This is a genomic window from Ahrensia marina (genome assembly GCF_001293565.1).
GTDB lineage: Bacteria > Pseudomonadota > Alphaproteobacteria > Rhizobiales > Rhizobiaceae > Ahrensia > Ahrensia marina.
This window is the reverse complement of sequence record NZ_JXMU01000001.1, coordinates 1-115343: the sequence shown is the minus strand read 5'-3', so window position 1 is coordinate 115343 and position 115343 is coordinate 1. Positions and strand designations below refer to the sequence as shown.

Sequence of the window (115343 nt, the reverse complement as noted above, 5' to 3'; positions counted from 1 at the left end):
CGGTACATCGCTCGCCCGCGACCTGCTCATAGAAAATCTTCACAAAATACAAGACATGTATGGCTGTATTGAAGCGCGGCATATTCGCGCTCTGGCTGAAATTATGCGTATCGGACAGGCCGAGATATATGAGGTTGCGTCCTTCTATGATCATTTTGATGTTATTCGCGAGGATGAGGAAAAGCCTGCGCCGCTAACGATCCGTGTATGCGATTCACTCTCCTGTATGATGAATGGCGCTGAAGATCTTATTGCGAATCTAAGCAAAAATGCGAATCCTGACCATGTGCGCGTGTTGCGGGCGCCGTGTATGGGACGCTGCGCCAATGCTCCTGCTGCGCGTATTGGTGACCGTGAAGTGGATAACGCTTCGACGTTGGGCCTTCTCAAAATGGCTGAGTTGGGCGAGTTTGATGTTGCCGTTCCGGATTATATCGGCCTGCATGCCTATCAGGAAAGCGGCGGTTACCAAGTACTTGACCGTGTGCGCGCCAATGAGCTGACCTTCGACATGCTGGTTGAGACACTCGGTGATGCGGGCTTGCGGGGCCTTGGCGGTGCGGGGTTTCCAGCAGGTAAAAAATGGGGTTTTGTGAAAGGCTATCCGGGACCGCGCCTTATGACGATCAATGGCGATGAAGGCGAGCCGGGAACATTTAAAGACCGTTATTATCTTGAAAGTGATCCGCACCGCATGTTCGAAGGAGCCATTATTGCGGCTCATGCAGTGGAGGCGGAGCGGATCTATCTCTATATGCGCGATGAATATCCTGCTGTTTTGGAGATTTTACGCGCTGAAATTGCGGCGCTTGAAGATGGCGGTATCATCGACAAGGGCTTCATTGAGCTGAGACGGGGCGCTGGCGCTTATATTTGCGGTGAAGAAAGCGCGATGATCGAGTCGATTGAAGGCAAGCGCGGTTTGCCGCGGCATCGCCCGCCCTATATTGCGGAAGTTGGTTTGTTCGGCCGCCCGACACTCAATCATAATGTTGAAACGCTTTGGTGGATACGCGACATTGTCGAAAATGGACCGCAATGGTTTGCGGAGCAAGGCAAGCCTGATCATCCGGGTATTCGTTCATGGTCGGTTTCAGGCCGTGTGAAAGAGCCCGGCGTTAAACTGGCTCCTGCCGGCATTACAGTGCGTGAACTGATAGATGAATATTGCGGCGGCATGGCTGATGGGCTCGTATTCAAGGCTTACCTCCCGGGCGGTGCTTCGGGCGGGGTTTTACCTGCATCCATGGATGATATTCCGCTGGATTTTGGCGACAGTCTTTTTCAGCACGGTGCATTTGTCGGCTCGCATGCGGTGGTGATCCTTTCAGATCAGGACAATATCAAAGATGTGGTTATCAATCTGATTAACTTTTTTGCGCATGAAAGCTGCGGTCAATGCACACCATGCCGGGGCGGCACGGAAAAACTATCCAAGCTGCTTCGAAAAAGTGGCAATCTGGATGAAGAAACGATCCGCGATCTTGAGCAAGTTATGCGTGATGCCTCGATTTGCGGTTTGGGGCAGGCGGCCCCTAATCCGGTCAATCATTTGCTGACCCATTTCAGGGAGGATTTGTGATGAGCAACCAAACAACATTCACACTGAACGGCAAGCAGGTTTCAGCCTCAGGCGAGGAAACAATCTGGCAGGTTGCAAAGCGCGAAGGCGTCGATATTCCGCATCTATGCTATCTTGATAAACCGGGCTATCGCTCCGATGGCAACTGCCGTGCCTGCATGGTGGACATTGAAGGTGAGCGCAATCTGGCCGCATCATGTATCCGCAAACCGACCGAAGGAATGAAGGTCAATACGGCGACCGAGCGGGCGGAAAAAAGCCGCAAGATGGTGTTTGAAATGCTCGCCGCAGATATGCCTGCGCGTGATAGTGGACCTGATGATCAGTCGGTATTCTGGGCATGGGCGCAAAGCTTCGGGATTGAAGGTTCTGACCGTCTGCCAAGCAAGTTCGACGATGCTCCGCGCGAAGTGCACGATATTTCCAATCCGGCTATCGCTGTAAATATGGATGCGTGTATTGCGTGCGGACTTTGTGTGCGGGCTTGCCGTGAGGTGCAGGTCAATGATGTGATTGGCATGGCCGAGCGCGGCTCGCACTCAGTGCCTGTTTTTGATGTCCATGATCCGATGGGGCTTTCAACCTGTGTGACATGCGGAGAGTGCGTTCAAGCGTGTCCGACCGGTGCGCTTTATGAAAAGGCACTTATGGATGAGGCCGGGAAAAGCCGCAAAATCAAAGAGTTTGATAAATCCGTCAATTCTGTTTGTCCGTTTTGCGGGGTTGGTTGCCAGACAACCATCAATGTCAAGGACAACAAAATTGTTCAGGTGGACGGGCGCGACGGTCCTGCCAATGAAAACCGCCTCTGCGTAAAAGGCCGGTTTGGTTATGATTATGCTATGAGCAAGGAGCGCCTGACCAAACCGCTTATACGGCGTGATGATGCGCCCAAGCGCGGTGATATTGATATGCGCTTTATGAAAATCGAAGATGTTTTTCGCGAGGCCACATGGGAAGAGGCCATGGCCAAGTCCGCAGAGGGGCTTATGGCGATCGAGAAAGAATATGGCGGTGATGCACTAAGCGGCTTTGGTTCGGCCAAAGGTTCAAACGAAGAAGCCTATTTATTCCAGAAACTGGTACGCCAAGGGTTTGGCACCAATAATGTCGATCATTGTACGCGCCTTTGCCACGCTTCCTCAGTCGCAGCCCTGCTGGAAGGGGTTGGGTCAGGTGCCGTGTCCGCGCCCTTTACCGATGCAATGGTTTCGGACTGTGTGATCATTATCGGTGCGCGCCCGGCGACAAACCATCCGGTTGCCGCGACTTATTTCAAACAGGCAGCCAAGAACGGTACGAAAATTGTCGTCATGGATCCGCGCCAGCAGGACATGATGAAGTTTGCCGAGCACTCGCTTCAGTTCAAGCCAGGCACAGATGTCGCCATGCTCAATGCCTTGCTGCATGTGATCGTCGAGGAAAAACTTTATGACGAGCAGTATATTCAGGCCAATGTCACCGGCTTTGCGGCACTGAAGGACAAAGTCAAAGATTTTGCGCCTGAAGACATGGCAGAAGTTTGCGGTATTCCGGCTGAAACCCTGCGCGAAGTTGCGCGGCTATATGCGACTTCGGAACGCTCGATTATCTTTTGGGGGATGGGTATTTCCCAACACACACACGGTACGGACAATTCACGCTGCCTGATCGCGCTTGCTCTGATTACCGGGCAGATTGGACGCGAAGGCACGGGGTTGCACCCGCTGCGCGGACAAAACAATGTTCAGGGCGCTTCGGATGCCGGTCTTATCCCGATGTTTTTGCCTGATTATAAAAGCGTTGAGAACGTCGATATCCGTAGCCAGTTCGAAGATGTTTGGGGCGCTACAATAGACCCTAAGCGGGGGCTGACCGTTGTTGAAATCATGGACGCTATCCATGAGGATAAAATCCACGGCATGTATATTATGGGTGAAAATCCGGCCATGTCGGACCCTGACCAGCTTCATGCCCGCGCAGCGCTGGCAAAACTCAAACATCTTGTTGTTCAGGATATTTTTCTGACGGAAACAGCATGGCACGCTGATGTGGTGCTGCCGGCCTCGGTTCATGCTGAAAAGCTTGGCACATTTACCAACACCAACCGGCAAATTCAGGTCGGCCGTCCTGCTATTGACCCACCGGGAGAAGCGCGTCAGGATTTGGATATTATTATCGACCTTGCCAACCGGATGGGACTCGACTGGAAATACAATGATGCCAGCGATGTCTATAACGAGATGATGCTCGTCATGCCGTCATTGAATAATATTCCTTGGTCGCGTCTGATTAATGAGGATGCGGTGACCTATCCGGCGAGCAGCGAAAGTGAGCCGGGCGCTGCTGTGATTTTTGGTGACGGCTTTCCAACGGCAGATGGCAGCGGCAAGCTGGTTCCTGCAGATTTGCGCCCGCCGGATGAAGTACCCGACGAAGCATATCCGATGGTGCTAACCACCGGACGTTTGTTGGAGCACTGGCATACGGGCGCGATGACGCGCCGTTCCGATGTTCTTGATGAGATTGAGCCGGAAGGCATTGCGGCGATGAACCCGCACGAAATTGCGCGACAGGGATTGGTTGTCGGTGAAATGGTCAGTGTGGAAACACGCCGAGGTACAATTTCGGCAGTGCTTCGCGCTGACCGTGAGGTGGCGGATGGTATGATTTTCATGCCGTTCTGTTTCAACGAAAGCCCCGCAAACGTACTCACCAATCCTCAGCTTGATCCGTTAGGAAAAATTCCCGAATTCAAGTTCTGTGCGGCAAAGATTGCCAGACTTGAGGAGGTGCAGGCAGCCGAGTAATGCGCTGCCTGTATCATCCATGGTTGTAAAACGTATCGTACCTAATTTTACGCACAATGATCCTGTCGAAGCGGCGCGGTTTTATCAATCATTGTTTGATCTCGATATTGTCATGGATCACGGTTGGATTGTTAGTCTGGCTTCGAAAGAAGCGACCACACCGCAAATCAGCGTAGCTTCGCAGGGCGGTTCGGGAACGGCTGTGCCATCTGTTTCTATTGAAGTCGACAATGTTGACCGGGTGTATGAGAAAGCGCTGAAACTGGGCGCAGACATTGTCTATGACATTACAGACGAGGACTGGGGTGTCAGACGATTTTATGTCCGAGACCCCAGCGGTATGATTTTAAATGTGCTTTCCCATATGTGACGCGCGATTATTTTAGTTATGCACATGCCCGAGAATGGAAAGATGCGGTTCGCCGTCACTGGTTTTTGCCGGTGAATCGCCCTTGTTGTCGATTTGACCGTTAATGCGTTTTCTAAACGCAGAAAAACTATCAAAGGTAACAACATCTACGGCTTCATCCAAATCCAGCGTCACGCGCAGATAAGCGCCGCCGCCCTGTTCGGTTACCGATAGAACGCGGCCGGTAAAGGGCTGTTTGAGATAGGTGCCGTGCACATGATCGCCGACCTGAATGGAAATATCCGGATAGTTCGAGAGCAGGGCGGCAGCGGTGTTCCAGTTTCTGTAACCAAGCTCCTTTGCAACCTGTTCAAGCGCTTGGCTATGCGAAAGTTGTTGACCGGACTTTGATTGGACAACACGCAATTCGCGTGCGCGCATTTTTGCGCGGTGTAGTGGTGTGATTATTCGAGCGCATTCTTGCCTCCGTTGAGGCGGTCTTTGAAGCGGGGCTCACATTGCCACATGACCGCAATAAACGGGATGCAGAACTTAACTCAAAGAGGTTTCACCATTTTCAGTGAGCGGCAGGCACCTCAAGCCTGAAGCGGCAATAGACCTAATATCACTCAATTGTCAAACGTAAAGAAAGTGATCAAATGTCCAGCCAGACTTGTATTGCGGCAACTGCAATTGTTGTGGTGCCGCCGGTATCAGGTTTACCCTGATCGAGGCCGCCAACTTCTGCCGTTACTGTGATATCGCCATAGGGAAAGGTTTTTGCCACTTCTGCTGTGTCAACCTGATCCGGCTTTGCAACGCCGATTACACATTTGACAACCATCTCGGATGGATCTTTATCAAGTGCGTGGGCAACGGTGAGAGAATTGCGGTAAAGCGCATCCTTTACGGCGCGTATTGCCGCTTTTGTGTAATCCTGCCCGCGCAGATCAACGCCCATACCAAACTCTGTTGCAAACCGTTTTAACGCCATATGTTCGAGTTCCTTTGCTGAAAATGGATGGTGCCTGTTAGATCGTCATGCGCTTTGCGTCAGGCTCTGTTCTCTAAATTCCGTCGGACTTTGCCCTGTTCTTTCGCGGAATGCACGGTTGAAAGGTGCCAGTGAGGTATAGCCTAAATCATAGGCAAGACCGGTAATCTGCTCACGTGCAAAGCTTGGTTCTGCAAGGCGGCGCTTGGCTTCGGCAATCCGGTGATCATTGATAAAGGCGGCAAAGTTTCTGTAGCCGAGGCCGTTGTTTATCAGCCTGCGCAGTCTGTGCTCTGGAATGTTCATCTGGCTGGCCAACTGACCAATAGAAAGGCCAGAATGCATAAATGCGCCTTCTTCCATCAGATCACGCAGGCGGCCAAGGTCGATGCGGTCGGCCGCGCTTAAATCTTCGGCATTCATGGTAAGGTTTTGCGGGGATGCTGCAACTGGCAGCAATGACTGACGCAATGTCAAAACAGATATGACCAATATGATCCCGGTGCCTAAAATCGCGCCCGCAACAGCAAGGCGCGCGACGGCATGTTGTATTTCGATTGTCTCCAGAATTTCGATACCGATAATCGCAGCACCGATAAGCGGCACAAGAACGCGCATTGTCCGACCAAAATGGCGCCGCGAAGCAACAAGATCATCGCGGTAACAGCAGCGGACCTTATGAATGGTCCACCCCATAAGCAGGGCGACGATGATCACCTGTAATGTTTTCGCATAGGTGGAGACGGCAGGAAAAGGAATACAAATAAGATAAAGTGTGCCGATCAGTATGAGCGGAACTGACTTATACCAGCGCCACTTGAAATTATCGTCATGTATCGCTTCGATAAATAGCCAGAAAAATGCGGGCGATAACATGCCGAGCAATTTGAACGGGATGATGTAAAGTCCGAGTGCCTCACGCACAATCGGTAATGCGACGACCGAATAGATTCCCGCGCCAGCCAGAAACAAGCTGCCGAATGCGGCAGCAGCGCTGACGGGGCGTCTGCCGAGCAGTTGTATAATCAAAGCTACGCAAAGAGCGGCTGCGCCGCCTCTCATAGAGCTTTCGATGAGTTCGATAATCGTCATGCGAATTCAGATATATCAGCGGCGCTCGTTTTGAAAGAGCACCGCTGACTATGGCGTCTAAATACCGAAATTGCCGGTGGGGGCACTTGGGAATTGTGGGTTGGGATTTCCCTTCGTGATGCGGCAGATAATGTCGGCGTTAGACGCAAACGGGTCACAGGTCTGGATGCTGCCGGTTGCCTGATTATCCAGTTCTACAGTTGCTGGCTTGTCTTTAGGTGCATTAATTTCTGCGCTTGCGGTTGTGATGCCCATTTGCATTGCCGCAATAAGCGCAACCGCTGCGATGGCAGTTTTGTTTTTCTTAAGGTCAATCATTTTATGTCCCTTTCGTGTTTTAATATTCGATAGGGCATAGATGGTGGTTTTCGGGTGTCTGTGCTGCGCAGATTTCAAATCCGGATGATCAATTTCAAAAATGATCATAGTTTTTCAAAAATGATTTGCAGTCCTTTGCTATTTCACGATTGCCAAGTTTGGCTGCTCTGATAGGCTTATGAAATGAGATTGAAAACAACATCACTGTCACGCCATGCCGAGCTTCTTTTGCTCTGTGCGCGAATTGGCTATTCGCCGCCGCGTGTCTCCTGAATCCAATATTTTCTTTTATTTCAGGAACTGATCATGACTTTTCAAAATTTTTCGACCGAACAACTTCAAAAGATGGATGCCGGGCATCACCTGCATCCGTTTACCGATCATAAAGAGCTGCGTGATGCCGGCAGCCGCATAGTCACGCACGCTAAAGGTCCGTTTATCTACGACAGCGAAGGCAACGAAATCCTTGATGCGATGGCAGGTCTTTGGTGCGTTAATATCGGCTATGGATATGATGAGCTGGCAGATGTTGCCGCAGAACAGATGCGCGAATTGCCTTATTATAATTCATTCTTCAAATGTACGACGCCAACGCCGGTTTTACTTGCCGAAAAAATTGCCTCACTTGCGCCTGACAATATGAATCAGGTGTTTTTCGGTTCATCCGGTTCTGAAGCCAATGACACCGCGCTACGTCTGGTACGTCATTTCTGGGTTCTTGAAGGCAAGCCGGAGAAAAACATTATTATCTCACGCGATAATGCTTATCACGGCTCTACTGTTGCGGCGACATCATTGGGCGGCATGTCAGCCATGCACGAACAGCTTAACGGTGCGGTGCCGAACATCAAACATGTGATGTGTCCTTATTATTATGGTCTTGCGGAAGAGGGCGAGACAGAAGAAGAATTTGGACTGCGCGCGGCAAAAGCCGTTGAAGATGCCATTGTCGAAGCCGGTCCGGAAAATGTAGCCGCATTTATTGCGGAGCCGATCCAGGGTGCTGGCGGTGTTAAAATTCCACCGGCAAGCTATTGGCCGGAAATTCAGCGGATTTGTGAAAAATATGATGTGCTGTTGATGCTGGATGAGGTTATCACAGGATATGGCCGCACCGGCGAGTGGTTTGCGGCGCAATCCATGAATATCAAAGCCGATACAATTACAACGGCAAAAGGTCTAACATCGGGCTATATGCCACTGTCTGCTCTGATTGTGGGCGACCGTGTTGCCAAAACACTGGTTGAAAAAGGCGGTGAATTCTATCACGGTTATACATATTCCGCGCATCCGGTTGCCTGTGCTGTCGGACTTCGCAATCTGGAGATTATTGAGCGCGAAGGTATGATTGACCGAGTGCGCAATGAAACCGGTGATTACCTTTTGAGTAGCATTGAGGCAGCGATTGGCGATCATCCCTTGGTTGGCGAAGTTCGCGGCAAGGGCTTTTTGATTGCAATTGAAATCGTCAAGGATAAGGCGAGCAAATCACGTCATGAGCCATCCGGTGCAGGTGCAACGGCTGTGCGGGATCATGCTATTGCCAATAATATCATGATGCGTGCAGTGGGTGACACAATGATTATGTCGCCGCCGCTTATCTGGACGCGGGAGCATATTGATATGGCTGCCGAGCGGGTTAAAGCAGCGCTTGCCGGTGCACTGGCTGATCTTAGCTAGGAATATTTAATTGCTGCGTTGCAGCGCATTGAGCTTGATTTTGCTGCGCTGCAATATTATTTGTGACTCCTACGATCGGAGATCACGATGTTTACGCCTGCCAGCTTTTTTAACATATATGGAACAGGCCGTTCTTCCGGCATGGATATTGCAATGCTTGCGCCGTGGGTGATTGCCATGCGGATGCCAGCGCTGGCTTATGAAATTGCAACCCCTTGGATTTCTGCAAACAGCAGACGTGGCGGCGAAGGTGCATTGGCGCTATCAGAAAAAACAGATGCCTTCGTGGAAGGTATTCATGCAACGCAAGCTGAATTGATTTCGGCGTGGGGTTCGCTGGTTGCCACGACTATGCGCGGTGAGTTGCTAACGATCCACGCAGCATCCAAGTCATTCCAAAAGATATCAGACGCCGGCATAGAGCCGATGGCCAAACGTGTCCGCGCAAACTATAAAAGATTGCAGAAACCCAAGAAATAGCCCTGACTATTCTGCGAAAAGCGCTGCCAGACGTTTTTGTTCAATCGCATCAAAGCGTCTTTGTGCGCGATCATGATCGCGTAGCAAGCCCTTAAATGCTTTTTCAGCCACCTTATCCAATTTCTCGCATGTTTTATGTGTCGGCAGATCCATCAGGCTGTCGCCCATTTGCTTGGCGTACTGCTCTGCAATTTTAACGTGCATTTCTTCATGAAGCTTTGCGTATTTTGAAAGCCCGTCCCATGCGCGGCGCAGATTCTGATCTTTTGATGAGCGTCTTTCTGCCCAGCGTGGTAGTGTAAGATTGGCCTTTACGCGGAATTTTGCCGTCTTGAACCGGCACCCGTCTTTGGACGATTCTTGCAATACTGAAACCGGTTCAAAACTGATGGCCGCGGAGGCCAAGGCATGGCCGTCCAATGGCCCCTTGGCGCGAAGCTCACGGTCGATTTGTGCGCCTGTTAATCCGTTCACAGTGTAGAAACTTGTTTTGATGGCAGGGCTTGTGCTCACGCATCCAACAAGTGACGCTAGGGCAACAAAAATACAGCTTTTGCGCAATATCGGATTTATCGCCGTGAAGGTGATCATTCATGCTCCTCTGGTTTCCAGCAGCATTGAGCACTTGCCGCACAATATCAATGCAAGAATTACAAAACGTGACCGACATGGTGAAGTTCGTTAACAAATGTAAACAAAAAAACTCAAAAAAAGTTCGAAATTTAGACTTGCTTAAGGTCTCAATAACCTCGTGGTAACGATGTGTGTTTATGAATGTTAGGCAAGGCGTTTCAAACAGCCTGCTCCGGATCAGGTACTGCGTACCGGAGAGTATTTTCGCCACGCGTATTTGTGGCACGTTTTGAGTACTAACCGCATTGCAACACATGGTTGCAATGCGGTTTTTATTTATCCAATCGCCTCTTTAAAGTAATAGTCAGCGATAATCTTCTTTTAGGTCGGCAAATATTTGCCTTTTCGGTCGCTCTAAATTGGGCTACGCGACTGGCATGACACTTTCTATCATGTTGCAGGGAACAGGCTCGGATGTCGGCAAGACCGTATTGGTCGCCGGTCTTTGCCGTGCTTTGAAAAACCGCGGCATGAATGTGCTTCCGTTCAAGCCGCAAAATATGTCGAACAATGCCGCAGTTGCCGATGATGGCGGTGAAATCGGACGTGCCCAATGGCTGCAGGCTCTGGCATGTGGCGTTGCGCCTAGTATTCATATGAATCCGGTTCTTTTAAAACCGCAATCCGAAGTCGGCAGCCAGGTTGTCGTACATGGCAAAGTTACCGGCAATGCAAAGGGGCGAGATTATCAAAAACTAAAACCCAAATTGCTTGATGCTGTTTTAGACAGCTTTAACACACTCAAACAGCAAGCCGACATTGTTGTTGTTGAGGGTGCCGGTTCGCCCGCCGAAATCAATTTACGGGCAGGCGATATTGCCAATATGGGGTTTGCAACCCGTGCCCAAGTGCCTGTTGTTTTGGTTGGCGATGTTGATCGGGGCGGGGTGATTGCATCGCTTGTGGGCACACACACAATTTTACCTGATCAGGACCGCGCGATGATCGCAGGGTTTTTGATCAACAAATTTCGCGGCGATGTTTCATTGTTTGATGATGGCCTGACTGCAATTACTGATTTTACCGGATGGCGGAACTTCGGTGTCGTGCCTTGGCTGGAAGAGGCAGGAAAGCTGCCTGCGGAAGATTCCATGGCGTTGGAAACTTTGGTGCGGGCAGCATCCGGCAAGTCGCTCCAAATTGCGGTGCTGGTAACCGATAGGATCTCCAATTTTGATGATTTCGACCCGCTGATTGCCGAAGATGATGTGGATGTCAGTTTTATCCGCAAGGGTGATTTGATTCCTGCCGAGGCGCAGATTGTTATTCTGCCTGGCTCTAAATCCACGATTTCCGACTTGGCTTGTCTGCGCGCCAATGGCTGGGATGAACAATTACATGCCCATGCCAAGCGCGGCGGTCATATCATTGGCATTTGTGGCGGGTATCAAATGCTTGGCCGGAGAATTGCGGACCCTGATGGTATTGAAGGTTCCGCCAGCGTCGTTGATGGTCTCGGTCTTTTGAATATTGAAACGGTCATGCAGGCAAAAAAGAATGTGCGCAATGTAAGCGCTCATAGCCCGCTATTTGACGTGCCGTTCAATGGTTATGAAATTCACATTGGTGAAACGACCGGCCCTGATTGTCAGCGTCCGACCAGCATGATCGATGGCCGGCCGGACGGGGCGATGAGTGCTGATAGTAAAGTCATGGGTACCTATCTGCATGGCTTTTTCGACAGTGGCGTATTTAGGCGCGCTTGGCTTGAAAGCTTTGGAGTAGCGTCTGCTGGCGGTGATCATTTGGCCGCTATTGAAAAGACGCTTGATGAACTGGCAGAACGTTTGGAAAAATTGCTGGATATTGATGCAATTCTGGACGTCGCAAAATCCTTTGAGCAAAAATCTGTCTGATACGATTCAATTTGATTGACGTTGCTTGCAACAAAGACCTAATGTCGGCCCGCAATGATTCTGAAAACCCAGATGTGTTTTTGGATGAAAAGGGAATGTGACGGGTGAACCCAAATCGGGCACCTTTATCACGGCCGACCCCGCGACTGTAGAATGGTTAGCACACCGCGTCTTTAACAAGACACCACTGGAATAGCCCGGGAAGGTAGATGTGCCGGACAAACCATGAGCCAGGAGACCTGCCTTTGCGATTGATCTGATAGGGCGGGCGTCCTGTATCGGGCCAGATGCGGTTTATTTGCGCAGAGCAAGCACCCGCTTTTAGGTTCGTTCAATGCGCTTGCTTAAACGCAACGAGATGAACCGACGATGAGTACAGTCTCCGAAATAAAAACCAAAAGCAGCACCATGCTTGTTTTGGGCGGTGCGCGGTCCGGTAAGTCTACATTTGCTGAAAATCACGTATTGGAAAGCGGCCTTTCTCCTTATTACATTGCAACGTCGCAAGCCTGGGATGATGAAATGCGCGCGCGCATCAACACCCATAAAGAACGGCGCTCGTCTATTTGGACTAATATTGAAGCACCGGATGATCTGGAATCTGCATTGACCGCAGCAGATGATGAAAGCCACATCATTCTCGTGGATTGCCTCACTTTGTGGGTCACCAACCTTATGATGGCTAAGGCCGATATTGCAGCGCGTTCACAAAGCTTGTGTGCCGTGTTGCAGGACATGAAAGCGCCGGTTGTGCTAGTCAGCAATGAGGTGGGGTTAGGCATTGTGCCTGAAAACGACATGGCACGTGCGTTTCGTGATCATGCAGGACGACTACACCAGGAAATAGCCGCTATGGCGGATGAAGTTTATTTTATCGCAGCGGGACTGCCGCTGAAAATGAAGGGTTAAACCATGCTCAATGCAAAAATTCCTGCCACGGTGATTACCGGCTTTTTGGGTGCAGGCAAGACAACGATGATCCGCAATTTGCTGCAAAACGCAAAAGGCAAACGCATTGCGCTTATCATCAACGAATTTGGTGATCTGGGCGTTGATGGCGATGTTCTGAAAGGCTGTGGTGATGAGACCTGCACGGAAGATGACATTGTTGAACTGAATAATGGCTGTATTTGCTGTACGGTAGCCGACGACTTCATTCCAACGATGGAAAAACTGTTAGAGCGCGAAAACCGCCCTGATCATATTATTATTGAAACTTCCGGCCTGGCATTGCCGCAGCCATTGGTGGCCGCATTTAACTGGCCTGAAATTAAAACACAGGTCACCGTTGACGGCGTTGTGACTGTCATTGACGCCGCTGCCGTGTCTGAAGGGCGTTTCGCGCATGATCACGACAAGCTGGATGCGCAACGCGCCGCCGATGAAGAGCTTGACCATGAAAGCCCGTTGGAAGAATTGTTCGAGGATCAAATCCGCGCCGCCGATATGGTTGTCCTCAACAAGACAGATTTGATCGATACGAAACGTCTTGCGGCTGTGAAAACCAATGTTCAAAGCCAGACAGACCGGACTTTGAAAATTATATCCGCGAAACATGGTGATCTGCCGATTGAAGTGCTGCTTGGCATGGGCGCGGCGACAGAAGACGACATTGTTAATCGCAAATCCCATCATGAACTGCACCATGCTGACGGCCATGAGCACGATCATGACGAGTTTGAAAGTTTCATCGTTGAGACAGGCGAAATTGCCGATACAGACAAGTTTATTGCAGGGCTGAAATCCATCATTGCGGATCACGATGTACTCCGTCTGAAAGGCTTTTGTGCGGTGCCAGGCAAACCAATGCGGCTGGTCGTTCAGGCGGTCGGGCAGCGGATTGAGACTTATTTTGACCGGGCCTGGCAGGCCGGTGAAAAGCCGTCATCACGCCTAGTCGTGATTGGCCTGCATGATCTGGATCAAACCGCAATCGCTGAACAAATCAAAGCGGCGGCTTAAGCCAATATGCATTTATTGCTGGCGCAAAAAGGGTCGCTGACGGACGGTGACGGGGAGGCGATTGATCTTGGTCAATCGCCTGCTGATATTTGCGTCCTGTCATCTGCCGATACCGAACTTGCCAGTCTTGCGGCGGCCGCCGATGCCGTAAAATGCGATAATCTCCGGCTCGCCAATATGCTTCAGCTCAAGCATCCGATGTCGATTGACACGTGGATGGAGCGCACTGGCAACAAAGCCAAGTTGATTGTCGCGCGTCTGTTAGGCGGAAAAGCCTATTGGAATTATGGCGTTGAAGCGCTGCTGATGGCGGCGCAGCAGCATGGTGTTAACATTGCGCTCTTGCCCGGTGATGACAAACCGGACGCTGAGCTTGCGCAATTGTCCACTGTGTCGCCCTCCGATTATTGGGCGTTGTGGCAGTTTTTGGTGCAGGGCGGAGCATCAAATGCGCAAAGCTTTCTGGATGCTTGCCAATCGGTCGTGGACGGACGACCGATTGATGAGGAGGCGCGCCCGCTTCTCAAAGCAGGTTTGTTCGGTGATCTTTATTCTGGCGAAAAAGGTCAGCCGACTGCCGCGATTATCTTTTACCGTGCTTTGCTGCAATCAGGACAAACTGCGCCCATTCATGCGCTATGCAAGGCATTGCAAGCGCGTGGTGTGCGTCCGCTGCCAATCTATATCTCCAGCCTTAAAGACGATGTGAGTGTTGCGACTGTTTCGCAGTTGTTTGAAAAACATGCGCCGGATGTTGTATTGAACGCGACCGGATTTGCGGTGTCGACACCCGGTGCTGACCGCAAAAAAACAGCGCTGGAATCGACAGGCGCACCGGTGCTGCAAATTGTGCTTTCAAGTTCTGATGAGGCAACTTGGCGGGCGTCCGACCAAGGGCTCAATTCACGTGATCTGGCGATGAATGTCGCTTTGCCGGAAGTCGATGGTCGCGTATTGTCGCGTGCGATTTCATTCAAGTCGGCTGATCGCTTTAACGAGCGGGTCGAGTGCAATATTGTTACACACAGGCCCGTTGATGACCGCGTTAATTTTGTCGCTGATCTCGCAGAAAAATGGGCACGTCTCAAGCGCAGCCGCAACGCAGAAAAACACATTGCCATTGTGCTGGCCAACTACCCGAATCGTGATGGCAGGCTTGCCAATGGTGTCGGCCTTGATACGCCTGCCGGCACTGTCGAAGTTTTGCGTGCTATGCGCGATGCGGGGTATAATGTCGGGGATGTACCACCTGACGGTGATGCGCTGATTGATCACTTAAAGGCAGGACCGACAAATGCCGCAATTGATGCAAGGGAAATTCGCGAAACAATTTCCTTGAATCAATACAAGGCAGTATTTGAAAAACTTCCCGTTCAGATTCAAGATGAAGTTCATGCGCGCTGGGGCGCGCCGGAAAACGATCCATTCTTCACCGATGGAAAATTTGCACTGCCTCTGGCGCGGTTTGGCAAGACACTGGTCGGCATTCAGCCGGCGCGCGGGTACAATATTGATCCTAAAGAAAGCTATCACTCGCCGGATCTTGTGCCGCCGCACGGCTATCTGGCGTTTTATATTTATTTGCGCGAAATCTATGGTGCCCATGCCGTTGTTCACATGGGTAAACATGGCAATTTGGAATGGCTGCCGGGCAAAGCCTTGGCGCTATCCGAGACCTGTTATCCCGAAGCTGTATTCGGTCCGCTGCCACATATTTATCCGTTTATCGTCAATGATCCGGGTGAGGGAACGCAGGCGAAGCGGCGTATGTCGGCTGTCATTATTGACCATTTGACACCGCCGCTCACCCGCGCTGAAACTTACGGTCCTCTAAAAGATTTAGAAGCGCTGGTTGATGAATATTACGATGCAGCCGGTAATGATCCGCGCCGGTTAAAACTGCTGAAGAAGAACATACTCGAACTGGTGCGCGATATTGGTCTTGATTATGATGCGGGCATCGACAAGCAGGACCGCGATGATGCCGCGCTTGAAAAACTCGATGCTTATTTATGTGATCTCAAAGAGATGCAGATCCGTGACGGTTTGCATGTTTTCGGCAAGGTGCCGGAAGGGCGTCTTTTGAATGATCTGACCGTGGCGCTGGCCCGCGTGCCGCGTGGTGCCGGTGAGGGAAAAGACGCAAGTCTTCAACGGGCAATTGCGATTGACTTTGCCCTCGGATTTGATCCTTTGGATTGTAATCCTGCTGAAGCTTGGGACGGGCCGAGGCCGCAAATTTTGCTCGATATTTGCGATGATGTTTGGCGCACGAACGGCGATGCAATTGAACGCATCGAGCTATTTGCAGCGCAATTGGTTAGCGGTGAAATTGCCTGCAAGGATCAATGGCAGAATACTAAACATGTGCTTGGCGAGATCAATGCGCGTATCAGGCCGTCTGTTGAAATATGCGGGCAGGCGGAACTGGATGGCATTTTAACGGCTATGAACGGGCAGTTTGTTGAACCGGGGCCATCAGGAGCGCCGACGCGTGGCCGGCCCGATGTTTTGCCGACAGGCCGGAATTTTTATTCCGTTGATACCCGCGCAGTTCCTACCGAAACCGCTTGGGCGCTTGGTAAGAAGTCCGCCGAACTTCTGATTGTCCGCTATATGCAGGACAATGGTGAGTGGCCGACGAGCTTTGCGCTAACTGCATGGGGCACGTCCAATATGCGTACCGGCGGCGACGATATTGCGCAGGCGCTTGCGCTCATTGGTGCCAAGCCGATTTGGGATGGTGTATCGCGGCGCGTTACCGGTTTCGAGATTGTTCCAACGTCAGCGCTTGGACGCCCGCGTGTTGACGTGACTTTGCGTATATCCGGCTTTTTCCGCGATGCCTTTCCGGATCAGATTGCGCTCTTTGATAAAGCGGTACGTGCAATAGGTGCGCTTGAGGAGGATGAAACGGACAATCCGATTGCCACGCGCATGGCCAAAGAGTGTACTGCTCTCACCGGTAAGGGAATGGATTTGGCGGCAGCGAAAGCGCAATCCGGCTTTCGGGTTTTTGGTTCAAAACCAGGCGCTTATGGTGCGGGGCTGCAAGCGCTGATTGATGAAAGAGGCTGGACCGACAAGGCTGATCTTGCCGAAGCCTATATGGTCTGGGGCTCTTATGCCTATGGGGCGAAAGCAGAAGGTGAGGGCGCACGCGGAATTTTCGAGACGCGTTTGAAAAGCGTCGAAGCGGTTGTACAAAATCAAGATAACCGTGAACATGATTTGCTTGATTCCGATGATTACTATCAGTTTGAAGGCGGGATGAGCGCAGCGGTGGAGCAGCTTAAAGGCGAGCAGCCGACCATCTACCATAATGATCATTCGCGCCCCGAGCGGCCGGTCATTCGTACATTGCAAGATGAAATCGGGCGCGTGGTTCGCGCGCGCGTCGTCAATCCGAAATGGATCGCGGGCGTGATGCGTCACGGTTATAAGGGCGCATTCGAAATGGCGGCGACGGTCGATTATATGTTTGCGTTTGCGGCAACAACCGGCGCGGTTAAAGACCATCATTTCGATGCTGTTTACGCTGCATTTTTAGGCGATGAGGCTGTGCGCGAATTCATTGCAGCTAAAAATCCCGATGCGCTGCATGAGATGGCAGAACGCCTTAATGAAGCAATTGACCGTGGCCTATGGACGCCGCGCAGTAATTCAGCCAAATTTGATTTAGACGAGATAGTGGGAGCCTGATATGAGTGAAGAGCATAAGCCTGTTGCTGATGATGTTGCAAAACACAATGCGAAAATGGCCAAGAAAAAAGCCGCACGGGACAAAATCATGGCGACCAAGACTGATGAAAAAGGTCTTGTCATCGTTCATACCGGCAAAGGAAAAGGCAAATCCACTGCGGCCTTCGGCATGATTTTCCGTAATATTGCGCATGGCCGGAAGTGCTCAGTCGTTCAGTTTATCAAAGGGGGAATGTCGACCGGCGAGCGTGATCTCATTTTGGATAAATTCGGCGATGTTTGCAGCTTTCACACCATGGGCGAAGGCTTTACGTGGGAAACGCAGGACAAGTCGCGCGATATTGAAATGGCGCAGGCGGCGTGGGCAAAGGCCAAAGAAGAGATATTGGACGAGAGCAATCACATGATTTTGCTCGATGAAATCAACATTGCTATCCGCTATGATTATATCGACATAAATGACGTTGTCGCATTTTTAAAAGCGCATAAGCCACACATGACGCATGTGGTTCTTACCGGACGCAATGCGAAAGAAGAGCTGATTGATGCTGCTGACCTCGTGACAGAAATGGAACTTGTCAAACATCCTTTCCGCAGTGGCATTAAAGCGCAAATCGGCGTTGAGTGGTAAATAAGCCATTGTGAACAAATGGCTTTTGGTGCCCGCGATAGAATTTTTCAAATTTTAATAATCGCAGCTTAAACTTTTCCCTTAAGCCCAAGGGGGAAGCAAATGGATATCCAGCCTATCAGTTCGATCGAATGTGTGCTGCTGCACAATCGTTTCTCGCCAATGGCGCTTGACAGAATTAAAGGTGAAATCGCCAGCATCGCTGCAAAGATTGGATGTCGCGGCGATTGCCTTATGATTTTGGATGAGAACCGCCAAACAGTATTTACGGTTGGTGATTACCGGATTGCGATTCATCAAGAAGATAATGCGTTGCCCATTGAAGGGTTTGGCGGTTGCTTGCCGCAACCCATAACAAAGATGATGATGCCGGATGCGGAACAGCGCGTTGCGAACCATAGCGCCAACAGTTTTGTGACGGTGACACGTAATCCTGCCTTGCGTGACTATGAGATAGCGCCGGCTATCGATGATGAAGCTTCCGGCAATTTTATTTCAACGAGAGATTCCCTGCGCGCCATGAGCCTTGCGTATTGGATTGCCGATGCTTTGCATCGTAATAATCCCGCTTGTACATTTCATTGGCTACCCAGTGACCATCTTGTTCCACCGCAGACATTTGAACTGGCCGGTGCGAGCGCTTCTCTGACCAGCTTTTTCATACGTCCGTATCTTTATTCAAGTGACGGTTACATCAATGAGAAAAATGCGGTGGGTCTGGTGGCAAATGGTTCGCAGTACCTGTTGCCCAAACCAGTTATTTTTAAAGAAGCGCAGGTTTCCTATGATTGGATGATCAAGCGCGCTATTCAGTTTATCGATAGGGCGATTAAAGCCGATCGTGTTCCTGCCAACGGATCGCCCTTCGGTGTCGACGAAGGCGAGATCATTGAGGTGTTTCATCAGCCGCCGGAGCCTGCAAACCCGATGGGTTCCTATCTGCTTGTTCCGCGCAATGTACCCCAGTTTGGTATCAAGGGCGGCTTGCACTCTGTGTTGAAGGAAGACTCCTATCAGAAAGATCAGGAAGAGCGGTCACGCCAACGTTTGAACGAAAACGATCCAATCGATTTGGCGATTTTGAATGCACTGCGTGAGCGCATGGAAAAGGCAAGCGAGCCGACACCGCTGCCGCGCGTCAAGGACCGGCGAATGGGGCCGCGCGAAACCCATGAGGCTGCCACATTCGGCAGGCGCAAAACCTTCGGCAAACGTTAGTAATACTGGTCAAAGAGTAGTTTTGCAGCCAACGCGATGCAGGTAAGCGTGAGCAACGGTTTGATGATGCGCGCGCCCTGTTTCATTGCCAGTCTGGCACCAAGCTGGGCACCGGCAAATTGCGCAATTCCCATCAGGAGACCAAGTTTCCAGACAACGGCTCCTGCTAATGCCAACACAAGAAAACCGCCAATATTGGATGCAAAATTTAAAAGTTTAGTGTGCGCAGTGGCTTTTAAAATACCGAAGCCGGACAGGGTGACAAAAGCAAGCATGAAAAACGAACCGGTTCCGGGGCCAAAAAAGCCATCGTAAAAACCGATAAGCGGAACGATGGTTGCCATGAAAATCAATGGCGTCATGCGCTGTGCGCGGTCAACATCATCCAGGCCGGGTTTGAACCAGAAGAACAGGGCTATGGCGATGAGCAGAACAGGCAAGATCAGGCGGATATTATCGGATGGAAGCAGCGTGATGAGCACTGCGCCAAGACAAGCAGCAAGCCCCGATAGGACCGCAGGAATAAACTGCTTTTTCAAGTCCACATGACCGGCTTTGGCATAGGTATAGGCTGCCGAACCGGCACCAAACAGGCCTTGCAATTTGTTGGTCGCCAGCGCTTGAAGTGGCGGTAGACCGGCAATCAGAAGGACGGGCACAGTCACAAGACCTCCACCACCGGCAATGGAATCAATAAAGCCGGCGAAAAACGCTGCAAACATGAGGAGGATGATAATTTCATTACTTGCTGACATGCGGTTCCATGATCATAGTGTGTGCACATTGGCAAGTGCTAAACTGCCCTGACCGAGCTGGGAGGACTTAAATGGGTGCGGACAAACCACAAAGCTTTTTTGCAAAAGTGAAATCCATGATCGAAACGGATAAAAATGTTCGTTTGGTTGCCGGTGATCCGGCGCTCAGTGCGGAGTTGTTATTGCTCTTCCGTATCATTTTAGCTGACGGAACTGTTCGCGAAGTCGAAATCGACATGCTCAAGCGTATTTGCGCGGAGGAATTCGGCGTCACGCCCTCTGCACTCGACGCCATATATAAATATCTTGCCGAGATGGCCTATGAAACATCTGCCGCGCAATCGGCTGAAATGTTTAAAGAACTCAGCCTCGAACGGCGGCAAAAGCTACTTGATCACATGATCGCAATTGCCGAAGCCGACGGAGAGCTGGTTGCATCGGAAGTTAAGCTGATTGAGCGGACGGCATCTTTGCTCGGATTTGATTTGAAATCCCACGTGCCAGGCTGAGCAAAAACTTTTGCATCTTCGGGTTTCTATGATTGACCCATGGGGCTTTAGTGCCTAGGTTCGCACCCATTACCGGCGGTGCTGTTATATGATGGCCAGAACGGGGTTTGTTAATAGGTCGACCCAGATCGGGGACTTTAAACGAACGCTGCCGAACTGAAGATCTTGGTTCTTGATTGAACGCAAGTGCCCTTGGTAATGCCTGTAGCAAATTGAGGGACTTATGATGCTTAGAAATTCCGCAACACTTCTTTTTTCCATTCTTGCAACGAACGCATTTGCACATGCGGGCCACGTTGAATTCAAAGATGGCCATGGACATCATCTTCTCTATGCTGGTGCCATTATTGCCGTTGCAATTCTTGCCGCTCTCTACGTAAAGTTCGGCAAGTCAAACAATGTTTGATAACGCGCCTGAAGGCAAAAAATACGGTGTCATGATTTGTGGTCATGGCAGCCGTAACCAGAACGCTGTTGGTGAGTTTGCAAAGCTTGCCGAGCGAATGCGTGAACGCTTTCCGCAAGTGCCTGTTGACTACGGCTATCTGGAGTTCGCCAACCCCGTCATCCATAAAAGCCTTGATGCGCTTAAAGCCAAGGGTGTGAATCACATTCTGGCTGTGCCAGGCATGTTGTTTGCTGCCGGCCATGCGAAAAACGATATTCCATCGGTGCTTAATACCTATCAGGCGCAAAACCGCGATGTCATCATCGATTATGGCCGCGAGCTTGGAATCGATTTGCGCATGATACGCGCTGCCGGTGCGCGGATTAAAGAAGCGCTTATTGCTTCAGGGTGGAAAGAGGGCGACAGCCTGCACGATTCAATGTTGGTTGTTGTTGGCCGCGGTGCTTCTGATCCGGACGCTAATTCCAATGTTGCCAAAGTCATGCGTATGCTTTGGGAAGGTATGGGGTTTGCTTGGGGCGAAACTGCCTATTCCGGCGTGACGTTTCCGCTGGTTGAGCCTGCGCTCGAGCATGTCGCAAAGCTTGGTTATAAACGCATCGTCGTTTTCCCGTATTTTCTTTTTACCGGCGTGTTGGTTAAGCGTATTTACACGCAGACTGATGCTGTCGCCGAAAAGCATCCGGATATCGAATTCATCAAAGCCGGATATTTAAACGATCATGATCTGGTGATCGATACGATGGTGGAGCGTGTGCGTGAAATCATTGAAGGCAGCAATAATATGAACTGCCAGATGTGCAAATATCGCGAGCAGGTTTTGGGCTTTGAAGCTGAAGTCGGTTTGGCGCAGGAAAGCCACCACCACCATGTGGAAGGTGTGGGCGGTGCGCCGGCTGATTGTCCTTGTGACGGTGATTGCGATGCATCATGCCGTGATGAAGCATTTTGTGCCGAGCACGGTTTAGAGTGGACACCTGTCCATTCGCATGACCACAGCCATGATCACACGCACGATCATCACCATGGCCACGACCATCATCATGATCACTCCCATAGTCATGACGATCACCATCATCATCCGTATCCGCAGGCCGACCATCCTTTGGGTCCGCGAACATTGAAGAAGAACTGAGCGATCTGCTGTGGCGCTTTTTGACCGATATTTGATCGTGGACTGGTCCGCAGCAAACGCGCCCAAAACGGGGGCGGACTCGATTTGGATTGCGCTTTGCGATGGCACCGAATTGCAATGGGTTCGCAATCTGGCAACGCGGTTTGAAGCGATGGCGCTTGTGCGGGAAGTCATAGCCGACAGTCTCGCTTCCCGTAAGCGGCTTTTTGCCGGTTTTGATTTTGCATTCGGATATCCGCAGGGCGTTGCTGAGCGAATTGGCGGCGCGCCGGATTGGCAAAGCGTTTGGGAACGCTTGTCGGCGCTTGTTTCTGATAATGCCGATAATCAATCCAATACCTATGAAACGGCAGGCATTCTCAATCAAACTGCTTTTGAGGGAGTTGTTGATGGTCCGTTTTGGGGACATCCGCATCAACACAAAGAGCGCTATCCGGGCCTTGCTCCTAAAAAGCCGACACATATTTTTGGTATGATCCGTGAGTTCCGACGGATCGAGCGCTTGCACAAAAGTGCCAAATCACTGTGGCAAATGGCCGGTGCCGGTGTCGTCGCTGCGCAGTCGATGACCGGTATTAAACATTTGCAGTCTTTACGCGAAGATCTCGCCTTAAAGGATCACATTGCCATTTGGCCATTTGAAACCAGATTCGCCGATGATCTATCAAAGCAAGTTGTTATTGCAGAAATATACCCGTCCCTTTTTGCCGTTCAAAAAGGCGAAGATGAAGTCAAAGATGCCGCGCAGGTGCGCACGGTGGCGCAAGCCTTTTCAGAAGCTGACGCGCAGGATGAATTTGCGTATTGCCTTTCATGTCCCGATGAATTGAAAGGCAACGATCGCGCCGCCGTAGAAAGCGAAGAAGGCTGGATTGTACGCGCGCCCAAAGTTCAACCGGACGGGATGGACTATATTCGCGACCCTGCTGAAATTTACCGGCAATCATTTGCAACAGTTGAGCGCGAGTCGGATTTAACGAGTCTTCCCAAGGATATGCGCAAGGTTGCTCTCAGATTGATTCATTCATGTGGGATGATCGACATTGTTGATGATGTCGCTTTTTCCTCTGATGCAGTGAAGGCTGGCATTGCGGCGATTGAAGCTGGTGCGCCGATTATTTGCGATGTTGAAATGGTGCGTCATGGCATCATTGAGCGCCATTTAAAGCACGGCAATGAAGTCCTTTGCCGGATCGCGGATGAGGCGACACGTAGTCTTGCCAGCGAAATGAAAAACACACGCAGTGCTGCTGCGATGGATTTGTTGAAAGACAAGTTTTCCGGCGCAGTCATCGTTATCGGCAATGCGCCAACGGCTTTATTCCGGCTGCTTGAATTGATCGATGCCGGCGCTGCAAAGCCTGCACTGATCATTGGTATGCCGGTCGGCTTTGTCGGCGCAGTCGAGAGCAAACAGGCGCTTATCGAAAATAGCCGCGGCGTGCCATATATTGCTGTGCGTGGTCGCCGTGGTGGTAGTGCCATGGCTTCGGCAACGCTCAATGCGCTGGCTGCCGGATTGAAAGGCGGTCTTTGATGAGCGAAGTCTGGTTGAATATTATTGGTATCGGTGAAGATGGTGTTGAAGGTCTGTCGAAAGAAGCGCGCACACTGATCAGCGAAGCCGAGATTATCATCGGTGGTGACCGTCATCACAAACTGGCAGATGCGCCCAATGCGACCCGCATCAAGTGGCCATCTCCTTTCAATGCGATGATTGATACCATTAAGTCGTACAAAGGGCGCGCCGTTGTTGTTCTGGTGACCGGTGATCCGCTCTGGTATTCTGTTGGCGCACGGATTGGCCGCGCCATCGCGCCGTCAGAGATTGCCTATTATCCGCAACTGTCCGCATTCCAATGGGCCGCAACGCGGCTTGGCTGGTCTTTGGCTGATGTTGAAACGCTGACGGTGCATGGCCGTTCGGCAGAACAGATTGTTCCTTATTTTGCGCCCGGTGTGCGTTTGATTGTTCTAACGAAGGACAAGACATCTCCTGAAACCGTTGCTGAACTGCTTGTTGACCGCGGTTATGGCGCTTCCAAAATGACTGTACTTGCCGCTCTGGGCGGCCCGAATGAGATGCGGTTTGATGGCGTTGCGGAAAGCTGGAAACATGATGTTCCGGACTTTCATACCTTGGCTATTGAATGTGTTGCAGGGGCGGGCACGCAAATATTGCCGCGTACCGGCCTGCCGGATGATGCTTTTGTACACGATGGCAAAATGACGAAACGTGCCGTTCGGGCGCTGGCACTATCCAAGCTGGTGCCAACACGTGGCGCTCTATTGTGGGATATTGGCTGCGGGTGCGGGTCGATCGCGATTGAATGGATGCGTGGCGCCCCCGAAGCGCAGGCTATCGGTCTTGAGCCGCGTGAAGACCGCCGCGCAATGGCACGGCAAAACGCGGTCCAGCTCGGCACGCCTAAATTAGAATTATTGAATGGCCAAGTGCCGGATGCTTTGGAGGGGCTTGAAGAGCCGGATGCCGTGTTTATCGGCGGCGGGCTTTCAATGGAGACAATTGCCGTTTCCATCAATGCCTTAAAGCCTTATGGCCGCTTGGTTGCTCATGCCGTCACGCTTGAGAGCGAGGCCGTATTGCTGGAAGCTTTCGCAAAACATGGCGGTGAGCTGCAGCGCATTTCGGTGGAGAGCACAGCAAATGTCGGAGCCTTTCACGGATGGAAGCCTTCCATGCCGGTGACACAATGGTCATGGAGCAAAGGCGTATGAGCGGAAAACTCTATGGTGTTGGCGTTGGGCCTGGCGCACCGGACCTGATTACCCTTCGTGCATGGCGGTTGATTACGGGTGCGCAAGTCATTGCCTATCCGGCCCCTGATAGTGGTCAGAGCTTTGCACGGTCAATCGTTGCAGGATGTTTGCGTAAAGACCAGATTGAAATTCCGATTGTCGTACCGATGCGCGTTGAACGTTTTCCAGCCGCGCAAGTATATGATGAGGCTTCTGAAAACATAGTGGCGCATTTGGATGCGGGCCGCGATGTGATTGTTCTGTGCGAGGGTGATCCGTTCTTTTATGGCTCATTCATGTATGTTTACGAGCGACTTTCAGACAAATATGACTGCGAAGTCGTTCCCGGTGTCTCATCCATTATGACGGGCGCTGCGGTCAGCGGCATCCCACTTGCCGCGCGCAATGATGTGCTGACAATTTTACCGGGACCTTTGCCGGATGATGAACTGACAGAGCGTATCAACGCTACAGACGCGCTCGTTATTATGAAGGTTGGCCGCCACCTTAAGCGAATTCGAGATTTGCTCAACGAGCTGAACCTTCTGGATAAAGCCATTTATCTTGAGCGTGTCAGCCTTGGCGAACAGCGCACGATGCCTCTTGCTGATATGACGGATGAGAGCGCTCCCTATTTTTCAATGATCACGATTTACAAAGGCGCAGAGCCTTGGATCGATACTGCTAAAATGAATGTGACGAACCATGACTAAGCAAGCGGCCATTGTTGTTTTAAGCGAGGCTGCCCTACCGGTTGCGCGCAAAATTTCGAAATCAATAGGCGTCGTTATTCACGCGCAGAAGAAACGTGTTTCCGGTCCTGACTTTACGCCCATCGAAGATTTGCGCGCGCATATTCAGGCTTTATTTTTGGATGGAACGCCGATTATCGCGATCATGGCGTCCGGCGCTTTAATCCGGCTTCTAGCGCCCGTGCTCAATGACAAAATGAGCGAACCACCGGTGCTTGCTGTATCGGAAGATGGCGCAAGCATTGTGCCGCTTTTGGGCGGCCATCATGGTGCCAATGATATGGCGCGCGATATTGCGGAAGCGCTGAAGGGATATGCAGCGGTAACAACCGCTGGCGATGTAAAATTCGGCGTTGCGCTTGATAATCCACCGGATGGGTTCGTGCTTGCCAATCCGGAAGCGGCAAAGGATGTCATGGCCTCGATCGTCGCAGGCGCAAAGGTTAGGCTGGAGGGCGAGGCTGATTGGTTAACGGCAAGTGCACTGCCTTTTGCGGATGATGGCGATGTGTCGATTATCGTCACAGACCAGGCATATCAGTCCAAAGCGGGCGAGTTGGTTTACCACCCGAAAAACATTGTTGTCGGTGTTGGTTGCGAGCGTGACTGCCCTGTCGGTGATTTGGAGACACTAGTTCGCCAACAAGTCAGCGAAGCCGGTCTCTCGGTGCATTCAATTGCTTGCATTGCTTCAATTGATGTCAAATCGGATGAAGCGGCTGTCCAAGCGCTGGCGGACACATTGAATGTGCCTGCGCGTTTCTTTGATGCGGCGAGGCTGGAAGCGGAAACACCACGATTACAAAACCCGTCCGATGTTGTTTTTGCTGAAGTTGGATGTCACGGCGTATCGGAAGGCGCTGCATTGGCATCGGTTGGCGCTGATGGCGCGTTGATTGTTCCAAAAGCCAAAACCAAGAAGTCGACCTGTGCCATTGCCCGTGCTGCAAAGCCCATTACCGCTTTGGCGGGCAGGGCGCGGGGCACAGTTTATGTCGTCGGTATTGGTCCGGGATCAGAAGCTTGGCGCTCGCCGGAAGTCAGCCGCATGATTTTGAAGTCGACAGATCTGGTCGGTTATTCGCTTTATCTTGATCTGCTTGGACCGCTTGCCAATGGAAAACAACGCCATGATTTTGATCTTGGCAAAGAAGAGGACCGTGTACGCCATGCCATGGAACTGGCTGGCGAGGGCAGGGATGTTGCTCTTGTCTGTTCGGGCGATGCGGGCATCTATGCGATGGCGACATTGATTTATGAGCTCTTCGATAAGGGCGGCATATCTGATGCTGCGCAGCGAATTGAAGTTATTTGCTCACCTGGAATTTCCGCTTTGCAGGGTGCTGCTGCACGATCCGGCGCGCCGCTGGGGCACGACTTCTGTACGATTTCGCTATCTGACCTTTTGACACCGTGGGCTGATATTCAAAGACGCGTTCGCGCGGCGGGTGAGGGCGATTTCGTAATTGCCTTTTATAATCCTGTCTCAAAAAAGCGGCGCACACAGCTTGCTTGGGCGCGTGATGAATTGCTGAACCATCGTCCCGCAACATCGCCGGTTATTCTGGCTACCAATCTTGGGCGTGAAGGCGAAAAGGTTCGCATCGTGCCGCTTGGCGAACTCAACGTCGATGATGTCGATATGTTGACGGTCGTTATTGTCGGTTCATCAGATAGTCGCGTTGTGAAAACCGGCGATGGCAAATCATGGGTATACACACCGCGCGGTTATAGCGGCAAAGACACAACACAAATGGAGAGCGGGCGATGACCGTCTATTTTATTGGTGCAGGGCCGGGCGCACCGGATCTGATTACGGTTCGCGGATTGCGTTTGATCCAAAATAGCCCTGTTTGTCTTTATGCGGGCTCTCTCGTGCCGACCGAAATCGTTGAGGCGGCGCCAGAGGGCGCATTGGTTATGGACACCGCGCCGATGCATCTTGATCAGATCATCGAAGAGATCAAAAAGGCACATGATGCAGGCCATGATGTTGCCCGTGTCCATTCCGGTGATCCAGCAATTTACGGCGCAGTTGCAGAACAGATGCGGCGGCTTGATGTGCTTGGCATTGATTATGATGTTGTGCCGGGCGTTCCTGCGTTTGCCGGTGCTGCCGCAAAAATGAAGACCGAGTTGACGCTGCCTGAAATAGCTCAGACAATTATCGTAACCCGCACAGGCATGAAAGCTTCTGCGATGCCCGATGGTGAACAGTTGGAGATTCTCGGACAATCCAAAGCGACGCTTGCAATTCATTTGTCGATCAGAAATCTGGATTATATCCGCCGCTCACTAGAGCCTTATTACGGCGATGATTGTCCGGTGGTCATTGCCTATCGTGCAACGTGGCCGGACGAGCTTTACATTCGCACCACATTAGCGGGCATGAAAGAGGAAGTGCGCAGGCATAAAATCACACGCACGGCCCTTATTATGGTTGGTAAAGTTTTCGGCGATGTCGAATTTCGCGATAGTGATCTTTACAATGCGGATTACGCGCATGTGCTGCGCAATAAGGGCAAGAAAAAAGCAAAACAATAAAGCGGTCCGCCTTTATTGGCCCTGTAATGGTCACAAACCGGTCTAATTCAGACCAAGTTTTCACGGAATGAAACTTACAGTTACAAAACTGGAGGGGTTTTCCATGAAAACATTATCATTGGCAATTTTGCTTTCGACAACTGTGCTTGGTTCGGCATTTGCCGATGAGTTTAAGTTTTCATCCAAAGTGGATTCGGTGACTGTTTTTCCGCGTGGCGCGGAGGTTGAGCGTGTCGCGAGCGGTGAGATGGCACAGGGCACGCACACCGTTCTGATTGAAAGTCTGCCTGCCAATATTTCAGCCGACAGCGTGCGGGTGGAAGGCATGAGCGATGGCGATATCTCCATAGGTTCTGTCGATGTGCGGCAGGTTTATCTTTCGCGCGATAAAAACCCTGAAGACCGGCTCAAATTAGAGCTACAAATTGAAGCACTGAATGATGAGCGAATGCGGCTTGAGCAGGTGGTTGCCGATACGGATTTGCAGCGCCATATGCTGCAAAATCTTATTGCAAATGCCGGTAAGCCCAATCAAGGAGGCGCAGGCAACAGCCTTTCGGCGTTAGAAGTTGCCGACTTGCTTGATGGAGCGGCCGAGCGACTTAATGCCTATGCCCAACGCACTATTGATGCGCGCGCGAACCAGCGTGATATCGAACGCCAGATTCAGGATTTGCAAAACCAGATCGGGCAATTAGCGCCCAATGAAGAGCTACGCTCTGTTGTGGCGATCAATCTGGACGCAAAAGATGCTGGGCAGGCTGTGCTCAAAATCAAATACGCGATTGATGACGCAGGTTGGCAGGCAATTTATGATGCTGAACTGACATTGGGTGATGGGGCTGACCCCAAAATGGAGATTGTGCGCCGTGCCAATGTACGCCAGTCATCAACGGAAAGCTGGGATAATGTTGCCTTGACCCTGTCTACGGCCCGTCCTTCGACCCGCACAGCAGCACCTGAACTTTCGCCTTATGAAATTAGCCAGATAAGACCGATGCCGCGCAGTGCGTCCAAGGTTCAGGCTTTAGAGCAGGGCGTTCGCTCATCTTATGCCGATGGCGTGGAAGCAGAAGAATTGGCCGCGGTTGCCCCGATGAATGATATGGCGCAACAAGTGGCGGTTATGGAAACAGGCGGCTATCAGGCGACCTTTGCTATTGCGGGCAAAGTGACGGTTTCCAATACGGGCGAGACAAAGTCTGTCGTTATGGGCGAAGATAGTTTCGCGGTTGATGTCAGCGCCTTAGCGGTGCCGCGTTTGGATGCCGCAGCTTATTTGATCGCCGGTTTCACACTTAAGGGCGATGCGAGCTATTTGCCCGGACCGGTGCTGCTTTTGCGCGATGGCGCTTATATTGGGCGCGGCCAAATGCCGATGCTGGCGCCCAATGATACCTATGATTTGAGCTTTGGTCAGGATGATTTTGTGACGGTTGAATTTGTCGAAACCGATAAGAAAGAGGGCGAGACCGGCCTTATATCCGCATCACGTACGGATGAGCGCAGAGCTGTGACGACGATCAAAAACCTGCATAACTTTCCGATGGAGGTTACTGTCGTTGACCGGCTGCCCGTTGCCAATCATGAGGACATAAAGGTTTCGATGCTGGCCGGATCAAGCAAGCCAACAAAAGAAGATGTCGATGGCAAGCGCGGGATTTTACACTGGGATATAAATATGGAAGCCGGTGCGACAGCGAAAGTAGATTTTGGTTATCGGGTTATGTGGCCTAAAGCGATGGATATCTCAGCGCTAAACTAAACACTTTGCTCAACAATAATGACAGGAATTTTCAAGGCGCGCGCTGCCTCAATCTTGGCATATGCGCCTTGTCCGCCCGAGTTACGGCAAAGGATATGCGTGATCGAAAACTGCTTTAAGATTGCCGTTTCCTCGCCAAGATTTCCGGGTTTTCCAATAATCATTGTGTGGTGTGGCAAGGGCAGCGGCGTTGATGGTTCGTCGACCATGCGTACTATGAAATGTGCGTGATCTACTGTATTAAAAATATCAATATACTGACTGCCAAGCGCCAAAAGAACGCGCGCTCCGGCGGGGATTTCCTTGCGTGCTTCTTCCAGTGATGTCACTTCAATCCAAAGATCGCCCGTATGTTTTTGCCAAGGCTGACGGGTTCTAATTTCCAAATCTAAGCCGGTTTTCTTCGCCGCAATTTTGGCATTTGCCGAAATGGTTTTTGCAAACGGATGGGTAGCGTCGATAAAGCGTGTGACTTCATTCTGGATTAAAAATCGGGCCAAGCCATCCGGGCCGCCAAAGCCGCCAATGCGCACTTCGCCAGCTAAAGGGGACGGTTCTTTTGTTCGTCCGGCAAGCGATGAAATAATGCGCGCGACCGGTAATTCGGCCACAAGTTTTTCAGCCAATTCAGCGGCTTCCTTTGTGCCGCCTAAGATTAAAATCACCTGATTCATGGGCGCGAGAATCCGGTTTGGTGAAGCACATTTCCTTTGCGGTCGACGATCATAATTTCCAGATCGACCGGCGCACCGCGCAAGACGTCCAGCGCTGTTTTGCGCGCGCGTTCTGCAATTGGCGCTGTTAGGTCAATGCCATTTGCGCGAGTCAATTCAAGCACTTGCGCGGCAGTGTTTGCATTTAGAATCCGGTCTTTAAAGTTTTGATTCAAGTGGGGCTGGGCAGCGGTTTTTTCAGTCAGTACGGCCAGAAAATTCATGTCGACCTGACTGCGCGCGGAATGAAGATCAACAGCGCCTTGAGCAAGCTTGACCATTTTTGCAAAGCCGCCGGCGATGGTGATTTTTTCAATCGGGTGCTCGCGTAAATATTTTAGCAAGCCGCCTGCAAAGTCTCCCATGTCTAGCTGTGCAATTGTTTCAAATCCGTAAATTTTAACGGCTGCATCTTCGGATGTTGAACCGGTTGCGCCAAGCACATGATTGATGCCTGCCGCCCGCGCGACATCGATGCCGCGGTGGATTGAATGTATCCACGATGAACATGAAAACGGGTGAACGATTCCGGTTGTTCCTAAAATGGAAAGTCCGCCTTTGATGCCAAGACGCGGGTTCCATGTCTTTTGTGCGAGCGCCTCTCCGCCGGGTATGGAAACCGTAATTTTAAAGTCCGGTGAAACATTGTGCTGCGCGCATAATTCCTGCACGACATCCGTCATCAATTTTCTTGGCACAGGATTTATGGATGCCTGTCCGACCGGCAAGGGAAGGCCTTCCAAGGTAACTGTCCCAACGCCTTCGCCTGCGGCAAATATCACACCTTCATCAGATGATTCGACCCTGACGCAGATCATCGCGCCGTGGGTTATGTCGGGATCATCACCGGCATCTTTCACAATCGCCGCTTCTGCAAAGTTTACCCCAAGATTTTCCTTCGCAAGCGCAAAAGCCGGTTGTTCGCCTTTCGGCAATGTGATTGAAACCGGATCAGGAAACTTACCGGTTAGCAAAGCAGTCAACGCGGCTTTGGTTGCAGCGGTTGCGCAAGCGCCTGTTGTCCATCCGCGTCGCAAAGGACCACCCGGTTTTCGTAAACCGGCATCCGGTTCATCTGCTTGTGGCATATTGTTCATAAGCGTTTTATAGTCTGCTGCGAGGCTTACCGAAAGGTGTTTTAAACGATGTCGTTACAAGCCAATATAAGTGATGCTTTGCGTGATCGTCTGCCTAATTTTGAGGCAGGGCATGTCTGGCTTGTGGGGGCCGGGCCGGGTGATCCGGGGCTTTTAACATTGCACGCTGCCAATGCACTAAGCCAAGCGGATGTGGTTATCTATGACGCTTTGGTCAATGAGGAGTGCTTGAAACTCGCGTCAAGCGATGCGCAATTGGAATATGCGGGAAAACGGGGCGGCAAACCTTCCCCGAAGCAACGCGATATTTCACTCAAACTTGTTGAGTATGCACAAGCAGGAAAACGCGTATTGCGTCTTAAAGGTGGTGATCCGTTTGTCTTCGGGCGTGGCGGCGAAGAAGCGTTGACACTTGTTGAACATAGTATTCCATTTCGTATTGTGCCGGGCATCACGGCGGGTATTGGCGGTCTGGCCTATGCAGGTATTCCGGTAACGCACCGCGATACCAACCATAATGTCACGTTTCTAACGGGTCATGACGCGACAGGCATTATGCCCGATGCGATTGATTGGGCCGGTGTCGCACGCGGCTCCAAGGTCATCGTGATGTATATGGCGATGAAACATATAGATACGATTGCAAAGCGCCTGATCGCTGAAGGCCGGCCGGTGGATGAGCCTGTTGCCTTTGTGTGTGATGCATCGACCGACAAGCAGAGTGTTTTGGAGACAACGCTTGGCGATGCTGCAAAAGATGTGGAAGCCTCCGGTCTCAAGCCGCCTGCGATTGTTATTGTTGGTGAGGTTGTCCGCCTTCGTAAAGGGCTTGATTGGTATAGCGCCCTTAAAGACGGGCATTCACTTGTACCGGACCCACTTGGTGTGCGTTCAAAAGGCGAAAGCGCATGAACGGCTTCATGATCGCCGCGCCGCATTCAGGCTCCGGTAAAACCACAGTCACACTTGGTCTGCTACGGGCACTGCGAAATTCGGGCGTTGATGTTTCACCGGCTAAAGCGGGGCCGGACTATATTGATCCGGCATTTCATGCCTTTGCCAGCGGCGCGCTTTGTTTCAATCTTGATCCATGGGCAATGCGGTCTGATCTTGTCGATGATCTTGCCCATCAGCATGGCGAAAACCGTTTGCTGGTTGTCGAGGCGATGATGGGGCTTTTTGACGGTGCGGCGGACGGCACCGGCAGTGCAGCGGACCTTGCAGAACAGTTAGGACTGCCGATTGTGTTTGTTGTTGATTGCGCACGTATGGCGCAATCTATCTCCGCGCTTGTCTCGGGATATTTGAACTACCGACCGTCGCTTCGTTTTGCGGGTATCGTATTAAACCGTGTGGGCAGTGCGCGGCACGAACAAATGTTGCGCGCTGCGCTGGAGCTGCTCGACATACCGATCATCGGTGTCGTGATGCAAAATCCGGAACTGGCTTTACCAAGCCGTCATTTGGGCTTGGTGCAGGCGCGCGAACATGAGAGCCTGGAAAACTTTCTGACCACGGCGGGCGAGATTATGGAGCGCAGTCTTGATATGAAAGCGCTCACATCACTTGATGCGCAACTTATCTCGATTGCGCGGCCGAAATTTTTAACACCGCTTGGGCAGCACATTGCGATTGCTGTCGATGATGCCTTTGCCTTTTGCTATCCGCATATGGTGCAAGGGTGGCGTTTGGCCGGTGCGGAGATTTCGTATTTTTCACCCTTGGCTGATGAAGGGCCGGCACGCGAGGCTGACGCTATCTTTTTGCCAGGCGGTTACCCGGAGCTATATGCAGGCAAAATCGCCGCTACAAAGCATTTCAAGCGTGCCATGCGTAATGCAGCCGACCGCAAGGTTTTGATTTACGGCGAATGCGGTGGCTATATGGTGCTTGGAGAAGCGCTTGTTGACGGTGAGGGGAAAAGCCACGACATGCTTGGTCTTTTGCCATTAAAAACCAGTTTTGAAACGCGCAAACGCCATCTTGGGTACCGCAAACTTAAACCGCTTGATGGCTCACCCTGGCCGTATGAACTCAAAGGGCATGAATTTCATTATTCGACAGAAGTTACACGCGGCGTTGGCGATCCACTTTTTGCGGCGCGCGATGCGCTTGATAATGATTTGGGAGAAGCCGGTTTGCGCATTGGCTCTGTTGCCGGTTCCTATTGTCATGTGATTGATCGGGCTGCGTAATGACGAAGGTGCAGCATGGCGGCGGAATCGACCGCGCAATATCGCTTTATGGCGGGAAGAAAGCTGACTGGCTTGACCTTTCAACAGGGATAAACCCCACGCCTTACCCTATTCCTGATATGCCGGAAGATATCTGGCACCGTTTACCGGATGACAGCCTTCTCAATGCATGCTTGGAAGTCGCTCGAAAATATTACGATGTGCCCGAAGATGCGGGGATTGTGGCTGCACCAGGCACACAAGCGATTATCCAACGCTTACCTGCTTTGCTGCCTTCGCCCGACATTGCGATTATATCACCGACCTATAACGAGTATGAACGTTGTTATGCGGAGGCTGGCTCACATGTGCATAAAGTTTATGACTTCGACGCGGCAGTTAGCGCATCTAGAACCATTGTTGTCGGTAATCTGAATAATCCAGACGGGCGCAGTGCTGACGCCGATAAAATCAGGCAAGCAGCTGCGAATGGCGCGCAAATTATTGTCGATGAAGCATTTGCTGATACGGTTCCGGCTTGTTCTGTTGTTAGCCAGACAAAAACGGCAGGGGTGCTGGTTTTAAAATCATTTGGCAAATTTTTCGGGCTTGCCGGTTTGCGTCTTGGCTTTGCGATTGGTGCGCAAAATCAAATTGACGCTCTGCGCTCATCACTTGGTCCTTGGGCGGTGTCTGGGCCAGCGCTTTTTGTCGGCGTAAAAGCGATGGGCGATCAGGTCTGGATTGATGATACGCGACTGGCTTTAGAAGCCAAACGCAAGCAAGTTGAAACGATGCTTGGTCAGTATGGGTTTGCCATTGAAGGGGCGACGGACCTGTTTGTGACCGCTTCGCGTGCTGATTCAAGTCATGTTGCCAAGGTATTGGCGCAGAATCATATTCTCGTGCGGGAGTTTGACTATGCACCGGACTGGATACGGTTTGGATTTCCGCGCACAGATGAAGACTTTGCCCGTCTGGAAACAGCAATAAAGCAGGCGAGTTAAGGTTGGCGCGGGTCTGAAATGATATTGGGAACGTCTACATTTCTGATCCTGCTTTTGGCGCTTATCCTTGATCGTTTTATTGGCGATCCTGATTGGCTATGGCAAAAAATACCGCATCCGGTTGTTGCCTTCGGTGCCGCGATATCGTGGGCGGATACGCGTTATAATCACTCTCACTTGCGGTCATTGGATAAGGAAAAGCGCGGCTTCGTTGTCATCGGTTCGCTGATGATCATGTCTATTATTTGCGGATGGATCATATCGGTGTATTTGCTGCGCTTGGGCATTTTGGGCCTTGTTTTAGAGACTGTCATTGTCGCTATTTTTCTGGCGCAAAAAAGTCTTGCAGCGCATGTCGGGCTGGTTGCTTCAGGTTTGCGCGAGGATGGCTTAAAAGGTGGGCGCGCTGCTGTTTCAATGATTGTCGGGCGCAATCCCGAAACCTTGGACGAGGCGGCGGTTTGCCGTGCTGCAATCGAAAGCCTGGCTGAAAATGCGTCAGACGGCGTTGTCGCACCGGCATTCTGGTATGTGATTTTTGGTTTGCCTGGATTGTTTGCCTACAAGATGCTCAACACGGCCGATTCCATGATTGGGCATTTGAACGATAAATACCGCGACTTTGGCCGTGCATCGGCAAAGCTTGATGATCTTTCGAATTATGTTCCTGCGCGTTTGACGGGTGCATTGATTGTTCTTGCATCCAAGCCTGCACAGTGGCGCCAAAATCTGACAGTAATGCTGCGCGATGCATCATTGCACCGTTCTCCCAATGCCGGATGGCCGGAAAGTGCGATGGCTGGCGTTTCCGGCTTGGCGCTCGGCGGCCCGCGTATTTATGCAGGTGATGTTGTTGACGAGCCCTTTATGAATGATCGCGGTAACAGAAACGCTTCGGCATCCGATATTGAGCGGGCCATCAGCATTTACTGGCGCGCAATGCTTATCGGCACTCTGATCTTAGCTTCTATTGTACTAATTGGCTGGTTATTTGGCCGTTGAGCGACGCTTTATGGCTTGCTGTAAATCGGGTGTTGCCTCGACGAGACGCTGAGTTGGTCGCATTTGCGGGTTATCCAAAATGTCGCCTGTCTGACCCCGTTCAACTATTTTTCCTTTATCCATAACCATAACTTCATGGGTTATTGCACGGGCGACGCTGAGATCGTGGGTAATAAAAAGAAACGCGATCCCCAGATCATCATTGAGTTTTGCAAGCAGATCCAGAACCTGTGCCCGAATAGACACATCAAGTGCGGAAACCGGCTCATCCGCCACAATCAGCTTAGGCCGTGTTATCAGCGCGCGTGCGATAGCGATACGTTGGCGCTGGCCGCCGGAAAATTCATGCGGGTATTTTTTCATCGCGTCGGCGCTTAGGCCGACCTCATTAAGCGCCGCTGCGATGCGCTCCTGTTTTTGATGCCTCGTCAGCTTTTCATCTTCAAGAAAAAGAGGTTCCGCAACAAGCCATTCCACCGTTTTTCTTGGATTGAACGAACCGTAGGGATCCTGAAACACGACCTGCATATGGCGGCGGCTGGCGCGCATGGTAGTGTCATCAAGGGCTGTTGTTGTTTTATTGTCGAAAAGGATTTTTCCATTGCTGGGCTTGCTGAGACCTAGAACCATTCGGGCGAGGGTGGATTTGCCGCAACCGGACCGGCCGACCAATCCGATTGAGCGCCCGGCCGCAATATCAAACGATACATCGTCTACGGCAGTAAAGTCCGGTGCATGTGAAAATACGCCTGTTCTGCGGCCACGATAGATTTTGCTTAAATTGCTGACTTCTAATAGTGGTTCGGGCGAGGCCGGTTTTTTTCGGTTTTGCCACGCCGGCATGTGGATCGACGCTTCAGCAAGCTGTGCTGTATAAGGATGTTTTTGTTCTTTGAGAACTTTGACGGCCGAACCTGCCTCTTCAACCACTCCCTTACGCATGATGGTAATCGTATCGGCCACATCGGCAACAACACCCAGATCATGGCTGATTAGAATGAGCGCCATATCATTGTCGGCAACCAGCTCTTTTAACAGGTCCAGTATTTGGGCTTGCAGCACAACATCCAGCGCGGTGGTGGGCTCGTCCGCGATAAGAATCTTCGGGTTTAATGCAGTCGCAATTGCAATCACAACGCGTTGGCGCTGTCCACCGGATAATTCGTGCGGGTATCGCTCCAACGGGTACTGCGATGGAGGCAAGCCAACGCGGTCTAGCATAGAGCGGGCACGTTCTTCGGCTTGTGCACGCGATGCATTCGTGTGCCAGCGTATGCCTTCTCTGATCTGTTCACCGATCGTTTTGACAGGATTGAGCGCTGTCATCGGCTCCTGGAATACCATGCCGATTTCATTGCCGCGCAATGCGCACATCGCGTTCTCATCAAGTGTCAGAAGATTTTGCCCATTAAACTCTATTGTGCCGCCAGTTCGTGAGGCATTGGGTAAAAGCTGCATCACTGAAAGCGCGGTCAGTGACTTGCCGGAACCGCTTTCGCCGACAATCCCAGCGATTTGGCCGTGCTCCAGCTGCAAGTCAATATCATGCAGAATTTTGGTCTCACCAATCGTGAGGCTCAGATCTTTGATATTAAGAATAGGGGGGCTCATATCAGCGCTCCCGCCGTAATCTTGGATCAAGTAGGTCGCGCAATCCGTCACCGAGCAGGTTCAGGCCAAGCACTGTTACAATAATCGCGATACCGGGAATAATGGCCATATGAGGGGCGATCGCCATCATCGTTTGTGCTTCATTAAGCATACGGCCCCAGGATACATCGGGCGGCTGTGTGCCCAGGCCGACATAGGACAAGCCGGCCTCTGCCAGAATACCAAGAGAGAATTGGATTGTGCCCTGAACCACTAGAATATTGGTGATGTTGGGCAAGATATGTTCGCGAGTAATACGTACCGCACCTTTTCCTGACGCGCGCGCTGCCAAAATATATTCGCGTGACCAGATGGTAAGGGCCGCACCGCGCGCAACACGCGCAAAGACAGGAATATTGAAAATACCGATCGCTATGATCGCATTTGTGGCGCTTGGGCCAAAAATAGCGGTGATCATGACGGCGGATAAAAGTGCCGGAAAGGCAAAAATAATATCGGATGAACGCATCAGGATTTCATCAATGAAGCCGCGCTTTGCTGCGCCCCAGCACCCAAGCGGAACACCGATCGCAATGCCGATACCCACCGCAAGAAGCGCGACAGCGATGGAATTACGAGCGCCCACCATAACCATGGATAATATGTCACGGCCAAAATGATCCGTGCCAAGAAGGTGAGTCAGGTCCGGCGCATTCAGGCGGTCACTGATGACCAGTTTTGTCGTATCAAAAGGTGTCCAGATAAAGGATATCAGCGCGATTGCGAGAACAAATCCGGTTAGGCAAATACCGATCAGAAAGTTTCTGTTGCGCAGCGCGTTTTTCCGGAATGTGCGCCACCCTTCCGTCTCTGTATTGTTTACATGCTCACTCATTATCCTTGCCGCCTCAGGCGCGGATCGGCCCAGGCATAGGCCAGATCGACAAGAAAATTGATGAAAATGACGGATGCTACAAGCAGCACGACAACCGATTGAACAACCATGAGATCAAGGCGCTGGATGGATTGAAAAATCAACCGTCCTAATCCCGGCAGGTAGAATACATTTTCGATAATGATTGTTCCGGCCAGCAAAAATGCAAATTGTAACCCCAAAATCGTCAAAACAGGAATAAATGCATTGCGCAGTGCGTGGTGCCAGAGGACGCGTCTTGCCGGTAAACCTTTTGCCCGTGCGGTTCTGATGTAATCCTCGGCCATGGTTTCGAGTAGTGCTGACCGGGTTACACGTGACAGGATTGCAGCCTGCGGCAAAGCAAGGGCTATTGCCGGTAATAAAAGCGATTTTAGTGCCGGCCAAAGCCCTGTTTCCCAGCCGGGAAAACCACCTGCGGGTACAAGGCGCAGTGTTATGGCAAATACATAAACCAATAAAATCGCGAACCAAAAATTGGGAATCGCTATCCCTATCTGGGTGATGGCCATTGCCGATGTATCTGTTGCTGTGCCGCGTCGTGATGCGGTGAAAATGCCAACCGGAATCGCAATCAAAGTCGATAATGCCAATGCGATTAAAGCCAGCGGCAGGGACACTGTAATGCGTTCTGCAATCAGATTGCCGACAGCTGTGCCATAGGTGTATGAGTAACCGAAATCACCAATCAGCATACCGCTCATCCAGTTAATGTAGCGTTCAAACAGAGGTGCATTCAGGCCAAGTTGCTCACGAAGGGCTGCAACGGCATCGTCGGTCGCATTAATGCCAAGCATAAGCTGTGCGGGGTCGCCCGGAATGATTTGCAACATGGCAAATATGATGATGCTCGCTACCCATAGTGTCAGCAAGACGATCATCATTCTGCGCACAATGAAGTAAGCCATGGTCAATCCAGTGCGGATGAAACAACTTATTTGTTGAAAGGGCGCAGTGCCGCCGCGCCCTAATCAAACAAACAGGATTACTCTGACCAGCTAACGCCGGTGACGTCATTCGCCTGCACAGGCGAATTTTCCCACAAGCCGTTGAGTTTAGCGTCCCATACGCCGTTCTTTGCCAGCTGGAAAAGATAAACGTTTACAGCATCATCGGTGATGATTTGTTGTGCCTGACGGTATAGCGCAAAGCGTTCTTCTTCATCTGCCGTGACATTCAGCTTATCGATGAGCGCTTTAAAATCAGGGTTTTCGTACTGGAAGTAGTAATCATCACGGGCATAGATATCGATATCATTGGGCTCGGTATGGGACACGATGGTCAGGTCAAAATCCTTGCCCTTGAACACCTGTTCCAGCCACTGGCCCCATTCCAGTGGAATGATCTCCAGATCGATGCCGACATCACGCAATTGCGAAGCGATGATTTCGCCGCCGCGACGCGCGTAAGAAGGTGGCGGTAATTTAAGAGTGGCTTTTATCCCGCCTTCAAAACCTGCTTCTGCAAGAAGCGCTTTGGCTTTTTCCGGATTGAATTCATAGGTTTCTGACAATTCAACATAAGCAGGGTTATGGGGCGCAAAATGCGTGCCGATGGGTGTGCCGAGGCCAAACATTGCACCGTCAATAATTGCCTGACGATCAATGGCATGTGCCATAGCGCGGCGGACATTCACATCGTCAAAAGGCGGTTTTTTGTTATTGGTGGAGAGGATGGTTTCTCCCTCAGTGGAACCGATGACCACGGTAAAGCGTGGATCTGCTTCAAATTGCGCAATCGCTTCAGGAGCCGGTAGATTTGGAAATGCCTGAACGTCGCCAGCCAAAAGTGCGGCAGTCGCCGCAGCAGGATCAGGAATGAAGCGGAAAGTTACTGTGTCGAGTTTTGCCTGATCGCCCCAGTAATCAGCGTTGCGCGTTAGCGTAATAGCCGAACCGCGCTGCCAGTTATCAAGCTTGAAAGGTCCTGTACCAACCGGATTTTCCTTGTTGGTGTCGGCGCTTTCCGGCGCGACGATGACAGCATCGCCCCAACCCATATTGTACAAAAATGCACCGGAAGGTTCTGACAGGGTTACAACGACGGTTGTGTCTCCGGTTGCTTCCACCTTTTCAATCGCCGAAAAGAGCGCTTTTTGGGCGTTTGTGGAGTCTTCAGCGCGCGCACGATCAAGCGAGAATACCACATCCGAAGCATCGAACGACGTTCCATCATGGAATTTCGCGCCTTCGCGCAATTCAAATGTATAAGTCAGACCATCGTCGGAAATTGTCCAGTTTTTAGCAAGTGCAGGCTTTACTGCGCCTTCAGGGCCAATACGGGTCAGACCCTCAAAAACATTGGCATAAACCACTTCGTCAACGGCCGCTGCGGCTTCTGCTGTCGGGTCAAGGCCCGGCGGTTCCAGTACCATGCCGATGGTCAAATCCATACGGGCTGCAAGTGCTGATGATGAGAACAGGATAGCGGCTAATCCACCGAGTATAATAGGACGAATAGTCATGAAAGCTCCCCAATTAATTTTGCGAAGTTAAGCAGGAAGGCAGGTGTTTGAAAAGACTAGAGTGCATTTATCGATAGGAAATCCCACTTTTGTGCAACTGAACACGCATTATCGCGTTATGATTAGAACTTAGCTTTAGAAACAGGGGGAAATTATGCTTACAGCTTATTCAGTACCAGTCGTGTGGCTCGCCATTATTCTCGGCGGTATCGCGGGGTGCGTTGCGACAGCATTTGTTGCAAACGCTCTAAAAGGCGTACCGGTAAAAGCCGTTGCAGGCAATTGGGCTAAACATGTCTGGTCAATTATATTTATGATACCGGTACCGTTCCTAATTGGATTGCCGGCGGGATGGATTATTGCATTCTTATGGCTGGTATTGGCGCCTACAATCGCTTCAAAAGCACATTTCGGGCCTAAAGATTTGCCATTCATGACACTTTGCACGTTCCATGCAGGCTTTGCGGTTGTCGGCTTGCTGGTCTATGCGCTTGTCGCGGCAGCATTTTAAACCTGTTCGGTCAATGCCGCTCCGACAGTAAAATATGGATGGCATTGGCCATAACTTTTGCGGATTGAACCATGTCGTCGATGCTGATCCATTCATCTGGCTGGTGTGCGAGGTCGAGAACGCCCGGACCATAGGCGATGCAGTCATGCAGATGGCCAATGCGCGCAATATGTTTTTGATCATAAGTGCCCGGTGAAATTACGAAATCGGGTTCTTTTCCGAATTCCGCGCGGATGGCATCTGCGACTGCTTGCACGACAGGTGCATCGCGGTCCGTCATTGTAGGTTCAACCGACCAGAGTTCACGCAATGAATAGTCAAATTTGGGCCGGCTCACTTTCAACTGGTCCAGAATATTGACGACTTCGCTTCGCACGTCCTCTACATTTTCTTCCAGTAAATAACGCCGGTCGATGGTCATCTTGCAGCTATCGGGTACATTGGGCGAGGGCAGTCCGGTAAAGTCGTCTGTTTGCCCGCCACGAATGCCGTTAATGTTCATCGTCGATTTGCGCGCACCTTCGGGCACAACCGGCATTTGGGTCTGTTTTGCTGCAAGTGCCGGAAAAAGCTCTTTTTCAAAACTTTCCATCACCGCGCCCATATGACGGACAGCGCAATCACCCAGAAACGGCATTGAACCATGGGCAACATGGCCATGCGTTTCAATTTCGGCCCACCAAACGCCGCGATGCCCGAGGCAGATACGGTCTTTGTTTAGAGGCTCCGGAATAATGACATGATCAACGCGTGGTTTTGAGAAAAGGCCTTTTTCAGCCAGATAGGCGACACCGCCAAATCCGCCGGATTCCTCGTCCACCGTGCCGGAAATTTCTATGACCCCAGCATAATCAGGAAAGCATCTTATATAGGCTTCTGCCGCAATGATTGATGTGGCCAGACCGCCTTTCATGTCGCAGGTGCCGCGGCCAAAAATTTTGCCGTCATGTATGGCAGCGCCAAAAGGATCAAACGTCCAGCCATGTCCTGCCGGAACGACATCGATGTGGGAGTTGAAATGTATCGTTTTCCCCGGCCGCTTACCTTCGCGCCTCCCGATGACATTGATACGCGGATATTTATCCGTATGGCCGGGATAATCGACAGCAGTGAAAAACTCGCATTGAAAGCCTGAGCGTTGCAGGCGTTTTGCAATATATTCGACGCAAGGCCGGTAGGCGTCGCCTGGTGGATTGATGGTTGGAAAGCGTACCAAATCCTGTGTCAGCGCGAGCAGGTCGTCGCGGGAATCATTGATGCATTTCGTTAGTTGCTCCAGCATAAAAGCATAGTGCCTCATGCTTGAAATTGCGCAAGTTAAATTACGTGAAACAAAACACACGTTAACGATTAGTCCAGTTTTCTTTTGACCGCTTTTAAAAGCTGACGTAGCGTTATCGGCGGAGGGCTAGGTTTAAGGAGAGGCTAATGGGCAAGTTTTGGGGCGCAATTGCGCTATCGGTCGCGGTATTTCTATCGAGTGTCAATATGTCATGGGCAGCCAAGCTGGTTGCTTATGTTGATATCTCAAGCCAAACCATGACAGTGAAAAAGAACGGCAAAACCATGCATCGCTGGAAAGTATCAACCGGCAGAAAAGGGTATAGAACCCCGCACGGCACTTACAGTCCAAAACGAATGCATAAAATGTGGTATTCGCGCAAATATAATAACTCGCCGATGCCATATTCGATCTTTTTCCGCGGTGGTTATGCAATTCACGGCACAAATTATGTCAGCCGTTTGGGACGGGTTGCATCGCATGGCTGTATTCGTCTGAAAACCTCAAATGCAAAACGGCTTTACAATCTGACGCGTCAGATCGGGCCGCGTAATATGCGTGTGGTGATCAGGCACTAAGAACTTAAGTTCACGTTTAGGGCACGTGAAACAAGCGGACTATTTGGATTATAACTATTCGTTATCAATCCAACGCCGGTGAAGCCACATCCACTGTTCGGGTGTTTCGCGCACCCAGCGCTCAACAACATCGTTCAGCAATTGCGCTGAACGGGCGATGTCGATTTCGTTGTTCTCATCGCGCGGCAGTACCAGTTCGTCCTCTAGAATTAACCGGAAACGTCCGCCTGGAAGGCGAATGCACCGTGCAGGATAAACAGGTACGTTAAACTGCCGTGCGAGTTTAGGCAGCAGGGGATTGGTGCGGACAGGACGGCCGAAAAATTCACTAACAATACCGCGTCCAAACTTCTGATCGACAAGAACGCCGACTGAACCGCCATTGTCGAGCGCACGGGCAAGCCCCCATGCTGCGCCTGCTTTAGAAGGAACAAGATGGCCCATCTCGGTCGTCCGCGAAGCCAGTAGCCGGTCGGCAATATAGGGGTTGTTGGGGGGCCTGAACAATGCGGTGACATCAAGGCCGTAGGTTGCCGCGCAAATTGGCAGGAGTTCGAAATTTCCCACATGTCCAGTAAAGAATATGCAAGGTTTTCCTTCGCTGTTGAGGCGGCGGAAAATATCTTCGCCTTCAACTTCCACTAGGCCGGGTTGATCACTTTCCGGATCATAATCGAAAAGCTTGTCGAGAAAAATATATTCGGAAACCAGACGTCCCATATTGCGCCACATGCCGCGCGCCAGCCTGTCTATTTCTGATTTGCTCTTTTCGGGAAAAGCCAGAGAAAGGTTTTTAACAACCATTTTGTGTCGTGGCAAAAATGGTCCGAGAAACTGAAACATTTTTGCATTGACAGTCATTGCTGATTTCATTGGCAATAGGCGCAATGTCGCCAAAACTGCAAATGAGATCTTTGCTTCAAACCAATAACGAACGCGTTTTAGCTTCGTCTTTGCTTTGAATATCCGGACTTTCCAACTCATGACACTTATCAGGAAACGCGCAGAATGATCTTGCCGAATACATCACGGGTTTCCATACGCTCAAGTGCTTTGCCTATATCGTCAAAGCCCGCTTCTGTATCAACCACGGGATGCACAATGCCGCGTGCCATCTTCTGCATCGCGTCTTCCATATTGCGCATATTGCAGCCGAATGAGCCAATAAGACGCAATTGCTGTTGAAACAGCATCATAAGGTTCATTGAGGTGGAAACGCCGGATGTCGAACCGCAAGTGACCAGTCTGCCGCCGCGCTTCATACAAAGCATGGAGCCTGCCCAAGTATCGGCACCGACATGTTCAAAGACAACATCAACGCCTTTTTTCTTTGTGAGTTTGCGCACAACGCCTTCAAAGCGGTCTTCGCGGTAATTGATGACGTGGTCAGCTCCAAGCGCTTTAGCGGGCTCTATTTTTGCATCTGATCCAACGGTTGTGATTACCGTGCAGCCCATCTTTTTAGCAAGCTGGATGGCAGCTGACCCAATGCCGGAACCGCCGGCGTGAATAAGAATAGTCTCGCCCGGCTCCAGCTTCGCATTGTCAAACAACATGTGCTCGACTGTACCAAATGTAATAGGTGAAACAGCAGCGCCGATTTCATCAACACCGGGAGGGGCGGGGACAAGATTGCGCGCGGGCATATTCACCAGCTCCTGTGCAAATCCGTCTAAGTGAAAGCCGTGAACCCCGCCGACATTTTCACAATGATTGTCCCGGCCTTCTTTGCATGCGCGGCAAAGACCGCATGTGCGTGCGCCAAAGATTGAAACAAGCTGTCCCGGCAAAAGGTTTGATACGCCCGGACCAACAGATTCAACAATAGCGGACGCTTCCGCGCCAACAGTTAGCGGTAGTTTGCGTTTCGCAAAAGCCATACCGCGCCAACCCCACACGTCAATATGATTGAGTGCGACAGCTTTAATACGCAATTGAACTTCCCCCAAGCCCGGTGCATCGGGTTCGGGAACTTCAACAAGCTCGAGTTTACGATCTTCGACAAGCTGTAGCGCGTGCATGGGCCACCTATATGTTATTTTCGTTTGACGAAAGGCTCTAAGCGGGTTCGCGTCCAATGACAAGGCAGGCATTTTGCCCACCAAAGCCAAATGAATTTGATAACACGCGCCGAACGTCCGCTTCACGCTTTTCATTTGGAACCGCATCAATTTCAAGAGCAGGGTCAGGATTGACATGATTGATGGTTGGCGGAATGACGCCATTTCGAATTGTCAGCAGTGAAAATACGGCTTCAATTGCGCCGGCTGCTGTCAATGTATGGCCAATCATGGATTTGTTTGACGATATCGGCGTGCCACCCAATTTTTCACCGAATATGGACATTAGAGACATGCATTCCATTTTGTCATTTTCGGGTGTGGAAGTGCCGTGTGCATTGATATAATTAATCTCTTCCGGTGTTACGCCCGCATCTTCCAATGCTGCGCGAACGGCTGCGATCGCCGGTGATCCATCCGGCTTTGAACGCGTGCGGTGGAAATCATCGGCACATTCGCCGCAGCCTTCCAGAACGCCCAGAATTGTCGCGCCCCGGGCTGTCGCCGCTTCTAGCGTTTCCAGTACCAGCGCGCCAGCGCCTTCTGCCATGACAAAACCGTCACGGTCTTTGGAGAACGGCTTGGATGCTTTGTGCGGTTCTTCATTTTGCGTGGAGAGCGCTGAAAGCAATGAAAAGCGAATAAGCGCTTCGGCTGTGACCGAACCGTCTGTTCCAATGGCGATTGCGCGCTCGCTTTCACCGCGGCGAAGAGCTTCCACGCCCATTTGAATGGCTGTTGCGCCGGAAGCGCATGCTGTCGACAAGGTGACAGGCAGTCCACGCGCGCCGATACGATCTTGAAGGCGGCGTGCTGTCGCAGCAAATTTCACAGAGGGAGAAAACGAAGGATGCTGGTTTGACCTTGCCGCTAGCAACAGCCGGTCATAGCTTTGCATCGCAGGCGTAAGGTCCGCGCCTTCGGCGTTTAATTGAAAACGGTGCTGCCATTCAAGTTCGACGGGTGGTGCCGCCAGACACAATTGGCCGCCAAAGTCAGTTGCAGAAATATCTGCTTCCTCAATCGCCTCAAGGGCGGCCGCTTCAGCCAACGCATAGGTCAGCGCGGCGGAACCTTCTTCGGGAGCCGTCATGAAATCGACAGTTCCGGCGATTGTTGTGCGCAGATGGTCTTGAGGAAAACGGGTAATCTTGTGAATGCCGGACTCGCCGCCGGTCAGCTTATCCCAATTGTCCTTTTTACCCCGGCCAAGGGATGAAACGACGCCTGCGCCGGTAATGGCAATAATCGGGCGGCCACTTTGATCGGTGAACTTTGACATTATACTTTGCCTCCGTTCGCAGGTGTTAATAATGCTGCGCCTTCCGCATCCTCATATCCGAGACTTAATACGCCTACACGCTCCGGTTTGTCGGTTATGCCAACCTCAAACCGGCTGTCCATTTGCTCGACTGGTTTTTCATGATGCAAACTTAATGCTGCCAATGCGACAGCGAACGGGAACTGTACTTCACGCATATGGCCAACGGCTGATGCGACACCACGCACCGGCACCGCTTTAAGTGCTGAATTTAGAAATTCTTTTTCAATTTCCGTGCGTTCCTTGGCGCCGGAGGCAGCAGAAATGATGTAATTTGCATCGCCTAGCTTTGTCGCGGCGCTAATTTTTCCCAAACGCTCGCCGGTGGCTGTTTGGTCGTTATTGCCTTGATCAGCTTCAACACTTTCCAAGGTCGCATATATGCGCGCGCCGCGCGCTTCGGCATGGCTGCGTGCTTCTAGAACAAGAAATGTGCCACCGGAACCGGTTATAATGCCGCCGCCTTCACTGTCCTGACGGTGCCAGACAGAGGTCCAGCCATCACGCTTCAAGTGGTGCCCGATTTCATACCCAAGCAACATATCCGGATGTTCAGTGTTAAAGGACGCACCGACAAGAACATGTGTGCTTTGACCCGCGCGGATACGTGCCGCAGCGGTCAGGACCGCAGAAATGCCAGCGCCTTCCTCACCCATAAAGGTACGTGATGAGCCGGTAACTTTGTGCACGATGGAAATATTGCCGGCCAAGAGGTTGGAAAGCTGTGCAAGAAATAGGGTGGGGCGCAATTCTGTGGTGAGTTTCTCATTAACCACAGTCGCAGCGTCCGAGGCGTCGCCTCCTGCTTCAGCAAGGATCATTGTATCGACATCAACATCACGTTCACCGCCTGCCGCAGCAACAATCATATCCATTGTCGATGTGAATTCTTGTTTGTCTTTTAGTCCGGCATCATCCAATGCCAAACCGGCCGTGTAGGTACCAATGCGCTGCCAGGCCTCCATTTGGCGCTGGTCGCGCTTGGATATCTGCTCTGCCCAGTCGATTTCGGGCAGCGGATGCACGGTATAGGGCGCGAATTTCTCGCTATCAAAAACCGGCGCGGCACCTACTGAAAGATTGTCCCAGTTTTGCTGTGCGCCCACGCCCAATGCCGAAACCATTCCAATACCGGTAATAACAACGTCACGACCGTCCATGTTCTGTTCGTTCATGGTGCCCTCCGGCTATTGAATAATTATTGTGATCAAGCAGACTTTGCTTCAACGAGTTCGTTGATTTTGGCGCAAAGGTTTTTGAGAACGAAATATTCTTCAGTAGGAACTTTGCCGTCATTGACGTCCTGCGTCCACTGCTCAAGCGGGATTTTGATACCAAACTCTTTGTCGATGGCGAAAACGATATCGAGGAAATCAAGGCTGTCGATGCCGAGATCATCAATTGTGTGGCTTTCCGGCGTAATCGTTTCACGATCAATTTCGCTGGTGTCGGCAATGATGTCTGCCACTTTGTTAAACGTGTCTGCCACGGTGTATTCCTTCTAACTTTGTGCACTACGAATGATTTCCGCGCGCTTACTTTAATTCTTGTTGCCGCGTATCTAAACGGTTTCGTTGGCAAGTAAAAGGCTCTAGACGACATTATGGCTGATCATTCCAAAGCTCATTGACGCATCTAATGATTGCCTTACAAGGATGCAAATAAAATAATCTGTAAAATGCCGTATCTGGCGGGAGAAAATACGATGTCTACCAATGGTAACCAGTTCCTACGCGAAGAAAACTATATCAATGGCGTTTGGATTGCTGCCGACAGCGGAAAGACCATTACCGTTGATAACCCCGCGACCGGCGCAGCCATTGGCAATGTACCGGACTGCTCTACGGCAGAAACCGAACGTGCGATCAGCGCGGCGGCAGAAGCATTCAAATCATGGCGCAAAACCACAGCGCTTGAGCGCGCCAATATTCTATTGAAAATGCATGATCTGGTTCTGGAAAATCAGGAAGAACTGGCGCAATTGCTAACCATGGAGCAGGGTAAACCAATTGCCGAAGCCCGCGCTGAAGTCGGCGGTTCGGCTGCGTACTTGCGCTGGTTTGCAGAGGAAGGGCGCCGCGTTTATGGCGACCTTGTTCCAAGCCCGATTCCCACACGCCGTTTGATGGTGATGAAAGAGCCGGTGGGCGTGGTTGCCGCGATTACACCCTGGAACTTCCCGTCATCAATGATTCCGCGCAAGCTTGGACCGGCGCTGGCTGCCGGTTGTACGATCATTATAAAGCCTTCCGAGTTCACGCCATATTCGGGGATTGCATGGGGGCTGATTGCGGAAAAGGCAGGGGTTCCTGCCGGTGTTGTCAATATTCTGACAGGCGACGCCCCCTCTATCGGTAAAGCGCTGTGTGAAAGCGAAGAGGTACGTAAAATCAGTTTTACCGGCTCGACACGCGTTGGCAAAATTCTGCTCGCGCAATCTGCTGATACCGTAAAAAAAGTCTCGATGGAACTTGGCGGCAACGCACCATTTATTGTGTTTGATGATGCCGATATTGATACTGCGATTGCAGGCGCTATTGCCGCGAAATTTAGAAATGCGGGCCAGACATGTGTTTGTACAAACCGCTTTTACGTTCAAGCCGGAATTTACGATAGCTTTGTTAAAAAGCTGACCGAAGCAACCGCATCCATGAAAGTTGGCGAAGGCAATGAGGACGGTGTGGTGCAGGGGCCGCTCATCAATGAGGCGGCTATCGCTAAAGTGGAAGAGCTGGTTGGTGATGCCGTTCAAAGGGGCGCAAAGGTAACTGTTGGCGGCGGTCGCCACGAATGCGGACAGACATTTTTCCAGCCAACGGTGATTGTCGATGCGACACAGGAAATGCGATTCTCCAAAGAAGAGATTTTTGGTCCCGTTGCGCCTGTGTTCAAATTTGAAAAAGAAGAAGAAGCCGTTGCGATGGCCAATGATACGGTTTTTGGTCTCGCCGCCTATGTTTATACGCAAAATCTCGGCCGTTCTTGGCGTATGATGGAAGATTTGAAATATGGTCTTGTGGGCATCAATGAGGGCGTGATTGCAACGCCGGAAGCACCGTTTGGCGGGGTCAAACAATCCGGCCTTGGCAAAGAAGGCGGACACCAGGGCATTGATGACTATCTCGATGTTAAATATGTCGCTGTTGGCGGTTTGGGCATGTAATGCTTGAAGCGGCGAATATTGAAGATTGGGGAACCACTAAAAAAGGTTCTCCAGTCAAAAGGATTAAACTGCGTAATGGAGCTCTAACCGCTTCAATAATCACCTATGGTGCTGCCGTGCAGGATTTGCGCCTGCAAGGACATGACGCACCTCTGGTTCTCGGTTTTGATACGCTTTCAGCGTATGAAAACAATCGCACTTTCTTTGGCGCAATTGTTGGCCGCTGTGCAAACCGGGTCTCAAACGGTAAATGTCAGATCGCCGGTGTCGAATATAATTTGGCGAGGGGCGAGGGTGATGTGCATCATCTGCATGGCGGTCCTGACGGTTTTTTTAGCCGGTGCTGGGACATTGTTGATGTGAGCGACAGTTCAGTCACGCTCGAAATTGTTAGTGCGGACGGAGATCAAGGCTATCCCGGTAACCTTACCGCGCAGTGCATCTATAAGCTGACCGATGATAATGCACTAAGCATCGAGCTGGTCGCGCAGTCGGACCAGCCGACACTATGCAACTTGGTCAATCATAATTATTTCAACCTTGAAGATGGTGGGTTAAATGACATTAATCTGCACCGTTTGCGGGTAGATGCAGAGCGCTATCTTGTTTCGGATGATACAAATGCACCGACCGGCGAAATCGCTGACGTCAGTCATACTCTGTTTGATTTTAGAGGGCTGCGTCCCATTGGCGATTTCAAAAATTATGACCACAATTTCTGTCTTGCCGATACGCGCCGTTCATTGACAGAAGTTGCGCGGCTGGTTGCGCCTTCTTCGGGCGTGGAAATGGATGTACTTACGACAGAGCCGGGCGTGCATGTTTATGGAAGCGGTAGCCTGTCTGTCTCTGATGCCGGTCTTGATAGTCTTACCTATAAACAAGGTGCCGGTATTTGTCTTGAAACGCAGATCTGGCCGGATGCGATAAACCATACAGCCTTTCCCGAAGTCGTATTGATGCCGGACGAGACGCTTACGCAACATACATTATATCGGTTTACTAGAGCTGGCGAATAGGTGGTAAAACATCGTTTGGTGCGACCTTGTTGCAAGCTGATGGTCGGTTGACGCTAAAATATGTTTCATTTACTCCACTTAATTTAGCATGAGCCGTAATTTCAATTTAAGTTGGTAATGAGTTGGGCCGTTATTCATTTAAAGCCGCTGTAGGCCTTTTTGCTGGACTTTGTCTGGTGCCAATCGTTGCGGTTGCGATTTCTGCTTTCACCGGCACTTTTGATACATGGACAGGGTTGGCTACCACTGTCATGCCCCGTTTCATATGGGCGACAGCGCAACTGATTTTTTTCGTTGGTATTGGCTCGGCAGTTATTGGCACAGCGACGGCTTGGCTGGTGACAACTTGCCAATTTCCCGGCCGCCGTTTGTTTGAATTTCTGCTGGCATTGCCGCTGGCGTTCCCTGCCTATGTTCTTGCTTATGCCTATACGGATTTGCTCGATCATCCCGGTGCGGTACAAAGTCTACTGCGTGACGTAACCGGATGGGGGCCGCGCGATTATTGGTTTCCGGAAGTACGGTCATTGGGCGGCGCGGCATTAATGCTGATCTTTGTATTGTATCCGTATGTGTATTTGCTGGCGCGTGCCGCGTTTTTACGCCAGTCACCAACAGCCTATTTCGCGGCGCGAACGCTCGGACATAAACCGTGGTCGGCATTTTTGCGTGTCAGTCTGCCTGTCGCGCGTCCTGCGATTGCCGGCGGCGTTATTCTGGTTTTGATGGAGACAGTGGCTGATTTTGGTACGGTTGCCCATTTCGGTGTGCAAACTTTTGCGACCGGTATTTACCAAGCGTGGTTTTCAATGGGAGACCGTGCTGCAGCGGCGCAATTGGCTTTTTGTCTTTTGCTCGTGGCTTTGTTCCTGGTTTTTCTGGAAAAGGCTCAACGCGGCGCAGCCAAACATCATGAGGCAGGCAAACGTGTTGAGGCCATGGCGCCTCACAAGTTGAACGGTTGGCGCTCCGGCGTAGCTTTTCTTATTTGTTTGACGCCGATACTTTTCGGGTTCCTTATTCCGGTCATTGTGCTAGCTCAGATGGCTGTGGAATCAGGACAAAACCCGTTTACATCCCGCTATGTCCACTTCATTTCAAATTCGCTCATCGTTTCGTCCATTGCAGCCGTGTTTACGGTTTTGGGTGCCGTTCTGGTTGGTTACTGGGCGCGGCTTTATCCAAGTCGCCGGGCTGAAAAAGCAAAGATGCTGGCAGGGCTTGGATATGCCATTCCGGGCGGCGTGATTGCGGTCGGTTTGCTTGTGCCGATGGCTGCATTCGACAACGCGCTTGACGCATATTTGCGTGAGAATTTCGATGTTTCCAGCGGGTTGTTGCTTTCAGGCTCGATTATCATCCTGATTTTCGCCTATGCGGTACGTTTTATGGCAGCGGCGCTCTCTGCATTTGATACTGGAATGAGTGCCATCAAACCAAATGTTGATGCCGTGTCACGCTCGCTTGGTGCGAACGGTATGCGCATGTTTTTAAAAGTGCATTTGCCGCTTATGCGGGCCAGCTTGCTGACAGGCTTGCTTATTGTTTTTGTTGATACAATGAAGGAATTACCTGCGACGCTTATTTTGCGGCCTTTTAACTTTGATACACTTGCTGTGCAGGCTTATCGGCTGGCATCGGATGAACGTCTGGCGCAGGCGGCGGTGCCTTCACTTATCATTGTTGCATTCGGTCTGCTGCCGGTGATCATCTTGTGCTTCACAATTGCAGGCTCACGCCCGCGCCATCATAGCGAGATTTCATTGCCGATTGTCGGCAAGGCAAACAAAAAGCCCGCAACCGAAGTCGCGGGCTGATAAATCTAGCTCAACCGAAGGATACAACCTTCGATTTTAGCGAGCTTATTTGTAACCAACAGCGTTGTAGATTTCCTGTGCTTTGGCTTGGTTCTCACCAAGTTTGGACAGGTTTAGCTCGTCAGCTTTAAATTCACCTAGTTCGGTAACTGAAGCGGAACGCTCTGCACCTTCAACAACCGGGAACTCGTCATTGCCCGCTGCAAAATACTGCTGTGCAGAATCAGATGCGAGATATTCCAAGAACTTAACTGCATTTTCCTTGTTAGGCGCATTTTTCAAAAGGCCAGCTGCAGAAACGTTAACATGTGTGCCGTTGCCGTCCTGATCAGGGAAAACCCAACCGATCTGATCGATATCAGCGGAGAGATTTTCCACGTCAGTGCGGATTGCGCGGGCAAAGTAGTAGGAGTTAGCGACGGCAATGTCACATTCGCCTGATACGATACCACGCAACTGGTCTGTGTCGCCGCCTTGAGGGTCACGTGCCAGATTGTCTTTTAGGCCCTGTGCAAATTCAGTTGCTGCTTCTTCGCCATTGTGGGCAATCTGTGAAGCCAAAAGAGACAACATGTAGATGTTGGAAGATGAGCGTGCGCAAATCTGGCCTTTATATTTCGGGTCAGCCAAGTCAGCATAAGTCTGCGGCGGCTCTGAAACGCGGTCTTTCGAGTAGAAAACCATGCGTGCGCGTGTTGAAAAACCAAACCACTTATTGTCAGGGTGTTGAAGCGCTGCCGGAATTTTGTTTTCCAACTCTTCGCTTTCGACAGGTGCCAAAAGATCAGCTGACTCTGCACGCCAGATACGGCCCGCATCAACAGTCAAAAGAACATCGGCAGGGCTGTTTGCGCCTTCGCTTTTAAGGCGTTCGATCAGCTCGTCGGCATTGCCTTCAATACGGTTGATCTTGATGCCAGTCTGTTCTTCGAAGTCGCTGTAGAGCTTCTCGTCGGTATCATAGTGGCGTGATGAATATAGGTTCAGTTCGCCATCAGCCATCGCCATAGAGACTGTGCCTGTAAGTGCAGTTGCAGCAGCAAGTGCAACCATTGCGGCTTTTGCCAAAGTCATATTTGTTCCTTTTCCCGTTAAGTTGATTTATTTCGTCATGTTTTATTGTTGACGTATTTGCCTGTCAATGAGGCGCACAAGAAAACTTGACGAAAGAAGTAAGTTTTTCTGGAAACATAACGAACGGGTTGCTATCTAAAGGTCGGAGGGCATTTATATGAAGCTTACGAAACAGACAGATTACGCTTTTCGCATATTAATGTTTTGCGCAGCAGGCGGCGGCCGGTTGAGCCGGATTGCTGACATCAGTCGCACTTATGGTGCGTCCGAGCCTTTTTTGTTCAAGATTCTGCAGCCGCTTGTGACAGCCGGTATCGTTGAGACTGTGCGCGGCCGTAATGGCGGCATTCGTCTTGCGCGTCCGGCTTCAGAGATCAAGTTGGGCGAAATTGCGCGCCTTACTGAGGATAATTTCACGATTGCCGAATGTTTCCAGCGTGAGGATGCAAACTGTCCGCTCATAGATAATTGCCGTTTAACATCTGCATTACGCGAAGCCATGGATGCCTTTATGGCTGTTTTGGACAAATATTCGGTCGATGATCTGGCCAAACCGAGTGCGGCCGTTATCACCTTGCTTGCAATGGTTGATGAAAAACCGGAAGCAAACCGCCAACATTGACGGTTTTTCCCACAAAAATTCAAACGATTTATTTTCTGACTTGTAGCATTGCATCGCGTTTGTATGTACGCATGATTGTTAATGCAGATTCAAAAGGCCGTTTTTAACGGGACAATAAATTCGCTTGTTAGATATGGGCCCATATTGTTGCGTTGTTTGTAGTCGGGGAGAAAAGTATGGGTGAATATATTCTAGCCATTGATCAGGGCACGACATCGTCGCGCGCAATTGTTTTCAATAAAGATCAAAGCATTGCTGGTGTCGGCCAGAAAGAATTTACGCAACATTTTCCAAAGTCCGGCTGGGTCGAGCACGATCTCGAAGACATCTGGGAGGGTGTCGTCGAAGTTTGCCATACCGCCATGAAGAACGCGAAGATTGACGCCTCGGATATTGCTGCCATCGGTATTACCAACCAGCGTGAAACCGTTGCGATGTGGGACAAAAAGACTGGTAAACCTGTTCATAAAGCGATTGTGTGGCAGGACCGCAGAACTGCCGATATGTGTGAAGAATTGCAGAAGGCAGGGCATGAGCAAACATTCACGAAGAAAACCGGCCTGCTGCTTGATCCTTATTTCTCGGCCACAAAAGTGGCCTGGATGCTGGATAATGTGCGCGGGTTGCGCAAGAAAGCCGAGAACGGTTCTGTTCTGTTTGGAACGATTGACAGCTTTCTGATCTGGCGGCTGACGGGCGGTGATCGTCATGTAACGGATGCGACCAATGCAGCGCGCACGATGATGTTTAATATCCGCACGCATAAGTGGGATTCCCAGCTTCTTGAAATTCTAAACATTCCCGCAGCAATTTTGCCGGAAGTGCTGGATTGTAAAGCTGATTTTGGTACAGCGCATGCTGACATTCTGGGCGCTGATATTCCGATTTATGGTGTTGCGGGTGATCAGCAGGCGGCCACAATCGGACAAGCCTGTTTTGAGCCGGGTATGGTAAAATCCACTTACGGCACAGGTTGTTTTGCGCTGCTTAATACAGGCGAAGATGCGGTGACCTCCAAGAACCGGTTGCTAACGACAATTGCTTACCGTCTCGATGGCAAAACAACCTATGCGCTTGAAGGGTCCATCTTTATGGCCGGCGCGTCAGTGCAATGGCTGCGTGATGGCTTGCAGATCATCGATGAAGCCAATGCCAGCGGGAAACTTGCCGCCGATGCCGATCCCGAGCAAGAAGTTTATCTTGTGCCGGCCTTTGTGGGACTTGGCGCGCCGCACTGGGACGCAGATGCGCGTGGTGCCATGTTTGGTCTGACCCGTGCGACGACTGCTAAAGAAATATCAAAAGCGACGCTGGAAGCTGTCTGTTATCAGACTGCCGATCTTTTGAATGCGATGCAGAAAGACTGGAAAGGCGCCAAGGATGCCAAGACAACGTTGCGTGTCGACGGCGGAATGGCAATGTCTGACTGGACAATGCAGCGCCTGTCGGATTTGTTGAATGCGCCGGTTGACCGCCCGATGGTGCTTGAAACGACAGCGCTGGGCGTTGCCTGGCTTGCCGGTTCTCAAGCAGGGATATGGCCGACACAAAAGGGTTTTGCAAAAACGTGGAAACGTGATCAACGCTTCAAGCCAAAAATGAAAGAAGCCGATCGTACACGTAAATTGGCAGGGTGGAAGGATGCGGTATCCCGCACCCTGACAGTACGATAATGGCACGTGTGACACTATTGGGCACAAAAGGCGGCCCTGCAATATATCCAACCGAGAACCTTCGTTTGCCAACCTCGTGTTTACTGGAGATGGCAGGGCGCTCCATCGTTGTTGATTGCGGATTAGGGGTTACGCGCGGCATCGTGAACGCTGGCCACTCATTAAAATCGCTAAACACGATTGTCATTACGCATTTGCATTCTGATCATTATCTTGAGCTAGGCCCGTTGCTTCACACGGCATGGACTGCCGGTCTCCAAACACCTGTCACCATTTGGGGGCCAAAAGGGCTTGATGTTTATTGGCAGGCTTTTCTGGCGTCGATGGCATTTGATATCGAGCTTCGTATCGATGATGAGGGCCGGGTGGATTTGGCCTCACTTGTAACGATCAACGCGCTCGAAGAAGGCGAGACGATGCTCGGCGATCTTTCCATGCGCAGTATTTTGAACTGTCACCCGCCGATCGAAGAAAGCTACGCATTGCGCTTTTCCGACGGTGAAAAATCAATTGTATTATCAGGGGATACAGCACCGTTCGAGCGATTCAAAGAATTTGTCAGAGGCGCTGATGTGCTGGTACATGAGGCAATGATGAGCGAAGGTGTCGAACGCCTTGCAGCGCGCATTGGCAATGGCGCACGTTTGAAGGAACATTTATTTGCCAGCCATACTGATGCTTTGGATGTCGGCAAGCTGGCGAAAGATTGCCAGGTTCCTGTTCTTGCGCTTAATCACCTCGTGCCGGTCGATGACCCTCTTATTACCGAGGAAACATGGGCTGAAACAGTAAGATCGTCCGGCTTTGACGGCGATCTGTATGTTGGCCGCGATGGGCAGGTTATCGAATTTTAGGCGATGCTCCTGTCACCTTGTGTCATGAGGTTCTGCTTTCATCAGGTTTGCAGGTTGTCCTGACCGGCTTTGAAATATAGTTCAGTCTTTGCGTCACGAGTCGCGTCTTTTTTTTGGATACAAGATATGTTTCGTTTTGCCGTCATTCTTGGCTTGTTGTCGACTGTTGGTCCGCTGGCAATTGACATGTACCTGCCTGCATTGCCTTTGATTGAAAAGGGGCTTGATGCCGATGTGAGCTCTGTTCAAGCGTCACTCATTATTTATTTTATTGCATTTGGTGTGGCTCAATTGTTCTTCGGGCCATATTCGGATCAGGTCGGACGTAAGAAACCTCTTTTTATCGGTTTGATTATTTTCGCCATTGGATCAATAGCTTGCGCCCTAGCGCCGACAATTGGCTGGCTGCTGGCCGGACGATTTGTTCAAGGGCTTGGCGGTGCGGTGGTCATGGTTGTGCCGCGTGCGATTATCCGTGACAAATATACCGGTACGCAAGCCACCCGCCTTATGGCTCTGATCATGATGGTGATCAGCGTGTCGCCGATGCTCGCGCCGCTGGTTGGCAGTGCGATTATGGAGGTCGCTTCATGGCGCGGCGTGTTCTGGGCGCTTGCGATACTCACTGTTTCCAGCCTGTCACTGACCTTGTTTGCGCTGCCCGAAACATTGGCTGAAGATAATAAAGTGCCGGTAAATGTTGCATCACTTATGCGTGGTTGCGGTATTCTTTTGCGCGATAAAAAGTTTATGGGGCTCACATTTATTGGCGGCTTTGGCATGGCCAGCTTCTTTGTCTTCCTTGCCAATGCTTCATTTGTCTACACCGCTGAATTTGGCTTGACGCCTGTGCAGTTCAGTTTGGCTTTCGCAGTCAATGCGCTTGGTTTTTTCAGCAGTTCACAGCTTGCCGCCAGCCTTGGTGAAAAGTTCGGCATGGAAAAGGTGGTTGCAACCGCGACGACCGGATTTCTGGTGTTTACCGTTCTATTGTTGGGTCTGATACTTGCCGGATTTGGCACATTGCCTGTGATTATAGGCGTCCTGTTTCTTGCCAATGCCTGTCTTGGTCTTGTGGTGCCGTCCACAATGGTGATGGCGCTTGATGATCATGGCGACATGGCCGGATTGGCCTCGTCACTTGGCGGTACGCTGCAAATGGTTGCCGGTGGTCTCATGGTTGTGATTGCATCGCCGTTTTTTGATAACACAGCACTGCCTATGGTTGCTGCGATTGCGTTTTGTGCGGTTCTTGCGTTCATTCTTACGCGTCTTGTGCTGAACAAAACCGATATTGCGATGACACCGGCTGAATAAGCCGGTGTGGTCATTTTGAAAGCAGCAAATACAGCATCATTACGCCCAGTATTGTTATGAGCGGCGAGAAATAGCGCAAATTTAAGGTGGCGAATGGTTCCTCAGAATTCATGCGCCGTGCGACCGGCAGGAAACCGCCAAGACCGCGCAGTATGAAAATTGCTACGAGAACGAGCATGCCGGCAGTTACTATCCACTCTGGCAGTGGATGTGGCAGCCAGCCGAGCCAGAGAATCGGCCAGATTGCTGCACCCATAATACCTATGGACACCAAACCGGTAATCCAACGCGGTGGCATGGCGTTTATTCCATTGGAGCCGATAACTGTTTTGGAGAGTGTTTGCTCATCTGTGCCCGGCCAAAGGCCGCCTAAAGCCCAATAAATATGAATGAAGGCGGTGAGAGATAGGGTGGCAAAAATGAAAACGGCAAAGAAAGTGGCCATTTGAATACCTCAATGACTGCATTGCTGCGTTGGATGCAATCATTTGAGCGTAGGCTATTGTGTAAATCCATTTGCCATATTGCCTCATCCATTTTGAGATAGTCGCAATATCGGACTGTTAAAATGAAAAATCCGGCGCCGAACTTTCGTTCAACGCCGGACCGGTAAATTAACCATCACAACAGCAGATTAGAGATCGAAAATTCTGCGCAATTCACTGTCACGTGTTGTGCCTTTGCTCGCGAAGTGATGCTCAGGCATGTTTGCGACTTCCTTTGCCAAGCGCGCGCGGCCAAAGCTCTCTGCAGCGCCGAGGAAGTAATTGCTGATGCGGTTAAAACGGGATGGGTTTGAAGACATTTTCTTCTCCTTGATTTGAGGAGAATTTATGCCCTTTTATTGCGCTGCACAAATGCCATTGCGAGATAATAGCTATGCAAAAATGGGTAGCTTGCTGGATTCTATTTTACAACGCTGGTTTTCATCGCAGTAAACTTTTGTGAAGGAACGAACTGCGCACTAAGGCATTTTACGTGCACTACGTTAAACGGGGACTGTTATGATGAATTTAAAAACGATCATTTTTGTGTGCGCTTTTCTTATGCCCATTTCGGCTTTGTCGCAGGGTATTTCTGAAACCTCTGTTGTCGGAAAACAGATGAGCGTGAAAATGGTTGACCGCGATGTGGCGGCTGAAAACCTAACCGAGTTTACCCGAAATTCTAAAGAAACAGCCAATGAAATTCGCGTGCTGACTGCGCCCGAGGAAGTTCAAATTGTGAAGCTAGGCGAACGGCGCGTTGTCGGCGATGAAAAGATCGAAGCAGCGATGCGCGAAGAGCGTGAAAACATCGAAGAATTGCGCAGTGCAATCCAGATCAATGCGATACTTATGGACATCCTCGAAACGGAAACAATCGGAATTCCGGAAGTCATCGGCGCGAAATTTATCGATGACAAGAAAATCGAGATCTATGCCTTTGCCGCGCACGACGGTTAAATCACCGGTCGACAATCATTTCCTGTAGTTCTTTCGTGCGTTTTTTTGTCATATCTGTCAGGCAAGTACTGCGGATGAGCGGCTGGATCGTGCCGCCTGCATATTGTGCAGCTTCTGCAGCACATTGACCGTCACGATAATCGATCCACGCACGTTGAGCTTTTAACAGATTGTCCGCCGCACTTGGCTCATAAGGTGCGTATTCCTTGTTGTTTTCATCAATCGTTTTTACAGCAGCGCGAATCTTAGACCAGGTCTTGTTGAGCGCTTTATCGGCTGCATCAAACTCCAAGCCTGAACAATGGTTCATCTCGAATTGCGTTTCGGCGTTGTCGCAATCAACCTCCTGATCGGATGCTTGAGCCATTGTGCAGAGTGTAGCGAAGCTCAGAGCGGCAGTGACAATGATGGTGTTATTCATGAGAATTCCAATCTTCCTATGTTTCGGTCAAAGCGTGCCGGACTAGGATTTAATCCAGTCTTTCAAATGGGCTTTGCGAACATCTTCCAGCAATTCAATAAAGCCCGATACTTGATGCGTCGCCGTGGCGTTTCCTTTTTCCGCGGTCGCAAGGGTTGCATTGCCTGCCACACCTTTTTCGTTCAAATCGCCTGCCAGCCAGGCAAAGCCATTCGGGCTTTGGGGCGCAAGATGTATGAACGTTTCACGCGCAGCCTTGGTGCGGGATTGAAAATTTTCCGCCTTTTCCAGATCAACAGTTTGCGGCTTGAAGGCAAGCATAAGCGAGGTTTCATAATCGCCGCCGTGGATGCCGTATTTTAACTCGTCTTCACTATACAAACCATCAGGTACACCAAAGCGCCCCCATGAAGTCTTGACGACAAGCATGTCGTATTGCTTGCGCAGTTCCAAGGCCGCGATTGCCATGGCCGGCTCATTGCCGCCATGCGAATTGACGAGTACGAATTTTTTTATGCCGCAATTTTTTGCCTGTTTGCCGTGCTCGACAATGATGTCGATCATATTCTGTGATGAGATGGATTGTGTTGCAGCGAAACGAATATGCTCGTCGGAGGCCCCAATTCTAATCACTGGAAAAATACGGACGTCTATACTTGATGGAAGCTGTTCTTCGACACGCGTCAACATGCCATCCATAATGTCCGCATCAGTTGTCGCGGGCAGGTGAGGGCCGTGCTGCTCGGTGGCTGCCAGCGGCAGGATCGCGATGACTTTATCAGCATCAAGCTTCGAGAATTCCTCCGGCGAAAAATCGCTCCACCAAATTTTGCGTGTCATGACAAATCCTATTTTCAAGCTTTGTGTCACGGGTAGGCCGATTAGCCAAGCCGCAGGCTTGAATTTTGGAGCGATAAAGCGCACATCACGGTTTCAAATTTTGAATGGAATGCTGCCATGACAACATCGAACGAAAAAATACCCGTCACAGTTCTGACCGGCTATCTGGGCGCTGGGAAGACAACACTCCTCAATCGTATTTTGACGGAAAACCATGGCAAGAAATATGCTGTGGTTGTCAATGAATTTGGCGAGATCGGTATCGACAATGATTTGGTCGTTGATGCCGATGAAGAAATCTTCGAGATGAATAATGGCTGTATTTGCTGCACGGTGCGCGGCGACCTCATCCGTATTCTAGCCGGTCTTATGAAACGCGCCGGTGATTTTGACGGCATTCTTGTCGAGACCACGGGCTTGGCTGATCCGGGGCCTGTCGCGCAAACTTTTTTCGTTGATGAGGATATTGCGGCTAAAACCAAGCTTGATGCGATTATCACGGTTGTTGATGCCAAGCATTTGTCATTGGAAATTGACCGCGCGCCTGAAGCACAGGAACAGATCGCTTTTGCCGATATTGTTGTCCTTAATAAAACCGATACTGTGTCGGATACGGAATTGCAGGCGGTGGAAGCACGTATTCGCCGTATCAATCCGACTTGCCGGATAGAGCGCGCCGAGCGCTGCAATGTGCCACTGGATAATCTGCTTGGCCAAGACGCTTTTGCCCTTGATCGAATCTTGGAAGACGATGCGGATTTTCTGAAAAAAGATTTTGACGAGCATGACGGCCACGATCATTCGCATTGTGATCATGATCATGGCCACTGTAATCACGATCACGACCACGACCACGACCACGACCATGGCCACCACCATGAGCATGGTCACCTCGATGCCAGCCGACATGACGAGCATGTGTCCAGCTTCTCATTTATGACGCGCGATAAGATCGACCCGGAAAAATTCTTCCCTTGGATACAAATGATCGGGCAGGAATTTGGCATTGATATGCTGCGTATGAAGGGCATTCTCGATATGAAAGACGATGATCGCCGTTATGTCGCGCAGGGCGTGCATATGATGCTGGAAGGTGATTTCCAGCGCGAATGGCGCAAAGATGAAGACCGCTATAGCCGTATCGTGTTTATCGGACGCAATTTGCCGCGCGATATTATCGAAGACGGCTTTATGAAGACGAGAGTGACTGCTTAATGGATCCGTTCGACGCTGCAGGTGCAGTTCTTCATTACAGATTTGAAGCGCAAGCAACAGCAGCCGCATTCATCGGCTCTGTGCTGGCGGTTGCAGGCGGTGACGGTGCGGTTCGGCTCTGTGCGGTGGATGGCAGCTCGAACAAGCTCGACCTTCACGATGGCGCAATTTTAGCGATGGCAGCCAATGCCAAGGGCGATGCGCTTTACACGGCAGGCGATGATGGAAAGCTAAAGCGGCTCGCCGCAGACGGCGAAATCAGTGTTGTGCATGATGGCCGCAAATGGGTGGATTGTGTTGCCTGTTCACAGCGCGGGCATGTTGCATGGTCCTGCGGGAAAAGCATTTTTCTTGCCAAAGAGGGCCACGAAGCTGTTGAAATTACAGCGCCTTCTTCTGTCAGTGCATTATCGTTTTCGCCGGACGGCAAATGGCTCGGCGCGGCGGTGTATGGCGGCGCGTTGCTTGTCTCGCCCAACCAGCCCGAAACAACCAAGTTTCTGGAGTGGAAGGGTTCACATATCGCAATTGGTTTTTCGACGGATGGCCGTTTCTGCGTCACGGCAATGCTTGAAAACTCGCTCCATATCTGGAAAATCGCAACACCTGAAAAACATGGTAATATGGGCGGCTATCCGGCTAAGCCGGTTTCCTTTGACTGGACTGCCGATGGCCGCGCCATGCTAACAGCTGGTGCGGACGTTCTCGTTATGTGGCCATTCACTGGCAGTGACGGGCCAATAGGCCAGAATGCCGCGATATATGAGGGCGGCGTCGGCATTGTGCGTTCCGTGCGCGGACGGCCCCGTTCGCGTCAGGTTTTAATAGGGTATGCCGCTGGGGGTGTCGCCTTGTTTAACCGCAAGGATGATGGTTTTGGCTACATTGCAGATGCTGATGGTTCGCCTGTGATTGATGTGCTCTTTTCGCCGGATGGCCGCATGGCCGGTTTTATTCGCGAAAATGGCACAGCAGGTTTGCTTGATATGGGCAAAGCATAGTTTCCGGCTCTGTTTGGCGGCTGAAATTTTATAGAAGACGAAATATAGCGCATCCGCGCTGAAAGGATGATCATGCAATTTGCCACTGTAAACGATTTGACGCTGCACTATCAGGAAATCGGTGGGCCGGAAGGTAAACCAACCCTTGTGTTTATCAATTCACTTGGAACTGATTTCCGTATCTGGCGTGACGTGATTGTTCGTTTTGTCGGTGAAGTTTCGGTCATGACATATGACAAACGCGGCCACGGTCTGAGTAATATTGGTGTTACGCCCTATACAATTGAGGACCATGCCGAAGATCTGATCGCATTGCTCGACCATCTTGGCAAAAAGGATGTTGTTCTGGTGGGTTTGTCGGTGGGCGGCCTGATTGCACAGGCTGTTTACAAGGCAAGACCGGACCTCGTTCAGGCGTTGGTGTTGTGCGATACAGCGGCAAAAATCGGCACGCCCGAGATGTGGCAGGAGCGCATCGATTCCATCGAAGAAAAAGGCATGGTGGAATTGGCTGAAAACACGATGTTGCGCTGGTTTACATCTGCATACCGGCAGAAAAACCGTGACGATGTGGCCGGTTACCGCAATATGTTGTCACGTCAGCCGCAAGAAGGATATTTGAGTACCTGTATGGCCATTCGCGATGCGGATTACACGGCAGACGCGAAGGTTATTGGCGCGCCGACAATGTGTATTGTCGGTCTCAATGATGTTGTGACCACACCGGAACATGTCTACGAATTGTCGATGTATATTGAGGGCAGCCGCTATGAAGAAATTTCAGGCGCGGGACATTTGCCTTGTATTGAAAAGCCTCATGACTTTTCCACACTGCTCAAAGACTTTTTGAAAAATCTTTCCGGTGGTGCAGACACTTCAGCACCTGATGGCGTTTCTGTGCACTGATCGATTGTTGATTTGAGCTTGCGCCAGTCATTTGTTCTTGAATAAAAATCAGTGGCTTTGGCTCATTTTGGTGCGGCCATTGGTCTGATTGTACGGCTTGTTTTTGAGTGACATTGGTTGGACCGAACCTATAGGTGTGTGCAACCTGCGGAGCCCGAATTATGTATAGATTAAAGCTGCTTATCAGCGTTGTCATGCTGTGCCTTGTGACGGGAACAGTTTCGGCGGCAGAAGGCGACGCGGAAGCTGGAGCAAAGGTGTTTAAAAAGTGCGCTGCCTGCCACAAGGTGGATGAGGCAAAAAACAAGGTCGGCCCGCATCTGCTCGGCATTGTTGATCGGGAAGCGGCCTTTGTTGAGGGCTATAAATATTCAAAAGCTATGAGGGCTCTGGGCGAAAGCGGAAAGATTTGGGACGAGGCATCCTTGCGGGAGTTTCTTGCAAATCCCCGCGCTATTGTAAGAGGCACCCGAATGGCGTTTGCCGGTTTGAAAAGACAAGAAGATGTGGACAACATCATTGCCTATCTGAAGTCGTTTCCTGCCGAATAAGAACTCATGAAATGCAAAACGCGCCACTCACATGGCGCGTTTTTTCATGAAAATTGTTCGCTTCAACCTAGCTCGGGAAGGTGAAAACCGCACCGTCTTTGATACCATCAGGCCAGCGCTGAGTGATAGTTTTAAGACGTGTGTAGAACCGTACACCTTCGGCGCCGTAAATATCGTGGTCACCAAAGAGCGAGCGCTTCCAGCCGCCGAATGAATGATAGGCCACAGGCACCGGAATAGGCACATTGACGCCGACCATGCCAACTTCGATACGGTCGCAGAAATCGCGTGCTGTATCGCCATCACGGGTGAAGATTGCCGTGCCGTTTCCATATTCGTGAACATTAATCATATCGACAGCCTCATGATAGCTTTGCGCGCGCACCACCGACAGAACAGGGCCGAAAATCTCATCTTTATAGATGCTCATGTCGGTTGTCACTTTGTCGAACAAAGCACCGCCAACGAAGTATCCGTCTTCATAGCCTTGCAGAGAGAAGCCGCGTCCATCAACGACGAGTTCTGCGCCTTCTTCAACGCCTTTGTCCATATAGCCCAATATGCGCTGCTGGGCATCTTTGGTGACGACCGGTCCCATATCCGCATCGGAGTCAGTTGAAGGTCCAATTTTAAGGCTTTCAATGCGTGGCTTTAACTCTGCGACGAGCGCGTCGGCTGTTTTATCGCCTACAGGCACAGCAACTGAAATCGCCATACAGCGCTCACCGGCTGAGCCGTAACCGGCGCCCATCAAAGCATCAGCGGCTTTCTTAATGTCGGCGTCCGGCATGACAACCATATGGTTTTTTGCGCCGCCGAGCGCCTGCACGCGCTTGCCGTGTTTTGTGCCTGTTGAATAGACATATTCGGCAATTGGTGTCGAGCCGACAAATGAAACAGCTTTGATATCCGGATGTTCCAAAATCGCATCAACACATTCTTTGTCGCCATGAACGACATTTAAAACGCCATCCGGAAAGCCTGCTTTTTTAAACAGTTCATAGATAAACATCACAGCGGACGGATCACGCTCGGACGGTTTCAAAACGAAGGTGTTTCCGCAGGCAATTGCTACCGGATACATCCATAATGGTACCATGGCAGGGAAGTTAAACGGCGTGATACCGGCAACAACGCCAAGCGGCTGGCGATCTGCAATCGTGTCGATGCTCGGGCCGACATTGCGTGAAAATTCGCCTTTCAGCATTGAAGGCATGCCGCAGGCAAAGTCGACGACTTCGATACCGCGGGCAACTTCACCGAGCGCATCATCATGGGTTTTGCCATGCTCGCGCGAAATTTCCCGCGCAATATCATCGGCATGTTCATCCAAAAGCTGTTTGAACTTGAACATGAATTTTGCACGCTTGAGCGGCGGCGTATTGCCCCAATCGGTAGCGGCAGCTTTTGCCGCTGCAACAGCGCTATCAAGCTCCTCGCGACTGGAAAGCGGCAAAGTGCCAATCGCTTCTCCGGTTGCAGGATTAAATATATTCTGGCTGCGCGATGAATTTGATTGTTTTAGTTCACCGTTGATTGCGTTTTGGATGGTGTACATGGTGTCCCTTTTCGCGTGCATTCTGATTTGTTGAATCAAGGCTAATCGTTTTTGATATACAACGCTATATTTTTTGACCGCACGGTAAAAATAAAATTATGCGCGTCATTATGAACCGGTTTGAAGCATAAACAATTGCAATGAGACAGCCAAATAAAAACCCGCCTGATAAGGCGGGTTTCTCGAAGTGTTGGTTGGCGTTTCAGGCTTTTTTCGGGAACGACCCGCTGCCTTTTCCGGACATGCCGCCGGAGACCTCCTCGGTTGATTCATCTGCCAATTCGTCAGGCAATAGAAGGTTTAGAACAATGGCAATCAGGGCGGCAGGCAGAATGCCAGATGTCGCCAATACTTTTAAGGTTGCAGGCAGATATTGGAGCGCACCCGGTTCAAGTTGAAGGCCAAGGCCTAGTGAAATGGAAATCGCGAAAATCACCATATTGCGCCGGTTCCAGTTAACATCCGACAGCATGGACATACCGGCAGCAACAACCATGCCGAACATGACGATCACACCGCCGCCCAGAACCTCAATAGGAACAGTTGCGATGATGGCACCGATTTTAGGTACAAGGCCGCAAAGGATCAGGAAGATGGCACCTATGGTGACAACATGGCGGCTCATCACGCCGGTCATCGCAATCAGGCCGACATTTTGCGAGAAGGATGTGTTTGGCAGCGCGCCGAACACGCCGGATACGGCTGTACCCAGACCATCTGCATAGGTTGCACCTTGAATTTCCTTGTCTGTTGCTTCGCGTCCGGCACCGCCTTTGGTAATACCGGATACATCGCCGACAGTTTCAACCGCTGAAACGAATGACATAAGGCAAAAGCCGATAATGGCGGCGACGGTAAATTCAATACCGAAATGGAACGGGTTCGGCAGCGCAAACGGTGCCGCATTGGCAACATTACCAAAGTTTACCATGCCAAGTGCGAAGGCGACGATGTAACCGGCGATAAGTCCCAAAAGAACGGCCGAGATCGACAGCATGCCTTTTGTGAAAAACTTCAAACCGAGCGTGACAACGATCACAACGCCCGCGACAAACCAGTTAAGGCCTGAGCCGTATTCCGGTGTGCCGATAGCCGGGACCCCGCCAGCGGCATATTGAATGCCGACTTTGACAAGTGCCAGACCGATCATTGTGACAACTAGGCCTGTGACGAGAGGCGGTAACGCAAAGCGGATTTTACCGATAAACAATCCGAGAATTGCATGGAAAAGGCCGCCAACGACAATGCCGCCCATGAGGACCGCAATAGCATCAACGCCCTTACCGGCAACGAGCGGGATCATAATGGGAATGAATGCAAATGACGTGCCTTGGACAATCGGCAGTTTTGCACCGACCGGCCCGAAGCCAATTGTCTGGATGAGCGTTGCAATACCTGCAAAGAACATCGACATCTGGATCATATAAATCATCTGCGGAAAGTCAGGCGAGTTCGATCCGAAGCCGAAACCGGCAGCGCCGCACACGATAATGGCCGGTGTGACGTTAGACACAAACATAGCCAAAACATGCTGGATCCCCAGCGGCACCGCTTTGGCAAGCGGTGGTGTGTAATTCGGATCCCGCAATTGTTGTTGCGTTGCAATTGAGCTTTCTGTCATTTTATCCTCCCCAGTAATGACACTGATAATATCGTCCTATGCCGTTTGACCGGCAATAATCTTTGGTTCAGCGAACCAGTGTTCCTGTAAATTGTCGCCCTCTGAAACACGGTCGATCACTGCAAACTGGCCGGGCGCGGACAAAGGCGTCAGCACACCATGCCAAATGTTGCGATGAAAATTGATGGCTTGTCCGGGCTTGGTGATAAAGGCATGAACCTTGCAGGGCGTATCGTCCTGTCCTTCCGCAACAATGACCAGAAACGGATTTTGATGCAGGGGAATAAAAGCCTGGCTACATAAAGGATGACGCTCAACCATTTCCAGACGGTAGGGCAGGGAGCGCGGCTCGGCGTTAAACAGACTCAAGCCACCCTTGCAGTTCGGGCCGAAATCGAAGTGGGCACGGTCATGGTAGCGCCCGCACAAGCCCTGATTTATAATTTTGTCCGGCTCACCGGATATATCCACAAGGTCTCCAAATGGTGCAAAAGCATCATGGGAAATATCCTGTGTGATCACCGTGTTGCTCATCACTTGAGCCTTAGCGACGGGTGGCGGTTCACGTCTTTATACAGCAGGTAGCGGAAGCGTCCCGGACCACCGGCATAGCAGGCTTGCGGACAAAATGCGCGTAACCACATGAAATCACCGGCCTCCACCTCAACCCAGTCCTGATTGAGTTTATAGACCGCTTTTCCTTCCAGCACATAGAGGCCATGTTCCATTATATGCGTTTCTTCAAATGGAATGGAGCCGCCCGGTTCAAAGTTCACAATGTTGACATGCATGTCATGGCGCAGATCATCGGACGAAACAAAACGGGTTGTCGACCATGCGCCATTGGTGTCGGGCATGACCGACGGCTCGATATTTTTTTCATTGATGACGAACGCTTCCGGTGCATCAATGCCGTCAACAGTTTCATAGGCTTTGCGGACCCAATGAAATGTGGTGGCTGCGGATGAATTATTTTTCACTGTCCATTTTATGTGCGGGGGAATATAGGCGTAACCACCTTCTTCTAAGCTGTGCGCTTTGCCATCAATTGTGACTTGCAATGTTCCTTTGACAACGAACAAGACCGCTTGTGCATCCTTGTCCGGTTCGGGAAAATCGCTGCCGCCATCAGGTTCCATTTCTACGATATATTGAGCGAATGTTTCGGCGAATCCTGTCATTGGACGGGCAATGATCCATGCGCGTGTCGCTGTAAAATGCGGCAATGCGCTGGTTACAATATCGCGCATGACCCCTTTGGGAATGAAAGCATAAGCTTCGGTGAAGACCGCACGTCCGGTCATCAATTCCGACTGTGCAGGCAGACCTGCGACCGGTGTTGCAAAACTCATGGCAGAATATCCTTCAAACGTAAGAACGCAATGCGCTCAACCTGCTTGCATGCAGTTTCAAATTCCTGATCGCGTTTATTTTCAACACGTTGCCGGAAGCTGCTCAGAATTTGATTCTTATCCAGTCCTTTGACGGCAATAATGAACGGAAAGCCGAATTTCTCCGTATAAGCCGCGTTCAGGCGGGTAAAGGTTTCGTGTTCATCTTCTGTCAGCGCGTCCAGGCCAGCACTTGCCTGCTCGGCAGTGGACTCAGCCGTTAAACGCTTGGCGGCGGCAAGCTTGCCTGCAAGGTCAGGGTGTGCTGTCAATACATTCAGACGCTCGTCCTTGGTTGCTGATCTGAATTTGCGCGTGAGGGCACTGTGTAGCCCGATCGCCGAATTGTGGGCCGGTCCCAATTCATTATCAAATGCGCGTTCTGCAATCCAAGGCGAGTGTTCGAAAATTGATCCGTAATGGTCGACGAACTCTGCGCGGGACATATGTGTCGGCCGCGACATATGATGCTCCGGTGCATGGTGGTTGTGCCAGTGGTCGGCGATCTCAATACGTTTTGCGAACCACACGCCGGACTGTCCCCTTGTGTATTCCATAAAGCGGCGCAATGCCTGAATACGGCCCGGACGACCAAGCAGGCGGCAATGAATGCCAATGGACATCATTTTGGCCTGACCGGCTTCACCTTCTGCATAGAGCGCGTCGAAAGTGTCTTTCAAATAGCTGTAGAACTGATCGCCGGAGTTAAACCCCTGCGGCGTGGCAAAACGCATATCGTTTGCATCCAGCGTATAAGGTATAACCAACTGGTGACCGCTGTCATGCTCATACCAATAGGGCAGATCATCGGCATAGCTATCGGAAATATAGGCAAAACCGCCTTCTTCGGAGACAATGTCCATGGTGTTGACCGAGCAACGCCCCGTGTACCAGCCTGTTGGCCGTTTGCCGGTAACTTCTTTATGCAAAGCGATGGCTTTGAGCATATCGGCGCGTTCATCTTCAATGGCGTAATCTTTATATTCGATCCACTTCAAGCCGTGGGAAGCGATCTCCCATCCGGCTGACTGCATGGCTTCTACCTGTTCGGGAGCGCGTGCAAGTGCGGTGGCGACACCGTAAACGGTCGCAGGAATGTTCATTTCCGTGAAAAGGCGATGCAATCGCCAAAAACCGGCACGGGCACCATATTCATAGATGGATTCCATGTTCCAATGGCGCTGGCCTTCCCACGGTGCTGCGCCGACAATTTCTGACAGAAATGCTTCGGAGGCTTTATCGCCGTGCAAAATGTTGTTTTCGCCGCCTTCTTCGTAATTAATAACGAATTGCACAGCAATCTTCGCCCCGCCAGGCCATTTCGGATCTGGTGGGTTGGCGCCATATCCGGCCATGTCGCGCGGGTAACGATTCATTTTTGCCTCCGTATTCGTTTTTAACTCAAAACAATCGATTGGATTATCAAATAAATCCATAAAGACTATTTGCAATTGTCCTGCATAGTATTTCCCATTTATTGGGTAGAACACTATATAGCTTCGACAAAGTGGAGAGTTTTATGGCTGATGGATTTTTGACGACACACGTCCTGGACACTGCGCGGGGCTTGCCTGCTGCGGGTATAGAAATCTTGCTCTATAAGGTTTCGGGCAACAGCCATAAGAAAATTGCGTCAATGACCACAAATGATGATGGCCGTACAGATTCGCCCATATTACCGAAAGACAAGTTTAAAGCTGGACAGTATGAGCTGATTTTCAAAGTCGGTGATTATCTTCGCGCGCACGGTTTGGTTGAAAAAGATGCGGAAAATCTCTTTCTGGACGAGGTGCCAATTCGTTTCGGCGTAAATGATGACACATCGCATTATCATGTGCCTTTGTTGATTTCGCCCTATGGATATTCAACGTATCGGGGCAGCTAGTCAGGCGCGTTTTTTCAACTCCTGACTGCATTTTTGAGCCATATAGTCGATAAACAAGCGTATTTTAGGATCCTGATAACGCCGGTGCGGATAAAGGCAGCTTAACTGTACCGGTGAGGGCGGTGTCTCGGCACACACCTCCACCAAAGCGCCGGTGTTTAAGTGCTCGGCGACTTCAAAGCGCGGTTTGTTGATGATGCCGCGGCCATCAAGTGCCCATTGGGTCAGCACGTCGCCGTCATCGGATTCAAACGGGCCTTTGACATCATATTCCTTATAAGAATTGTCAGTTTTAAGTGTCCATCGAAATTCGGCTGTACCGGGAAAACGCAAAAGCAGGCAATGATGGTTGTTTTTCACCAGTTCAACGCCGTTTTTCGGCGTGCCTTTGATCGCTAGATAATCAGGTGAGCCGCACAAAACCCGCTCGCAATCGGCAATAACGCGCCGCTTTAAATTGGAGTCGGGAAGTTTGTGCATCGAAAAAGCGACATCGATACCCTCGGCAGTTATGTCGATGAAACGATCTGACAGACGAAGCCTGACGTCAATCAAAGGGTATTTTTCTTTAAAATAGGGCACATAGGGCGCAATAAATCTGCGTCCGACGCCAAGGGGAGCGCCGACGAAAATTGAGCCGCGCGGATTGTTTGAAATTTCTGCGATAGCAGCCTCTGAACGCTCGATTGTTTCCAATATCTGCGTTGCGCCGTCGTAAAAAACTTTGCCATGTTCTGTTGGTTGAAGCCGCCGCGTTGTCCTGTTGAACAGTCTGACGTTTAAGTGGCGTTCAAGCTCGGCAATACGGCTCGAGGATACCGCAGGCGAAACGCGCTGATCGCGCGCTGCCGCTGACATGGACCCTAATTCAAAAACGCGCACAAACATGCGGATATTATCTACATAGCTCATAAAATGACTCTATGATTATTTTGGTTTGTTTGAAAGTGTTTGCTTGTAGCGATGCTTTTGCAAAATAATTATTGAGGCTAACCTTAGTGCAACCAAGGAGGGGATTCGCATGTATGATCTAACTGTTGCCATGGACTGGCTGGAGTTTGCCGTCCGCTGGACGCATGTCATTACAGCAATGGCGTGGATTGGTTCCTCCTTCTATTTTATTGCGTTGGATCTTGGCCTCAACCGCAATATTGCCGGTCCGGCTGACGGCGAAGAATGGCAGGTTCACGGGGGCGGTTTCTATCATATCCAGAAATATCTGATTGCCCCTGAGGCTATGCCGGAACATCTGACCTGGTTTAAATGGGAAAGCTATTCAACCTGGCTGTCAGGCTTTTTCCTGCTTTTCCTTGTCTATTATCTTGGCGCTGATCTTTATCTGGTTGATCCCAATGTTGCGGATATTTCCACATTGTCAGCCATTGCCATCTCGGTTGCTTCCATTGCCTTTGGCTGGATTGCCTATGATTTCCTGTGCAAATCAAAGCTCGGTGAAAGCCCGACAATTCTTATGCTGCTGCTTTATGCGCTGCTAGTCTGTATGGCCTATGGTTACACACAGGCGTTTTCCGGCCGTGCTGCTTTGCTGCATTTGGGCGCTTTTACCGCGACTATCATGAGTGCGAATGTGTTCTTCATCATCATGCCAAACCAGCGGATTGTGGTGGCGGATTTGAAGGCAGGGCGCACGCCGGATGCGAAATATGGCAAGATTGCCAAGCTGCGCTCGACGCATAACAACTATCTGACATTGCCCGTCATATTCTTCATGTTGTCGAACCATTATCCGCTTGCCTTTGCGACCGAATATAATTGGATCATTGCCAGCCTGATTTTCCTGATGGGCGTTACCATTCGTCATTATTTCAACTCGAAACATGCACGAAACGGCAACCCGACCTGGACGTGGCTGGCGACGGCAATTTTATTCCTGATTGTGGCCTGGCTCTCTACGGCGCCGCTTTACATGAATGAGAAGAACGAAACGGCAAACAAGGTCACGCCGGTACAGCAATCTTTGATGCAGTCAGAAGGCTTTGAAGAGGTCGCGACAATTGTCCAAGGACGCTGCGCGATGTGTCACGCTGATGAACCAAGCTGGGAAGGCATTGTCTGGCCGCCTAAAGGGGTACGGCTTGAGACGCACCAGCAAATCGCGCAACATGCAGAGGCTATCTTTATTCAATCTGGTGTAACCCATGCCATGCCGCCGGCGAATGTTTCGCAGATTACGGATGAAGAACGCGCCCGACTGATTGCCTGGTACCGTGAGAACAGATGAAATATACGCCGCAAAATCCTACCCCGTCCGATGCTCTGAAACGCAAATCGGTTGAACCGGTAATTTGCTATCCGGTTGATAGCCTGCCTGCTTATGATGCCAGTGTGTTCGCACAGGCGCGGGAGAGCATGCAGCTTATTGATGAAGTGATTGTTCAACCGCGTGACGCATCCATGTTTGATGTGCCTAAAGGGCATTTCTTCCGGATTGTTTGTCCTGAGGGGTCGCAGGTTGGCGATTTGAATCTCTGGAATGCACATGATCTCAATGAGCGGTTTTATTCCGGTAAAACCCGCGCGCTGCATGGAACGCATGTATCGACCGGCGATCATTTATGGAGCAATCTTCCTTATTTCAGGCCGCTTGCCACCGTCACATGGGATACGCTTGACTGGTATGGCTGGGATGACTTTGGCGGCGGTGTACATGATGTCATTGGCACGCGCTGCGACCCTTACACGAACAGGCTATTGTCCGGCGGTGACTATCATTATTGCTGCCATTCCAATCTGACACGTGCACTCGCTGCTGAGATGGATATGTCGCTTGAACAAGCCGAACCCTATGTTCATGATGTTTTGAATGTCTTCATGTGTACCGGTTTCACGCACGATACAAAGCAATATTTCATGAAGGCCAGCCCGGTGCGTTCCGGCGATTATCTGGAAATGTTCGCGCATATTGATTTAAAAGGCGGGTTGTCAGCGTGTCCGGGCGGTGATTGCGGTTCCAAACATTCCAGCGAAGAAGCACAATGTGCGCCTTTGAAAGTGGAAATTTACAAGCCCGCCGATGGCACATTGTCCCGTTGGAAATCGTCGGAATTATCACCCTATAGCCGAACGCACGGTCTTTAAATTCTACCTGAAAAAATGCCCCGCAAGTGCAGGGCAAATTGATGTCAGTAATAGAGGCTTACCGCATGTTTGGCTTCTGCAAAGAAGAGCCAACGCTCTGCAAAAAGGCCGATAAGCATGCTCACTGCCGCAATAGCCAAAAAGAACACCGGTGCCGCAAACAAGGCAATTGTACACATGATCACCGGCACGATCCCGCCCAGAATATACGCAATCGCGCGTAGTTTGAGCGCGTGTTTGCGCCCAATCTGATGCACCATTTCGCGGGTAAGATAGTTTTCACCGGTATGCGGTTTTTCCAGCAGTTTGACTTTCCCCAAATGCCCCAGACCGGTAGCCGTTCCGGTATCAGAGCCGGTATCTGAAAAGCCGATTGTATCTGCGCGGCGCCACCAGACAGACTTGATAACCCAGGCAATACCAAGTGCAACAACAATGATAGTCGGTGTCGGTAGGCCAAGAATAAACGCTGCCTTGCCGATCATGCCGGCCAGCAAAAGGCCGGAAGTGACAGAGAAGAACAGGTAACAAAGCGGTGTGAGTTTCGAGTGCCAGTTGGGCACTGTTTTAAGCTGGGCGTAAATCATCGAGGTGGCATAAACAGTCAACAACGAGCCTGCCGCGACTGCCCAGCCCAAAGGCGCAATGCGCTCTCCAGTAAACATCCAGATCAGCGCATAGGCTGCAAAGATCAATAGTGTGACAATCGCGATGACACCCTCACGTGACAACCATGATGAACGCCATTGCGACAATGCACGCCAGGCACGTTCAGGATGTCCCAAATGAAAGGTTGAGGACAGGAGGCCTGCAACTGCCAAACCGCCGCCAAGCAGGCAGGAGAGAAACGCCGCGACGAGCCCCTCATGCATGGGGAAGCCAAGGCCGATCATGGTCATAAGGCCAAATCCTGCACCTGATGTAACGGTAAAGAAAATAACAGATATTGCTGGATGCATTTTGTTTGTCCTTACCCTAATTTCTCAAGCGCACGGTCGAGCCAGCCGAGTAGACCTTCGTCGGCTTTCGGTACAAATGCAGGTGCGATTTCGATTGTTTCTTCAGGGCGTGATTTCGGCCGTGGCGGCAGATATTGGTTGACAGGCTTGGTGCCCATTTCAGGCATCAGGTCAAATCCGCCGCGTTCGCGGGTCATTTTCGAGACATTGGAGTTTGGATCAGCAAAGTCGCCAAAATGACGTGCATTGGCAGGGCAGGTCCTCACACAAGCCGGCGTGCGGTCAATTTCCGGTAAATTGTCATTGTAAATCCGGTCGACGCACAATGTGCATTTTTTCATGACATTTTCGACGGGGTCCATTTCGCGTGCGCCATATGGACATGCCCAGGCGCACAAGCCGCAACCGATGCACATGCTTTCATCGACAAGCACAATGCCGTCTTCGCCGCGTTTATAGGACGCGCCGGTCGGGCAGACGGTCACACAAGGCGCATCATCGCAATGCAGGCAGGATTTTGGAAAATGGACGATTTGCGCCGGTGCATCTTCAGGCGTTACCTCAAAGGTATGAATGCGGTTTAGCCATGCGCCTGACGGATTGTCGCCATAGGCTTCAATATCACCAAGCGGCGCGCCATAGCCGCCGGTATTCCATTCCTTGCAGTTGACGACGCAGGCATGGCAACCCACGCAAATGTCGAGGTCTATAACAAGGCCAAGCTTTTTATCAGTTTGAGCGGGAAGCAGGGTCATTTCGTCCACTCCTTACCATATTCGACAGTTTGGTCAGGTGATCCGACCGGATTGTTTTGCGCATCCATCTGCGGCTGGCTGACTTCATCTTCCGCAGGGGCTTTTTCCACACGAACACGCAAGTCAAACCATGCCGCCTGACCGGTTATCGGGTCCGAGTTTGACCAGCGGTGGCCATCCCCTTTGGGCGGTAGAAGTTCATTGATGATGTGGTTCAAAAGGAAGCCTTTTTCCGTTTCCGGCGCTTTGGCAGACAATGCCCATGCACCTTTGCGTTTTCCAATCGCGTTCCACGTCCACATGGTTTTTCCATTGACCGCGTTCATGCGTTTGACCGGCACTTTAATTTTTCCATGATGGGAAATGATATAGGCCCAGTCACCGTCCTTAAGGCCAACTTCATCGCAAATTTCGCCTGGAATATACATCGGGTTGTGCCCGTGTATCTGACGAAGCCAGGCATTTTGCGAGCCCCATGAATGGTACATAGCGGCTGGGCGCTGCGTCAGCGCGTGGTATGGAAAATCAGCCAGATTAATACTGGCGCCTTCAAAAGGCGGATACCAATCCGGTAACGGGTCAAAGCAGTTTAAAATACGCTGGCGGTGTGTTTCGGGCGGTTGTGGTTCGGCCTTGCCTTCCGCACATAATTGAAACTTGCGCATCGGCTCCAGATATAACTGGAACACATTTTCAACGGGGGCATCCTGAAGGCCCATTTCAACGGCCCAGTTCTGCCACGCGGCATTGGCATGTTTGAAGTAAAGCGCTTCAGCAGGTACATGAGTTTCCGAAAAGCCGCCATTTTTGATGTAGGCATCAATCTGGTTCGGGTTCGGTTCGCCGCGGCCGGTTTTTGAGCCGTCCTTGCCACGCCATCCAAGAAGCGGGCCTACACCCGGCTTACGTTCGTGGTTTTGAATGTAGTCGGCATAGTCCTTAAACTTTGGCGTACCGTCTTCATTGGTCATGGCGGGTAGGCCAAGGCGTGCGCCTAAGTCCAGCAATACGGACTGGAAGCCACGAACTTCTCTGTCCGGCTCAATAACAGGCCAGCGGATTGCATCGCACAACGCTTCCGGCTCTGAAATCGGGCGATCAAGCGCCGAAATCGCATCATGACGCTCAAGATAGGTCGTGTCCGGCAAAATCAGGTCGGCAAAGGCCACCATTTCAGATGAATAAGCGTCTGAATAAATCAGCTTTGGAATGATATATTCGCCGTTCTCATCCTTGTTGGTCAGCATTTTCATGACACCGGATGAGTTCATGGATGAGTTCCATGACATGTTGGCCATATACATAAACAAGACATCAATGCCGTATGGATCACGCGCATGGGCGTTGGCGATAACCATGTGCATCAAACCGTGGGAGGACATCGGCGCATCCCATGAGTAGGCCTTGTCGATGCGTTGCGGCGTTACACCGTCCTCTTCAAGCAGCAGCCCTTCAGGACCGCGCATAAAGCCAAGCTGCGGGCCTTTTAGCGGTGTGTTCGGAATGTTGCCGCCATGCGGTGCGGGCTGTGCGGAGACCGGACGTGGATAGGGCGGTTTGAAGCGGAAACCGCCGGGGCTGTCAATCGAACCGATCAGGATTTGTAAAAGATGAATAGAGCGGCAGGTCTGGAAGCCGTTCGAGTGGGCGGAAATACCGCGCATGGCATGAAAGGCGACCGGACGGCCGATCATCTTTTCATGCTTTTCGCCCTTCATATCTGTCCATGGCTGATCGATCACGACTTCTTTTTCAAAAGCGGCGTGTGCGATTTCCGCTGCAATACGACGTGTTTGCGATGCCGGAACGCCGGTTTCTTCCGCAACGTTTTCAGGGGCATACCGGTCATCAAGATATTTTTGAGCCAGCAAGGTGAACGACGGTACAGCTTTGCGGCCGTTTTTAAGATCAATCTCGCCTTTAAGGTCAGGTTTTACATCCTTGCTGTTGTAAGCGGCGATTTTTCCGGTCTTGCGGTCAATGACCTGCGCATTGCCGTCTTTGTCGCGCAGGAACAGGCCATGATCTTTTGCTTTCGGATCATCAATGACGAGCCAAGGTGCATTGGTGTAGCGAATAAGATAGTCGATATCGATGCGGCCGGCTTTGAGCAGTTCATGCACGATAGACAACACAAATAGTCCGTCGGTGCCGGGCGTTATGCCAACCCATTCATCAGCAATCGCATTGTAACCGGTTCGAACCGGATTGACTCCGATAATTTTTTTGCCCCGTGCTTTCAGCTTTGACAGGCCAAGCTTGATCGGGTTGGAATCGTGATCTTCCGCGACACCGAAAATCATAAAGAGTTCGGATTTACCCCAGTCCGGTGCGCCGAACTCCCAAAATGCCCCGCCAAATGTGTAAATGCCGCCTGCAGCCATATTGACCGAACAAAAACCGCCATGCGCTGCAAAATTGGGTGTGCCAAAATTCTGTGCCCACCAGCCGGTGAGTGACTGGCTTTGATCGCGGCCAGTAAAGAAAGCCAGTTTTTTGGGATCTTTTTCGCGTACGGGTTTTAACCAGCTGGTTGCTAGCTCAAGCGCTTCATCCCAGCTTATCTCTTCGAACTTTCCTTCGCCGCGCTCTCCGACCCGCTTCATTGGTGCTTTCAGGCGGGCAGGGGAATAATGCTGCATAATGCCGGCAGAGCCTTTTGCGCACAAAACACCCTTATTGATCGGATGGTCACGGTTGCCTTCAATATAGCGTACCTTAGGCTTGCCGTTCTCATCCTTGCGCAGATGAACGTTAATGCCACAACGACATGCACACATATAGCAAGTGGTCTTGCGAATCTCGTCAGAGACATGCGGCGATGTGTTTACGCGTGCGCTGTCGGTAGCCAAAGACAGAATCCTCCTAATAAAATACCCACCCCTTTTTAGGGTGGGCATGAAAAGCATGATAGTGCCAGTTTCCTGTGATCTTGAGACAGAACGTCTCAAAACTGCGGGTTTGTCAGCCCCGGCCTTTCCATGGAACGAGATATCTTTCTGCGCCACGCATCAGCATATCGATACCAAAGCCGATAATACCAATCAAAATAATGCCCAGAAGAACAATATCGGTATTCTGGAACTTTGAGGCGACCATAATCATCATGCCCGCACCTTTTTCCGCTGCAACCAGTTCGGCAGCAACGACGGTTCCCCAACAGACACCCATTGCTACGCGCGCACCGGTAAAAATTTCAGGCAGAGAGTTCGGAATGATGACATATCGCATGATCTGCCATTTTGATGCACCCAGCGAATAAGCCGCATGAACTTTGGAAATGTTCACACCGGATACTCCGGCACGTGCAGCAATTGCCATGATCCAAAGTGCAGCCAAGAACAGCAGGATCACCTTACCAGCTTCACCGATACCGGCCCAAATGATGACAAGCGGGATAAGTGCAAGCGGCGGAACCGGTCGCATGAACTCAACAATCGGGTCGAACCAACCACGGAACCAATTTGAAAGACCCATCGCATAGCCGAGCGGAATACCGACGAGGGCACCAAGAAGGAAGCCTGCAACAACCCTGAACAACGACCAGCCCAAATGGCCAAGCAGGGACGTACCGCGGAAGCCTTCGCTTGCCACTTTGAAGGTCCTTTCCACCACGGTTTCAGGTGCAGGCAAATAGAGCGGCTCCATCTGCCAGCCATTGTAAGGCCTGAAATTGGGGGTCCCTTTGTCGGAGATGGTGACCGAGCCGCCGGTTATTTCGACTGTGTCACCCGGGCCGACGCTTTGTCCATTGATGGCTGTAATTGTGGAGCCGTCAGACTTTTTAATGTCGTCATTTTTGTCCCATTGGACGAGCTTGCTGCGCCATTGAGCGACTGAAATGATGTCGTTCTTGGCAAAGCCATCACCGCCAGCCGGTTCTTCCAAGCTTGGATTTTCCTCACGCGGGTGAACAACAACTGTCACTGTTGCTGTATCGCTTTGGCCGTTTGCCTCGGCTGTATATTCAAAAGATGTTTCGCCGCTAAAGGGAGCGGGAGCGTGTAAGAAACCCGGCAACAATGATGAGCCGGTAAACATGCCCCAGAGTAGGAAGATTGTTAAAATGGAGATGATACCGGCGAGCCGGTTGGGACGAACCGCACTTTCGTCGCCAAAGGTGACGGTTTTCAGTGACGTGTAGTCACTTGTCGTTTGTGCTGCGACTTTGGAGATGACAAAATAAGCGGCAACGAAAATCCCGACATAAATTGCTAAAACTATTAAACCACTCATGCGTTTTCCTCCGTGCGTCCCATAATTTCTTCTTCCATGTCCCAAATCATTGAGAGGATTTCTTCGCGTTTAGGGCCGAAGTCAGGATGCTTTTTTACTTCGCGTAAATCGGCATCAACACCAAGTTCCGCAAATGGTAATTTGTACTCTTTATGGATACGGCCGGGACGGGGTGCCATGACAATCAAGCGTTCGCCAAGCAGCAAGGCCTCCTCAACGGAGTGTGTGATTAGAATGATTGTCTTGCCGGTTTCTTTCCAGAGTTTGAGAACCAGACTTTGCATTTTCTCGCGCGTTAGAGCGTCGAGCGCTCCTAATGGTTCATCCATCAAAATGACATCGGGATCATTGGCAAGGCAACGCGCAAGCGCTACGCGCTGCTGCATGCCGCCGGATAATTCATAAACTGCTTTTTCTTTAAAATCTCTCAGGCCGACAACATCCAGCAGATGGTCGACAATCTTTTGTTTTTCCCCCTTTGGCATCCCTTTCATGGATGGCCCAAAGCCCACATTTTCGCGAACGCTCATCCATTCAAACAATGCACCTTGCTGAAACACCATGCCGCGTTCGGCGCCGGGTCCTTCGATCTTGTGACCGTTCAGCGTCATGACGCCATCGGTTGGGGCAAGAAAGCCCGCCACAATATTAAGGAGCGTGGTCTTGCCGCATCCTGAAGGCCCCAGAATACTCAGCAATTCACCGCTTTTTAGATCGAGCGAAACATTTTTGAGTGCCTGAACCGCTCCCCCGTCGGGCAGGTCAAAGCGCATCGAAATGTTATCAATAGAAAGTTCTGACATTTCCCCCTCTTTCTGTTTGCTCTATCGCAAACTTATGTATCAATCCCAACTGCCGTAAAAAAAGCCCGGCTGAGACGCCGGGCCTTCGTATATTGGGTTTTACATTTTGCTTGCGGCTTCCAATGGTCCAGCGTTGACAGCGCCTTCGTAGCTGTCGAGCGCACTGTCGATGCTTCCTGCTTCAACAAACACATCCGCTACGCCCTTCATGAAGGTCGCAGCATTGCCGCCGAGCCATTTGTCAGAAAGCTGGTCTTCAACGCTTGGGAATGTCATGGTTGAGATGGATGCTTTCGTGGCATCCACATCCATACCGGATTGCTCTGCAATCAGCTGAAGCATTTCATCGCTCTGGTTGGCATTCCATTCGGCGTTCGCTTCGGCGGTAACGGCGAGGAATTTTGCAACAAGGTCGCCATTTTCAGCAACAAAAGCGGCTGGCGCTGATGTTACGTCGAACACAAGAATACCAAGCTCTTCTTTTTCCGCGCCTGTCAAAAGCACATTGCCGTGTTCTTTCATGCTTGTCAGGCCGCCGCCATAACCGCAGGCGAAATCAACATCGCCTTGGCTGAGTGCAACCGCGCCTTCCGGTGGTGCCATGTCGACAATTTCAAGAGAGGCTAGGTCGACACCAAAATGGTCCATCTGGCGCAGGAAGCCGTAATGGGCGGCCGTGCCGAGAGGAACAGCAACTTTTTTACCTGCCAGTTCCGAGGCCGAATTTTTATCGATTTCAAGCGAGGAAGATACGACACAGTTATCGTTGTCTGAATAGCTTACCGCAACATCCAGAACCTGAATGTCCTGACCGCCGGAGGCCGCAACAACAAACGGTGGAACGCCCTGGCTGACAGAGAATTGTACATCGCCAGACGCCATTGCCGCTGACATTGCTGTACCGGTTTCAAAGGCGCGGAAGTTGATATTTGTGCCCAGTGCTTCTTCATATTTGCCCTGTGCTTTAGCAGCCAGCATCGGCAACGGCCATTGCTCGAAATAGGCGACTGTAATGTCTTGAGCGTTTGCTGCAGTTGTCGCAGTTACGATAACGGCAGCGCTTGCCGCTAGACCAGTGATGAGTTTTCTTAAAGTCATTTATAGTCCTCCAAATTGCCGGGTTTACCCGTTCTGAATGTCGTTTAGTGAAGTAACGACAATTTTTGTCCCACGATAAATAGCGAAGATTTATCGCCGTTCCCACTGCCCGGCCAAGAGGCCGAGAGACTTTGGCAAGCAGACTCTGCTTTACGGTATGGGCCTAGCGCCAAAATTTACAGCAGCATGAGTCCAGCGGTCATTAGAGACCATGAATTTTCACATGGCCGGACGCTTTTAAAAACTGTTGCACAAATTTTAGAATTTGTGCTGGTTTATTCGGCAGCAAATGTTGTGATCGATGCACTGCGTGTTGCTTCGGCAGGTGTGGTGCCGAGTAATAGTGTCGCCCGTTTTGCCAACAGCCTTATGCCTTCTTCGATTCGCTCGTCGGGAATAGATGAGAAGCCGAGACGGAAATAATTTTTATGGTTCTCGCTATCAGCGAAAAATATATCGCCCGGTTCGATCAAAATGCCGTCTTTGATCGCTTCTGTTGCCAGTTGCACAGCGTCGAAACCGCGTGGTCCTTCAACCCAAAATGACGTCCCGCCAAATGCAGGTGTGTGTGACCATCCCGGAAAATAGTCGGCAAGCGCTAGATTTATTATTTCCCATCGCTTCAAATAAGTGCGGTGCAGGCGGTTAATGAGCGCATCGTGGCCGCCAAGCGAAAGGAAAAGCGCAACAACGCGCTGGTTATTGCCCGGTGGATGGCGCAGCATTAACCGGCGCAATGCCCTGATTTCAGCAATCACATCTGCAGAGGCAACGACAAAGCCCATGCGCAGCCCCGGCATCATTGATTTTGAAAGACTGCCGACATGCAACACGCGGCCACTGGTATCAAGGGATTTGAGCGCCGGTGTTGGCTCTCCCCGATAATTGGTCTCGTACTCATAATCATCTTCGATGATGAGGGCATCGTTCTCATTGGCCCACGCGAGCAATTGACGGCGGCGCTTCATGCTCATGGTCACATTTGTTGGAAACTGGTGGCTTGGTGTAACGAAAACAAGCTTTGCATCGCCTAGCTGATCGACGCAAATACCCTCGTCATCGACCGGAATCCGCCGCACATCATTGGAACGCAGTTCAAACATATTGCGAATATCCGGATAGCCGGGATCTTCAACCGCGACCGGTGTGTCCTCACGCACAAACAAATGCGCGAGAAGGAAAAGCGCATTCTGAGCGCCCATCGTGATCAATATTTCGTTCGAACGCGCCATAACACCGCGGCGGGTTAAAACACGTTGCTGAATCTGTTCGACAAGCATCGGATCATCGGCGCTAAACCTGTCGTCTGTCCATGCGTCCAGCCATTTTAAACTCATGGTCTGGCGCATGCAGTCACGCCAGGCGCTTATCGGGAAAAGCTTCGGGTCTACCTGTCCATAAATAAATGGATATTTATAATCGTGCCAGTTTTCAGGCTTTGAAATGTTGATCTGCGAAGCCGGACGCAGACGCAGTTTTTCATCCCAATTTACGGGTGTCGTGGCTTCTACGGGGCGGCTTGACGTATTTTGCAATTTCGGTTTCGGGGCAGCCTGAACATCCGGCGCCACGTAAAAGCCGGATCGTTCCCGCGCGACAAGAAAACCGTCTGCCGCCAGTGCCTGATAGGCGAGCATAACAGTATTGCGCGATACTTTCAGCCGCTTGGCCATAGCGCGTGTCGAAGGGACGGGAGAGTTGGCCGGCAGCTGGCCGGCAATCATTGCGGATACAAGCATCTCACGTATTTGCGACTGCAAAGACATCGTGTCTTGGCGTTCAACATGAAACAGGCTGTATCTCATTTTTCGGCACCTTTCCTAGTGCTTTATTATGCGTCCATCTGGTCTAGTTATCAAGTGATACTGGCCCCATTCGCAAAATAAATGAAACTTTTTGTCTCATTTATCGATTGAAGTAAGCGATGCTTTCGCTATCTGTAACCGTGTTGAAATATTTGTTGCAATTTTTCGAATAAATGAAATTATGGAGAAAAATTTCATTTAAGGCAATAGACATGGTTGATGATTCCAAACTGTCCATAGAGAAGGCCGCTGAAGTCCGGCACCATATTGGCGATGATGTGCGGGCTTTGCGAAAAGCGCGAAACATGACAATCATGGAATTGGCTGAAAAACTAAGCCGGTCGATTGGCTGGCTCAGTCAGGTCGAACGCGGTCAGACCGATCCGAGTATTCCCGATATCCGATCGCTCGCAGAAATTTTTGAAATACCGGTCTCATTCCTGTTCAGGAACGAGTTGGCCGATGAAGCCGAGCGTGGTTTTGTTGTTCGCAAAGGTGCACGTGCATCCTTTGGCAACCGGCAGGACGGGTTGGTAGAGCAGCTTCTTTCGCCTGATTTATCAGGTGATTTCGAGATCATTCACTCAACATTTGAGCCACATAGCCAGAGCGCATGGATCAAGGCGCGGCCTACGCAAGAGGCCGGTTATTTAATATCCGGCAAGCTTACCTTGGCGTTTCGTGACCGCAGATTCGTGCTCAACGCCGGTGACAGTTTTCAATTTCAGAATGAAAAATACCAATGGTCCAATGACGGCGATGAGCCAGCGGTAGCAGTGTGGGTGATTTCTCCGCCCGTTTACTGAAGTCACCTTAGCGAAAATTTTGGAGAGAATTATGAGCAAGCTTCCCTCAACCGCGCGTGTGGTCATTATTGGTGGCGGTGTCGTTGGCGTGTCCACGCTTTTTCATCTGGGCAAAGTGGGATGGAAAGACTGTGTGCTTCTTGAAAAGAACGAGCTGACCGCAGGCTCAACATGGCATGCAGCCGGCAATTGCCCGAATTTCGCTCCTAATTGGGCGGTGATGAACATGCAGCGCTATGGTCTGGCGATGTATCGGACGCTTGCCGATGATGTCGACTATCCAATGAATTACCATGTGACCGGCGCTCTGCGGCTTGCGCATACAAAAGAGCGGATGATGGAATTTGAGAAGGTGGCCGCGCAGGCCCGTCATCAGGGGTTGGAAATGGATATCTGCACACCGCAGGAGTTGCAGTCACATAATCCCTTTATGGAAACACATGATCTTGCCGGTGGCCTTTGGGATCCGCTTGACGGTGATATCGATCCTGCACAGCTTACTCAGGCGCTTGCGAAAGGTGCGCGCCAGATGGGCGGCAATATTCAGCGCTTTTGTCCGGCAACAGGCGTTTCGCGCGATGGCGATGAGTGGATCGTCCACACAGAAAAAGGCGATATTCGGTGCGAATATGTTGTGAACGCTGGCGGCTATTATGCCCAGCGTATCGGCGAATGGTTCAAACCGTTTGGCGGACGCACTGTTCCGCAAATTGTGATGAGCCACCAATATTTTCTTACCGGAGAAATTCCGGAGATTGAAGCCTGGACAAAGGAAAACCGGCGCAAAACGCCTATGATCCGCGATGTGGATTCATCTTATTATCTGCGTCAGGACAAGAACGGTCTCAATCTTGGTCCCTATGAGCGCAATTGCAGGGCTCACTGGATTACGCCGGAAGATCCGATGCCGGATGATTTTTCATTCCAGCTTTATCCGGACGATTTAGAGCGTCTTGAATGGTATATCGAAGATGCGATGGGCCGTGTGCCGACTCTGGGTACAGCAGGCGTCGAGCGTGTTATCAACGGACCTATTCCCTATGCGCCGGACGGATTACCAATGATTGGTCCTATGCCCGGCGTTAAAAACGCCTTTGAAGCCCATTCATTTACCTTCGGCATCGCGCAGGGCGGCGGTGCGGGCAAAGTGATGGCCGAGTGGATTATTTACGGCGAAACCGAAAGCGATATGTGGTCGGTTGATCCGCGTCGCTATACTGCACATGCCGATCATGACTTCTGCCTGCAAAAGGCGCTGGAAACATATGGCCATGAATATGCAATGCACTTTCCGCACCATGAATGGCCTGCCGGACGCAATAAAAAGCTATCGCCAGTCCACGATAAAATCGTCGCGGCAGGCGGTCAGATGGGCGCCTATAATGGCTGGGAGCGCGCCAATTGGTTTGCGCAAGAAGGCGATGATACCAGCGAAGAAGCGACACAAACCTGGTCGCGCGGCGGCCCTTGGGAAAAGCGTATCAGGCAAGAAGTTGAAGCGGTTCGCGACAATGTCGGTGTTTTGGATTTGCCGGGCTTTTCGCGCTATCACCTTGCCGGAGAAGGCGCGGCGGAATATTTGCGCGGGATGATCGCTGGCGCTTTGCCAAAAGCAGGGCGCATGACGCTTGGATATTTTCCTGATAGCCGCGGGCGCATTTTAACGGAAATGTCGATCATTCGTCATGAGGAAGACGATTTCACGCTCATCACCGCAGCACCGGCACAATGGCATGATTTTGATGTGCTGAATAAAAATCTGCCTGAAAACTTAACGCTCACTGATTTGACGGATGCATTTTCGACCCTGATCGTGACGGGTCCGAAGTCACGCGCATTGTTTGAAGAAATGGGTACAGATGCGGATCTGTCACTTGGCTGGCTGACGCATCAAACGGCCACAGTGGCAGGTGTGGAATGCAAATTGGCCCGTGTGTCTTTTGCTGGAGAGCTTGGGTGGGAAATACACGCCCGTATGGCGAATATTCCCGCTCTTTATGACGCGGTGATTAAAGCGGGCGCACAGCCATTCGGCATGTATGCACTTGGTTCGATGAGGCTGGAAAAAGGCTACCGTGCCTGGAAAGGTGATTTATCGACTGATTACTCGCTGGTGGAAGGTGGGTTGGAGCGCTTCATCCGCATTGACAAGCCGCAGGATTTTCCGGGCAAGGCCCAGTTAAAGGCGGAGTTGGAAAACGGCCCTGCCAAGCGCTTCGTGACCATGTCTGTAAACGCCGGTGATTGCGATGCGCCGTACATGTCGAGCATATTCCATAATGGCAAAATTGTCGGTGAAGTGACATCGGGCGGGTTCGGATACCGCACCAATACGTCGATCGCATTGGGTGTTGTGCGGGCAGACTTGGCCGAGCCCGGTACGAAACTTCAAATCGGGATATTCGGGAAGAAATACAAAGCCGAGGTGCAGCCTGACTGGCCGCTATGGGACCCGAAAAACGAACGGCTTCGCGCTTAAAAGCGCGCGCCCTTACGCCTTGATCAATGCCTCTAGTGCGGGAATAAACCCATGACTGACATGAAAACTCCACCGTCGAAAGCACGGGCCGTCATTATTGGAGGCGGTGTTGCAGGATGTTCTGTTGCCTATCATCTTGCCAAGCTTGGATGGAAGGATGTTGTTTTGCTTGAGCGCAAGCAATTAACATCGGGGACGACGTGGCACGCAGCCGGTTTGATTGCACAACTCCGCTCTTCGAAAAACATGACCCGCCTCGCCAAGTACAGTCAGGAACTCTATGGCAAGCTGGAAGAGGAAACCGGTGTCGCTACCGGCTTCAGACGCTGCGGCTCGATAACAGTGGCTTTAACCGATGAACGACTGGAGGAAATTACCCGTCAGGCGTCCATGGCGCGGGCTTTTGGTGTTGATGTCGAAGAAATCACACCGGCGCAAGTCAAAGAGCGTTATCCGCACATCAATCTCGACGGCGTTAAAGGTGGTGTTTATTTGCCAAAAGACGGGCAGGGCGATCCGGCAAATATCGCACTGGCGCTGGCTAAAGGTGCTAAAATGAACGGCGCGCACATATTCGAGCGTATGAAAGTGACCGAAATCCACGTCGATGGCGACCGTGTTAGCGGTGTGTCATGGCAGCGCGACGGTTCAGAAGAAAGCGGCATGATCGACGCTGATTTTGTGGTCAACTGCGGCGGTATGTGGGCGCGTGATATTGGCGAAATGGCGGATGTCAGCGTTCCGCTTCATGCCTGCGAGCATTTCTATATCGTTACGGAAAATATCCCTGATCTTAAGCAGATGCCTGTTCTGCGGGTACCGGATGAATGCGCCTATTACAAAGAAGATGCAGGCAAGATTTTGCTCGGTGCGTTCGAGCCAGAATCCAAGCCTTGGGGGATGAACGGCATCAGTCAGGATTTTGAGTTCGATCAATTACCGGAAGATTTTGACCATTTTGAACCAATTTTGGAAATGGCGGTTGAACGCGTACCCGTGCTTGCCGATGCCGGTATTCATACTTTCTTCAATGGGCCGGAGAGTTTTACACCAGATGACGCTTATCATCTTGGTGAAGCGCCCAATTTGAAAAACTTCTTTATTATGGCGGGCTTTAATTCGATTGGCATTCAATCCTCCGGCGGTGCAGGTTGGGCGCTCGCAGAATGGATGGATAAAGGCTTGCCGCCTTTTGATTTGGGCGACGTTGATATACGGCGTATGCAGCCGTTCCAGAACAATAAGACATATTTGTTTGAGCGGGCCAAGGAAAGTTTGGGTTTGCTTTATGCTGATCATTTTCCCTATCGCCAGATGGCAACCGCGCGGGGTGTGCGCCGTTCTCCGTTTCATGCCCATTTAAAGGAACGGGGTGCTGTGTTCGGTGAGGTTGCCGGATGGGAGCGGGCAAACTGGTTTGCCAATGCTGATCAGGAACCTGAATATAAATATTCATGGAAGCGTCAGAACTGGTTTCAAAACGCTGCCGAAGAGCACCGTGCCGTGCGCGAAAATGTCGGCATGTACGATATGACGTCGTTCGGTAAAATACGTGTTGAGGGACGCGATGCCTGCGCCTTTCTCAATTATGTTTGCGGCAATGATGTTGATGTGCCGGTCGGCAAAATCACCTATACACAGTTTCTCAATAAGCGCGGCGGTATCGAGGCAGATGTTACTGTTACGCGACTGGCTGAAAACAGCTATATTGTCGTGACACCGGCCGCAACGGTTCAGCGCGAAATGCATTGGATGCGCCGTCATTTGGGCAACTTTCAAGCGCTCATTTTTGACGCGACATCCGCTGAAGCGGTGCTTGCCGTTATGGGGCCGAATTCACGCCGTCTTCTGGAGCTTGTATCAAACCATGACTGGACGAATGACAATCATCCTTTCGGTCAGGCGAGGGATGTTGAGATTGGTATGGGGCTGGCGCGTGCACACCGTGTCACCTATGTCGGCGAACTAGGGTGGGAGCTTTATGTTTCAACCGATATGGCAGCGCATGTTTTCGAGACACTGTTTGAGGCTGGCCAGGATATGAATCTGAAGCTTTGCGGTATGCACATGATGGATTCATTGCGCATCGAAAAAGCGTTTCGCCATTTTGGACACGATATAACTGGTGAGGACCATGTGTTGGAAGCGGGTCTTGGTTTCGCAGTCAAAACAGCAAAGGAAAGCTTCGTTGGCCGCGATGCGGTTCTGCGTAAAAAAGAACAAGGACTGGATATGCGTCTTGTGCAGTTCGCGCTCAAAGACCCGTTGCCGCTCATGTATCATCATGAACCGATTGTACAGGACGGGAAAATCGTATCCTATATCACTTCGGCTAATTACGGACATACATTAGGGGCGGCTGTCGGACTTGGTTATGTGCCGTGTAAGGGCCAGTCTATGGCAGATATGCTGGCTTCAAAATTCGAGATTGAAATTGCAGGCCAGCGGTTTGAAGCCGAGGCTTCGATGAAGCCTATGTATGATCCTAAATCCGAGCGTGTGAAGGTGTAAGAAAATGATTCAAGTGCCGTAGATAAGCTGCTGGCTTTGAATCATTTTACCTGCGCGGCGGTGATCGCGATCATATTGGTTACATCTTGAGCAGAACAGCCGCGTGACAAATCATTGGCCGGTTTTGAAAGGCCTTGAAGAATGGGGCCTATCGCCTGTGCGCCGCCGATGCGCTGGGCAATTTTATAGCCGATATTTCCCGCATCCAAATTCGGAAAAACAAAGATGTTGGCATCGCCTTTCACATCATCATCCGGCGCTTTGGACTGTGCCACAGCAGGCAGGAAAGCGGCATCAAATTGCAACTCACCGGAAACAGTCAGATCGGGCAATCTTTCGCGTATCAGCTTTGTTGCATTTTGAACTTTGCTTACCTTGTCATGGCGGGCGCTGCCCATTGTTGAAAAAGATAGCATGCCGATTTTAGGTTCATTGCCGGTTAGCGCAATATATGAACCTGCTGAAGCAATCGCGATTTCTGCAAGCTGAACCGCATCGGGATCAATTGTCAGCCCGCAATCCGCAAAGACGAAAACGCCCTTTTTTGTGTGATGGTCCTGATTCAGCACCATAAGAAAAAAGCTGGAAACCAATGCGGCATCGGGCGCTTTTCTGATGATTTGCAGTGCAGCACGCACCGTATCCGCAGTTGTGGCAACTGCGCCCGAGACAGTACCGTCCGCATCGCCAAGACGTACCATCATGGCCGCAAAGTTAAGCGGGACTTTCATGCCTTCATGGGCAAATTCTTTGGATATGCCTTTGTTTTTTCGCAGTTCATAATAACCGCTGGCATAAGCTTCGTGGTGCTGTGTATCTGCCGGATCAATCAGGTTGAAATCCGATGCATTGTGCCCGCGCGCTTCAATCGCCGTGGCGACGATCTCCTTGTTGCCGAGGAGAGTTATGGCGGCAAGTTCCTGTTTGATTGCCGCTGCCGCGCCATCAATGATGCGCGGGTCAAGACCTTCGCTGAGCACAATATGTCGGCGTACAGATTTTGCAGCGGCATAGATAGGCTTTAGCGGATCATGCATGTATTTCTCACAGTTCACATAATAAAACGCTCTGCCAATGTGGAATCACCGGCAGAGCCTAACTTTAATCTTCCATCTTCATTTTTGACAGTCCGGACGGATTGTAACCTTACTCAGCGGCTTGTTGAGGGCGCATGTCGTTTGGATTGATACCTGCGACGGAGACCGGTTTTTTCATGGCATCGCGGCGGAATGGTTCGCCAAGCTCCTGATTAAGCACAACTTCAATGAATGTTGTTTCGTTGCGCTTCATCTGGCCTTCAATCGCGTCGTCCAGTGCTTTGGTTAAATCTTCCATCGTTGTGACCTGCACACCCTTAACACCGCAACCTTCGGCAATTTTTGCATACTCCACGCCAAGGTTCAGCTCTGTTCCGACGAAATTGTCGTCGAACCAAAGGGTTGTATTGCGCTTTTCAGCGCCCCATTGGTAGTTGCGGAAAATGACCATGGTGATCGGTTTCCAGTCATTACGGCCGCATGCGGTCATCTCGTTCATGGAGATACCGAAAGCGCCATCGCCGGCAAAGCCGATGACCGGCGTATCCGGATTGGCGATTTTCGCACCAAGAATGGCAGGGAAGCCATAACCGCATGGTCCAAACAGACCAGGAGCCAGATATTTGCGGCCTTTTTCGAACGTCGGATAGGCGTTACCGATCGCACAATTGTTGCCGATATCAGAGGAGATAATTGCATCTTTTGGCATTGCCGCCTGAATAGCCCGCCATGCCATGCGCGGTGACATGCGTTCCGGTTCGCGGTTGCGTGCGCGCTCGTTCCAAGTTGTGCCCGGATCATCGTCTTCATGATCCATTGAAGACAATTGTTGCAACCATGCTGATTTAGTCTGTGCAATGGTTGCTTCGCGGTCCTTGCGGCCTTCGTCGCCTGCACTTGGTGACAGTTTTTCCAGAATTTGCTCTGCAACCAGTTTTGCGTCGCCCTGAATACCAACGGTCACTTTCTTGGTAAGGCCGATACGGTCGGAATTCATATCCACCTGAATAATTTTTGCGTCTTTTGGCCAATAATCGATGCCGTAGCCCGGCAGGGTCGAAAATGGGTTGAGGCGCGTGCCAAGACACAAGACGACATCGGCTTTTGAAATCAGCTCCATAGCGGCTTTGGAGCCGTTATAGCCAAGCGGGCCAACAGATAGGGGGTGTGAGCCCGGGAAAGCGTCATTGTGCTGGTAGCCGCAACAAACAGGTGCTGACAATTTTTCAGCCAAGTCTACAGATGCCGGAATGCCGCCAGCCAGAATAACGCCGGCACCATTTAAAATGACGGGAAATTTAGCGTCTGAAAGCAATTTAGCTGCTTCGGTAATTGCCTGCTCGCCGCCGCGGGGACGTTCTAGGCGAACAATCTGCGGCAATTCAATGTCAATAACTTGTGTCCAGTAATCGCGCGGCACGTTGATTTGTGCCGGAGCTGAGCCGCGCCATGCTTTTTCAATCACACGGTTAAGCACTTCCGCCATGCGGGAAGGGTCACGTACTTCTTCCTGATAGCAAACCATGTCTTCGAACAGTTTCATTTGCTCGATTTCCTGAAAACCGCCCTGACCAATTGTTTTGTTAGCAGCTTGAGGAGTCACCAATAGAAGGGGAGTATGGTTCCAATATGCCGTTTTTACAGGCGTGACAAAGTTTGTGATGCCTGGGCCGTTCTGGGCAATCATCATAGACATTTTGCCGGATGAGCGCGTGTAACCATCTGCCGTCATGCCGGCGTTGGTTTCATGGGCACAATCCCAAAACTTAATTCCAGCTTTCGGAAAAAGATCAGAGATAGCCATCATGGCAGAGCCGATGATGCCAAATGCATTGTCGATGCCATGCATTTGCAATACTTTTACAAAAGCCTCTTCCGTTGTCATCTTCATATTGCGTACCCTCCACAGTGGTCATAGATAATTTCTGCTGCTGGGATGTTATATACCAGCTCTGCATTGTTCCTGCTGAGTAGTATAGTGGCTCCCAGCACCTTCAGTGCCAGATATAACGGTTCATTGGACCAGTTGTGATTGTAGCCAGAAAAACGCTGCAGGAGAGTGTTTAATATTAAAAAATGAGACTTTTTGTATCAAAAAACCTTTTTGATGATGTGCAAGGTGCGCTCAATTCTTCAATACACCGTCAGACATAAATAAGGCCTTGCCTCCGATTAAAGAAGCAAGGCCACGCAGGTAGAAAGAGCGAGTAGGTGGTGACTTATGATCTACCTGTGTATTTTATTAGAGTTGAATGGCAAGTCTGCACAGACGCACAGCCTTGGCTGGATGGTTTCGTGGTGAGTTCAAAATAGTACGGCAGTCTTTCAACAATTGATTCATGTCGCGTGAACTCATGTTTGCAAACATGTCGCGTGTTTTTTTGCTCCAGTTCCCCGGGATTTTTCCTGATGGATCCGTAGGGTTTTTTGTTGTAGGAGTTTTCGTTGTTGGATGGCCCAAGCTAACGTCGACATCAATTCCTTTGTTGCCGCCGATACCTACATTGGCATTAAGGCCACTACCGCCGCCAACATTGGCGCCTGCATTGATGCCACCGCTACTGCCGCCGACACTTGCACTGGCGTTGACACCGCTGCTGCCGCCGACGCTTGCGCCGGCATTGACGCCGCTACTGCCGCCGACGCTCGCACCGGCGTTTACGCCGCTGCTGCCGCCAACACTTACGCCGACACCAAGGCCGCCACCGCCATTATTATTTGTGCCAACTGAAATACCGTTTGATCCGCCAATTGATACGCCTTTTCCGTCTCCGCCTCCCAAGAGGCTACCGGCGTTAACGGGGCTGCTTATAAGAGCCGTTGCCATAAAAGTTCCGCAAATCAGCCCAAGTGATCGTTTCGTAAAATTACTCAATTCAAACATAATACTCTCCTCTGTTGCGTAGGAGATTGAACTGTAAGAAAGACATATTTATAAAACCCTAGGTTGCGTAGATAATAAAAGGCAACCTAAAGGGTCAAATTTTACGTGTCGTCGGTTGTAATGCCGTATTTTCCAGTCGTTTTCCGTTAACCCTATGATTACGCAGCTTTATCCGTAACGGCGGCATTTAATTAAAATGCCTCTGAATCCGTTTCATTTTGAGAATCCATTTCCTCAAAAAATGTACCAATTTGCGCTTTTTGTGCCTTGGACCTCCTGATTGATGCATCTTAGGCCTTGTGTTTGGTTGCAAAATAGGCAAGCGCGCGCCCGCTACGCGGGTAGGTTTTCTGCTCACGACTTCCCAGAATTGAAATTCAGCTTTTTGCGGACAACTCAGGTCGGCATCTTGCTACGCTTGACAAATGCTGCAGTGCAAAGTCAAACACTAGCAGAAGCCGCCCTGAGAGTGCGGCAAGTGTGGAGGTTCTGATGAAGAAGATTTATCCGAATGCAGCATCTGCCTTGGAAGGCCTGTTGCATGATGGAATGTTCATTGCTGCTGGCGGCTTTGGCTTGTGTGGTATTCCCGAATTGCTGCTACAGGCCATTAAGGAAGCGGGTACCAAAGATCTTACTTTTGCATCAAACAATGCTGGCGTTGATCAATTTGGTATCGGCATCCTTCTTCAAACCAAACAGGTGAAGAAAATGATTTCGTCCTATGTTGGCGAAAACGCGGAGTTTATGCGCCAATATCTTTCCGGCGAGCTTGAGCTGGAATTCAATCCTCAGGGAACTTTGGCAGAGCGTATGCGTGCCGGCGGCGCAGGTATCCCTGGCTTTTATACCAAAACAGGTGTGGGCACAGTGATCGCCGAAGGTAAAGAACACAAGGATTTTGGCGGCGAAACTTACATCATGGAAGAAGGCATTTTTGCCGACCTTTCAATAGTCAAAGCTTGGAAGGCGGATGAAACTGGAAATGCAATTTTCCGCAAGACCGCGCGAAACTTTAATCCACCTGCCGCGATGTGCGGCAAAACCTGCGTGCTGGAAGTGGAAGAGATTGTGCCTGTGGGCTCACTTGATCCTGACCACATTCATCTGCCGGGCATTTATGTTCACCGCCTTATTCAAGGTGAGCATGAAAAACGCATAGAACAACGCACAGTACGGGAGGCTTGATCAATGGCTTGGGACAGAAATCAAATGGCTGCCCGTGCAGCACAGGAACTTGAAGACGGTACATACGTCAATCTCGGTATTGGTATTCCGACCATGGTTGCCAATTATATTCCTGAAGGCGTTGAAGTCACGCTTCAGTCAGAGAACGGCATGCTTGGCATGGGACCGTTTCCGACGGAAGAAAACATTGATCCCGATCTGATCAATGCCGGCAAGCAGACAATTACCGAACTACCGCATACCGCCTATTTTGACAGTGCGACATCTTTCGGCATGATCCGCGGCGGCAAAATCGCTATGGCTATTCTTGGGGCCATGGAGGTGGCCGAGAACGGTGATTTGGCCAATTGGATGATTCCGGGCAAGCTGGTCAAAGGCATGGGCGGCGCGATGGACCTTGTTGCCGGTGTCGGACGGGTTGTTGTCGTGATGGACCACACCAACAAGCATGGCGATTCAAAATTGCTCAAAGAATGCACGCTTCCGCTTACCGGAACGGGCGTTGTCGATCGCATCATCACTAATCTTGGTGTGCTTGATGTTGTTGATGGCGGTCTGAAAATCGTTGAAACTGCTGATGGTGTGAGCGAAGATGAACTTCGTGCAGCAACGCAGGCGAATATCGTCAACTAAAGGTAATTCTGTTTGTGCGCTGAACTTATTTGTTAATTTTAGCGCACAGACGTGGAGCAATAATTTGAAAAAAATGCGTGCTATCGCCAATAGTCTTGCCAAGCTTATGGCTGTTCTTGGCGGCGCATTGCTTATCTTTCTTATTGTGATGACGTGTATTAGCATTACCGGACGGGGGCTGAACACGATTGGCAATATGCCGTTCGTCAAAGATAATCTGGCAGCTATAGCGGGTCTGCTGCAGCAATTCGCACCGATAACGGGCGATTTCGAGCTTGTTGAAATTTCAATGGCGCTGGCAATTTTTCTTTTTCTTCCTTGGTGCCAGCTTAACCGTGGTCACGCATCGGTTGATCTTTTCACTCAGCGTCTTTTGAGCGGGCGCGGTAACGAGTTCCTTGCGCTTATCTGGGAAGTTTTACTTGTTATCATTATGGTGGTCATCACCTGGCGTCTTTACGCCGGTATGCGCGACAAGATGCTTTATGGCGAAACAACATTTCTTTTAACATGGCCCGTTTGGTGGGGATACGCAGCCTGTTTTATCGCGGCATTATTTGCTGTGGTTGTTGGCGTGATGAGCGTTCTCATTCATTGGAACGAACGCGGCGATGCCGAGCATTCTTCTGAGCAGGTTGGCCCATGAGTAATTTTGATATCGGGTTGATTTCGCTACCGGTACTCATTCTTCTTATTTTCATTCGCATGCCAATCGGTGTTGCGATGATTGTTTGCGGACTGGGCGGCACTGCGCTCATATTCGGAGATTGGACTGTTGTTCTGGCAAAGATGAAGTCCGAAACCTACTCAACATTTTCAAGCCACTCACTGTCGATTGTGCCGCTGTTTTTGTTGATGGGGCAGTTTGCTTCACTGGGCGGCATGTCCCAGTCCTTGTTTAAAGCAGCCGAAGCATTTCTGGGACACCGTCGGGGCGGTGTGGCGATGGCCTCGGTTGGCGCTTCGGCAGGTTTTGGCGCGATTTGCGGTTCTTCACTGGCCACCGCTGCTACAATGGGGCAGGTCGCTTTGCCCGAATTGCGTAAGGCCGGATATGAGGGCGGATTTGCAACGGCAACACTGGCTGCCGGTGGTACACTCGGTATTTTAATACCGCCATCTGTTGTTCTTGTCATTTATGCCATTTTGACCGAGCAGAATATCGCGAAACTGTTCATGGCGGCGTTTATACCCGGTCTGCTGGCGGCAATCGGTTATATGCTGACCATCGCGATTTATGTGCGAATGTTCCCCGGCAGCGAAAAGATTAAGGACCGCATGCCCTATAGCGAGCGGCTTACCGCATTACTGGCGGTCTGGCCGGTCTTGCTTGTATTCTTTCTGGTTGTTGGCGGTATTTATTTCGGCTGGTTTACGCCAACAGAAGCAGCGGCAATCGGTGCTGCCGGAACCGGTCTGATCGCATTGTTCAGCCGTGCGCTAAAATGGGATAATTTTGTTGATGCGCTGCTTTCAACGGCTTCAAACACGGCGATGATATTTTTGATCGTGCTTGGCGCAAGTTATTATAACGGGTTTCTTGCGCTCACACAGGTGCCACAGGAAATGTCGGAATATGTCGTGGCGATGGGGTTGAGTCCTTGGGTCGTGCTGGTTGTGATCCTCACCGTTTATCTTGTTTTTGGCTGCATCATGGACAGCCTTTCGATGATCTTGCTGACTATTCCGATTTTCTTCCCGATTATCTCCGGTCTTGATTTTGGATTGTCGGCAGAAGAAACAGCGCTTTGGTTCGGTATTCTCGTTCTAATTGTTGTCGAGGTCGGGCTGATCACACCACCGGTGGGCATGAATCTTTTTATCATCAATTCGATGGATAAGGACACGCGCCTGGGTGCTACCTATAAAGCAATTATGCCGTTTATTGCTTCAGATATCGTCCGCACGATTATTCTTGTGATTTTCCCGGGACTAACGCTTTATCTCGTGCGGCTTTTCTATTGAGGCTAACCGGATAGTTCACTCGTCACTGGAGGAGAGGTCAAAATTCTCCTTGGGAAAGTACTTGGCCAGACGTATGTCGGCAGTACGCGCGTGACCTTCCATACCCTCAAGGCGCGAAATGCGCGCGGTAGCAATAGCTGTTTGTTTGGAGGCGGCGCGTGTTGCCCGTTGCCAAGTGACAATTTTCAAAAACTTATGGACGGAAAGGCCGCCGGTATATTTTGCCGCTCCTGATGTAGGCAGTACATGGTTTGTGCCTGAAGCCTTGTCGCCGTAGGCAACGGTCGTTTCTTCACCAAGGAAAAGCGAGCCATAACAATTGAGGTTATCCAACCACCAATCAAGATCTGCGGCCTGTACAGTTAAGTGTTCCGGTGCGTAGTCATCCGAGCAGCGCGCCATTTCCTCGCGGTCCGGGCACAGAACAATTTCAGCATAATCGCGCCACGCCGCTTCGGCATTTTCTCTGTTTGTTTCCGGCAATGCGGCAATGAGGCTAGGCACGCGCTCCATGACCTGTGCAGCAAGGTTTGCGTCGTCGGTTACCAGCCATACAGGGGAATTGTAGCCGTGTTCGGCTTGTCCCACCAAATCAGCAGCCACGATTTCAGCATCGGCTGTTTTGTCTGCAATAATAAGGCTGTCGGTTGGTCCGGCAAACATGTCGATACCGACACGGCCAAACAAAATACGTTTTGCTTCTGCAACAAACTGATTACCGGGCCCAACAATGATGTCCGAAGGCGGAAGGTCAAACAAGCCGAACGCCATTACGGCAACACCCTGTACTCCGCCCAGAGCCAGAATTCTATCGGCACCGCAGACATGTGCCGTATAAATTATAGCCGGATTAATGCCAATGCCGGGGCGGGGCGGGGAGCACACAGCAATGTTCTTGCATCCTGCTACTTTTGCTGTTGTGACAGTCATAATTGCTGACGCGATGTGGCTGTAACGGCCGCCCGGTACATAGCATCCTGCCGCCTGAACCGGTATGGATTTTTGCCCTGCGATAAAGCCCGGCGCCATTTCGTACTCAAAGTCAGTTAGGCTTTTTTTCTGCTGCTCGGCAAAGCGCTTCACATTGTCATGCGCAAAATGAATGTCGTCTTTTAGTTTTTGAGATATCTGCGCCGCCGCTGCTTCAATTGCCGCTGGGCTCAAAATGATCTCACCGTCGTAGCGGTCAAACTCTTTTGCGTACCGCAGAGCTGCGTCTTCGCGGCCGGTCTCGATCTCATCAAGAATAGTTTGAACTTTATTTCGAACATCACCTGCATCAGTTGATGCGGTTTTTGCCGCCTTTTTTAAGTATTCACGGGTCAAGCGTATGTCCTTTCGTGTTGCCGCCAAGCTGACAGGGCGAGCAAAAATTGCATCTTCCGGAAGACAAATTCCTCTGAAGGTCAGTATTTTGCGTAAGCATAAAAGGCAGATTTACAAAAAAGAAAGCGGTTTCACCGTTTGCAGCCTGTGGTACTATATTATTGTAAAAATTGTCAGGCTGGCATCGAAGCGGTTACGGGAAGCTTTCGATCCAGTGTTGCCACGCGCCGCATAATATGAGGCAAGCCGATTTTGCGCTCTATCATGACAACGGAAATTAAAACTGGCCGAGATGATAAAAATGAGACTTGCTGTCTCGATTTGACTTTTTAAACATGCTTATACTCCCGCTAAAGAGGAGTTTCTGCATGGGCGATGAAAGCCGAATACCAACAAATTTAAGAACCTTATTGATTCTGGAAGTGTTGGGTAAATCAGACAGGGCATTATCGCCGACTGAAATAAACCAGCATATAGGCTTGCCCAAGCAGACGGTACACCGGCTATGTGCAACGCTTGTGGAGGAGGGGTTTCTGACTTACGAGCCAAGCGGGAAGCGCTTGCGTCCGGCCCGTCGGCTGCGCTCTATGGGCATCGGTATGCTCTATGCATCGCATGTTCATATTGCCCGCAGGCAGATATTGGAACAGGTTGCACAAACGGTTGGAGAGACTGTCAACTTTGTCGTGCCGACCGATGACGGCATGAACTATATTGATCGCGTTGAGACCGATTGGCCATTTAGGGTCCAGCTTCCAGTGGGAACACATGTGCCATTCCATTGCACTGCTAGTGGTAAGGTTTTTCTGGCTTCACTCGCTCCGGTTTTGCGCGAAAAGCTTGCCCGTTCTCTTCAATTGAAGCCCTACACAGATAATACGTTTGATAATGTCGATGCACTGCTCGCAAATTTAGAAGATATCGCCAATCAGGGGTATGCGATTGATGATCAGGAATTCATGGATGGTATGGTCGCGATCGCTGTGCCTATATTTGATGACAAGAAGCGCTTTATTGCTGCTCTGGCGGCTCACGGCCCTACGGTCCGCGTTGATTCAGAAATTCTCGTTCAACACAAGGCACTTTTGTCTGATGCGGCCTCGCAATTGGCAAATGTGCTCGTTGATGAATAAATCTGTCAGGTCTCAAATTGATTAGACTGTTAAAGACATTTGTTGCGATAGCAGAAACGGGAAGCTTTGTCGGTGCTGCCGATAAGGTTTTCGTGACACCTGCCGCAGTCAGCCAGCAAATGAAACGGCTGGAGGACGAACTCCAAATCATTCTATTTTCCAGAGCGGGACGCTCGCCGGAAATGACCCATGCGGCATTGTCGCTCGTGCCTCAAGCACGCGACATTATCCAGCGCTGCGAACAGATGGTGGCATCGGCGCGCTCGAAAAGCTTGCTTGCGGGCGAGATGCGGATTGGCGCTGTTCCTTCTCTTATGCAAAATCTGGTGCCTTTGTCCCTTAAAAATCTCAAGAATGATTTTCCGGGTGTGCATATCCGCATTATTCCAAGTCTTTCCGACCAGCTTTTTGCACATGTTGAGCGCGGCGTTGTGGATGCGGCCATTATGAGCAAGCCGCAAAGAATAGGGGCCTCGTTTCGTTGGCACCCATTGGCGGATGAAACGCTCATGCTGGCCACGCACCAGCATGTCACCGACAAAGATGTGCGTATGATTTTGACGAACCGGCCTTATCTACGCATGGCACGTACGGCATGGGTCAGCAGTCTGGCCGATGATATTTTAGAGGAACTTGGCCTGTCACTTGTGGATGCAATGGAGCTGGATTCGCTGGAGACCATCTATAACATGATTGTTCATGATCTTGGAGTCGCGATTATTCCAAAGCCGTGTTTTGACAATTACCTCAGCAGACAAATCCGGTTTATCCCGATTGGTAAAGTGCCGCGCACCAGAAATATTGGTGTTCTTTCGCGCAAAGACAGCCAGGTTTTCCCGTTAATCGATGCATTTCAGAGCGCACTCGGCGCGGTTTTTGATAAAGATAAATTTGGCTAAAAAATTACGAATGGAATTTTGGTAAAGTAATTCTTTAGTTAGCTTAAGTGTTTTTGGTTAGAAATCATGCGCATTTCGGCGCATTAAACGGCATCGAAACAAGTGGAGTGCTTTGGCGTGGATATCAATCAAGCAATTCTGGACAGTTTGGCTAAAAACAATGTGGAGTTTGTCACCACTGTGCCGTGCAAACAACTTGCCGGTGTCATTGAAAAAGTCGAAAATGATAAGCGCTTTATGCATGTGCCTTCCAACAAGGAAGACGAGGGCATGGGCTTGTGCGCCGGTGCTTTTATGGGGGGGAAGCGCCCTTGCATCATTATGCAGAACACAGCCGTTGGCGTCACGGTGAACACACTTGCTTCCCTGACGCAGTTTTACAATATGCCGCTGCCGATGCTTATTTCCTATCGCGGCGAACTGGGCGAGCGGGTCGCTATTCAGGCTGAAATGGCAGTGCACACCAAGGCGCTTTTGGCGCAGCTCAACATCCAGACATATCACTTCCACAAGCCGGAAGACGTGACAGAGCTTGATGCGATATTGCACCACACTTTCATGACACGTAAGCCGACCGCTATTTTGACCGATTCAAACTTCTGGGGAGGATACTGATATGATCCGCAGCGAAATTATTAAGAATCTTGTTCCTGTTTTGAAAGACCAGTTGGTGGTCTGCAATATCGGTCTGCCAAGCCAGGAATTGCATATGATGGGTGACCAGCCGTCTAATTTCTACATGCTTGGTACGATGGGTCTTTGCTCTTCTATCGGGCTTGGTCTGGCTTTAACCCAGAAGGCAAAAGTCATCTCTATTGATGGCGATGGTTCTATCCTGACCAATCTTGGAACCTTGCCGACAATTGCAAACAATGTCGCGCATAATTTTATCCTGCTTATCATTGATAATGGTTCCTATGGTTCAACCGGCGACCAGCCGACTTATACAGGCATGAAAACCTCGCTTGCCAAGGTCGCTGAAGCGTGCGGCTGCGATAATGTTATCGAGTGTCAGGCCGAAGAAGCGGTCAATGTGATGAAGACAGCAATCGCAGGCGACAAGATGACAATCATTGTCTGCAAATGTGAGAGCGGCAATATTCCTGTGCCGGTTATCGAGCTTGACGGGCCGGTTATACGTCACCGCTTTATGGAAGAAGTTAAGCGCAAAAACGCTTAGTTTCATCCATGTTTAAACAGCCATTCGTTACAGTTGAGGATGCGCGGCGCGCTGCCAAGCGCCGCCTTCCGGCGATGGTGTTTGACTATATTGATGGTGCGGCAGGTGAAGGGCTAGCTGAAGAACGCAACCGCCGCGAACTTGCTCATTTAATGCTGCGCAGCCGTGTTTTACAAAATGTCGAAAAGCGCAGCGTGGCGGGCAAGCTATTTGGCGCGCCAACCAAACTACCATTCGGCATTGCCCCGATGGGGATGTGCAATTTATCGGGGCCGCGAACAGATATTCACTTGGCGAAATTTGCCGCGCAAAATCATGTTCCCGTTGCTGTGTCCACCGCTGCGTCCACGCCTCTCGAAAAGATGATTGAGATGGCGGAAGGCAACGCGTGGTTTCAACTTTATTATACCGCTGACCAGAGCGCCGCAGAGCATCTGCTGTCACGGGCGGAAACCGCCGGCTATGATGTTCTGGTTTTGACGGTTGATGTGCCGGAGGTAGGCAAACGTCCGCGTGAATTGCGCCATGGCTTCAAGATGCCGTTCAAGATTGGGCCGCGGCAGTTTATCGACTTCGCTATGCATCCCAAATGGTCGGTTTCCACGCTGTTACACGGTGCGCCATCGCTTGCGAATTTCGACGGATCTCAAGCCAGCTTTGACCGCAGTGCGAGCCGCGCCGGTGCTGACTGGATTTATTTAAAGCAGTTGCGTCAACGCTGGAAAGGCAAGCTGGTCATTAAAGGCGTGCTGGATGTTGAAGATGCATTGCGCCTTAAAGATGAAGGCGTTGATGCCATTCAGGTTTCAAGTCATGGCGGGCGGCAACTCGACAGCGCCATACCGCCCATATTGGCGCTTAAAGCTATTCGCGAAGCATTGGGCGAGGGATTTACGCTGTTTTACGATAGCGGCATCCGCACAGGCGAGGATATCGTAAAAGCTTATGCGATGGGTGCCGATTTTGTTTTTCTAGGCAGACCTTTTCAAATGGCGATCGCAGGGTATGGCGCTGGCGGGGCGCAAAAGCTTGGCACCTTGCTCGGCGAGGAAATAAGTCAAACTCTGGCTATGTTGGGGATCAACTCTATAGATCAGGTCACCAGCAGTATGATTGTTGAGCCTTGAGTTTTTGACGAGCCTAAGTGCGACTGACGGATCGCTCAGAACTTCCGTGCCGTCTTCATCCGAGACATGCAGCCTTGAAAGCTAGCGACAATTGTTTTTCAAACTATTCTGCCGATAGTTTTGGTGCAGGCTGCACATTAGTTGGCGATGCTTCGGATTTGGCTTCGTGCATTTGTTCTTTTATCTCTTCCGGAACAGGTTTTGGCTGTGCTTCACATTCGAAGAAAATGCGCTTTGTGCATGTCGCACAAATCGATTTATCCAGAGTGGGCACGGCCTCGGCAATCGCGTCGCCCTTTGACAGGTGAATATACTCGCGGCCGAGCTCTTTGATCACTTTGAAACGCGCAAGCTTGGAAATGGTTTTGGGCGTTTTTGTCTGCAAGTGGAACGAGCCGCCGCGTCTGCGCCGCCGGTTTGCTTCTTCAATGAGAAGGTCCGCACCGGGCATATCGATCTCGCCAATGCCTTTCACGATGAAAATCATATTGGTCTGGTTTTTACGCTCAATTTCAAAGCGTCTGAATTGCTTGCGCAGATATTCAACCGATCCGAAATAAAGCGGGCCGTCCAGACGGGCAATCATAAGCTGCGGACATTCGGGGAGGGTCTCATTGCCACTGCCAATGCCGGAGCCGGAGAAGGTGCGTCGCTTGGAGTTTGGGTCCGGGACACCGATGCCGATTGATGGTTTTGACGTTGAGTTCAAGAACAAACCAAGTGACAGAAGAACACCGGCGTAAATGGCAAATTCAAGATTGATAAGCAGTGCTGAGAAGAACGTTACACATGCGATAATTGTTTCAGATGCAGAGGTCGTGAAAATGTGTTTGATCTCTTGCAGATCGACCAGACGCCAGGCGACCAGAATAATAACTCCAGCCATCGCCGGAATGGGAACATAAGCAAACCAAGGTGCAACGAGCAAGAGTATGAGAAACAGGAAGAAAGCTGCAAATACAGCGGACAATGGTGTTTGCGCTCCCGCTTCATAGTTGACGCCGGAACGGGTAAATGATGCCGATCCGGGGTAGCACTGGAAAAAACTGCCGACGACATTTGATGCGCCTTGGCCAAGAAACTCACGGTTATTGTCGACCATTTGACCTGATTTCAAACCGATTGCACGGGCGACGGACATAGCTTCCAACAATCCGACCATCGCGATCGCGAACGCTGCCGACGACAGGTCACGCAATGAACCCAGTGTAAAATCCGGAAGGACAAATTTGGGTGTTACGCTTTCGATCGCGCCCACTGTCGCAACCTCGGTTGCCTGACCTGAAAGCCAGATGCTGATGCCGGTGGCTGCTGCCAGAGCGATAAGGTAGTTAGGCCATAATGGACGCCATTTCTTAATGCCGATACCGACAAAAAAGGCAAACGCGGCAATGCCAACGGAGTAGGGGTTTACCTGCGGAAACTTTTCATAAAGTCCGACGGTAAACTCGACCAATTCGTCAGGACGCGGAATTTCAACGCCCAGCGCATGGCGGACCTGACTGAGCGCAATCAGAAGGGCTGCGCCGGTCATAAAGCCGGTCATAACGGAGTGTGAAACAAAATCCACCATGCCGCCAAGACGCGCAATACCAAGCACAAGCTGATAAATTCCAACCAGAAACGCCAAGGTTATCGCGGCACTGATATAGCTGTCTGTTCCAGGCTCAAAGCTTCCAACGAGTGAAACAAAGACGAGCGCGGAAATAGCTGTTGTCGGTCCTGAAACGGCATGCAAACTCGATCCGCATAACGCGGCGACAATGGCCGTCACGATGGCAGTATAAAAACCGTACTCAGGCGGCAGACCGGCAATGGCGGCAAAAGCAACACCCTGCGGCAAAACGAGCGTCGCACCTGTAAGACCCGCAATCATATCATTGCGCATCGTGTGCATGTTAATCGATTTGACCCATGTCGGGAAATAGAACAGCTCGTTCAAATAGCCCTGAAACTGACGGCCACGCTCTCGCCACGGATGGGCTTCTTCGCTCATTTTAATGTCCTGACCGAGTGAAAGAATGAGCAAGTTCAGCGTCCGCAGCAGCATCATGGCGTATGAGCCACATGCTGTGTGATCGGAACCTGTTCATCCCACTACCAATTAGTTTACTTGACTAGTACAGTCTGTTTGCCTGCGCTTGAAAGCGCGACCCACCAATTGGCAAAACTTGTCAGTACGAGCCAAAGCTCAAGAATAATATTAATACGGGCATAAGATGCACACGTAACTGGTGGCCTTATTTACCCGTAATGATGAGTCGTATAGGACCAGTTACGGCCATGACGCAAACCGGATGGTCCTAATTTGTGACATTTGTAAGAATTACCCGTTGAAAACGGCAGATTTTTTCTAGATTCGGACTTAGTAACAACTTTCATTTTGGAAAATGCCATGACCGCTCTTCAGATTCATCAGTTCGCCTATAATGACGATAATTACGGCGTGTTGGTACACGATCCGAAAAGCGGTGAAACCGCTGCGGTTGATGCCGGCGATGCTGAGGCCTACCTTTCAGCTGCTAATGCCAAAGGTTGGGAGCTTAGCCAGATATGGATAACGCACCATCATTGGGATCACACCGATGGTCTTGCAGAGCTTAAAGAAAAAAGCGGTGCAACGGTTTATGGACCGACGCAAAAGAGCAAGCCAATTGCAGGGCTGGATGTTCATTTGAGCGAAGGTGATGCGGTTGATTTTGCCGGACGGAAAGTAACAATCCTCGAGACACCCGGCCATACGCTGGATATGATCAATTTCTATCTCGCCGATGATCAGATATTGTTTTCCGGCGATACGCTTTTTGCCTTGGGGTGCGGGCGTATTTTTGAAAGCACTGCGCCCATGATGTGGAGTAGCTTGCTCAAGCTTTCAAAACTACCGGCAGAAACGACTGTCTATTGCAGTCATGAATATACCGCCGCAAATGCGAAATTTGCGCTGAGTGTTGATCCGGAAAATGAAGCGCTTCAGGGGCGGGCAAAGCAAATCCATGCGCTGCGGGAACGCGGCGAGCCGACTGTGCCTTTTACATTGGAAATGGAGTTGGCAACAAATCCGTTTTTACGTCCTCATGATGAAAATATCCGGTCGCAACTGAACATGGAGCAGCATAGCGACGAAGATGTGTTTACCGAAATTCGGAAGCGTAAAGATAATTTCTAGCTTCTAGATGCACCGACCGCCGTCGATTTCCATACAGACGCCTGTCACCATGCTGGCCTCATCCGAGCAAAGATAAACGGCGGCATTTGCCATGTCTTCCGGGGTCGAGAAACGCCCGAGCGGGATAGTGGAAAGAAACTTGGCGCGCACTTCGGGTGTGTCTTCGCCCATAAATGTTTTCAAAAGCGGTGTTTCCCCTGCGACCGGATTGATCGCATTTACTCTTATGCCGTTTGGTGCCAGTTCAATGGCCATGCCTTTGGTTGCATTGTTCATCCAGCCTTTGGACGCATTATACCAGCTAAGGCGCGGACGCGGGCTGACAGCAGCTGTGGACGCAACATTTAAAATTGCGCCTGCGGACTGTTTCTTCATGTGAGGGACAATATGTTTTGCCGTGAGAAAAACGGACTTGCAGTTTACAGCAAAGACTTTGTCGAAATCCTGCTCGCTAATTTCATCCAGAGGAGCGGGCAGGTGTGTTGTGCCGGCATTGTTCACCAATATGTCGATTTGCCCGAACGTTTTAAGCGTTGCTTCGACCATTGAGGCAACACTTTGATCATCGGCAACGTTGGTCTCGACTGCGCTAACATTATCGCCAAGTTCGCCCGCCAGCTCTTTTGCCAGATCAATGTTCAGATCGCCAATTATAGTTTGCGCCCCTTCGGCGGCAAACTTGCGTACAATGCCTGCACCGAAACCCGATGCACCGCCGGTCACAATGGCAACTTTTTTATTCATACGCATGAGCAATTCCTAACCGTGACGCGCTGCAACTGTTTTTAAAGTTGAAAACCCGTATAAGGCTTCAAAACCTTTTTCGCGGCCATGGCCTGAAAGTCCGGTCCCGCCAAAGGGCAATTCCACGCCGCCGCCGGCGCCATAATTATTCAGGAAAACCTGTCCGCTGCGCAAGCGTTTGGCAAGACGCATCTGCCGCGCCCCGTTTTCGCTCCACACCGATGATACGAGGCCATAGTCCGTACCGTTGGCAATCAACACCGCTTCCTCTTCATCCTTAAAAGGGATGATGATCTGAACAGGGCCGAATATTTCTTTCTGTGCCAATTCATGGTCGGGTGATGTGCTGGCGAATAGTTTCGGCGCTACATAGGAACCTCCCTCGGGGGCGCCTTCAACGATGGATCCGCTTGCTATTGTCTCAAGGTCATCTGCTTTTTGAAGAAATTCCTCAACGATAGATTTCTGCCGCTGCGAAATCAGGGGGCCAAGATCCAGATCATCCATAGCCGGACCGACGTTCAGGCTTTTATAGCGCTTTGCCATTTTTGATACGACTTCATCATAACGGCTTTGATGCACCAGAATGCGTGATGAAGCCGAACATGTTTGTCCCGCATTCTGAATGCCTGCATTAACAAGGAATGGCAGTGCCGCATCCAGGTCTGCATCTTCAAAGACAAGCTGTGGCGATTTTCCGCCGAGCTCAAGTGTAACAGGTACGACATTTTGTGCTGCTGCTGATTGTATCAACCTGCCGGTCGCAACCGATCCGGTAAAGGAAATATGATGGACACCTTTGTTGCTGCTGAGGGCTGCGCCAGCCTCGTCGCCGCGACCGGTCACAACATTGAGTGCGCCTCCGGGAAGACCAATCTGTTTTGCAAGATCAGCAAAAGCAAGCGCGGTCAAACAGGCTTCTTCCGCCGGTTTTAGGACACAGGCATTGCCCATTGCCAAAGCCGCGCCCACAGACCGGCCAATAATCTGCATGGGGTAATTCCACGGAATAATATGTCCGGTTACGCCATGCGGTTCGCGCAATGTGTAGACTGTGTAGCCATCAAGATAGGGGATCGTTGCGCCATGAATTTTATCAACCGCGCCGCCGTAAAATTCCAGATATCGCGAAAGTGCAACTACATCTGCGCGCGCCTGACTGAGCGGTTTTCCGACGTCAAGCGCTTCCAGTCTGGCCAGCTTTTCCGTGTTCTCAAGGACGATTGCGCCAAGCTTGAAAAGAAACCGTCCGCGCTCGGGCGCGGTCAGTTTTCCCCAGTCGCCATCAAGCGCTGAATGTGCTGCTGCTACAGCATCATCAATGTCTGCCTTTGAACCTTGTGCGATTGGACATATCGGCGAACCGTCCGACGGATTGATAAGTTCTATCGTTTTTTCGCCCTGAGATTGGCACCATGTGCCGCCAATAAAACACTTATCGGTCTCAAACCAAATGTCGGGATGGTGCATCTGTTTCTCCGTTTCAGGTTTTTCTATTCATGCCGAACTGCCGCACAAACTTGGTTTGGAACCTGCATGCCGAAAAATATCTCACATGTCATCAAAACTTGTTTGTCATTGCCTGTTTTTTGATGCTAATAAGATGAAATATACTTGTATACATGAGGAGTTGTAGCCATTACAAATACAACGGACCGCAAACGCGTTGTTATCATTGGCGCCGGGATGGTAGCCAAGACGCATCTTTTGGCACTGGCTGATCTATCAGAAAAAGTGGAGCTTGCCGGTGTTTTAACACGCAGTCAGAATTCTGCACGAAAATTTGCCGATGAGGCGCGTGAGTTGCTCGGATATGGCGTTCAAACCTTTGATGCTGTCGCGCAGGTGGCTTCTGATGCTTCAATCGACTTTGCGATTGTCTTAACGCCGCCCAATGCGCGAAAGGAAATTGTCAAAGAGCTTGCTGAGGCGGGCAAACATATTTTGATGGAAAAGCCGGTCGAACGTAAAAGCGCTGCTGCCGGCGAATTGGTCGATTTGTGCGAAGCGCAAAATGTGAAGCTTGGCATTGTCTTTCAGCACCGTGTGCGTGAATCTTCGGTCAAACTCAAGTCGCTCATGAATAATGACACGTTCGGTAAACTTCATATTGCTGAAGCGCGTATACCTTGGTGGCGTGAACAGGCATATTATGATGAGCCGGGACGGGGTACATATGCACGTGACGGCGGCGGGGTTTTGATCAGTCAGGCCATTCATACGCTGGATCTTTTGTTAAGCCTGACGGGTGCAGCAGACAAAGTGCAGGCCATGGCACGCACAAGTGCGCTTCATAAAATGGAATCCGAAGATTACGTGTCTGCCGGTGTTGATTATAAAAGCGGCGCTATCGGCTCAATTGTTGCCAGCACGGCTATTTATCCGGGAGAGGCTGAATCTTTGTCTTTCCAGTTTGAAAAGGCCGCAGTTACCCTGCAATCGGGTATGCTGACGATCAAATGGCGGGATGGCCGCGAAGAATCGATCGGTGAGGCTGGCGGTACCGGCGGCGGCGCAGACCCGATGGCATTCACCCATGACTGGCATCGCGGCATTATCGAGGACTTTGTTGATGCGTTAAATGGTGATCACGCGCCGGTTTGTTCCGGACGCGAAGCGCTTAAAGTCCATTATCTCATTGATGCCATTGTTCAATCGTCTGCTGAAAAATGTGCTGTCGATGTGCAAAGTAATTAATCATCTTATCAAGAGGAGCCGCTCAGTTGGCTAAAACTATTAAATTTGCCGCAATTGGACTCGACCACCGGCATATATATGGCATGTCGCAGAACATGATCGATATTGGTTCTGAATTCACCGGTTGGTGGACAGATGGCAATCCGGATACTTTACATGGTTTTGAAAAGCGGTTTCCCGATGTCAAACGTATTGAACACCGCCGCGCAATTCTTGAAAATCCGGATGTTGATCTCGTGCTGATCGCTGCTGTTCCATCGGAGCGCGCGGCTCTTGCCATTGAGGCGATGGAAGCCGGTAAAGATGTGATGGTTGACAAGCCGGGCTGCACCACACTTGAGCAATTAGAAGCGATCAAGGAATGTGTCGCGCGCACGGGCCGCATCTGGTCGGTCAACTTTTCCGAGCGCTTTGAGGTTGCCTGTGTGACGAAAGCCGCGGAACTGGTGGCAGAAGGTGCCATTGGCAAAGTTGTACAGACTATCGGTATGGGGCCGCATCGCCTGAACCGTGATATCCGGCCTGACTGGTTCTTCCAGAAAGATAAATATGGTGGCATCATATGCGATATTGCTTCGCATCAGATTGACCAGTTTTTATTCTTTACCGGTTCGTCTGATGCAAAAGTCACGATGGCAGCTGCTGCGAATTATGCAAATCCTGACGATAAAGGTCTGCAAGATTTCGGTGAACTTGCGCTGCGCAGTGATCAGGGCCACGGCTATATTCGTGTGGACTGGTACAATCCTGATGCCCTGCCAACTTGGGGGGACGGGCGACTGACCATTCTTGGAACCGAAGGCTATATTGAGCTGCGTAAATATGTCGATGTGGCGCGCAATGACGGCACGGACCATGTTTACCTCGTCAATAAGGAGCGTTGTGAATATATCGATGCATCGGATGCAGGCTATCCGTATTTTACCAATCTGGCGGCCGATATAGAAAACCGTACAGAGACCGCGATGAGCCAGGCGCATTGCTTTAAGGTGATGGAGCTTGGTTTGAAGGCACAGGCAATGGCTGATGCAGCATCATGAGTGAGATTATTAAAGTAGCGATTATCGGTGCCGGTATCGGGCGCGAACATCTGGCCGGTTACAAGGCTTTGCCGGACCGTTTTCAGGTTGTGACTATTTGCGATATCGATACAGCGCGAGCGGAGGAAATTTGCGGCGGTGATAAAACCATTTCACTCACTTCAGAATTTGATTCCGTTTTGGCGAATGAAGATATTGATATAATTGATATTTGCCTGCCGCCGCATCTACACTTTGACATGTCGATGAAAGCGCTAGCTGCGGGAAAACATGTTGTTTGTGAAAAACCGCTTGTAAACTCGCTGAGAGAAGCAGACCTGCTTGCGGAGCAGGCCAAAAAATATGGAAAAATGCTCTTTCCGGTTTTTCAATACCGCTTTGGTCCGGCGCTTTCAAAATTAAAAGCGTTAATTGATGCAGGGCTTGCGGGAAAGCCGCTGGTTGCGAGTATCGAGACGCATTGGAACCGTGAGGCTGACTATTATGCCAATCCATGGCGGGGCACTTGGAAGGGCGAGCAGGGCGGCGCGATCCTCGGTCATGCAATCCACAATCATGATCTATTGTGTGCTATTTTTGGCGGCGTGGCGAAACTCAATGCGTTTGTCGATACACGGGTCAATGACATTGAGGTTGAAGACTGCGCATCCATTTCATTTGTTATGGAAAGCGGCGCTTTGGCCACCAGCTCTATTACGCTGGGTGCTGCAACCGATACTTCAAGGCTACGGTTTGTGTTTGAGAATCTAACCGCGACAAGCGGAACTTCGCCTTACCGGCCTGCTGAAGACGAATGGACTTTTGAAGCGCGCGGCAATGTAACCCAAGCGGATGTTGACGCGGTGGTTTCAAAGGTAGACTTTGCACATGCGGGCTTTGCCGGATTTTTTGAAGCGCTGGCCGATTGCCTTCAAAATCAGGGTAAAAATGCTGTATTAATTGAGGATGGAAGAAGATCACTTGAAATTGTATCAATGATGTATCAATCTGCACGAAGCTGCACGCCTGTGCAGGCACCGATTAAGGAAGGCGATGCCTTTTATAATGGATGGGCACCAGCGGATTAAACCCGTTTCGGGGTTCGAAATAGACACACAGGGAGGAACCAGATGTCTATAAACTCAATGAAGATTCTGCTCGCTTCGGCGACAGCTATTACCGGTATGGCAGTTGGCACGGGAATGTCATTTGCTCAGGAAATTACCTATATGTGTTCCAGTGACGGCACGGAATGTGCCACTGCGCGCGAAATCTTTGACCGCTTCGAGGAGGAGAATCCGGGCGTAACGGTCAAGATTGATGAAGTGCCGTATAAAGCTATTCTTGAAAGCCTGCCTGTACAGCTTGCTGCCGGTGATGCGCCGGATATGGCAAAGCTGACCGACCTTGGCGGTCTTGCTCAATATTATCTTGATCTGACACCGTATGTTGATGCGGACTATTGGGAAAAAAGTTTTGGTGGAACACTCGACTGGTACCGTAAAGGACCGGACGACAACGGTATCTATGGTCTTCATTCGCAGCTGACCATTACTGGCGCATATATCAATAAAACGCTATTCGAGCAGGCTGAAGTTGAAGTGCCTGGCCCTGATGCTACGTGGGATGACTGGGCTGCGGCAACCAAAGAAGTTGCAGAGAAAACCGAAACACAATTCCCGATGGCAATGGACCGTTCCGGCCACCGAATCGCTGGACCGGCAATTTCTGCCGGTGCCAAGCTGTTTAACGAAGACGGCACGGGAATGCTCGTTGACGAGGGCTTTACCAATTATGTGAAGAAGTTCGTTGAATGGCACAATGACGGCACGATGGCGCGTGATGTATGGGCCGGTACAGGCGGCTCAAGCTATCAGGCTGCCGACAAGGAATTCATCAACGGCCAACTCGTGTATTACTACTCAGGCAGTTGGCAGGTTGCCAAGCTGGACGAACAGATTGGCGATGCTTTCGACTGGGAAGTTGTCGGCACACCATGTGGTGAAGGCGGCTGTAGCGGTATGCCGGGCGGTGCGGGCATTGTAGGCTTTGCTTCCACTGAACATCCTGAACTGGTGGCAAAAGCAATTGACTATCTCGCACAGGAAGAAAACTACGCAGAAATGACTGCGAAAACGAAAAATATTCCTGCACATGCAGCTGTTGCCCAAAAAGGTGTTGAGTATCCTGATACATCACCTGCCGCTGCTGAGGCGCTGAATGCTTGGGCTGCTCAAGTGTCCAAAATTTCACCGATCGCCTATGCTTATCAGGGCTATAAAAACAACCGCGCTATGTTCAACATCTCTGTTGAGCGTATTACGCAGGCCATTGTCGGTGAACTGACTGTTGACGAAGCAATGGAACGCGCGAAAGAAGACCTGAAAAAAGCTCTTTCTGAAGTACAATAATAAAATAATGCCGCCGGTATTTATCGTATCGGCGGCACTAAACCTAATTGCAATCAGTTCGACGGGGAGGGAACCAGATGCTTGCAGTGCTCAATCCACTCATGCGCTTGATCGAAGTTCCGATGAAGTGGATGCAGGATACATTGGGTCTTAAAAACCCGGCATGGTTGTTCCTTCTACCAAATCTCATACTTTTCGGCCTGTTTGCATTTTTGCCGGTCATCATCAATTTCGTGTACTCGTTGACGGGCAGTGACGGTATTCTGCTTGCCAACCGGCCCTATGTCGGGGCAAGCAATTTCGACTATCTTCTGGATTGCGGCAGTTATGTTGATCCTAATTCCTGCCGGGATGATTTCTTCTGGCGCGCGGTTCACAATACAATTTTGTTTGTGATCCTGCAGGTTGGCTTGATGGTTGGCTTCTCGCTTCTGACAGCGCTTATTCTGAACCGTAAAATTCGTGCGCGGGGCTTTTTTCGCAGTGTATTCTTTTTTCCTGTTCTCCTTTCCCCTGTTGTTGTCGCGCTTATCTGGAAATGGATTTTGCAGCGCGAGGGCGTATTGAACGCTTGGCTGGAAGCAATCGGGCTTGAAAGTTTTAACTGGCTACTGGATCCGAGTTGGGCTTTCGGCTGGTCGGTGTTTTTGTCGATATGGGCGCATATGGGATTTTATACCTTGATATTACTTGCAGGATTGCAGGCAATTCCACGAGATGTATATGAAGCTGCGATGATGGACAGGGCTTCGCCTTGGCGTGTTTTCAGGCGTATCACGCTGCCGCTGCTGATGCCGACAATGCTTGTTGTTCTGGTGCTTGCGCTGATCAAAGGCGTTCAGACATTTGACGAGATTTTTGCATTTACCGGCGGTGGTCCGGGTTCTGCAACCACATTTATTATCCAGTATATCTACAATACAGGGTTTGCCGGAACGCCACGCTTGTTTGGTCTCGCGTCTGCCGCATCAATCATGCTGGCCGTTGTTCTAGTCATTCTCACATTCCTGCAACTCTGGGCAAACAGGAAGAACGTCGATGGCTAATCCTGTAAAATTTCTGACACGTACACGCGGTAATGGTTCGGGCGGTTTACACTGGACTGACTGGTTGTCATATTTCTATTTATTCTGCGGCGTACTGTTGATGTTTCTACCGGTCATTTGGCTGGGTTTTTCATCGTTCAAAACCGAGGCTGATCTGTTGCGCTTTCCGCCAAGACTGCTGCCAATGGCTCAGGAAACCGTCATGGTGGACGGGTATGACGAACCATTGCCGCTCTATCGCATCAAAGGCGGTGAGCACGAAGGCAAAACGCTGGCTCAGATACGCCGCGTTGGCATTATCGCGCAAATGGTTGATCCGGATGCGCCTGACGAGCGTTTGAAAGTCAATATCAAAGAGCGCGAACCAATCGAAAGCTTCCGTCTGGCGACTGAAAATTATACCGAGCTTTTCGAGAAGTTTAATTTTGGCCGCTATTTGTGGAACAGCGTTTTCATTACCGCGACCGCAACAATCATTATGTTGATCGTCAACTCAATGGCCGCATTCGCGCTTTCCAAATATCAGTTCAAAGGCAGGACTGTGGTTCTCGCCCTTGTGATCGGCACATTGATGATTCCGCAAACAGTGGTTCTTGTGCCGCTCTTTATGATTTCCAGAGAACTCTACCTCACAGACAGTCTTTGGGGTGTGATTATTCCGGGTGCGGCAACGCCAACCGGTGTGTTTTTGCTGCGCCAATATATGCTCACAATACCGGACGAGATTCTGGACGCGGCGCGCATGGATAAAGCCAGTGAGTGGAAGATTTTCTGGCGTATCATTTTACCGCTCAGCGCACCGGCAATTGCTGTTCTGGCTATCCTTGCGATCATGTGGCGCTGGAATGATTTCTTATGGCCGCTGATTGTTCTTTCAGACAGCGACAACTTTACGCTGCAACTGGCACTGAATGCATTCCAGGGCGATTTGAATACGCAGTGGAGTAATCTGCTTGCTATGACGATGCTGGTGTTGTTGCCGATCGCGATTGTGTTCGCATTTCTACAAAAATATATCGCGACGGGTATCGCGTCCACCGGGGGTAAATAAATGTCTCATTTGGTACTGAGCAATGTGCGTAAATCGTATGGCGCTGCGGATGTGATCAAGGGCGTCGATCTGAGCATAGAGCAGGGCGAGTTTTGTGTATTTGTCGGCCCGTCAGGCTGCGGTAAATCGACATTGCTGCGTATGATCTCAGGGCTGGAACCGATTACCAGCGGCACGATTTCCATCGGCGGGCAGGTCGTCAATAATATCCCTGCCGCTGACCGCGGGCTGGCGATGGTGTTTCAATCCTATGCGCTTTATCCGC

The 115343-nt window shown here is 50.7% G+C and carries 105 protein-coding genes and 1 riboswitch (1 of these 106 running past the window's edge); of the genes, 62 read left to right on the top strand and 43 right to left on the bottom strand.

Annotation, left to right across the window (positions count from 1 at the left end):
* The 3 genes in view from SU32_RS00520 to SU32_RS00510 are tightly spaced (at most 19 nt apart) and all read left to right on the top strand, a layout consistent with a single transcriptional unit that may run on beyond the window.
* Window positions 1–1582, top strand: the 3' portion of a protein-coding gene (locus tag SU32_RS00520) for an NADH-ubiquinone oxidoreductase-F iron-sulfur binding region domain-containing protein (RefSeq protein WP_053997362.1). The gene continues 101 nt to the left of window position 1, outside the view; the window shows 1582 of its 1683 coding nt (coding positions 102–1683); its start codon lies beyond the left edge, outside the window; the stop codon is at window positions 1580–1582.
* The gene (gene fdhF / locus SU32_RS00515; RefSeq protein ID WP_053997361.1) at window positions 1582–4371 is read left to right on the top strand and encodes a formate dehydrogenase subunit alpha; all 2790 of its coding nucleotides are present in this window, start codon (window positions 1582–1584) and stop codon (window positions 4369–4371) included. Before SU32_RS00520 ends, fdhF begins: the two co-directional genes overlap by 1 nt.
* Window positions 4372–4390: 19 nt before the next feature.
* Entirely contained in the window at window positions 4391–4741 is a 351-nt protein-coding gene (locus SU32_RS00510) for a VOC family protein (RefSeq protein WP_053997360.1), read from the top strand.
* 12 nt (window positions 4742–4753) lie between these two features.
* Here SU32_RS00510 and SU32_RS00505 read toward each other — a convergent pair whose 3' ends face one another.
* The 4 genes from SU32_RS00505 to SU32_RS00490 form a co-directional block, all read right to left on the bottom strand.
* On the bottom strand, window positions 4754–5161 hold the full coding sequence (locus SU32_RS00505) for a glyoxalase superfamily protein (protein ID WP_053997359.1): 408 nt from the start codon (window positions 5159–5161) through the stop codon (window positions 4754–4756).
* 214 nt (window positions 5162–5375) lie between these two features.
* On the bottom strand, window positions 5376–5714 hold the full coding sequence (locus SU32_RS00500; protein ID WP_053997358.1) for a Lin0512 family protein: 339 nt from the start codon (window positions 5712–5714) through the stop codon (window positions 5376–5378).
* Window positions 5715–5759: 45 nt separating this feature from the next.
* Window positions 5760–6806, bottom strand: a complete 1047-nt coding sequence (locus SU32_RS00495) for a helix-turn-helix domain-containing protein (RefSeq protein WP_053997357.1) — start codon at window positions 6804–6806, stop codon at window positions 5760–5762.
* Window positions 6807–6863: 57 nt separating this feature from the next.
* On the bottom strand, window positions 6864–7232 hold the full coding sequence (locus SU32_RS00490) for a hypothetical protein (RefSeq protein ID WP_053997356.1): 369 nt from the start codon (window positions 7230–7232) through the stop codon (window positions 6864–6866).
* Window positions 7233–7430: 198 nt separating this feature from the next.
* Between SU32_RS00490 and SU32_RS00485 the strand changes: the two genes are divergently transcribed.
* On the top strand, window positions 7431–8804 hold the full coding sequence (locus SU32_RS00485; RefSeq protein ID WP_053997355.1) for an aspartate aminotransferase family protein: 1374 nt from the start codon (window positions 7431–7433) through the stop codon (window positions 8802–8804).
* An 87-nt stretch (window positions 8805–8891) separates the two neighbouring features.
* Entirely contained in the window at window positions 8892–9284 is a 393-nt protein-coding gene (locus SU32_RS00480) for a hypothetical protein (RefSeq protein WP_053997354.1), read from the top strand.
* A 6-nt stretch (window positions 9285–9290) separates the two neighbouring features.
* On the opposite strand, the gene SU32_RS00475 is transcribed toward SU32_RS00480, so the two are convergent.
* On the bottom strand, window positions 9291–9875 hold the full coding sequence (locus tag SU32_RS00475) for a DUF922 domain-containing protein (RefSeq protein WP_053997353.1): 585 nt from the start codon (window positions 9873–9875) through the stop codon (window positions 9291–9293).
* 419 nt (window positions 9876–10294) lie between these two features.
* Between SU32_RS00475 and SU32_RS00470 the strand changes: the two genes are divergently transcribed.
* The 6 genes from SU32_RS00470 to SU32_RS00445 all read left to right on the top strand — a co-directional run bounded on the left by SU32_RS00470 (window position 10295) and on the right by SU32_RS00445 (window position 19286).
* Window positions 10295–11773, top strand: a complete 1479-nt coding sequence (locus SU32_RS00470) for a cobyric acid synthase (protein WP_053997549.1) — start codon at window positions 10295–10297, stop codon at window positions 11771–11773.
* A gap of 38 nt (window positions 11774–11811) precedes the next feature.
* Window positions 11812–12034, top strand: a riboswitch (cobalamin riboswitch).
* A 108-nt stretch (window positions 12035–12142) separates the two neighbouring features.
* Window positions 12143–12682: a bifunctional adenosylcobinamide kinase/adenosylcobinamide-phosphate guanylyltransferase gene (cobU, locus tag SU32_RS00465; protein WP_053997352.1), complete on the top strand. Its 540-nt coding sequence runs from the start codon at window positions 12143–12145 to the stop codon at window positions 12680–12682.
* Between the two features lie 3 nt (window positions 12683–12685).
* Window positions 12686–13735 (top strand): cobalamin biosynthesis protein CobW, encoded by a 1050-nt coding sequence (gene cobW, locus SU32_RS00460; RefSeq protein ID WP_053997351.1) that lies wholly within the window; start codon window positions 12686–12688, stop codon window positions 13733–13735.
* Between the two features lie 6 nt (window positions 13736–13741).
* Complete coding sequence (gene cobN / locus SU32_RS00455; protein WP_053997350.1) at window positions 13742–17437, top strand: cobaltochelatase subunit CobN; 3696 nt, start codon at window positions 13742–13744, stop codon at window positions 17435–17437.
* A gap of 1 nt (window position 17438) precedes the next feature.
* The gene (gene cobO, locus SU32_RS00450) at window positions 17439–18068 is read left to right on the top strand and encodes a cob(I)yrinic acid a,c-diamide adenosyltransferase (RefSeq protein WP_053997349.1); all 630 of its coding nucleotides are present in this window, start codon (window positions 17439–17441) and stop codon (window positions 18066–18068) included.
* Between the two features lie 102 nt (window positions 18069–18170).
* A complete protein-coding gene (locus SU32_RS00445; protein WP_053997348.1) occupies window positions 18171–19286 on the top strand; it encodes a hypothetical protein in 1116 nt (371 codons plus the stop codon).
* On the opposite strand, the gene SU32_RS00440 is transcribed toward SU32_RS00445, so the two are convergent.
* A complete protein-coding gene (locus SU32_RS00440; RefSeq protein WP_053997347.1) occupies window positions 19283–20041 on the bottom strand; it encodes a TSUP family transporter in 759 nt (252 codons plus the stop codon). The genes SU32_RS00445 and SU32_RS00440 overlap by 4 nt on opposite strands.
* Window positions 20042–20112: 71 nt before the next feature.
* On the opposite strand from SU32_RS00440, the gene SU32_RS00435 reads away from it, so the two are divergent.
* The 9 genes from SU32_RS00435 (at window position 20113) to SU32_RS00395 (ending at window position 29915) form a co-directional block, all read left to right on the top strand.
* Complete coding sequence (locus SU32_RS00435; protein WP_053997346.1) at window positions 20113–20550, top strand: tellurite resistance TerB family protein; 438 nt, start codon at window positions 20113–20115, stop codon at window positions 20548–20550.
* 223 nt (window positions 20551–20773) lie between these two features.
* The gene (locus SU32_RS00430; RefSeq protein WP_053997345.1) at window positions 20774–20956 is read left to right on the top strand and encodes a DUF6732 family protein; all 183 of its coding nucleotides are present in this window, start codon (window positions 20774–20776) and stop codon (window positions 20954–20956) included.
* Window positions 20949–22094 carry a sirohydrochlorin chelatase gene (locus SU32_RS00425; RefSeq protein ID WP_053997344.1) on the top strand — a complete coding sequence of 382 codons (1146 nt, stop codon included), beginning with the start codon at window positions 20949–20951 and terminating at the stop codon, window positions 22092–22094. Before SU32_RS00430 ends, SU32_RS00425 begins: the two co-directional genes overlap by 8 nt.
* Window positions 22095–22998: 904 nt before the next feature.
* Window positions 22999–23631 (top strand): precorrin-8X methylmutase, encoded by a 633-nt coding sequence (locus tag SU32_RS17470; protein ID WP_053997548.1) that lies wholly within the window; start codon window positions 22999–23001, stop codon window positions 23629–23631.
* Window positions 23631–24833: a bifunctional cobalt-precorrin-7 (C(5))-methyltransferase/cobalt-precorrin-6B (C(15))-methyltransferase gene (locus tag SU32_RS00415; RefSeq protein WP_053997343.1), complete on the top strand. Its 1203-nt coding sequence runs from the start codon at window positions 23631–23633 to the stop codon at window positions 24831–24833. The genes SU32_RS17470 and SU32_RS00415 overlap by 1 nt, the downstream gene beginning before the upstream one ends.
* On the top strand, window positions 24830–25567 hold the full coding sequence (cobI, locus tag SU32_RS00410; RefSeq protein ID WP_053997342.1) for a precorrin-2 C(20)-methyltransferase: 738 nt from the start codon (window positions 24830–24832) through the stop codon (window positions 25565–25567). The genes SU32_RS00415 and cobI overlap by 4 nt, the downstream gene beginning before the upstream one ends.
* On the top strand, window positions 25560–27377 hold the full coding sequence (cobJ, locus tag SU32_RS00405) for a precorrin-3B C(17)-methyltransferase (protein WP_053997341.1): 1818 nt from the start codon (window positions 25560–25562) through the stop codon (window positions 27375–27377). Before cobI ends, cobJ begins: the two co-directional genes overlap by 8 nt.
* Window positions 27374–28150: a precorrin-4 C(11)-methyltransferase gene (cobM, locus tag SU32_RS00400; RefSeq protein ID WP_053997340.1), complete on the top strand. Its 777-nt coding sequence runs from the start codon at window positions 27374–27376 to the stop codon at window positions 28148–28150. The genes cobJ and cobM overlap by 4 nt, the downstream gene beginning before the upstream one ends.
* Window positions 28151–28253: 103 nt before the next feature.
* Window positions 28254–29915, top strand: coding sequence for a DUF4139 domain-containing protein (locus SU32_RS00395; protein WP_053997339.1), 1662 nt, complete (start codon window positions 28254–28256; stop codon window positions 29913–29915).
* Here the strand turns inward: SU32_RS00395 and SU32_RS00390 are convergent.
* Window positions 29912–30589 (bottom strand): cobalt-precorrin-6A reductase, encoded by a 678-nt coding sequence (locus tag SU32_RS00390; protein ID WP_053997338.1) that lies wholly within the window; start codon window positions 30587–30589, stop codon window positions 29912–29914. The two genes, SU32_RS00395 and SU32_RS00390, sit on opposite strands and share 4 nt — an antisense overlap.
* Window positions 30586–31716 (bottom strand): cobalt-precorrin-5B (C(1))-methyltransferase, encoded by a 1131-nt coding sequence (locus tag SU32_RS00385; RefSeq protein WP_053997547.1) that lies wholly within the window; start codon window positions 31714–31716, stop codon window positions 30586–30588. Before SU32_RS00385 ends, SU32_RS00390 begins: the two co-directional genes overlap by 4 nt.
* Before the next feature lie 57 nt (window positions 31717–31773).
* Between SU32_RS00385 and cobA the strand changes: the two genes are divergently transcribed.
* Genes cobA through cbiB form a run of 4 tightly spaced genes read left to right on the top strand, consistent with a single transcriptional unit; the run spans window position 31774 to window position 35908 of the window.
* Window positions 31774–32637 carry a uroporphyrinogen-III C-methyltransferase gene (gene cobA / locus SU32_RS00380; protein ID WP_053997337.1) on the top strand — a complete coding sequence of 288 codons (864 nt, stop codon included), beginning with the start codon at window positions 31774–31776 and terminating at the stop codon, window positions 32635–32637.
* A complete protein-coding gene (locus SU32_RS00375; protein ID WP_053997336.1) occupies window positions 32634–33920 on the top strand; it encodes a cobyrinic acid a,c-diamide synthase CobB in 1287 nt (428 codons plus the stop codon). The genes cobA and SU32_RS00375 overlap by 4 nt, the downstream gene beginning before the upstream one ends.
* Window positions 33920–34906 (top strand): threonine-phosphate decarboxylase CobD, encoded by a 987-nt coding sequence (cobD, locus tag SU32_RS00370; RefSeq protein WP_053997335.1) that lies wholly within the window; start codon window positions 33920–33922, stop codon window positions 34904–34906. Before SU32_RS00375 ends, cobD begins: the two co-directional genes overlap by 1 nt.
* A gap of 18 nt (window positions 34907–34924) precedes the next feature.
* The gene (cbiB, locus tag SU32_RS00365) at window positions 34925–35908 is read left to right on the top strand and encodes an adenosylcobinamide-phosphate synthase CbiB (protein ID WP_053997334.1); all 984 of its coding nucleotides are present in this window, start codon (window positions 34925–34927) and stop codon (window positions 35906–35908) included.
* Here the strand turns inward: cbiB and SU32_RS00360 are convergent.
* The 4 genes from SU32_RS00360 to SU32_RS00345 all read right to left on the bottom strand — a co-directional run bounded on the left by SU32_RS00360 (window position 35894) and on the right by SU32_RS00345 (window position 40896).
* The gene (locus SU32_RS00360) at window positions 35894–37519 is read right to left on the bottom strand and encodes an ABC transporter ATP-binding protein (RefSeq protein ID WP_053997333.1); all 1626 of its coding nucleotides are present in this window, start codon (window positions 37517–37519) and stop codon (window positions 35894–35896) included. The two genes, cbiB and SU32_RS00360, sit on opposite strands and share 15 nt — an antisense overlap.
* A gap of 1 nt (window position 37520) precedes the next feature.
* Window positions 37521–38393, bottom strand: a complete 873-nt coding sequence (locus SU32_RS00355; RefSeq protein ID WP_053997332.1) for an ABC transporter permease — start codon at window positions 38391–38393, stop codon at window positions 37521–37523.
* Entirely contained in the window at window positions 38393–39340 is a 948-nt protein-coding gene (locus SU32_RS00350) for an ABC transporter permease (RefSeq protein ID WP_053997331.1), read from the bottom strand. Before SU32_RS00350 ends, SU32_RS00355 begins: the two co-directional genes overlap by 1 nt.
* Window positions 39341–39417: 77 nt before the next feature.
* On the bottom strand, window positions 39418–40896 hold the full coding sequence (locus SU32_RS00345; RefSeq protein WP_053997330.1) for an ABC transporter substrate-binding protein: 1479 nt from the start codon (window positions 40894–40896) through the stop codon (window positions 39418–39420).
* A gap of 154 nt (window positions 40897–41050) precedes the next feature.
* Here SU32_RS00345 and SU32_RS00340 point away from each other — a divergent pair, with 154 nt between their 5' ends.
* A complete protein-coding gene (locus SU32_RS00340) occupies window positions 41051–41407 on the top strand; it encodes a hypothetical protein (protein WP_053997329.1) in 357 nt (118 codons plus the stop codon).
* A gap of 10 nt (window positions 41408–41417) precedes the next feature.
* On the opposite strand, the gene SU32_RS00335 is transcribed toward SU32_RS00340, so the two are convergent.
* Window positions 41418–42689 carry an acetylornithine deacetylase/succinyl-diaminopimelate desuccinylase family protein gene (locus SU32_RS00335; protein ID WP_053997546.1) on the bottom strand — a complete coding sequence of 424 codons (1272 nt, stop codon included), beginning with the start codon at window positions 42687–42689 and terminating at the stop codon, window positions 41418–41420.
* Window positions 42690–42835: 146 nt separating this feature from the next.
* Between SU32_RS00335 and SU32_RS00330 the strand changes: the two genes are divergently transcribed.
* Window positions 42836–43267 (top strand): L,D-transpeptidase, encoded by a 432-nt coding sequence (locus SU32_RS00330; RefSeq protein WP_053997328.1) that lies wholly within the window; start codon window positions 42836–42838, stop codon window positions 43265–43267.
* A 54-nt stretch (window positions 43268–43321) separates the two neighbouring features.
* Here SU32_RS00330 and SU32_RS00325 read toward each other — a convergent pair whose 3' ends face one another.
* Genes SU32_RS00325 through SU32_RS00305 form a run of 5 tightly spaced genes read right to left on the bottom strand, consistent with a single transcriptional unit; the run spans window position 43322 to window position 48137 of the window.
* The gene (locus SU32_RS00325) at window positions 43322–44251 is read right to left on the bottom strand and encodes a lipid A biosynthesis lauroyl acyltransferase (RefSeq protein WP_053997327.1); all 930 of its coding nucleotides are present in this window, start codon (window positions 44249–44251) and stop codon (window positions 43322–43324) included.
* An 8-nt stretch (window positions 44252–44259) separates the two neighbouring features.
* Entirely contained in the window at window positions 44260–45288 is a 1029-nt protein-coding gene (locus SU32_RS00320) for a zinc-binding dehydrogenase (protein WP_053997326.1), read from the bottom strand.
* Window positions 45289–45325: 37 nt separating this feature from the next.
* Complete coding sequence (locus SU32_RS00315) at window positions 45326–46609, bottom strand: beta-ketoacyl-ACP synthase (protein ID WP_053997325.1); 1284 nt, start codon at window positions 46607–46609, stop codon at window positions 45326–45328.
* Window positions 46609–47823: a beta-ketoacyl-ACP synthase gene (locus tag SU32_RS00310; RefSeq protein WP_082376280.1), complete on the bottom strand. Its 1215-nt coding sequence runs from the start codon at window positions 47821–47823 to the stop codon at window positions 46609–46611. The genes SU32_RS00315 and SU32_RS00310 overlap by 1 nt, the downstream gene beginning before the upstream one ends.
* A gap of 32 nt (window positions 47824–47855) precedes the next feature.
* Window positions 47856–48137: an acyl carrier protein gene (locus SU32_RS00305; RefSeq protein ID WP_053997324.1), complete on the bottom strand. Its 282-nt coding sequence runs from the start codon at window positions 48135–48137 to the stop codon at window positions 47856–47858.
* A gap of 216 nt (window positions 48138–48353) precedes the next feature.
* On the opposite strand from SU32_RS00305, the gene SU32_RS00300 reads away from it, so the two are divergent.
* The 3 genes from SU32_RS00300 to SU32_RS00290 all read left to right on the top strand — a co-directional run bounded on the left by SU32_RS00300 (window position 48354) and on the right by SU32_RS00290 (window position 52647).
* The gene (locus SU32_RS00300) at window positions 48354–49811 is read left to right on the top strand and encodes an NAD-dependent succinate-semialdehyde dehydrogenase (RefSeq protein WP_053997323.1); all 1458 of its coding nucleotides are present in this window, start codon (window positions 48354–48356) and stop codon (window positions 49809–49811) included.
* Window positions 49811–50830 (top strand): aldose epimerase family protein, encoded by a 1020-nt coding sequence (locus tag SU32_RS00295; RefSeq protein ID WP_053997322.1) that lies wholly within the window; start codon window positions 49811–49813, stop codon window positions 50828–50830. Before SU32_RS00300 ends, SU32_RS00295 begins: the two co-directional genes overlap by 1 nt.
* A gap of 122 nt (window positions 50831–50952) precedes the next feature.
* The gene (locus tag SU32_RS00290; RefSeq protein ID WP_053997321.1) at window positions 50953–52647 is read left to right on the top strand and encodes an ABC transporter permease; all 1695 of its coding nucleotides are present in this window, start codon (window positions 50953–50955) and stop codon (window positions 52645–52647) included.
* A 45-nt stretch (window positions 52648–52692) separates the two neighbouring features.
* Here the strand turns inward: SU32_RS00290 and SU32_RS00285 are convergent, their stop codons facing one another.
* On the bottom strand, window positions 52693–53721 hold the full coding sequence (locus SU32_RS00285; RefSeq protein WP_053997320.1) for a Fe(3+) ABC transporter substrate-binding protein: 1029 nt from the start codon (window positions 53719–53721) through the stop codon (window positions 52693–52695).
* A gap of 157 nt (window positions 53722–53878) precedes the next feature.
* On the opposite strand from SU32_RS00285, the gene rirA reads away from it, so the two are divergent.
* The 4 genes from rirA (at window position 53879) to SU32_RS00265 (ending at window position 58187) form a co-directional block, all read left to right on the top strand.
* Complete coding sequence (gene rirA / locus SU32_RS00280; RefSeq protein ID WP_053997319.1) at window positions 53879–54343, top strand: iron-responsive transcriptional regulator RirA; 465 nt, start codon at window positions 53879–53881, stop codon at window positions 54341–54343.
* Window positions 54344–54519: 176 nt separating this feature from the next.
* Entirely contained in the window at window positions 54520–56016 is a 1497-nt protein-coding gene (gene glpK / locus SU32_RS00275; protein ID WP_053997318.1) for a glycerol kinase GlpK, read from the top strand.
* Window positions 56016–56870, top strand: a complete 855-nt coding sequence (locus tag SU32_RS00270) for an MBL fold metallo-hydrolase (protein ID WP_053997317.1) — start codon at window positions 56016–56018, stop codon at window positions 56868–56870. The genes glpK and SU32_RS00270 overlap by 1 nt, the downstream gene beginning before the upstream one ends.
* Window positions 56871–56996: 126 nt before the next feature.
* Entirely contained in the window at window positions 56997–58187 is a 1191-nt protein-coding gene (locus SU32_RS00265) for a multidrug effflux MFS transporter (protein WP_053997316.1), read from the top strand.
* 10 nt (window positions 58188–58197) lie between these two features.
* Here the strand turns inward: SU32_RS00265 and SU32_RS00260 are convergent, their stop codons facing one another.
* Together SU32_RS00260 and SU32_RS17305 are read right to left on the bottom strand one after the other, a co-directional pair.
* Window positions 58198–58632 (bottom strand): DUF3995 domain-containing protein, encoded by a 435-nt coding sequence (locus SU32_RS00260; RefSeq protein ID WP_053997315.1) that lies wholly within the window; start codon window positions 58630–58632, stop codon window positions 58198–58200.
* 189 nt (window positions 58633–58821) lie between these two features.
* The gene (locus SU32_RS17305; RefSeq protein ID WP_160316275.1) at window positions 58822–58992 is read right to left on the bottom strand and encodes a hypothetical protein; all 171 of its coding nucleotides are present in this window, start codon (window positions 58990–58992) and stop codon (window positions 58822–58824) included.
* A gap of 199 nt (window positions 58993–59191) precedes the next feature.
* Between SU32_RS17305 and SU32_RS00255 the strand changes: the two genes are divergently transcribed.
* Window positions 59192–59632, top strand: a complete 441-nt coding sequence (locus SU32_RS00255) for a hypothetical protein (RefSeq protein ID WP_053997314.1) — start codon at window positions 59192–59194, stop codon at window positions 59630–59632.
* A gap of 1 nt (window position 59633) precedes the next feature.
* On the opposite strand, the gene SU32_RS00250 is transcribed toward SU32_RS00255, so the two are convergent.
* Window positions 59634–60053, bottom strand: a complete 420-nt coding sequence (locus SU32_RS00250; protein ID WP_053997313.1) for a lysozyme inhibitor LprI family protein — start codon at window positions 60051–60053, stop codon at window positions 59634–59636.
* A gap of 42 nt (window positions 60054–60095) precedes the next feature.
* Window positions 60096–60893, bottom strand: a complete 798-nt coding sequence (locus SU32_RS00245; RefSeq protein WP_053997312.1) for a creatininase family protein — start codon at window positions 60891–60893, stop codon at window positions 60096–60098.
* Between the two features lie 117 nt (window positions 60894–61010).
* Between SU32_RS00245 and SU32_RS00240 the strand changes: the two genes are divergently transcribed.
* The 4 genes from SU32_RS00240 to SU32_RS00225 all read left to right on the top strand — a co-directional run bounded on the left by SU32_RS00240 (window position 61011) and on the right by SU32_RS00225 (window position 64566).
* Window positions 61011–62108, top strand: coding sequence for a CobW family GTP-binding protein (locus SU32_RS00240; protein WP_053997311.1), 1098 nt, complete (start codon window positions 61011–61013; stop codon window positions 62106–62108).
* Window positions 62108–63109 (top strand): WD40 repeat domain-containing protein, encoded by a 1002-nt coding sequence (locus tag SU32_RS00235; protein ID WP_053997310.1) that lies wholly within the window; start codon window positions 62108–62110, stop codon window positions 63107–63109. Before SU32_RS00240 ends, SU32_RS00235 begins: the two co-directional genes overlap by 1 nt.
* Before the next feature lie 72 nt (window positions 63110–63181).
* On the top strand, window positions 63182–64015 hold the full coding sequence (gene pcaD, locus SU32_RS00230; protein WP_053997544.1) for a 3-oxoadipate enol-lactonase: 834 nt from the start codon (window positions 63182–63184) through the stop codon (window positions 64013–64015).
* A gap of 161 nt (window positions 64016–64176) precedes the next feature.
* Entirely contained in the window at window positions 64177–64566 is a 390-nt protein-coding gene (locus tag SU32_RS00225; protein WP_053997309.1) for a c-type cytochrome, read from the top strand.
* A 67-nt stretch (window positions 64567–64633) separates the two neighbouring features.
* On the opposite strand, the gene SU32_RS00220 is transcribed toward SU32_RS00225, so the two are convergent.
* The 5 genes from SU32_RS00220 to puuE all read right to left on the bottom strand — a co-directional run bounded on the left by SU32_RS00220 (window position 64634) and on the right by puuE (window position 70512).
* Complete coding sequence (locus tag SU32_RS00220) at window positions 64634–66124, bottom strand: CoA-acylating methylmalonate-semialdehyde dehydrogenase (RefSeq protein ID WP_053997308.1); 1491 nt, start codon at window positions 66122–66124, stop codon at window positions 64634–64636.
* 202 nt (window positions 66125–66326) lie between these two features.
* Window positions 66327–67745, bottom strand: coding sequence for a uracil-xanthine permease family protein (locus SU32_RS00215; RefSeq protein ID WP_053997307.1), 1419 nt, complete (start codon window positions 67743–67745; stop codon window positions 66327–66329).
* Window positions 67746–67781: 36 nt separating this feature from the next.
* Window positions 67782–68279: an ureidoglycolate lyase gene (locus tag SU32_RS00210; protein WP_053997306.1), complete on the bottom strand. Its 498-nt coding sequence runs from the start codon at window positions 68277–68279 to the stop codon at window positions 67782–67784.
* Entirely contained in the window at window positions 68279–69097 is an 819-nt protein-coding gene (locus SU32_RS00205; protein WP_053997305.1) for a bifunctional allantoicase/(S)-ureidoglycine aminohydrolase, read from the bottom strand. The genes SU32_RS00210 and SU32_RS00205 overlap by 1 nt, the downstream gene beginning before the upstream one ends.
* On the bottom strand, window positions 69094–70512 hold the full coding sequence (gene puuE, locus SU32_RS00200; protein ID WP_053997543.1) for an allantoinase PuuE: 1419 nt from the start codon (window positions 70510–70512) through the stop codon (window positions 69094–69096). Before puuE ends, SU32_RS00205 begins: the two co-directional genes overlap by 4 nt.
* Window positions 70513–70655: 143 nt before the next feature.
* Between puuE and uraH the strand changes: the two genes are divergently transcribed.
* Window positions 70656–71021: a hydroxyisourate hydrolase gene (uraH, locus tag SU32_RS00195; RefSeq protein ID WP_053997304.1), complete on the top strand. Its 366-nt coding sequence runs from the start codon at window positions 70656–70658 to the stop codon at window positions 71019–71021.
* Here uraH and SU32_RS00190 read toward each other — a convergent pair whose 3' ends face one another.
* Window positions 71022–71933: a LysR family transcriptional regulator gene (locus SU32_RS00190; protein WP_053997303.1), complete on the bottom strand. Its 912-nt coding sequence runs from the start codon at window positions 71931–71933 to the stop codon at window positions 71022–71024.
* Window positions 71934–72042: 109 nt separating this feature from the next.
* Between SU32_RS00190 and SU32_RS00185 the strand changes: the two genes are divergently transcribed.
* Entirely contained in the window at window positions 72043–73263 is a 1221-nt protein-coding gene (locus SU32_RS00185) for a urate hydroxylase PuuD (RefSeq protein WP_053997302.1), read from the top strand.
* Window positions 73260–74120 carry an urea carboxylase-associated family protein gene (locus tag SU32_RS00180; RefSeq protein ID WP_053997301.1) on the top strand — a complete coding sequence of 287 codons (861 nt, stop codon included), beginning with the start codon at window positions 73260–73262 and terminating at the stop codon, window positions 74118–74120. The genes SU32_RS00185 and SU32_RS00180 overlap by 4 nt, the downstream gene beginning before the upstream one ends.
* A 44-nt stretch (window positions 74121–74164) precedes the next feature.
* On the opposite strand, the gene SU32_RS00175 is transcribed toward SU32_RS00180, so the two are convergent.
* The 7 genes from SU32_RS00175 to pdxR form a co-directional block, all read right to left on the bottom strand.
* Complete coding sequence (locus SU32_RS00175) at window positions 74165–75079, bottom strand: dimethyl sulfoxide reductase anchor subunit family protein (RefSeq protein WP_053997300.1); 915 nt, start codon at window positions 75077–75079, stop codon at window positions 74165–74167.
* Window positions 75080–75090: 11 nt separating this feature from the next.
* Window positions 75091–75834 carry a 4Fe-4S dicluster domain-containing protein gene (locus tag SU32_RS00170; RefSeq protein ID WP_053997299.1) on the bottom strand — a complete coding sequence of 248 codons (744 nt, stop codon included), beginning with the start codon at window positions 75832–75834 and terminating at the stop codon, window positions 75091–75093.
* Window positions 75831–78686 carry a molybdopterin oxidoreductase family protein gene (locus SU32_RS00165; protein ID WP_053997298.1) on the bottom strand — a complete coding sequence of 952 codons (2856 nt, stop codon included), beginning with the start codon at window positions 78684–78686 and terminating at the stop codon, window positions 75831–75833. The genes SU32_RS00170 and SU32_RS00165 overlap by 4 nt, the downstream gene beginning before the upstream one ends.
* A 112-nt stretch (window positions 78687–78798) precedes the next feature.
* Window positions 78799–80070, bottom strand: coding sequence for an ABC transporter permease (locus SU32_RS00160; RefSeq protein WP_053997297.1), 1272 nt, complete (start codon window positions 80068–80070; stop codon window positions 78799–78801).
* Window positions 80067–80873, bottom strand: a complete 807-nt coding sequence (locus SU32_RS00155) for a taurine ABC transporter ATP-binding protein (protein ID WP_053997296.1) — start codon at window positions 80871–80873, stop codon at window positions 80067–80069. Before SU32_RS00155 ends, SU32_RS00160 begins: the two co-directional genes overlap by 4 nt.
* A 99-nt stretch (window positions 80874–80972) precedes the next feature.
* Window positions 80973–81971, bottom strand: a complete 999-nt coding sequence (locus SU32_RS00150; RefSeq protein WP_053997295.1) for a taurine ABC transporter substrate-binding protein — start codon at window positions 81969–81971, stop codon at window positions 80973–80975.
* A 275-nt stretch (window positions 81972–82246) separates the two neighbouring features.
* On the bottom strand, window positions 82247–83776 hold the full coding sequence (gene pdxR / locus SU32_RS00145) for a MocR-like pyridoxine biosynthesis transcription factor PdxR (RefSeq protein WP_053997294.1): 1530 nt from the start codon (window positions 83774–83776) through the stop codon (window positions 82247–82249).
* A 212-nt stretch (window positions 83777–83988) separates the two neighbouring features.
* On the opposite strand from pdxR, the gene SU32_RS00140 reads away from it, so the two are divergent.
* Genes SU32_RS00140 through SU32_RS00130 form a run of 3 tightly spaced genes read left to right on the top strand, consistent with a single transcriptional unit; the run spans window position 83989 to window position 89572 of the window.
* Window positions 83989–84582, top strand: coding sequence for a helix-turn-helix domain-containing protein (locus SU32_RS00140; protein ID WP_053997293.1), 594 nt, complete (start codon window positions 83989–83991; stop codon window positions 84580–84582).
* Window positions 84583–84613: 31 nt separating this feature from the next.
* A complete protein-coding gene (locus SU32_RS00135; RefSeq protein ID WP_053997292.1) occupies window positions 84614–87061 on the top strand; it encodes a GcvT family protein in 2448 nt (815 codons plus the stop codon).
* 51 nt (window positions 87062–87112) lie between these two features.
* The gene (locus SU32_RS00130) at window positions 87113–89572 is read left to right on the top strand and encodes a GcvT family protein (RefSeq protein ID WP_053997291.1); all 2460 of its coding nucleotides are present in this window, start codon (window positions 87113–87115) and stop codon (window positions 89570–89572) included.
* Between the two features lie 41 nt (window positions 89573–89613).
* On the opposite strand, the gene pta is transcribed toward SU32_RS00130, so the two are convergent.
* From pta to SU32_RS00115, 3 genes are all read right to left on the bottom strand, one after another.
* Complete coding sequence (pta, locus tag SU32_RS00125; protein WP_053997290.1) at window positions 89614–90609, bottom strand: phosphate acetyltransferase; 996 nt, start codon at window positions 90607–90609, stop codon at window positions 89614–89616.
* A gap of 109 nt (window positions 90610–90718) precedes the next feature.
* Complete coding sequence (xsc, locus tag SU32_RS00120) at window positions 90719–92500, bottom strand: sulfoacetaldehyde acetyltransferase (RefSeq protein ID WP_053997289.1); 1782 nt, start codon at window positions 92498–92500, stop codon at window positions 90719–90721.
* A gap of 351 nt (window positions 92501–92851) precedes the next feature.
* Window positions 92852–93493 (bottom strand): hypothetical protein, encoded by a 642-nt coding sequence (locus tag SU32_RS00115; protein ID WP_053997288.1) that lies wholly within the window; start codon window positions 93491–93493, stop codon window positions 92852–92854.
* 492 nt (window positions 93494–93985) lie between these two features.
* Here SU32_RS00115 and SU32_RS00110 point away from each other — a divergent pair, with 492 nt between their 5' ends.
* The 4 genes from SU32_RS00110 (at window position 93986) to SU32_RS00095 (ending at window position 97279) form a co-directional block, all read left to right on the top strand.
* Entirely contained in the window at window positions 93986–94681 is a 696-nt protein-coding gene (locus tag SU32_RS00110) for a CoA transferase subunit A (RefSeq protein WP_053997287.1), read from the top strand.
* A gap of 3 nt (window positions 94682–94684) precedes the next feature.
* Complete coding sequence (locus tag SU32_RS00105) at window positions 94685–95314, top strand: 3-oxoacid CoA-transferase subunit B (RefSeq protein ID WP_053997286.1); 630 nt, start codon at window positions 94685–94687, stop codon at window positions 95312–95314.
* A 73-nt stretch (window positions 95315–95387) separates the two neighbouring features.
* A complete protein-coding gene (locus tag SU32_RS00100) occupies window positions 95388–95960 on the top strand; it encodes a TRAP transporter small permease (protein WP_082376308.1) in 573 nt (190 codons plus the stop codon).
* The gene (locus SU32_RS00095) at window positions 95957–97279 is read left to right on the top strand and encodes a TRAP transporter large permease (protein WP_053997285.1); all 1323 of its coding nucleotides are present in this window, start codon (window positions 95957–95959) and stop codon (window positions 97277–97279) included. The genes SU32_RS00100 and SU32_RS00095 overlap by 4 nt, the downstream gene beginning before the upstream one ends.
* Window positions 97280–97294: 15 nt before the next feature.
* Here the strand turns inward: SU32_RS00095 and hisD are convergent, their stop codons facing one another.
* Complete coding sequence (gene hisD, locus SU32_RS00090; protein ID WP_053997284.1) at window positions 97295–98605, bottom strand: histidinol dehydrogenase; 1311 nt, start codon at window positions 98603–98605, stop codon at window positions 97295–97297.
* Between the two features lie 4 nt (window positions 98606–98609).
* On the opposite strand from hisD, the gene SU32_RS00085 reads away from it, so the two are divergent.
* The 6 genes from SU32_RS00085 to SU32_RS00060 all read left to right on the top strand — a co-directional run bounded on the left by SU32_RS00085 (window position 98610) and on the right by SU32_RS00060 (window position 102944).
* Window positions 98610–98840, top strand: coding sequence for a hypothetical protein (locus SU32_RS00085; RefSeq protein WP_053997283.1), 231 nt, complete (start codon window positions 98610–98612; stop codon window positions 98838–98840).
* Between the two features lie 133 nt (window positions 98841–98973).
* Window positions 98974–99738 (top strand): IclR family transcriptional regulator, encoded by a 765-nt coding sequence (locus tag SU32_RS00080; RefSeq protein WP_053997282.1) that lies wholly within the window; start codon window positions 98974–98976, stop codon window positions 99736–99738.
* Between the two features lie 17 nt (window positions 99739–99755).
* Window positions 99756–100637, top strand: coding sequence for a LysR family transcriptional regulator (locus tag SU32_RS00075; RefSeq protein WP_053997281.1), 882 nt, complete (start codon window positions 99756–99758; stop codon window positions 100635–100637).
* A gap of 117 nt (window positions 100638–100754) precedes the next feature.
* Window positions 100755–101252 (top strand): sulfopyruvate decarboxylase subunit alpha, encoded by a 498-nt coding sequence (gene comD / locus SU32_RS00070; protein ID WP_053997280.1) that lies wholly within the window; start codon window positions 100755–100757, stop codon window positions 101250–101252.
* 1 nt (window position 101253) lies between these two features.
* The gene (gene comE / locus SU32_RS00065; RefSeq protein ID WP_053997279.1) at window positions 101254–101817 is read left to right on the top strand and encodes a sulfopyruvate decarboxylase subunit beta; all 564 of its coding nucleotides are present in this window, start codon (window positions 101254–101256) and stop codon (window positions 101815–101817) included.
* A gap of 8 nt (window positions 101818–101825) precedes the next feature.
* A complete protein-coding gene (locus tag SU32_RS00060) occupies window positions 101826–102944 on the top strand; it encodes an alpha-hydroxy acid oxidase (protein ID WP_053997278.1) in 1119 nt (372 codons plus the stop codon).
* Between the two features lie 103 nt (window positions 102945–103047).
* On the opposite strand, the gene SU32_RS00055 is transcribed toward SU32_RS00060, so the two are convergent.
* On the bottom strand, window positions 103048–104997 hold the full coding sequence (locus tag SU32_RS00055) for a SulP family inorganic anion transporter (RefSeq protein ID WP_211097643.1): 1950 nt from the start codon (window positions 104995–104997) through the stop codon (window positions 103048–103050).
* A gap of 342 nt (window positions 104998–105339) precedes the next feature.
* On the opposite strand from SU32_RS00055, the gene gloB reads away from it, so the two are divergent.
* Window positions 105340–106110, top strand: coding sequence for a hydroxyacylglutathione hydrolase (gloB, locus tag SU32_RS00050; RefSeq protein WP_053997277.1), 771 nt, complete (start codon window positions 105340–105342; stop codon window positions 106108–106110).
* 3 nt (window positions 106111–106113) lie between these two features.
* On the opposite strand, the gene SU32_RS00045 is transcribed toward gloB, so the two are convergent.
* Window positions 106114–106860: an SDR family oxidoreductase gene (locus tag SU32_RS00045; protein WP_053997276.1), complete on the bottom strand. Its 747-nt coding sequence runs from the start codon at window positions 106858–106860 to the stop codon at window positions 106114–106116.
* A gap of 9 nt (window positions 106861–106869) precedes the next feature.
* A complete protein-coding gene (locus SU32_RS00040) occupies window positions 106870–108324 on the bottom strand; it encodes an aldehyde dehydrogenase family protein (RefSeq protein ID WP_053997275.1) in 1455 nt (484 codons plus the stop codon).
* 168 nt (window positions 108325–108492) lie between these two features.
* On the opposite strand from SU32_RS00040, the gene SU32_RS00035 reads away from it, so the two are divergent.
* The 7 genes from SU32_RS00035 to SU32_RS00005 form a co-directional block, all read left to right on the top strand.
* Window positions 108493–109551, top strand: a complete 1059-nt coding sequence (locus tag SU32_RS00035; protein WP_281175854.1) for a Gfo/Idh/MocA family protein — start codon at window positions 108493–108495, stop codon at window positions 109549–109551.
* Between the two features lie 26 nt (window positions 109552–109577).
* Window positions 109578–110591, top strand: coding sequence for a Gfo/Idh/MocA family protein (locus tag SU32_RS00030; protein WP_082376276.1), 1014 nt, complete (start codon window positions 109578–109580; stop codon window positions 110589–110591).
* Entirely contained in the window at window positions 110588–111658 is a 1071-nt protein-coding gene (locus tag SU32_RS00025; RefSeq protein WP_144420983.1) for a Gfo/Idh/MocA family protein, read from the top strand. The genes SU32_RS00030 and SU32_RS00025 overlap by 4 nt, the downstream gene beginning before the upstream one ends.
* Window positions 111659–111700: 42 nt before the next feature.
* Complete coding sequence (locus SU32_RS00020; protein WP_053997273.1) at window positions 111701–112981, top strand: ABC transporter substrate-binding protein; 1281 nt, start codon at window positions 111701–111703, stop codon at window positions 112979–112981.
* A gap of 77 nt (window positions 112982–113058) precedes the next feature.
* Window positions 113059–114027, top strand: coding sequence for a carbohydrate ABC transporter permease (locus SU32_RS00015; RefSeq protein ID WP_053997272.1), 969 nt, complete (start codon window positions 113059–113061; stop codon window positions 114025–114027).
* Window positions 114020–115078, top strand: a complete 1059-nt coding sequence (locus tag SU32_RS00010; protein WP_053997271.1) for a carbohydrate ABC transporter permease — start codon at window positions 114020–114022, stop codon at window positions 115076–115078. The genes SU32_RS00015 and SU32_RS00010 overlap by 8 nt, the downstream gene beginning before the upstream one ends.
* Window positions 115079–115343: ATP-binding cassette domain-containing protein (locus SU32_RS00005; protein ID WP_144420982.1), on the top strand; the 265-nt coding region annotated here is incomplete at its 3' end. It abuts the gene before it with no gap.

What these genes read in the sequence shown, in the direction of transcription:
- SU32_RS00470 (WP_053997549.1), top strand. Translation starts at nt 10,295, where the DNA reads ATGACACTTTCTATCATGTTGCAGGGAACAGGCTCGGATGTCGGCAAG.
- SU32_RS00500 (WP_053997358.1), bottom strand. Translation starts at nt 5,714, where the DNA reads ATGGCGTTAAAACGGTTTGCAACAGAGTTTGGTATGGGCGTTGATCTG.
- SU32_RS00440 (WP_053997347.1), bottom strand. Translation starts at nt 20,041, where the DNA reads ATGTCAGCAAGTAATGAAATTATCATCCTCCTCATGTTTGCAGCGTTT.
- SU32_RS00095 (WP_053997285.1), top strand. Translation starts at nt 95,957, where the DNA reads ATGAGTAATTTTGATATCGGGTTGATTTCGCTACCGGTACTCATTCTT.
- pdxR (WP_053997294.1), bottom strand. Translation starts at nt 83,776, where the DNA reads ATGAGATACAGCCTGTTTCATGTTGAACGCCAAGACACGATGTCTTTG.
- SU32_RS00060 (WP_053997278.1), top strand. Translation starts at nt 101,826, where the DNA reads ATGTTTAAACAGCCATTCGTTACAGTTGAGGATGCGCGGCGCGCTGCC.
- SU32_RS00015 (WP_053997272.1), top strand. Translation starts at nt 113,059, where the DNA reads ATGCTTGCAGTGCTCAATCCACTCATGCGCTTGATCGAAGTTCCGATG.
- SU32_RS00335 (WP_053997546.1), bottom strand. Translation starts at nt 42,689, where the DNA reads ATGCTGGAGCAACTAACGAAATGCATCAATGATTCCCGCGACGACCTG.
- SU32_RS00235 (WP_053997310.1), top strand. Translation starts at nt 62,108, where the DNA reads ATGGATCCGTTCGACGCTGCAGGTGCAGTTCTTCATTACAGATTTGAA.
- SU32_RS00100 (WP_082376308.1), top strand. Translation starts at nt 95,388, where the DNA reads ATGCGTGCTATCGCCAATAGTCTTGCCAAGCTTATGGCTGTTCTTGGC.
- SU32_RS00190 (WP_053997303.1), bottom strand. Translation starts at nt 71,933, where the DNA reads ATGAGCTATGTAGATAATATCCGCATGTTTGTGCGCGTTTTTGAATTA.
- SU32_RS00245 (WP_053997312.1), bottom strand. Translation starts at nt 60,893, where the DNA reads ATGACACGCAAAATTTGGTGGAGCGATTTTTCGCCGGAGGAATTCTCG.
- SU32_RS00045 (WP_053997276.1), bottom strand. Translation starts at nt 106,860, where the DNA reads ATGCGTATGAATAAAAAAGTTGCCATTGTGACCGGCGGTGCATCGGGT.
- SU32_RS00330 (WP_053997328.1), top strand. Translation starts at nt 42,836, where the DNA reads ATGGGCAAGTTTTGGGGCGCAATTGCGCTATCGGTCGCGGTATTTCTA.
- SU32_RS00105 (WP_053997286.1), top strand. Translation starts at nt 94,685, where the DNA reads ATGGCTTGGGACAGAAATCAAATGGCTGCCCGTGCAGCACAGGAACTT.
- uraH (WP_053997304.1), top strand. Translation starts at nt 70,656, where the DNA reads ATGGCTGATGGATTTTTGACGACACACGTCCTGGACACTGCGCGGGGC.
- SU32_RS00445 (WP_053997348.1), top strand. Translation starts at nt 18,171, where the DNA reads ATGGATATCCAGCCTATCAGTTCGATCGAATGTGTGCTGCTGCACAAT.
- cobU (WP_053997352.1), top strand. Translation starts at nt 12,143, where the DNA reads ATGAGTACAGTCTCCGAAATAAAAACCAAAAGCAGCACCATGCTTGTT.
- cobD (WP_053997335.1), top strand. Translation starts at nt 33,920, where the DNA reads ATGACGAAGGTGCAGCATGGCGGCGGAATCGACCGCGCAATATCGCTT.
- SU32_RS00475 (WP_053997353.1), bottom strand. Translation starts at nt 9,875, where the DNA reads ATGATCACCTTCACGGCGATAAATCCGATATTGCGCAAAAGCTGTATT.
- SU32_RS00300 (WP_053997323.1), top strand. Translation starts at nt 48,354, where the DNA reads ATGTCTACCAATGGTAACCAGTTCCTACGCGAAGAAAACTATATCAAT.
- SU32_RS00315 (WP_053997325.1), bottom strand. Translation starts at nt 46,609, where the DNA reads ATGTCAAAGTTCACCGATCAAAGTGGCCGCCCGATTATTGCCATTACC.
- gloB (WP_053997277.1), top strand. Translation starts at nt 105,340, where the DNA reads ATGACCGCTCTTCAGATTCATCAGTTCGCCTATAATGACGATAATTAC.
- SU32_RS00155 (WP_053997296.1), bottom strand. Translation starts at nt 80,873, where the DNA reads ATGTCAGAACTTTCTATTGATAACATTTCGATGCGCTTTGACCTGCCC.
- SU32_RS00320 (WP_053997326.1), bottom strand. Translation starts at nt 45,288, where the DNA reads ATGCACGCGCTACAGCTTGTCGAAGATCGTAAACTCGAGCTTGTTGAA.
- xsc (WP_053997289.1), bottom strand. Translation starts at nt 92,500, where the DNA reads ATGAAGATGACAACGGAAGAGGCTTTTGTAAAAGTATTGCAAATGCAT.
- cobN (WP_053997350.1), top strand. Translation starts at nt 13,742, where the DNA reads ATGCATTTATTGCTGGCGCAAAAAGGGTCGCTGACGGACGGTGACGGG.
- SU32_RS00115 (WP_053997288.1), bottom strand. Translation starts at nt 93,493, where the DNA reads ATGTTTGAATTGAGTAATTTTACGAAACGATCACTTGGGCTGATTTGC.
- puuE (WP_053997543.1), bottom strand. Translation starts at nt 70,512, where the DNA reads ATGAATCGTTACCCGCGCGACATGGCCGGATATGGCGCCAACCCACCA.
- SU32_RS00415 (WP_053997343.1), top strand. Translation starts at nt 23,631, where the DNA reads ATGAGCGAAGTCTGGTTGAATATTATTGGTATCGGTGAAGATGGTGTT.
- SU32_RS00360 (WP_053997333.1), bottom strand. Translation starts at nt 37,519, where the DNA reads ATGAGCCCCCCTATTCTTAATATCAAAGATCTGAGCCTCACGATTGGT.
- SU32_RS00395 (WP_053997339.1), top strand. Translation starts at nt 28,254, where the DNA reads ATGAAAACATTATCATTGGCAATTTTGCTTTCGACAACTGTGCTTGGT.
- SU32_RS00055 (WP_211097643.1), bottom strand. Translation starts at nt 104,997, where the DNA reads ATGATGCTGCTGCGGACGCTGAACTTGCTCATTCTTTCACTCGGTCAG.
- SU32_RS00485 (WP_053997355.1), top strand. Translation starts at nt 7,431, where the DNA reads ATGACTTTTCAAAATTTTTCGACCGAACAACTTCAAAAGATGGATGCC.
- SU32_RS00240 (WP_053997311.1), top strand. Translation starts at nt 61,011, where the DNA reads ATGACAACATCGAACGAAAAAATACCCGTCACAGTTCTGACCGGCTAT.
- SU32_RS00375 (WP_053997336.1), top strand. Translation starts at nt 32,634, where the DNA reads ATGAACGGCTTCATGATCGCCGCGCCGCATTCAGGCTCCGGTAAAACC.
- SU32_RS00185 (WP_053997302.1), top strand. Translation starts at nt 72,043, where the DNA reads ATGTATGATCTAACTGTTGCCATGGACTGGCTGGAGTTTGCCGTCCGC.
- SU32_RS00205 (WP_053997305.1), bottom strand. Translation starts at nt 69,097, where the DNA reads ATGAGTTTTGCAACACCGGTCGCAGGTCTGCCTGCACAGTCGGAATTG.
- SU32_RS00505 (WP_053997359.1), bottom strand. Translation starts at nt 5,161, where the DNA reads ATGCGCGCACGCGAATTGCGTGTTGTCCAATCAAAGTCCGGTCAACAA.
- SU32_RS00295 (WP_053997322.1), top strand. Translation starts at nt 49,811, where the DNA reads ATGCTTGAAGCGGCGAATATTGAAGATTGGGGAACCACTAAAAAAGGT.
- SU32_RS17470 (WP_053997548.1), top strand. Translation starts at nt 22,999, where the DNA reads ATGGACTATATTCGCGACCCTGCTGAAATTTACCGGCAATCATTTGCA.
- SU32_RS00430 (WP_053997345.1), top strand. Translation starts at nt 20,774, where the DNA reads ATGATGCTTAGAAATTCCGCAACACTTCTTTTTTCCATTCTTGCAACG.
- SU32_RS00010 (WP_053997271.1), top strand. Translation starts at nt 114,020, where the DNA reads ATGGCTAATCCTGTAAAATTTCTGACACGTACACGCGGTAATGGTTCG.
- cbiB (WP_053997334.1), top strand. Translation starts at nt 34,925, where the DNA reads ATGATATTGGGAACGTCTACATTTCTGATCCTGCTTTTGGCGCTTATC.
- SU32_RS00175 (WP_053997300.1), bottom strand. Translation starts at nt 75,079, where the DNA reads ATGCATCCAGCAATATCTGTTATTTTCTTTACCGTTACATCAGGTGCA.
- SU32_RS17305 (WP_160316275.1), bottom strand. Translation starts at nt 58,992, where the DNA reads ATGTCTTCAAACCCATCCCGTTTTAACCGCATCAGCAATTACTTCCTC.
- SU32_RS00040 (WP_053997275.1), bottom strand. Translation starts at nt 108,324, where the DNA reads ATGCACCATCCCGACATTTGGTTTGAGACCGATAAGTGTTTTATTGGC.
- SU32_RS00340 (WP_053997329.1), top strand. Translation starts at nt 41,051, where the DNA reads ATGCTTACAGCTTATTCAGTACCAGTCGTGTGGCTCGCCATTATTCTC.
- SU32_RS00215 (WP_053997307.1), bottom strand. Translation starts at nt 67,745, where the DNA reads ATGACAGAAAGCTCAATTGCAACGCAACAACAATTGCGGGATCCGAAT.
- SU32_RS00260 (WP_053997315.1), bottom strand. Translation starts at nt 58,632, where the DNA reads ATGGCCACTTTCTTTGCCGTTTTCATTTTTGCCACCCTATCTCTCACC.
- SU32_RS00020 (WP_053997273.1), top strand. Translation starts at nt 111,701, where the DNA reads ATGTCTATAAACTCAATGAAGATTCTGCTCGCTTCGGCGACAGCTATT.
- SU32_RS00310 (WP_082376280.1), bottom strand. Translation starts at nt 47,823, where the DNA reads ATGAACGAACAGAACATGGACGGTCGTGACGTTGTTATTACCGGTATT.
- SU32_RS00350 (WP_053997331.1), bottom strand. Translation starts at nt 39,340, where the DNA reads ATGGCTTACTTCATTGTGCGCAGAATGATGATCGTCTTGCTGACACTA.
- cobM (WP_053997340.1), top strand. Translation starts at nt 27,374, where the DNA reads ATGACCGTCTATTTTATTGGTGCAGGGCCGGGCGCACCGGATCTGATT.
- SU32_RS00150 (WP_053997295.1), bottom strand. Translation starts at nt 81,971, where the DNA reads ATGACTTTAAGAAAACTCATCACTGGTCTAGCGGCAAGCGCTGCCGTT.
- SU32_RS00160 (WP_053997297.1), bottom strand. Translation starts at nt 80,070, where the DNA reads ATGAGTGGTTTAATAGTTTTAGCAATTTATGTCGGGATTTTCGTTGCC.
- SU32_RS00180 (WP_053997301.1), top strand. Translation starts at nt 73,260, where the DNA reads ATGAAATATACGCCGCAAAATCCTACCCCGTCCGATGCTCTGAAACGC.
- cobW (WP_053997351.1), top strand. Translation starts at nt 12,686, where the DNA reads ATGCTCAATGCAAAAATTCCTGCCACGGTGATTACCGGCTTTTTGGGT.
- SU32_RS00480 (WP_053997354.1), top strand. Translation starts at nt 8,892, where the DNA reads ATGTTTACGCCTGCCAGCTTTTTTAACATATATGGAACAGGCCGTTCT.
- SU32_RS00220 (WP_053997308.1), bottom strand. Translation starts at nt 66,124, where the DNA reads ATGTACACCATCCAAAACGCAATCAACGGTGAACTAAAACAATCAAAT.
- SU32_RS00110 (WP_053997287.1), top strand. Translation starts at nt 93,986, where the DNA reads ATGAAGAAGATTTATCCGAATGCAGCATCTGCCTTGGAAGGCCTGTTG.
- SU32_RS00285 (WP_053997320.1), bottom strand. Translation starts at nt 53,721, where the DNA reads ATGACTTTGGCAAAAGCCGCAATGGTTGCACTTGCTGCTGCAACTGCA.
- SU32_RS00270 (WP_053997317.1), top strand. Translation starts at nt 56,016, where the DNA reads ATGGCACGTGTGACACTATTGGGCACAAAAGGCGGCCCTGCAATATAT.
- pta (WP_053997290.1), bottom strand. Translation starts at nt 90,609, where the DNA reads ATGCATGATCCGCTAAAGCCTATCTATGCCGCTGCAAAATCTGTACGC.
- SU32_RS00355 (WP_053997332.1), bottom strand. Translation starts at nt 38,393, where the DNA reads ATGAGTGAGCATGTAAACAATACAGAGACGGAAGGGTGGCGCACATTC.
- glpK (WP_053997318.1), top strand. Translation starts at nt 54,520, where the DNA reads ATGGGTGAATATATTCTAGCCATTGATCAGGGCACGACATCGTCGCGC.
- SU32_RS00250 (WP_053997313.1), bottom strand. Translation starts at nt 60,053, where the DNA reads ATGAATAACACCATCATTGTCACTGCCGCTCTGAGCTTCGCTACACTC.
- SU32_RS00025 (WP_144420983.1), top strand. Translation starts at nt 110,588, where the DNA reads ATGAGTGAGATTATTAAAGTAGCGATTATCGGTGCCGGTATCGGGCGC.
- SU32_RS00255 (WP_053997314.1), top strand. Translation starts at nt 59,192, where the DNA reads ATGATGAATTTAAAAACGATCATTTTTGTGTGCGCTTTTCTTATGCCC.
- SU32_RS00130 (WP_053997291.1), top strand. Translation starts at nt 87,113, where the DNA reads ATGACTGACATGAAAACTCCACCGTCGAAAGCACGGGCCGTCATTATT.
- cobO (WP_053997349.1), top strand. Translation starts at nt 17,439, where the DNA reads ATGAGTGAAGAGCATAAGCCTGTTGCTGATGATGTTGCAAAACACAAT.
- SU32_RS00085 (WP_053997283.1), top strand. Translation starts at nt 98,610, where the DNA reads ATGTCCTTTCGTGTTGCCGCCAAGCTGACAGGGCGAGCAAAAATTGCA.
- SU32_RS00490 (WP_053997356.1), bottom strand. Translation starts at nt 7,232, where the DNA reads ATGATCATTTTTGAAATTGATCATCCGGATTTGAAATCTGCGCAGCAC.
- rirA (WP_053997319.1), top strand. Translation starts at nt 53,879, where the DNA reads ATGAAGCTTACGAAACAGACAGATTACGCTTTTCGCATATTAATGTTT.
- comE (WP_053997279.1), top strand. Translation starts at nt 101,254, where the DNA reads ATGATCCGCAGCGAAATTATTAAGAATCTTGTTCCTGTTTTGAAAGAC.
- SU32_RS00135 (WP_053997292.1), top strand. Translation starts at nt 84,614, where the DNA reads ATGAGCAAGCTTCCCTCAACCGCGCGTGTGGTCATTATTGGTGGCGGT.
- SU32_RS00325 (WP_053997327.1), bottom strand. Translation starts at nt 44,251, where the DNA reads ATGAGTTGGAAAGTCCGGATATTCAAAGCAAAGACGAAGCTAAAACGC.
- SU32_RS00265 (WP_053997316.1), top strand. Translation starts at nt 56,997, where the DNA reads ATGTTTCGTTTTGCCGTCATTCTTGGCTTGTTGTCGACTGTTGGTCCG.
- pcaD (WP_053997544.1), top strand. Translation starts at nt 63,182, where the DNA reads ATGCAATTTGCCACTGTAAACGATTTGACGCTGCACTATCAGGAAATC.
- SU32_RS00390 (WP_053997338.1), bottom strand. Translation starts at nt 30,589, where the DNA reads ATGAATCAGGTGATTTTAATCTTAGGCGGCACAAAGGAAGCCGCTGAA.
- fdhF (WP_053997361.1), top strand. Translation starts at nt 1,582, where the DNA reads ATGAGCAACCAAACAACATTCACACTGAACGGCAAGCAGGTTTCAGCC.
- SU32_RS00140 (WP_053997293.1), top strand. Translation starts at nt 83,989, where the DNA reads ATGGTTGATGATTCCAAACTGTCCATAGAGAAGGCCGCTGAAGTCCGG.
- SU32_RS00425 (WP_053997344.1), top strand. Translation starts at nt 20,949, where the DNA reads ATGTTTGATAACGCGCCTGAAGGCAAAAAATACGGTGTCATGATTTGT.
- SU32_RS00345 (WP_053997330.1), bottom strand. Translation starts at nt 40,896, where the DNA reads ATGACTATTCGTCCTATTATACTCGGTGGATTAGCCGCTATCCTGTTC.
- SU32_RS00080 (WP_053997282.1), top strand. Translation starts at nt 98,974, where the DNA reads ATGGGCGATGAAAGCCGAATACCAACAAATTTAAGAACCTTATTGATT.
- SU32_RS00210 (WP_053997306.1), bottom strand. Translation starts at nt 68,279, where the DNA reads ATGAGCAACACGGTGATCACACAGGATATTTCCCATGATGCTTTTGCA.
- SU32_RS00495 (WP_053997357.1), bottom strand. Translation starts at nt 6,806, where the DNA reads ATGACGATTATCGAACTCATCGAAAGCTCTATGAGAGGCGGCGCAGCC.
- SU32_RS00170 (WP_053997299.1), bottom strand. Translation starts at nt 75,834, where the DNA reads ATGACCCTGCTTCCCGCTCAAACTGATAAAAAGCTTGGCCTTGTTATA.
- cobI (WP_053997342.1), top strand. Translation starts at nt 24,830, where the DNA reads ATGAGCGGAAAACTCTATGGTGTTGGCGTTGGGCCTGGCGCACCGGAC.
- SU32_RS00225 (WP_053997309.1), top strand. Translation starts at nt 64,177, where the DNA reads ATGTATAGATTAAAGCTGCTTATCAGCGTTGTCATGCTGTGCCTTGTG.
- SU32_RS00385 (WP_053997547.1), bottom strand. Translation starts at nt 31,716, where the DNA reads ATGCCACAAGCAGATGAACCGGATGCCGGTTTACGAAAACCGGGTGGT.
- cobJ (WP_053997341.1), top strand. Translation starts at nt 25,560, where the DNA reads ATGACTAAGCAAGCGGCCATTGTTGTTTTAAGCGAGGCTGCCCTACCG.
- SU32_RS00510 (WP_053997360.1), top strand. Translation starts at nt 4,391, where the DNA reads ATGGTTGTAAAACGTATCGTACCTAATTTTACGCACAATGATCCTGTC.
- cobA (WP_053997337.1), top strand. Translation starts at nt 31,774, where the DNA reads ATGTCGTTACAAGCCAATATAAGTGATGCTTTGCGTGATCGTCTGCCT.
- SU32_RS00435 (WP_053997346.1), top strand. Translation starts at nt 20,113, where the DNA reads ATGGGTGCGGACAAACCACAAAGCTTTTTTGCAAAAGTGAAATCCATG.